The sequence below is a fragment of the Limibacter armeniacum genome (assembly GCF_036880985.1).
Lineage (GTDB): Bacteria > Bacteroidota > Bacteroidia > Cytophagales > Flammeovirgaceae > Limibacter > Limibacter armeniacum.
In genome coordinates this window covers 1960829-2076171 of record NZ_JBAJNO010000009.1, presented here as the reverse complement: position 1 = coordinate 2076171, position 115343 = coordinate 1960829, and the positions used below count along the sequence as shown (strand labels likewise).

Below are 115343 nucleotides of genomic sequence, written 5' to 3'. Positions count from 1 at the left end.
TTGCGACTACCTATCATTGAGTAAGGGGATATGATCTATAAGCCTTATGTTGCTTATTGAGTTTCCATTACTGTATTTTGATTAATAGTGAACCAATACGTTATTATAAATGATTGACTCTGATTGAAATTTAAGGTGCTAATAGTTTGCGCTTCAATTTAGCCTAGAAGATATAAAGAGTTAGTTGCTAATTTGATAACTCTTAATAGAGTTTAATGTTACGCTAACTTTTTGTTATTGATCATAATTATTAAAGCTCCCATATAAAAAGGGAGTATAGGAGTTTTAAATCTGGTTAATACTCCAAAGTTATAGGCTGTATATCCAACAATAAACCCAAACATAATAGTGAATATTAGAGATAGTGTAATCTCTGGGTATTTTATCATATATAATAACAGCTTTCCTCGTATTTTATATAAAGCGAAAATTGTTAGTAGTAAAAATAGACTACTTTCCAAAGCACTAAATAAAAGTGTTATTTTACTGCTTTCCCACAAATAAGGTCTAAATAAGGTTACATTGATAGATTCAGGTAAACACATAATCATACCTTTTAATGTGTAATCTCCAGCACACTCTAAGTGGTAAGTTGAAGCCTCATCTCCAGTATGACCTTTGACTCTAGTTCCATGATCAGAGTGGAAGCCTTTTACGGTTTCTTGTATTTTCTCAAATGCAATATCATTTTGGATTTCATTGATAATACTATTCTGAACCAATAATATTCCTCCAGATATGAGTACAATTAATATTGAAGCTAGAGTGACCTTAAGGATACTGTTTTTAATAAATTGTCCTTGTATATATAAATACCACCATGCTATTAAGCCTATAAGATAAGTATAGATAGTAACACTTTTTATATCCTTTATAAGCCAAAAACTTATAAAACAGATGACAATACTTTTAGTGATATTTTTTTTATGATATAGTAATCTGAAGCTATAATAAGTGAAAAAACCTATAGAGGCACAGGTAATGGACTCTTTTAGAATACCTGAACTCCAAAATATACAGGAGGGTATAAATAGCATCCCCCATGCAAGTTGATTAATTAGTTTTGGGTGTATATCTATAAAAGCTTGATATAATTTCCATGAACCTAGAAAAGAGATAAAGCCGAATAATAGATTTGTTGGAAGGTAATATTGAAATGTGAAGACTTCAACCAATCCGACTATCTGTGTAAGTGTCCAAGTAGATTGAGCTCTAAAGTATAAGATATTTCCTGTGTAATGAAATGTATTGTTAGTGTAATCTTCAGCCCGTAATGTAAGCATTTCAAAAAATGCTTTAGGGTTTTCCCAAATTGCAGAAGCTATTACTTGCCCACCTCTCCAATATGTAAAGGTATCGCCAAACCCATAATAAAACATATAGATCATCACGAAGAAAAAGGCACCAAATAGCTTGGCGCTTAGTCCCCAGTAATAAAACTTTTTGTTTTGAGGGGTGGTGAGCCTTTTTTCCAATGCTTTTGCAAGCAGAAAAATCAGCCCTATATATAAAGGTGTCAGCAGCAGTTCCCAGATGTCCATTGAATACAGTCAGTAATTATTCCTAAATCTTAACGGTAAATATAGATTTTATTAAGTAACCAATGGTAGTATTCCTGCCAAACGGGAAAATGCTTTCTGATAAAGTGTGGTATAGTTGGGGAAGTGAACGTCAAGAATACCCCATTTTTTCTGGTTGAAAAAGGTGTTGTACAGACGGAATCACACTAGGAAAATAGGGTTTTATGACAGGCAGATTTTTGTAAGTGAAATAAATGGTAACAATACTGATCCTAAATCAGGATTTTTAAACTCATTTTCAGGATATAAACAAGGTGCATTGGTAGTCTGAAGGGAGGAGTGAAAAAAGCATCACTTACATAGTGATAAAATTTCTGCAATATATTTGAACTTTTTAAAAATCAGTATAGATTTGCACTCCGAATAAAGAAGGCATAATTCTGTGCCCTTATTTGTTGGCCATTTGGCGGTGATGCCGTAACTTGCGTCAATTATTTTCAGGGGAGATTCCAGAGCGGTCAAATGGGACGGACTGTAAATCCGTTGCTTCGGCTTCGCAGGTTCGAATCCTGCTCTCCCCACCATTAAAAATGGGCAGCGTTGCTTGCCAAAAGCCGACGTAGCTCAGGGGTAGAGCACTTCCTTGGTAAGGAAGAGGTCGTGAGTTCAAATCTCATCGTTGGCTCTACATTTATAAAGGCATAAGGCTTTTATAAAATGGAATAGAAGTAGGATAAATTCTGCTTCTGATAATGAAACAAAAATAAGCGGGCGTAGCTCAGTTGGTAGAGCGGCAGCCTTCCAAGCTGCAGGTCGCGGGTTCGAGCCTCGTCGCCCGCTCAATTTGAATACCGGTCAGCCTTTTTGAGGCAGACTATAAAGCAGTGTTACTGTTGAGAGCAGTAAAATTGCTTGCATAAGCCGACGTAGCTCAGGGGTAGAGCACTTCCTTGGTAAGGAAGAGGTCGTGAGTTCAAATCTCATCGTTGGCTCGATAAAAAGAGTAGACAGGTAGATCGTAGCTCATAGGTCGTAGATATCTAAGAACTGCGAACTACGTGCTACGGTCTTTTTGTTTTTAACTTGAGTTCGAAATAATTTAAATTTAAATCTTAATCTTACAAAGATGGCTAAAGAAACCTTTGACCGTTCGAAACCGCACTTGAACATCGGTACTATCGGTCACGTTGACCACGGTAAGACAACTCTGACTGCAGCAATCTCATCAGTTCTTGCTAGCAAAGGTCTGGCTGAAACAAGAGATTTCTCTTCAATTGACAACGCTCCTGAAGAGAAAGAAAGAGGTATTACAATCAACACTTCACACGTTGAGTACCAAACTGAGAACAGACACTACGCTCACGTAGACTGTCCAGGTCACGCTGACTACGTTAAGAACATGGTAACTGGTGCTGCTCAGATGGACGGCGCTATCCTAGTAGTAGCAGCAACTGACGGTGCTATGCCTCAAACTAAAGAGCACATCCTGTTGGCTCGTCAGGTAGGTGTACCTAAAATGGTAGTATTCCTGAACAAGTGTGACATGGTGGACGACGAGGAGATGCTAGAGCTTGTTGAGATGGAAGTTGCTGAAGAACTGGAAAGCAAAGGTTACGGTGACTCTCCAATCATCAGAGGTTCTGCACTGGGTGCCCTGAACGGCGAAGCTGAGTGGGTAGCTACAGTTGAAGAGCTGATGAACAACGTTGATGAGCACATTCCACTTCCAGAGCGTGACGTTGACAAGGACTTCCTGATGCCAGTTGAAGACGTATTCTCAATCACAGGTCGTGGTACTGTAGCGACTGGTCGTATCGAGAAAGGTGTTATCAACTCAGGTGATCCAGTTGAGATCTTGGGTCTTGGTGACAAACTGACTTCTACTGTAACAGGTGTTGAGATGTTCCGTAAGATCTTGGACAGAGGTGAAGCAGGTGACAACGTAGGTCTGTTGTTGAGAGGTATCAACAAAGAAGACATCAAGCGTGGTATGGTAATCTGTAAGCCAGGTTCAGTTAAGCCTCACTCTAAATTCAAAGCTGAGGTTTACGTACTGTCTAAAGAAGAAGGTGGTCGTCACACTCCATTCTTTGCTGGTTACAACCCTCAGTTCTACTTCCGTACAACTGACGTAACTGGTACTATCTCTCTTCCTGACGGTGTTGAGATGGTAATGCCAGGTGACAACATCACTATCACTGTAGAATTGCTGAAAGAAATCGCAATGGAAGAAACTTTGCGTTTCGCAATCCGTGAAGGTGGTAGAACAGTTGGTGCAGGTCAGGTAACTGAAATCCTGGACTAATTAGTCTCCTGATATAGCAACGATATAACTCGTTATATATACAAAAACCCGCAGCTTCGGTTGCGGGTTTTTTGTTTTTATAGACTAGAGATCGGAGATAAAAAAAGTCCATTGGATTACTCCAACGGACTTCTTATAAAACCTTAAGTTTATATGCTCAAGTCTATTTTGCAAAATGCTTGAAGAACAATGGAATGGTTTCAATCCCTTTCATATAGTTGAATACCCCAAAGTGCTCGTTTGGTGAATGGATCGCATCAGAATCCAAACCGAATCCCATCATAATAGAATCCAATCCAAGTTCTTCCTTGAACATGGCAACAATTGGAATACTTCCTCCACTACGCATAGGGATTGGTGTTTTGCCAAATGTCTCTTCATATGCCTTGCTTGCTGCTTGGTAAGCATGAGAGTCAGTAGGGATCACTACTGGTTCGCCACCGTGATGTGCTGTTACTTTTACTGTAGTACCAGCTGGTGCCAAAGCTTCAAAGTGCTTTTGGAAAAGCTCAGAGATTTCGTCAGAAGATTGGTGAGGCACAAGCCTCATTGAGATCTTGGCATAGGCTTTTGAAGGAATTACGGTTTTAGCACCTTCACCAATATAGCCACCCCAGATGCCGTTTACATCCAATGTAGGACGGATAGAAGCTCTTTCTAGGGATGTGTATCCTTTCTCACCTGCTACATCAGGAATGCCAATTGACTTTTTGTATGCTTCCAGATCAAAAGGTGCCAGTCCCATAGCCTTACGGTCTTCTGCTGATACTTCCTCCACTTTGTCATAGAAACCTTTTACTGTGATATGGCCATTCTCGTCTGTAAGAGAGGCGATCATTTCAGTCAGGGCATTGATAGGGTTTCTCACTGCGCCACCGTACAAGCCAGAGTGCAAGTCACGGTTAGGACCAGTTACTTCTACTTCCATATAGGCAAGACCTCTCAGACCAACTGTGATGGAAGGAGTGTCATTTGCAATCATGCCCGTATCTGAAATCAGGATAACATCAGCAGTCAGTTTCTCTCTGTTGTTTCTTACAAAGTCTGTCAGGTTTACTGAGCCAATCTCCTCTTCACCTTCCAGCATGAATTTCACGTTACAAGCCATGTTGCCTGTTTCCATCATGGTCTCGAAGGCTTTAACATGCATGTACATTTGTCCTTTGTCGTCACAAGCACCACGGGCATAGATATTACCATCGCGGATTTCAGGCTCAAAAGGAGGTGTGTGCCACAGTTCCAATGGGTCAGCAGGCTGAACATCATAATGACCATAAACAAGTACTGTAGGCAGTGCCGGATCAATAATTTTCTCTCCGAAAACCACAGGGTTTCCAGGTGTTTCGCAAAGTTCTACTTTGTCAGCACCAGCGGCAGTCAGCTTGTCAGCCAAATACTGAGCAGCATTGCGCAGGTCGTCTTTGTATTTCTTGTCTGTGCTTACAGATGGTATTCTGAGAAGTTCAAATAGTTCTTTCAGGAATCGTTCCTGATTAGCCTCAATGTATGCTTTCATGATTTGTAAGTCTTGATGTTTCTCAGTGCAGTGGTAAAGAAGCTTTTCTTATGTACTGCACCTTGATTTATCTATGGTAGTTTTGATACTAAAATGTGGTTTACTAACACTTTTTCATTTAGCATATGAAGAAATGCTTAATTGAACATTTTATAGAAAAATGCAGAACAAATGTAAAGAAAAGTTTACGAAAAAAAAGCCTGAATCATCCGAAGATAAACAGGCTTAAACGAAAGTCTTGAAAATAATTATGGCATGGATCTAAAAATATAATCCCAGAGTGGAGACGATACACCAAAGGCCTTGTCATTACGCTTGTAGTGGTGAATACCGTGATGTACCCAAAGGATACGGAAGAAGTTTTTGGGTGGACGGTAAGCATGTACAATGTAGTGTACAATCAGGTATGCTGCATATCCGACAATAAAACCGGGGAAGAATCCGTATGCTATGTTGCCCATTATATACAGGAATGCCAAAAATAGGATAGAGGAAAGTAATATGCTGAGTACAGGTGGCATGGCAAGCCTTGATTTGTCTTTTGGATATTCGTGATGGACGCCATGAAACTTATAGGCAATATCTTTTTTGAGTGATGTGTCAGGCTCCATATGAAATACAAAGCGATGCACCAGATACTCAATAAGCGTGAAAGATAGTAACCCTGCCAAAAATAGCATTAAGGCAGGAACGACAGTGATCAACTGTTGGTAAATGCCATAGCTTAGTAATCCGATACCAATAATGATAAATAGGGTAATGGGGACAGCCGCATGTGTACGGGTCAGCTTCTCCAACAATCCATTCTGAAATAGCTGTTTGGTTCCTTTGTTTTTAGGAGTTATTCGCGTATTCATCTGTGTCATACTTAGGCTGTTTTTGTCAGACAATAAAAGTAAGTAAGAAAGGGTCAGAAAAATCAGGAGGTATTTAGGTGAGTTGAAGACCAGTTTTAAAGCGTCTGGTGCTAGTTTCTATGGTAAAACACATTTCTGTTTTAAATGTTCTTAGGAACTATTTGATTAACTTTCATTAAGTTGATAACAAAGTGCTATGTATTTAAACCCTTCAGAAAGAGATCAAACAGCATTTATTTCTACTATGCTATAACAGAAAATACATATTAAAAGCGACAAAGTGGGTGATTATATTTTAGAATTCCTTAGAGAGTCTTAACCTGTAAGACAATAATCCAATTTTGAATTATGGACTTTAGAAATATTAAGGGGTAGAGGGAATTAAAAAAAGCAGGAATCACAAGTTTCGATGTCTGAACACTCTTGCGTTTCCTGCTTTCAAATTTTAATCTATCAAGATATTGAAACTGTAATCCAATGGGTCAAAACTGTCAAGCAGCTTTTGGATCAGCTCTTTATCCTTTATATAGAAGTTGAGCATATTGTCTTTTCGTTCCTGAGGGGCACCAGCAGGAAATGCTGCTTGCTTCACTTTTAGGATTTGCTCAATTCCTTCCAAAAGGTTACGCTGTTCACTTTTTCTAAGCTTATTGATCGTGTGTTCAAAGCGTTTGGAAACCCGATGTTGTTCAGCTTTGACATGTGTTTCAAGTGCCGGATCCACAGCCTTGGCTTTTTCCATGATTTGGGCATAGAGTGTATCGAGTAAGGCAGCTTCTTCTTTTAGCTCATAATCCTTTTCAGAATGCTTTTGTATGAACTCATTTTTGAGGTCATGCTCACTTTTGAAAATATCTTCTACGTCAAAGCCAAAGCGGTTGAGTTTGCTCTCTTCCTTTTCTGATAACAGTAGTGCGAAACTACGTGGCATAAGAATGGGGAAAGGTACGCCCATCTCATCAAACTCGGACTTCAGCTGTAACCAATAGATAACCTCAGCAGGTCCTCCCAAGTAAGCGAGGTTGGGTAGTATTACTTCCTGATAGAATGGACGCAGCACCACATTAGGGCTGAACCGTTCGGGATGCTCTTCTATTAACTGGTCCATTTCACGCTCAGAGAAGCGTAGGTCTGTGTCAACGATGACATATTCGTTGCCTATTTTTTCGATCCGTTCACGGATATTTCCCTCCATATAGAAGAAGTTGATAGGGCGTACAAATATTTGAGACTTGTAGCCGGCAACTTCCAGTGTCTCATCTGTTTGAGTTACCAACTGATAAGGCAGGTTATCTTTAATGTCTTTCTTGATAGCAGGCTTGAGAGACTGTTTGAGTTGAGCGTGGTCAGCATCCACACATATAAGCCCTTCTTCTCCAAAAAGGTGATGCACAAAATAACGGGTGGCATCTGTCAGGTTTTCATGTTGGGTGTAAGCTTCCTTGAAGAAGGCGGGCATATCTTGGATTCTATTCAGAATTTGCTCAATTCCATCAAGGTTCAATCTTCCAACTGCGCCTGAAGGACTTGGGTGCTCCCATTGGTACTTATTGCCAAAAGCATTAAAGAAGCTGATTTCTTCAAAATCATGGTCTTCAGTGGCCATCCAGTAAACCGGAACAAAGTTGTAGTCAGGATAAGTGGCTTTCAGCTTTTTGGTCAGGTTGATGACTGCTACAATCTTATATAAGAAATACAGTGGACCTGTGAAGATATTGAGTTGGTGTCCTGTCGTGACAGTGAATGTATTGCCTTCTCTAAGAAGTTCTATTTGGGAAGTGGGGGGAGTTGAAATATGGTGGTATTGTTGGGTAAGGGTATCAGCGAGAATTTGACGCTGTTCTGATGTAAATTGCTTCTCCTTACATCGTATCTGTTGCTCAAAGTTTTCTAGCTGAGGACTACAGGCATAGAAGGGCTTTAACGCTTCCTCGCCACTGATGTAATCTAAAAACATCTTTGAGAATGAGCCTGTTTGTTCAAATGGTATTTTAATATGCTTCATGTTCAGTTGCTGCCTGTTGGTTTATCCTTCTGTGAAGAAAACCTCATCGGATATATTTTCCCGTTAGTAAGATATTCGTGTATTCCAAACTTCAAACAAAGGTACAACTTTGGGAAAGAAGATTTGTTTACATTTCTATCAGAAAGAAATCTTTATTGGCTTCAATACGAATAGTACCATTCACTGAAGCTTCCCATACTTGGTTACCTAAATGGTTTAGGTTATAGTACTCTGCTATCAGGTCTGCAGGGATTTTGAACTGTGTACCTTTGGCTACCCACTTTTCAAATTTACCATTTCGGCTGAATACACCTTTTTCCTGTGAATTATATAAGACAAGGTCAATGTCGTTAGCAAAGCAGGCGACTTGGTCAGCTATTTCAGGTAGTTTGTCTGTATAGATATTGATAGCCTTGTGTTTGTTGCTGGAGAGATAATGTAAAGCCTCTGTCCACTGATTATTTTCAGTTGCAAATATCTTGATAGGACGTTGGAAAATGGTCAACTCATGAACCAGTTCCTGTTTTTCAGGAGATGTGAAAACAATATCTATTTTGATTCCCCATGCAAGTAGCTGTGACAATGTATGCTCAGTAGCAACCACAACAGGACTCCACTCCAACAGTTGGGAAAGATGGTCGTACTCGCAATTCTCAGTATTCAGCATCAGCAGGGCCGGTTCCTGTTCGTCTCTTACAATATGGTGTGAAGACATAGTATTTGTTCCTGTAAAGTTTATATGTTTTGTTCGCTTCACTATTGGTAGTGATGTCGCAATATTAAATAATTACCCCAAAGAATTCAGCAAAGCATATAAATGAAAAACCACCGACATTGAGTGTTGTCGGTGGTTGTATTGATTTCTATTGATACTTAAGGTTAGGCAGCGTCTATTTCTTTGAGTAATGCAGCCAATTCCTTCATAATTGTTTTACTCTTGTCTTTGTTGTACCACTTCTGTACAGCTGTCATCAGGGTGTCTTTGTCACCGTCAGCGTCCACTTGCATTTGAGGAAGTGAGTCCTGCAAAGGAGTAGGACGTGGTCCCCACATGCCGATAACATCTTTGGTGTGGGCATCTAATACGACAAGTTTAGGAATAGAGCGTTTGCCGTCAGTCAGGAACATGTCCATCACTTTTGGATTATTGTCCCTCAGGATTACCCTCAGGTCAATATTTTCCGATTCAGAGGCAACCTCTGCAACAATTGGCGTGCTGTGTGCAGCGTCTCCGCACCAACCTTCTGTAATGAGCAGCCAAATTACGCTCCTGTTCAGCTTCCTCGCTGCTTTGATCAGTTCTTCAGAAAGGCGTGTTGTCTTGTCCAGCCTTTGCATTCTGCTTACATTCAGCTTGGTGTACTCTACAAGGTTTTCGTCCTCATAATTGATTAAACCATTGGAACCTGACTCTGTTGACAACATACCATCAAGCGCTTCCCTGTAGTCATCGTAGCTGAAAGCATTTTCCATTGTTTCCTTTGAGATCATTACTTTATCTGCCATAGGCGCATTGAAGCTTTAAGTGAGAGAACAGTTAAACAGTTATACTGTAAGCAGGAATTGCTCTGGTAGGTGAAGAACGCAAGGCTAGTTCTGCCATTACGTCAAAAAGTTGAGATACTTCATGAGCAATTCGCTGTTCATATTAATGTAACAATTTACCAAATTATCTGATGTTTTCCCATAAGAGTTTCAGAACTGCATTGGCTGTTGCGTTAATGTTTAGTAGTCTATCAGAGGAAAGCTGTAACAGTTTTGCTTCTGTCTTGTCCTTGTCTGAATAAGCAATCCAAATTGTGCCAACCGGTTTTTCGGGTGTACCTCCAGTTGGTCCGGCAATACCAGTGGTGGAAATACCAAAGTCAGCGCCATATTTCAACCTTACATTTTCGGCCATTTCTTTAGCGGTTTCTTCGCTTACGGCACCATGTGCCTGAAGGGTTGTGGCATTAACGCCCAATTGACTTTCCTTAACTTCATTGCTATAAGCTACAATGCCTCCTTGAAAGAATGCTGATGCTCCTGCAAGATTAGTGATTCGGTCAGCAACTAGCCCACCGGTACAACTTTCGGCAGTGGCAAGCTTTTGTCCTCTGCTGGTTAGCAGGCCTGCAATCAGTTCCTCAATTTCAAGGTCATCTTCTGAATACATTTTGTCCCCCAACATAGGTCGTATCTGTTCAAGCTGCTTTTCCACTTCATATTTCAGCATGTCCAAATCAGGACCTGTAGCAGTCAAGCGTAGTCGTACTTGTCCAAGTCTAGGAAGGTAAGCCAGTTTGATATGTTCAGGAAGGGCAAGTTCCCAGTCTTCCAACATTTGAGAGAGTGAGGATTCTGGAATGCCAATGGTGCGCACCATTTTATGGTAAATAAATGGTGTGTTGAATGATTCACGAAGAGAGGGGATGATTGAATCTGTCATCATCTTTTTCATTTCGTGGGGAACACCAGGCATGGAGACAAACACTTTCTTTCCTTTTGGGAACCACATACCAGGAGCCGTACCAACTTCATTCATCACAACTTTCCCATTGGAAGGAACATACGCTTGTTGCCTGTTCAGTTCGGTGAGCTGTCGGCCTCTGATCTTGAAAAGCCTGTCAATGTTTTCGAAGACTTCCTCTCTAAAAGTCATTTCAGTACCAAAATACTCAGCAAAGGTATATTTGGTGATGTCATCTTTGGTTGGGCCTAGTCCTCCAGTTGTTAGGATTACATCGGCTCTTTGTTCAGCTTCTTTCAAGGCTGTAAGAATTTCTTCGCGGGTATCTCCAATTGAAGTCTTACGAATTATTCGGAACCCTGCTTTTCCTAGTTCCTGACCAATCCACTGTGAATTGGTATCTGTGATTTGTCCGTAAAGGATCTCATCACCGATGGTTATGATTTCAGCATAAACGTTCATATAAATGTGTGTTAGTCTATAAAAGTTGTGATCATGCCCAAAGGTAACTACCAAATAAGTAATACTGTTATCATTTGTTATAATGCGATCAGATGCTAAGCAATTAAGTAACATAAAGGTTACCCTATCGTAAGGTTTACCCATGAAAACATTTTGATATTTGTACGGGTTATCTATTCCTTGATATTTTTGCGACCTATTTATGTGGGGAGTTTATATCGTGAATATGATAGCTATCTATTAACCTGATCATACAAGGGAGTTTTGTTTACTACCCATCAAAAGGAATTAATTAGAAAGAACAATGAAAGAAAGAATTGTCACCCTTTCGCTGGTGCTTTTTGTGATCCTGCTTCTGTTGGACTTATACACCTTTAAAGGCGTAAGGTTACTAACAGAAGGTGTTGAAAAAGCTTCTGTGCGAACTGTAATATCAACATTGTATTGGCTATTCAGCATCAGTGTTTATGTAGGCTTAGCATGGGCATTGCTGAACTATGACCAATACCGAATTCCGGGACAGTCACATTATTTCTTTACCGTGAATGCCTTAGTGATGATGTCGCTGTTGTCTAAGTTGGTTTTTGTGCTGTTCCACGGCATGGAAGATATAGGCTATTTTGTTACTAATATTATTTCTAAGGCTTTTGCTTCAGGAAAAGTTTCAGAAGGTGGAGATGCGATGAGCCGAGGTAAGTTCCTTACTTATGTAGGGGCAGGACTGGCGGCAGTGCCTTTTGGGGCAATTGCTTATGGTATGGTCAAAGGACGGTACGACTTCAGGGTAGTGAGAAAGAACCTGACTTTTAAAAACCTGCCGAAAGCTTTTGATGGTTTAAAGGTAGTGCAGATCTCTGATATCCATATTGGTAGTTTTCCTCAAGAGCATCCATCAGTACAGAAAGCAGTAGAGATGGTCAATCAACTCGATGCGGATGTATTGTTGTTTACTGGCGACTTGGTAAACAATCTGGCAGATGAGACAACTGGTTGGGTTGAGGTTTTGAAACAAATGAAAGCCAAGCACGGGAAGTATGCCATATTGGGAAATCATGATTATGGTGATTACGTGCCTTGGACGAATACAGAGGATAGACGCAAGAACCTTGATGGGGTAAAGCAAGCAAACCGTGATATGGGTTTTGACTTGTTACTGAATGAAAATAGAATATTGGAAAAGGATGGGGAGCAGATTGCACTAATTGGTGTAGAAAACTGGGGACGTCCGCCGTTCCCTCAATACGGTGATTTGCGAAAGGCATCTGAGGGGACAGAACAGGCACCGTTTAGAATCCTGATGTCGCATGACCCGTCTCACTGGGATGGAGAAGTGTTGGATACCAATATTGACTTGACCCTTTCAGGTCACACCCACGGGATGCAGTTTGGTATTGAGATTCCGGGTGTGAAGTGGAGTCCGGTAAAATATAAATACCCTCGTTGGGGTGGCTTGTATCAGGAAGGTAAGCAGTTCTTGTATGTAAATAGGGGATTTGGTTACCATGCTATAGCAGGGCGTATTGGTATGCCTCCTGAGATTACGGAAATCACACTGAAATCTGAAGCAGAAGAAAAGCTGTTGGCTGATCAACTGAGTTAAGCTTAGCTAAGAAAATATAGAGTGCTATTGACAGAAAGTCAGTAGCACTTTTTTATGGGTGACAGAAAGCCTTTACTTCAACTTTTAAGCATTAACTTGCCTTTCAATGACAGAAAATAAAAATCAGAGACTATGACAATCAAGGAAGCACAGGAAGTAATTGATAAATGGATTAACACCACTGGAGTTCGCTATTTCAATGAATTGACCAATACAGCGATCTTGATGGAAGAGGTAGGAGAGGTTGCCCGTATTATGGCAAGAAAATATGGAGAGCAGTCTTTTAAAAAATCAGATGAGGAAGTAAACCTGGCGGATGAAATGGCGGATGTGATGTTTGTGTTGATCTGTTTGGCTAACCAGACAGGTATTGACTTGACTGAAGCTTTAGAGAAAAACCTCGAAAAAAAATCTATCCGAGATGCAGATAGGCATAAGCAAAATGAAAAATTGAAATAATTTGATAAAAATAGAGACAGGGTATATCCTGTCTCTATTTTAATTTAACGTGAGTTATGGATTGAAATATCGCTATTTTGCCCTTTTAGGGCTGATTTACATGTCTTTCTTTACGATGGGTCATGCCCCCATCGCTATTGTATAAGGCCCTTTCAGGGCATAAGTCCCGAAGGGACAAAATATATCAGCGATGGACTTTAGTCCATTGTCATGTAAACGATATTTTCAGCTATGAAAGAGCGGTATAATCCATAATTTACATTAATTCATACCGTCTGTGAAAACAGTCTTGAAGTAGGCTTATCCCGCAATAGTCGGGCATCAAATGCCATGCAGATATTTCTGACAAACGGGTAGCCTTTTGGTGTAACTTTTAGTGTTTTTCCTGCTACCTGTACCAATCCATCACTAATCATTTCTTCGAGTCGCTCAACAGCTTCTTCCATGATAGGGGTTTGGAGTGAAGCATCTTCCCAAGATGTTTCAAAGTGACACATTACATTCAGTATATGCTTACGGATGATCAGGTCTTCTTCTGTTAATTGATGTCCCTTGAAAATGGGGAATTGACCAGCTTCCACCGCTTCACGGTATTCTTCTACTTTCTTCAGGTTTTGAGCAAATGCAGTCCATGAGTCTGAAATGGATGAACAGCCTAGCCCAACCATCAACTTGGTGTAATTCGGTGTATACCCCATAAAGTTACGGTGAAGGGATTTGGCTTCTGCCGCTACTGCCAATGCTTCTGACTTCAAAGCAAAGTGATCCATCCCGATTTCTATATACCCTGCATCCAATAGCATTTCTTTACCTACTTCATACAGTTCCCTTTTTTCTTCATCGGCAGGGAGATCCGCTTCTGTAAAGCGTCTTTGACCTGTAGAACCAACCCATGGTACATGGGCGTAGCTGTAATAGGCAATTCGGTCAGGTCTTAGTGTATTGACCTTTTCAATGGTATCAACGATGCTGCTTTTATGTTGGAATGGTAATCCATAAATCAAGTCAAAATTGACAGAGGTATAACCAACTTCTCTAGCATTGTCCGTGGCCTCTTTTACCATGTCAAAAGGCTGAACACGGTTGATGATATCCTGTACTTTAGGGTCAAAGTCCTGAATGCCATAGCTGACTCTTCTGAAGCCAACATCATACAAGGCTTGCAGGTGAGCTTTGGAAGTATTTTTTGGATGTCCCTCAAAACCAAATTCAGCATCGGCAGGGATTTCACAGGTATCCAAAATGCCTTTAAGTAAGCGAGTCAGGCTTTCAGGGCTAAAGAAAGTTGGTGTGCCGCCACCCAAATGTATTTCCCTTATACGGGGCTTCTCATCACCAAAGAGGTTTAGATACAGTTGCCACTCTTTAAGCAAGGTGTCAATATAGGGTGTTTCCACCTCATGGTTCTTTGTGATTCGTTTGTTGCAAGCACAGAAAGTGCACAGGCTTTCGCAATAGGGCAAGTGAATGTATAAGCTGATACCATCTGAATGGTTACTGGTTTGGAAAGTTTGCTTTACATGTTGTTGCCAATCCTGCTCAGTTAATGGGGCTTTATCCCAATAAGGCACAGTGGGATAACTCGTATATCTAGGGCCTGGAACATTATATTTCCTGATCAGTTCTTTCTGTAACATATTCTTGGTAATATTAATAGCGAGTCATAGCGGCTCTGAAATGAGACTTTTTATATTATCTAACAAAATTAGTATGCACCTCTCCTGTTTCTGATGACGATGGTCAACACTTTTGAATCATCAAAATTGGAAGAGGTGTCAAAGTGTCAAATAATTGTTACTAACACCACAAACTATGAAGAGATCAACCATCGCCTTACTGTTTTGCTGTTTGCTGTCATTTGGTCTCCAAGCCCAAAAAGTTGTAAGAGGAATCGTGCAGGACAAGGAAAAGGAGCCAATTCCCTTTGCTCACATCATTTTGGGGAATACGACTGACGGGACTTTTGCCAATGAGGAAGGGTATTTTTCTTTGACTATTCCCGAATCTTTTCAGGGAGAGTTGAGGTTTACTGCTGCCGGATACAACAATTACTTGGTCCCTGTAGACAAGTTAAAGGATGGAGAAATGCTAAAAATCCGAATGGAGATGTCAGTTATCGAACTCACGGAGGTTGTGGTAACACCTGATGACATGCGTCATGTAATTCGGGAGGCAATAAGGAAAATTCCAGAAAACTATCATGACTTTCCACTTAAGCTAAATGGGTTCTTTAGAGGTATTACCACAATCAATGAGCAATATGCTGAGTATACAGAAGCAATATTGGATATATACGAACAGCCTATTCAGGTAGGAAACGACAAGAATCAGTATAAGGTAATCAAGGCAAGAAGCTTTGCAGACAGTTTAAGACTGGAGGGTTTTGGTGAAGATCCAGACTCTTTGGACTTTGATGCAGCTTCCCCTCACGAAATGTTGGATACCGATTTGGTAAGAAATAGGGGTAAAGTACTGGATGAGGAGGTGCAAAACCGTTTTATAATGTTTTTGGACTCGTCATTTCTGGATTATTATCATTTTGAGTTTGAGAGGATGACTACTTACCAAGGAAGGAGTGCCATGCTGATCAACTTTTCTCCAAGGTGGAAAGTAGATAGAGGAATGTTTACAGGACAAATTCTTTTGGATGAGGAAACCAAAGCATTTGCCATGTTGGACTTTGAAGTTCCGAAACGTTATCTCAAAAAAGTGATTCCTATTCGTGGATTAGGTAAATTGGCGATGGGCGCTGCCATGAGGCTCTTTTTTAGTGTTGGACTGGATTTTAAGCTAAAAAAGATTGAAGGACGTACGGAGTATCAAATGGTCAATGGAAAATGGTATCCTAAATATATCAAGCATGATTTCCTGATGTATTTGAAAGTGAAATATGCAAAAGAGGATATCAATATTGATTCTAATTTTGGCGTTCGGAATGAGCTTTTTGTCTTAAGTGCACAGGCAGATGGAGTGGAAGAGATTCCAGAAGAAGAGAGACTGAAAAAGAATGAGTCCATTAAGAAGTATATGGACAATGAGGATACGGAGTTTTGGAAGCGATATAACGTCGTGAGCCCAACAAAGGATATCACAGAAATGACTGGAGAGTTTTAACTTTATATACCTGAAAACAAACAAATATCTATTTAAATGAAAGCACTTGTAATTGTTGATATTCAAAATGACTTTGTAACAGGTGGTGCTTTGGAAGTGCCCGGAGGTGAAAGCATCGTACCAACAGTGAACAACCTACAAAAGCAGTTTGATCTGGTAGTTGCTACACAGGATTGGCATCCTGAAGACCATGGGAGCTTCGCTGAAAATCATGAAGGGAAAGAAATTGGCGAAGTGACAGAACTGAATGGATTGCAGCAGATTTTATGGCCGGTTCACTGTGTACAAGGTTCAGAAGGTGCTGCATTGTTTTCAGGGCTTGCTACAGAAAAGATCAAGGAGATTTTTGTAAAAGGAACAGATGTAGGCATTGACAGTTACAGTGGCTTTTTTGATAACGGGCATAAGAAAGCAACAGGTCTTGGTGAGTACCTAAAAGGGCAGGGTGTTACTGAAGTTTATGTAGTCGGATTGGCTGCCGACTATTGTGTAAAGTTTACTGCATTGGATGCCAAGAAATTGGGCTTTGATACTTACTTGGTGGAAGATGCTACCAAGGGTGTTAACCTTCAACCTGGAGACGTGGAAAGAGCCATTGAAGAAATGCGTTCAAGCGGTATCAAAATTGTTACAAGTGAAGAGTTGGCTTAAAGCACAAAATGCTTAGTCATTTTACAACTAAATATATTGTATGACCAAAATAATGTTGTATTTGAGTTGTCTGTTAATGCTATTTGGCTGCAAAGGCAGGCAAGCAGCAGCGCAACAGCCAGATTCGCAGGGTATCAGTGGTAAAGTACTGTGGGTGGAAGGCAATCAGATGCCAGGGCAAGGAGTAGAGTTACCTAAGGCACAGCCTGTCAAGCGAGATGTTTACATCTACCCTTTGACTAATATTAAGGATGTAAGCACTGTGGAAGGAATGTTTTATGGTGATTTTGAAGGAAAACCTGTAGCAGTGGTACAGTCTGATGAAGAAGGTCAGTTTGAAGTGAAACTTCCTGTCGGGCAGTATTCTGTATTGGTCAAGGAAGAAAAAGGACTGTTTGCGAATAGTACAGATGGTTATGGCAATATTCAGCCTATAGAAGTCAAAGAAGGAGAGGTGACCGACCTAACAATAAGTATTAATTATATGGCTACTTATTAGAATAGTCTGTGGTCGTACAGAAAAAATCCCCTTGTATGTTTTAATCAGTACAAGGGGATTTTTGTATTAATGAACTTCTTGATTAAGCAAAGAAATGTTTCAGGTCAAAATAAACCAATACATAAGTGTTGTTATCATCATCCATTACCCTAAGCAAACCTTTATTACCCATCGGGAATGAGAAGTGCATTTTATAGCTAGCTTCCTTGGTCATACGCTGGATATTCACAAAACGGTGGTTTTGGGTTGTGATGTTTTGCTTGTCGTCAAATTGCTTGTTGATCTCCATCAGAATATTTTGATTCAAGGTTTTTTCCTTGATATCATCTACACTGAAATGAACAGACTCTGTGAAAGGTTCAAATACCGACTTGGTCAACATAGCGTTGATATGAATCGTGTTCTCTGTATGATGCAGCTCAAATCCTTGGTGAGTCAGTATGCGCTGTACAGCTATGTTTTCAATTTGGCAAATAGCCCTCATATACGTTTTGCCTTGTTCCTTTGCAAAGTTTCGGGCAACAGTCAGCATATCATGGAAAATACCTCGCTCACGGTGAGTCGTCTTCACGCCACAAAGAATGGCTTTGATTTTCTCACCTGTTTCAAGGTTAAAGGTCGCAAATGCCACTGCCATGCCATCTTCACGAGCAATCCAACATTTTCTCTCAGGGTGTCCCGAAGCATAGCTGGTTACCCAATCCTGATAACCTTGTGTCACTAACTCATTATCCATAAAAGGATTCATGCGGTAGTGGTTCACGTAGTTGCCAAATGTTTCTCTAACCAATAGGTTGAGGTCTTCAAAATCCTTGGTAGTCGCTTCCTCAAATGTGAGGTTACGGTTGATCAGTGCCTGTTTTTTGTAGGTGGATAAATCCTGATGATAGTATGCCAACGTATCTGTGATTCGAATTGGCATGGCAGTTTTTTCCAGCTTGTGGATCTGAGAAAGTAGCTCTGTTTTAATCCTTATAATGGCTGTATCGACATTGTGATCCAAGATTTGCTTCATCAGTTCACTGCTGTCAATACCTTCTTCCCTAGCCCTGAAAATGACCAGTCCGAAGCGTTCGCTGTCCCTGCGGGAGTAACTAAGGTCTTGCATGATTTCTTTATGGTTATATTATATGTATTGCCAATTGGTCTTAATCGTTTCTCATTCAATATCTTGATTTCGGCATATCTCAAATTTATTAATGAAAATGTTTTTCAAATAATTATTTTACCCTTAAATTTGCACGCTCATATTAAAAGATATCAACTTTAAAAAAATATAGAAATGGCTTCTACAAAACTTATCAGAAAAGGACTGAGAAACAGAATGAGAGCGATTGCTAGAAAGAAGACAATGAAAAGACTTAGCGCTAAGCCTGTTATCAAAAAGGTTGACGTTGAGGAACTGAAAGCTTCTTTCGGTAAGTAATTTAGCGATTTCAGCGATATCAAAAGTAGCCAATAAGCAAAACTGCAAACCAGTTTGTTTATTGGCTACTTTTTGTTTTATCCAATTTGTCCCCTCTTTCCCAGTTCAACCACTTTGAGGTCACTCATTTTCCCTTCTGTTATATCTAAAGTCACAATTGTTCTCATCTTGTGAAACCCTTTGTGGCCAGCGGCACCCGGATTGATATGCAACAATTGCCTGTCCTTATCAGGAATTACTTTCAGTATATGAGAATGTCCACAAATAAATAAGTTTGGTTTTATTTCATCCAACCTTTTCTTGAGTTTAACTGTGTACTTAGGTGGATACCCTCCTATATGTGTTATCCATACCTTAATCCCTTCCACTTCAAAAATAGCATCTTCAGGTAAGTTCCACTTGACAGGACCCCCATCAATATTCCCAAAAACAGCACGGACAGGAGCCACCTTTTCTAAAGTATCCAATATATGCTGTTCACCTACATCGCCCGCATGCCATATTTCATCACATCCTTCGAAATGTCGCAAGATAGCTTCGTCTATATGGTCATGCGTATCCGAAATTATTCCAATCTTCATTGTCTCAATTACCTGTTGATCTCTATGATTTTTCTAAGATAAATTATGAACAGATAAGAAAAAAATAGGAATTGATCTAGGAGTAAAACAATGTGTAGCGCCTTGAAATAAGGAGAAGTATTTGTCAATGATTTATCATATAAAAAAAATGAAAAAAAATCCCTGTTAAATGTAAAGGGTACGCTAAAAAAGTATAGATTTGCACCGTTATTCGTAACACATGCGAGCTAAACAACGACTTTGGTCAAGGAAAATAAATAATTGAATACCATTAAACCTTATACCACAATGGCAGGTAAAAGAACTTTCACTATGATTAAGCCTGATGCATTCGGCGCAGGCAATACAGGGGCAATCATCAAAATGATTGAGGAAGCTGGTTTTAAACTTGTAGCAGGTAAGATCACTCACCTGACAAAAGAACTGGCAGGTAAGTTCTATGAAGTTCACAAGGAGAGACCTTTCTACGGAGAACTGTGTGACTTTATGAGCTCAGGTCCTATCATGGCAATCGTTCTTGAGAAAGATAATGCGGTTGAAGATTTCAGAAAACTGATTGGTGCTACTAACCCTGCAGAAGCTGCAGAAGGTACTATCAGAAAGGCATATGCAAAATCAGTAGGAGAGAATGCAGTACACGGTTCTGATTCAGATGAGAATGCTGCAATCGAGTCTTCTTTCTTCTTCAGCAAATTCGAAGAGATCGCTTAAGTCAGTTGAAGGGATTATCGTTGGGTAGTTTTTTTATCCGACATATTGAGCCTTTAACCTTGATTCAATAAACATCGCATAATAAAAGCCACGTTGTGTTCACAACGTGGCTTTTATTTTTTCTGTCAACCCTTCCCTTCTGTAAAGAATAAAGGTTCTAAACATACTACCTGTCTTTTATCTCCTACAGTATTGTAATAAACCTTGTATTTGTAGTAAACCATACAGATATATCAACTAAAAAAATATATGATTTAGTAATAATTATTGCCGTTAGTTGGTATAAAAAAAATTGATGTACCCACTTATTTGTTGTCAGATTTCTCGTTTTCTCAAAATTAATTGGGTGCAAATGGCAATAGAGGATTATTCATTTTTTAGTGTTGGGTGTAGTGTTAAATATAATGATTCATTATAAACAGCCTAAGATTTGCAATGTGCTATCCTAAATGTTGTGAATTTCGAAAGTGAATATATTAAGTGTTAGTTGGCTATTTATCAATCTGTTAATGGTTGTTTTTATTGTTAATTTGTTGTTAATGACAGAGTTATATGTGTATCTTTTTGTTATGTGTAAAATTATATATCAATATTATTACATTTTTTAACATAAAAATTGTTTTATAGGTATATTGTGTTGTAATTTGCCAACAAAGGTTAACACTTTTTATAGTATTCAAACTACCAATTCAATTCAATTATTTAAACTATGAGAAAAACGTTATTACTGTTGACGTTTGTGCTCGGCCTGTTCTCTATGGCCTTAGCGCAAGAGCGAACAGTGTCCGGCGTGGTTAAAGATGCTTCAGGCGAACCACTTCCAGGTGCAACTGTTCATGTAAAAGGATCAACAATAGGATCCGTTACCAATCTTGATGGAGAATTCAAACTCAATGTTCCAAATGATGCTTCTACATTGGTTTTTAGCTTAGTAGGTTTTTTATCGATTGAGCAGGAACTTGGAACGCAGTCACTTTTTGAATTAGTGATGGAGGAAGATGTTAAGCAACTTAATGAAGTTGTTGTAACAGGATATGGAGAGTTAGATAAGAAGAAGATTACAGGTTCAATTGCTACAGTAGACGCTAAGTTGATTGAGCAAGTACCAGTAGCGACATTTGATCAAATGATTCAAGGTCAAAGCCCTGGCCTGTATGTAAATGCTGGCTCAGGACAGCCGGGTGCCGCTGCTACTGTACGTATTCGTGGTAACGGGTCAATCAACGGTGGTAATGACCCACTTTACATTGTAGATGGTGTGCCGATCGAATCGGATGCCTTCACTACTTTGAATGCGAATGACTTTGCCTCTATTTCGGTATTGAAAGATGCTTCAGCAACTGCGCAGTATGGTTCACGTGGTGGTAACGGTGTAATCGTAATTACAACGAAAAAAGGAGCTATTGGTAAAACAAGAGTAAACTACAGATACCAGACAGGTTGGTCAAAAATCGGTGATATGGGTGTGGAAATGATGAACACTCAGGAGCGTTTGGCTTACGAAGAGATCATAAAGAGAGGTCCTGGATGGACATATTCATCTAACAATCCTGATGCACCAGATGATGCAGCTGAGAAATTGGCAGCTCTTAGAAATACGAATACTGACTGGGTGGATGCAGTAACTAGAATCGGTAGAACAGAAACTCATGAAGTTAATATTTCAGGAGGGGCTAAAGGTACTAGATTCTATGTGTCGGGTAACTATTTTGCGCAAGAAGGTGTAGCAGAAGGTTCTGATCTGGAAAGAATTACTGGTCGTTTCAATATTGACCACGAGTACAGTGATAAACTAAGATTCGGATTGTCTGCCAATGTGGGTAGATCAACTTCACAATATATCCCAAGTGAAGGGCTAAGTACAGCAAACCCATTTGTATTGGCTACAATTGATTATATGCCATACGACTCCATTCAAGTAACCAATCCTACTACAGGTGAGAAAGAGTATAAGCTGAGAGGCTTTGGTAGAAACCCTGTAGAAATGGTGGATACTTATATTGAGAAAATGAATGAGTTAAAGGCAATTGTCTCGACATACGTAGAGGCTGAGCTTTTCCCTAATGTGACAGCAAAATCAAAAATTGGTTTTGACTTCAGAAACAGAGAATACGAAGAGTGGGCAGATCCGGAAGGAACACTGAGTGCTTGGGGTAAAGAAGGTCAGGGTTTCTACAGTGCGACAAGTGCATCGAAGTTCCAGTACAACTGGGTGAACTCTGTACAGTGGGCAAAAACTATTGGCGACCACGACTTTGATGTAATGGCAGGTACTGAGATCTTAGAGAAGTCTTACAATAACTTTGACTACACTGGTTATGGTATCAATCCTAAACTGCCTCAAACACCAGCAGGTATAACACCAGGTACACCAGACAACAACCTGATCCCTGATGTGGGCGGTGAGAAGTGGAGAACAGCACTGATGTCTTACTTCGTGTTTGCTAACTATACATTTGACAAACGTTTCTCATTTCAGGGAACCGTAAGACGAGATGGATCTTCGAAGTTTGGTGATAATAACCAGTGGGCGATCTTCTGGTCAACAGGACTTTCTTACAACCTGACAGAAGAAGCATTCCTTCAAAGTGCTGAAAATATCAACCTGCTGAAAGTAAGAGCTTCTTACGGTACGGTGGGTAACCAAGATGATACTGACTTGTCTATTGAGCCTTTCCAAAAGAAAAGTGCATTTGGGTCTACTGTGTATGGCTCAGGGCAGGGTCTTGTACCTACAGTAATTGAATATCCGGATTTGAGTTGGGAGCAGTCAAGTAAGTTTAATGCTGGTATTGACTTCGGCTTCTTCCAAAATAAAGTAAGAGGTAGCTTAGATGTCTATAATGATATCACTTCAGCCCTATTTGTGGAACAGCAGCTATCTAGAACTTCAGGTTTTGATGATCTGGATATCAACGCTGGTAAGATGAGAAACAGAGGTATTGAGTTACAGTTAACGACAACAAATATTAGTTCAGCTACTGGTTTTAAGTGGGAAACAACGTTGAACTTTGGACACAACGATAACGAAATCTTAGACCTGGGACAGGTAGATGAATTCCTATTGGGGACTGGTATTGTTAGGGAAGGACTTCCATTGGGATCACACTATACTGTAGGTTGGGCTGGTGTTAACCCAGCTAACGGTCAGCCGCTTTATTATGACAAAGATGGTAACGTAACAACTGTTTATAGTAGTGCAAATGAGGTTGCTGATTGGGGTACATCTAATCCACCAAATGTTGGTGGTATCACTAACACTTTTTCTTACAAAGGACTGAGTCTTTCAGTGTTCTTTAACTTCCAGCAAGGTCACAGACTGTTCAATAACCAGTCGTACTTTATTGAAAACCACAATGTAGGCTACAACCAGTCAGCAGAGATGTTAGACCTGTGGCAAAAAGAAGGAGATATCACGAGTGTTCAAGGATTGGGTTATGCTAGAGAATTTACATCCAGAGATATCGAGGATGCTTCATTCCTGAGACTGAGAAATGTGAACCTGTCTTACACACTGCCATCTACAGCAATGAGTAAGCTGAAGTATTTCAGCTCAATCAGAGTGTATGCACAAGCGCAAAACCTGTACACTTGGACGAAGTTTACTGGATTTGACCCTGAGATTGGTAATAATATCGCTCAGTTCCAGTACCCTACGCCAAGAACTGCGACAGTGGGTGTAGACATTAGCTTCTAATATTTTCATCAGCTTGAATTAAAAAATATCGAAAATGAAGGGAATATCTAAATATATCTTGATCGCGGCATTGGGGCTATCAGCAGCTTCATGCGAAAGCGTAATTGATTTTGAACCTACAGATCAAATTGACAAGACAAAAGCTTTTACATCTGTAGATGATCTCGATGCAGCCATTGTAGGTGCTTATGCTATTATGCCTAAGACAACGCCTATAACGGTAAACGCCTATACAACTGACAATGCTAAGATGGCTGTTGGTGGTAGAAATATCGGTGTAACGAGTTATAACTGGAACTACACGCCGTCTGGTTCGACTGAACCAGCAGGTTGGGCAGGGTATTATCGTAGTGTCAATGCTGTAAACGTAGCATTGGATGCGATGCAACAGCTGACAATTCCTGTCTCTGACTCTGAGCGTTACGACTACTTGAAAGGAGAAGCAATGGCAGTAAGAGCACTGGCGCACTTTAACTTGTTTCAGGCTTACGCAGCAAGCTACACAGATGATAGTAAACTGGCAGTGCCCTATATGTTGGTGTCTGAAATTGCGCAACCTGCTCGTTTGACGGTTGGTGAGTTTATGACAAAGCTTGATCAAGACCTAGAGCAGGCTTACCAGTTGATGAATGGTAATGAGTCAGTTGAGTCAATTAACACTAGAATGTCAGCATTGGCAGTAAAAGCGCTTGAGGCAAGAGTAGCACTTTATAGAGAGGACTATGACAGAGCTGTTGCAGCGGCAACTGCGGTCTTATCAGTAGTAACAGTTACAGATGCAGCAGGGTTTACCGCTATGTTTGAGCAAGGAGCAGATGATGAGATTATCTTTAAGTTTAGAATGTCAGATCCGCTGAGCAAGGTGGGTAATGTATTCCAAGATAATGGTGGAACCCTTAACTTTGTCGCTTCTAACGACTTAGACTTGGCATTCGCTCAAAACTACGCAGACGATGCTTCACTAGACGTTCGTTATGGTGTAACGCTTAAAATGAATCCAGCAGATGCATCACAACAGCTGATTGGTAAGTACATGTCAGCTGATGCAACGGAAATTCTTTTGACGGATGTAAACGTATTCAGAGCATCAGATATCCTGCTGATTAGAGCAGAGGCTAACGCACAACTGGGAAGTGCTGCAGCAGCTCAAGCTGACTTGAACGAGTTGAGAGCAAAGCGTATTGAAGGCTTTACAGACCAAGCTGAAACAGGTAACATCCTGTTGGATGCAATTGCTCAGCAGAGAAGATTAGAGCTGGCTTACGAAGGCCACCGCTTCTACGACCTGAGAAGAACAGGGAAGTCGATCGTAAGAGGAGATGTGACGTTTGAAACGACACCAACTACTTTGGTGGCTGGTGATCATCGATTTGTATTTCCGATTCCAGAATCGGAAATAAATGCAAACGAGAATATGACGCAGAACGACAAATACGACGGTAACTAGAAAATGAAACGACAGCTGTGGCGGCAACAACTTGTTACAGCTGTCTATTGATGGTAATTTCAAACAGATTTCAATGATGAACAAGAATATATTAAAGTACTTGCTCTATGTGCTTTCGCTGGCTTTCGTGCTGACTTCTTGTGGAGAAGACGAAGACCTGATATTGTCTGAAAGCGAAAATTTTGTCTCTTTTGACCTGCAAAAAGGAGCACTGGCTGAAATGGCTGAAGATGGCTCTGCTATTGAGGTGAAAGTAATCATGGCTTATGCAAGAGCTACTGATACAAAAGTAATACTAGAAGTAACTCCTGCTGACGGAACCGTAGAAGGTGTGGACTTTAATGTGCCAGTAAAAGAGGTGATTATCCCTGCGGGAGCTTTCAGCACAATGGTTACAGTAGAGCCTGTTGACAATGATATCTACAACAAAGGAAGCAGGTCTTTCACTGTGTCTATTGTTTCAGTTGAAGGAGAGGGTGTGTCTCTGTTAGCCAACAATGTGGATGCTGCTTGGACAGTGAACATCAAGGACAATGAGCACCCACTGGCGGTAGTTCTAGGTGACTACGAAGTAACTGCTGTTTCAGCGTATGCAGAAGATCCATTTACTTACAATGCTTCTATTTCTCCTGATACACAAGATGAATCAAAAGTTTGGTTGTCAAACTTCTTTGACTTTGGCTTTGCTGCTGTTGAAGGCACCGTTGATATAGCTAATGGTACAATCACCATTAAGATGGGGCAAAAACTAGGAGATCATCCAGACTATGGTGAAATTAAAATACTAGGTGAAGGTGATGTATTAGTAGGGACATTTGATGAAAATGGAACTATTACTTTTGATACTCCGACATCAGCAACGGTTGCTGCTGGTAATTTTGAGAAGCTTAACAGTTCAGTTTGGACGAAGCAATAGTACATAGCAATCGTTATAATAAGGCTACCTATATGGGTAGCCTTTTTTTGATATAAGCAAAATCTAAAACATTATAATATTATCATTTAACCCCATAAGTCATGAAAAAACATCTAATCTTTTTATTCCTGTCTTTTGTTGTATCTCCTGTTACTTTTGCCCAAAATCTTGTAGTGGATATGATAGATCCGTACGCTCAGAATGTATCTCTGATATATGGTAACAAAGAGCTCTCAAAAATTGAAGGAACGCCTTTTTTTTCGGAGATATGGCTACTAGGTACTATGAAACTCAAGTCAGGTGAAGTGTTTACGGAGGTATCTATGAATTATAATGTATACAATGATGAGCTTCATATCATGAGAAAGGACAAAGAAATTGTGGTGCCTAAAAAGCAGCTGCAGGCCTTCGCTTTCGAACTTCCTTCCCTTTGTGAATTTGAAAAGGTAACTGTTGGAGGAACCCAAAAATGGATGCAAAAAATTTACATGGGAGAAGTACAGGTATACAGACAGTATACTAGAAGACTGAACTTGTATGATGAGGTGCAAAATGGTGGATATGGGGCACAAAAGAAGGATGCTTTTGGTGAACTGGAGGATACTTTTTGGGTCAGAACCCAAGAAGGGGCAGAACTGAAAGAAGTAAGAATGAATAAAAGCACTATCTATAGCCTTTACCCAAATCAGAAGAATGAAATTAAGTCCTATATGTCAAAGCATAAAAAATGCTTGAAAGATATGGGGCAAATGGCAGAACTATTTGCCTACTGTGAAGGACTGCAATAGTTGTGGTGTATTTTACTATTCGTTAGCTGAAATAAGTAATAGGTTGTTAGGTCATTATATTTAATTTTCTCACACATTAGTACTTTACATGAATCATGGTTGATTATGTCGAGTAAACGCACAGCTAAACTAACCTGGTATGAACAAATTTACTTTACTAACAATGCTTTCACTGTGCATATTCAATTTTAAAGGGTATGCACAAAACAAGCCTATAGAAAGAATTTCGTCAGAGTATGCATCCACATATAGTGAAGAGCAGAAAAAGATCTCAGCGTATTTGAGCCGTACAGGCAAAAAAGATTATATAGAACTACAAGGAGGGGAGAGGGCCTACATAAGAAGGATTGATGAGAATGGAAAACCTACTTATATCAAAAGTTATAATGCAGAGGCTGCTATTACTACAGGAGCGGCTTTTATTATAAAAGGAGGAACTTTTGATATGGGTGTTGATGGTAGTGGGATGAGTGCAGGCGTATGGGAAATTGGAGATCCTAACTTTTCTCATCAAGAGTTAATAGGGCATATAAAGAATGTTGATGGTCAAAGTTCTAGAAAATCGCCTTCGGAACAAAATCATGCCACTCATGTGATGGGTACAATTGCAGCTTCTGGAGTATATGCTCAAGCCAAAGGAATGGCTCCAAAAGCACAAATATTGGCATATAACTCATCTAGTGATCATGCTGAAATGGCAAAAGCAGCTTCTGAGGGATTACTGATTTCTAATCATTCATATGGAGCAGTTACAGGTTGGGAAGGAGATACTTGGTATGGAGATAAAGGTATTAGTGTAGAAGAAGATTACAGGTTTGGGTTTTATAGTCAGGATGCCAAAAACTTGGATAAGATTGCATACAATGCCCCGAACTATCTAATTGTTTGGGCTGCAGGCAATGACCGAGGTAACAAACCTTCATCAACGATAATTGAGCCTGATGTCTTGACAAGGTCAGATGGACCGTATGACTGTATTGGTCCTGAGGCCGTCGCCAAAAATATTCTTACGGTAGGTGCTGTTAGCCATGTTTTGAATTATAATGGCCCCACTAGTGTAAAGATGAGTTCATTTAGTAGTTGGGGACCAACTGACGATGGGCGAATTAAACCAGATATTGTTGCCAATGGGATAGCTGTATTGTCTAGTGGGGCTGGTCCTACGAATGGAAGTGGTGAACTTGAATTACAAAATGATTATTACTATACTTCTCAAGGTACATCAATGGCAGCTCCTAATGCTGCAGGGTCTTTACTATTACTACAAGAGCTTTACCAACGGTTCTATAAAAAGCCAATGACAGCAGCTAGTTTAAAGGCTTTGGCTATTCATACAGCAAAAGAAGCTGGAGACTACCCTGGGCCGGATTATAGCTTTGGATGGGGGTTGTTAGATGTTGAAAATGCAGCAAAAGTTATTAGTAACTTAAATGGAAATGAATATCAACTGGAAGAAAAAGTTCTAAAAAACGAAGAAACCTTTGAAACGACTGTGACATCCGATGGAATGACCCCTTTAACAGTAACGTTGAGTTGGACTGATGTTCCAGGTACTCCAACATCGAATCAATTGGACCCAGAAACACCTATGTTGGTGAATGATTTAGATGTCAGGGTTTACGATGAAAGTGATAATGAGTATTTCCCGTGGATTAGACAAGGAATTCCGTTTTATAATGCAGCTCAAAAAGGGGATAATACAGTTGATAATGTAGAGAAAATTGAAATAGGAGTTCCACAAGCAGGAACATATCGGATAGTAGTATCTCATAAAAATACACTTACTGATAATCAGCAAGCATTTTCACTGATTATAACATCATCAACTCCTGAAAGTACCGCTAATACATATTATTGGTTGGGGGGAGATAATAATTGGGAAGATCCAGAAAATTGGTCTCTTGAAAGTCATGGAGAAAGTGTTGGTAGTATTCCTAGTGCTGGTAGCAATGTGGTATTTGATCAAGGGGTGGGAGCAATTACTTTACCTGAAAGTATAGAGTTAGGTAATGTATATATATATGATAGTGCTTCAATTGACTTTCAAGTAAATAAAACAGTAGTTATTAAAGGTAGTATTTTTAACTACACATCAACATCAACTTTCAAAGGAGATGGCAAAGTAATATTGGTTGCTAATCAAGCTAATAGCCAAATGCTTTCAGAAAATGCACATATTTTTTCATCTGGAGGAGTGGAGTTTACATCTGACATCCCAAATGCTCAATGGGTTTTGTCAGATAGTCTAATAGCACAGAGAGTTTTGATTAGTGGAGTGTCTATAGAATTAGGAGGAAAAGTAATTGTAGTTGACTCTTTAGAGATAGACGTAAAGGACACAGATCTTGTAAAGACAAATCAGAGTACGAGGCTTCATGTGAAAAAAGACCTCTCTGTGACGAACGGAAAAATAAATATTCAAGGTAGACTTTATGCTGAAGGCGAGTTTACAATATCAGCACCAGCTTCAACATTTGGAGACTTTTATGTGAATACAAATACGTCAGTAATGACAGGATTGTCTTTTGATAAACTTTTAATAGAAGCTGGAGTGTCACTCAATTTTCCTGAAGGAGACACTATAAAAGTGAACTCTTTGATTTCAAAAGGGACTGACACAAGTCCTGTATCATTGACAGCAGCCTCTGAGTCTATATTGTATAGTGATAAGGAAAGAAGGCTTTGTAATGACTTTTTAGAAATAAGTAACGTCAAAGCAGTTGGTTCAACACAGTTTGTTAGTGGTAATAATAGTAGTTTGACAAATGCTGATGGTTGGGTAAATAAGGATTGTTCAGATCTATTATTTGCTGACTTTGAGTTGAGTTACACTTGTACTGAAGGACTTGTTAAGGTTACAGATTTAAGTACAGGAAACCCAGAAAAATGGAACTGGGAGTTGCTTCAGGAAGGTGTTGTTGTAGCAACTTATAAAGGTAGTATACCTGATATTATTGTAAATGATATAGGTACCTATACACTCAAATCAATACTTGAGAAAGGGAGTGAAATGGTATCAATGGAAAAGAGCTTTGATGTTATAGCTAATACACTGACAGTTCCAGTTCTTACATACGATGGGACAGTATTGAGATTTACTGCTCAATCAGGTGCTAAGATAAAGTGGTATTTAGATGGAGAAGAAATAGAAGGTGCTACATTAAATTTTTACATAAACGACACTGCCTTATCAGGAGATTTTTATGTAGTGTTAAGTGATGATAAGTGTCAAGTTGTATCAGATACTTATACTGTTGAAGAGGTATTGGCTATTGATAATGATTTTCAAGAGATGAGTGTGTCATTAATACCCAATCCAGCTGTAAATACGGTGAGCATAAAAGCAGTATCAGAATATCAAGGGATAGTAAAAATAAAAATGTTTGATATAACTGGAACCCCAATCTGGGATACAAGAGTAGATAAAAGTACAACAGTACTTAATGAAGTGTGGAATTGTTCAGAGCTTTCATCTGGTATTTATTTGGTTAAAATAGCTATGGGAGAGAGGGTTATGACATATAGGTTTGTGAAATTGTAGTTATTATAAATTAGTTCTTTTTGAAGAAAAGGTGAGTCACTCCATTTTTATATGGAGTGACTTTTTTATTTCACTTACTTGGATACTGTTTAGTTTAGTGTGTTCTAAAAACAGCGCCTATTGATGATGAACTGGATAAAAAATGGAACATTAGAAGTTTAAATTCTTATTAGAGCAGTGTTATCTCTAAAGTAAAGTTATATAATGATCTAATTTCACCTCACCCTTATATGTTTGTGCTTTTGTTTGTGTGATGAGTGTTATTATTGTAATAAAAGTTAAAATAATTGAATTTATTTTTTGAAAAATCAAAGATACTATTGTATTATTGGATGTATTAACAATTGTTAATATCAATTATCTATCTATCTACTATTTCAATTCAATTATTTAACAATGAGAAAAACGTTATTACTGTTGACGTTTGTGCTCGGGCTGCTTTCTATTGCCTTTGCACAAGAGCGTACAGTATCTGGTGTGGTGAGGACTGCATCAGGGGAGACCCTTCCCGGTACTACTGTACAAGTAAAAGGTGCTACAATTGGCGCCGTGACAAATCTTGATGGTGCATTTAAATTGACAATCCCTCCAAATGCTACAGTACTTTTGTTTCGGTTAGTTGGGTACGCAACTGTCGAACAAGAAATAGGTTCTAAAACTACTTTTGAGATAACCTTGAAAGAAGATATTCAGCAGCTAAATGAAGTTGTTGTAACTGCATTTGGTGTGTCTAGAGACAAAAGAGCACTTTCTTACGCTGTTCAAACTGTAGACTCTAATGAAATTTTAGCGGCTAAGGAAACGAACGTCGTAAGTGCTTTATCAGGTAAAGTAGCAGGTGTGCAGATTACACAATCGTCTGGAGCTGCAGGTGGAGGTTCTTATATCAAGATTCGTGGTAACTCTTCTCTGACAGGTAATAACCAGCCACTTTTTGTTGTTGATGGAGTACCTGTTAACAACTCTATGAACTTTACGGAAGACCCAAGAAGTGGAGCCGCAGAGTCCAACCGTTTGATTGACCTTAACCCTGATGATATCGCAGAAGTTACTGTACTTAAAGGTGGTTCTGCTGCTGCACTCTATGGTTCAAGAGCTGCCAACGGTGTAGTAATGATTACAACAAAGAAAGGAAGCAGGGGACAAAAGTTAACAGCAAATTATGCTTATACTGTTGAGGCTTCAAAAGTAAACAAACTGCCAGAATTACAGACAGAATATTCTCAAGGTTGGGGTGGGGTATATGCTGCTCCAGAAACAGGAGATCCATTTTCATGGGGTGCAAAGATTTCTAGTGATGCTTCTTTAAACTCATATAATAATGCTGAGAACTTTTTCCAGACAGGTTTGAAACAAGAGCACTCATTCAATGTAGCAGGTGGAAATGAAGTAGCTAGTATTTTTGCTTCCGTATCGAGATTGGATCAAGAAGGTATTGTGCCAACAAATACATTTGAAAGAACTTCAGCAAGAGTAACAACTCAAGCTAGACTATCTGAAATGTTTGAGTTGACAGCCTCTGCAAATTATACTAATTCATCTGGTAGAAGAATCCAGCAGGGCTCTAATACTTCAGGTTTGATGCTAGGCCTCCTAAGAACAGCTCCTTCATTTGACAACTCTAATGGAGCTTCTGATCCAACAGATCCTTCTGCTTATCTAAACCCAGATGGTACACAACGTAATTACCGTGGTGGTGGTGGTTATGACAACCCTTACTGGACTATTAACCAGACTCCATTGTTGGATAATGTAAACCGTATCATGGGATATACAAAACTGGATTTTAAGCCAATTGAAAAAGTGACAGTTACTTACAGAATTGGTGTAGATACATATTCAGATAAAAGAAAGCAGGTATTCCCAATCAATTCTAGAACTGTTCCAGCAGGTAGGTTAATCAATTATGATATCTTCAACACAGAAATTACTTCAGACTTGTTCGTTAATTACTCTGACAGGTTTATGGATGATTTCGGTGTAAATGTAATGGTTGGTCATAGTTTGAACCACAGACAGAATGCATCCAACAGAGTACAAGGTGAAGGGTTGGTAATCGGTGAGTTTTACAATATGTCCAATGCTGCTACAATAAGTACTACTGAAGATGAATATACAATCAGAACTGTAGGTAGTTTTATTGATGCCAATTTTGATTATAAAAACACCTTTTTCTTTGGAGCTTCATTGAGAAGAGATGTTGCTTCAACTTTTGGCGCAGCTACTGATAACTCCTTCATTTACCCAGCACTTTCTGCAGGTATTGTGTTCTCAGAATTATTGCCTGAAAATGGCATTATTTCTTACGGTAAAGTAAGAGCAAACATGGCTGAGGTGGGTAACCAGCCACCTGCATATGTAACTAAAACTTACTTCAATTCTGCATCTCCTTATAGTGGTTGGATTGATGGTTTTGAGTTTCCATTTGGTGATGCAATTGGTTATACACAATCAAATGTATTGGGTAATGCCTACCTGAAGCCTGAAAAAGTAACAGTTAAAGAGGTTGGTTTAGAAATGAACTTCTTAGAAAATAGAATTGGCTTTGACGTGACAGGGTATGTGAAGAAGTCTGAAGACCTAATCATTGCAGTTCCTGTAGCTGGTACATCAGGTTTTGAAAATACGTACATGAATGCAGGTGTTATGGAGAATAAAGGTATTGAAGTAGCATTCCATGCCACTCCACTTCAAACTGCAACTGGTTTCACATGGGATATGAATGTGAACTTTACTAAGAATAAAAATGAGGTAATTGAACTAGCTGATGGAGTGGATGTTGTCAGCCTTCCTTATGGTTTCTCTGGTGCAAACCAAAGATTGGTAAAAGGTGAAGCATATGGTACTTTATATGGCTCTGTATGGGAAAGAGATGAAAATGGAAATGTACTGGTAGATCTAAATGGAGTCCCAAAAGTAGCTGCAGGTGAAGAAATCATTGGTGATCCGAACCCAGATTGGTTGATGGGTATCAGAAATACGCTTTCTTATAAGGGTTTCTCTATTTCTGCTTTAATTGATATTAGACAAGGAGGAGATATATGGAATGGTACAAGGGGTGCATTGAATTACTTTGGTACATCTGCAGAAACTGCTGAAGGTAGAGGTTCTCAATTTGTATTCGAAGGTGTGTATGCAGAGTCAGGTGCTACTGCTGATGATAAAGAAGTTGTAGCAGGAGATGTGAATGCCACCCCTATCACTAAAGATGAGACATGGTATGCTACTGGCCCTGGTTCAGGCTTTACAGGTCCTTCAGAGCAGTTTATCGAAGATGGTAGCTGGGTAAGGTTGAGAGAACTGAGCTTGAACTATAAGGTTCCGACTTCTTTGGTTTCAAATATCCCTGGAGTATCAGGTGCGAACATTACAATCACTGGTCGTAACCTGTGGCTGCACACGGATTACCAAGGTGTAGACCCTGAAACTAACTTGGGTGGTGCTATCAATGCTCAAGGTGCAGATTACTTCAATATGCCATCAACTAAAGGTGTATCAGCAACAGTAAGGTTGACATTTTAAGTGTAAAAGGTGATTGAGTAAATGAGAGGCAAAGAAGCTTTCTTATTTAAGAAGAGATGGATTTATGCACTAATTGACAAAGTGAAACAAAATGAAAAAGATCAATAAATTATTATTTGTGTTTGCGCTAGCAACCTCTACAATGTTTGGAGGATGTGACAGCTTCGTAGAAGGGTATGAAGATGACCCTACGCGTCCACTTTCAGTTGGTATGGATGTGACACTGAGTAGTGCTCAATCCTATACAATATATGTTCAGTCTGATGATATAGCTAGGTTCACAGCAATTGTGATGCAGCAAGTAACAGGAGCTGACCGTCAATTCTTGGCAGCACAACGTTACAATATTCAAAGAGGGGACTTCGATACACCTTGGTCATTTAATGGGTATTCAGGTGCTATGCAAGACTTGAAAAACCTAATGATACAGGCAGAAGGACAGAGCTCACCTCATTACTCAGGTGTTGCTAAGGTATTAATGGCTGTAAACTTAGGGGTATTAACAGATGCTTTTGGTGATATTCCTTATTCTGAGGCTTTTCAAGGAGTTGAAAACTTAAAGCCAAAGTTTGATTCTCAGGAGAGTATTTATACAGAAATCCAATCTTTGCTTGATGGAGCCATCGCTGACTTAAAGAAAGAAAGTGTATTGTCTCCAGCCGCAGATGACCTGATATATGGTGGAGACCTTGCAAAGTGGGAAATGTTTGCTTATGGTTTGAAAGCAAGGTATTTGAATCATCTTTCAAAACTATCTCAGTACGATGCTAATGCAGTATTATCTGCTCTATCAAAATCGTTTGCGACAAATGAGGATGATGCACAGTTTGTCTTTATGTCTTCAACGCTTCAGTCAAACCCATGGAATCAATTCTTGGTGCAAAGAGAGGGTTATATAGCCTTAGAAGGTTATATGTATGATATGATGGCCGAAAAGGCAGATCCGAGAGCTCCATTATATGGTGAAGGTGGTTTCTATTTTCAGGCAACCTCACCAATCCCAATGATGACATATGTTGAAGCTAAATTTATTGAGGCAGAAGCACTACTTTCACAAGGTAAAACAGTCGAGGCAGAAACTGCTTTTCAAGCAGCTGTAAGAGCTAATATGGAGAAAGTAGGAGTAGATACTGCTGATATTGAGACTTATATGACTGCTCATGGTTCATTTACTGCAGGTACTGAACTAGAGCAATTAATGGAAGAGAAATACGTGGCAATGTTCACACACCCTGAGTCTTGGGTTGACTGGAGAAGGTCTGGAGTTCCATCAATTGTAGCTCCAGCAAACTCAGAGCTGTCAGGAGGTCAGATCCCTAGAAGGTTTCCTTACGCTGAATCAGAGTACTTATATAATTCTCAAAATGTACCTGAATTAGATAAAGAAGCTGGCCTTACCCAAAGAATGTGGTGGGATAAATAAGCGATATAAGTGTCAATTAATTTCATAGTTTGAATAAAAGAGGCTATTCCATTTTGGAATAGCCTCTTATTTTTTGAAAACCAGTGGTTATAACATCTAGCTTTAGTGGTTAAGTGTCATAAGGTGACTTTTGTAAAAGACTCCTATAGTGCCATTTTTAATAGTTAAAATTAAATAAATGTAAATATTCCGCTTATAGGTGATTATACATGTATATGTACTTATTGTATTGTGAATAATGAAATAAAATATATTTATAATGACATTTTTTGATATAAAATATTGACAATAATGTATTGTAATTGTATTATTGTTGCAACTAGTTAACAATTATTTAATTTCTATCTATTCCAAACTCAATTTTCTAACTATGAGAAAATCTCTATTACTGTTGACACTTGTGCTTGGGCTGTTTTCAATGGCTTTAGCTCAAGAACGAACAGTTTCCGGTGTGGTGAAAGATGATTTAGGAGAGCCACTTCCAGGAACTACTGTACAAATCAAAGGTTCATCTTTAGGTGCAGTTACAGACCTAGATGGTGCTTTTAAACTGACTATCCCTAAAGAAGCTGAGACATTAATTTTTCGCTTAGTAGGCTTCGAAACAATCGAACAAACAATCGGAACACAAACGACTTTTAGTGTTACTTTGAAAGAAGATGTACAACAACTTGGTGAAGTTGTGGTAACAGCTTTAGGTATATCAAGAGACGAGCGTTCTTTAGGATACGCTGTTCAGAAAGTTGGGGGAGAAGGACTCCAGCAGGTGAAAGACCAGAACGTTATTAACTCACTAAATGGTAAAGTTGCTGGTGTACAAATTAAAGGAGCTTCTGGTAACATTGGTGGTTCTGCAAATATCAATATCCGTGGTATTTCATCTATCATGGGTAATAACCAACCTTTATTTGTAATTGATGGAACCCCTATCTCTAACAGATCATTTTCTGATGGTGATCAGGCTGTAGGTTCAGGTGGTTTTGACTATGGTAATGCTGCAGCTGACTTGAATGCTGATGATATAGAATCAGTAACAGTACTGAAAGGTGCTTCGGCTTCAGCACTTTATGGTTCTAGAGCTGCCAATGGTGTAATTATGATTACAACTAAAAAGGGCAGTGGTAAGAAAGGTATCGGTGTTGAGGTAAACTCTAACGTGACTTTCGACAAGGTATATATTATGCCAAGCTACCAAAACGTATATGGTGGTGGTTACTCTCAAGAGTTCTCTACATTTAAATTTGACCCAGAACAACACCCTGCTGAATGGTCAGCCTTTGATGGTCAAAAGTTAGTAGACTATGGTGCGGATGAAAGCTGGGGTCCTAAGATGGACGGTACTTTGGTAAGACACTGGGATAGCTGGTTTGAAGGTGAAAACTTTGGGGAACTAAGACCATTTGAGGCTAACCCTGACAATGTAAGAAGCTTCTTTGAGACTGGTGTAACAGCTACAAACAACGTAGCGCTAACAGGTAGTTCAGATAAAGGGTCATTCAGACTTTCACTGACGAATATGAATGTACAAGGTACATTCCCAGGTTCAACGCTAAATAAGAACACGATTAGCTTCAATGGTAACCAGAAGTTGAGTGATAAGCTGACTGCCAATGTAAGTATGAACTATTTGGCTCAGCATGCATATGGAAGACCAAGAAATGGTTATGACTTCTACCAAGGACGTAATGTGGTAACTAACTTTAACCAGTGGTTCCAACGTCAATTGGATTTTGATCGCCTGAAAAATAACTATGAAGGACCGACAGGTGATGCAAGATCTTGGAATATTCAAGGTCCAACAAACTCACAGCCTGCTTATTGGGATAACCCTTATTGGGTGATCAATAAGAACTATACAGAGGACTGGAGAGATCGTGTATACGGTAATGTAGGTTTGACATATGAGATCAATGACTACTTGAAACTTTCGGCAATTGGTAGAACTGACTTCTACACTATGAGAATTGAAGATAGAATTGCTACAGGTTCACTAGTACTTGATCGTTACAGTGAGGATGTAATCACAGAGATGGAAAACAACTATGAGGCATTACTGCAGTTTAACAAAGATCTGACAAATGACCTTTCTCTTTCAGCGAACTTGGGTGCAAACATTCGTACCAACCAATACCACAAGAACGCAATGGCAACAGAAGGTGGTCTGACAGTACCGAACTATTTCAATATGGATGGCTCTAAAGACCGTCCTACATTGACGGACTCATTCAAAGAAAAGCAAGTAAACTCGCTGTATGCAACTGCATCATTTGGTTATAAGCATATGCTATATGTGGATGCATCGTTCAGACAGGACTGGTTCTCTACACTTCCAGTAGACAACAATACAGTATCTTATCCGGCAGTTTCCACTTCATTTGTGTTCTCTGAATTACTTGACACTGATATCATTTCATTCGGTAAGGTAAGAGCAAACTGGGGTATGACAGGTAACGATACAGATGCATACAGACTGTATAAAGTGTTTGGTGCTAATAACCCATTCGGTAATAACCCTATGGTATACACACCAAATGAAATCCTGAATCCTTTCTTGAAACCAGAAATTACAGAAGAAATAGAGTTTGGTTTGGATATGCGTTTCTTAAGTGGTAGAGCTGGTTTTGATATTGCTTACTATGACCGTGCTTCTCGTGACCAAATTATTCCTCTTTCAGTATCAGGTGCAACAGGGTATTCTGATGCATGGGTAAATGCTGGTTTGGTAACGAACAAAGGTATTGAGGCATCAATCAGTGCTACACCGATTGAAACTCCTGACTTTAAGTGGGGAGTGACAATTAACTATGCTAAGAACAAAAACGAAGTAGTTGAACTGTATCAAGACCTAGATAACATCGTGCTTGGTAGCTGGGGGCCTTCAATTAATGCGAAAGTAGGTTCTCCTTATGGTACTTTTGTGACAGATGGATTTGATTACTTCCAGGCAACTGATGCTGATGGCAACCCAGTTGATCACCCATCAAATGGTAAGAGAATCATTGATTTGAGTGTAGATGAAGATGGGGTTGAAGATGAGAGTAAAGCTTTATATGCTAGAACTACTAATAACACATATGGTACATACTTGCCAGACTTCACAGGTGGTATCTCTAACTCATTCTCATACAAAGGTATTCAATTGAATGCATTGATTGACTTTCAAAAAGGAGGCTTAGTGTATTCAGTTACTAACCGTTACGGTGAGTACTCGGGCCTTCTAGAAAGCACAGCAGTTATTAATGATAAAGGTCAGAATGTGAGAGATGCTATTGCAGACGGTGGTGGTGTGAAGATAGAAGGAGTTGATGAAGATGGTAATGATGTAGTTAGATATGTTGATGCAAAAGCGTACTTCAAATCTTTAGCTACTAGAAGAGAAAACTACCTGTATGATGCTTCTTATGTGAAACTGAGAGAGGTATCTCTTTCATATGCATTGCCTAAGCAACTGATTTCAAATACGCCATTCCAAGCAGTATCTGTTGCAGTAGTAGGTAGAAACCTGTGGTTGATCCATAGTAATGCACCAAACATTGATCCTGAAGCAACTCTTGGAGCCTCTAATATTCAAGGTTTTGAGAATGGTCAGATTCCTTCAACAAGATCTATTGGTTTCAATGTAAACCTGAAATTCTAATTGTTTGAATTAATTGAATTGGAGGGAGGGCTAGTTTTAGTCCTCCAACCACTAGAATTTCTAACTTATTTAGATAACGAAATACATGATGACTATAAATAATATCAAAAAGGTATTGGTAGCAGGGTCACTCCTGTTGTCAGTATCAGCTTGCGATCATTTCGAAGAGATGAACGTGGACCCTACGAAGCCTGCAAAAACACCAACATCTTACTTGTTGACTCAGTCGCAAAAAAGTTTGGTGGACTTACTGTTTGATATGTCTATTGCTTCTTTCAGTGATTTCGGTAACCACTATGCTCAGTTACTGTCAGCAGGTTCTTATACAGATGTGTCAAACTATCAGACAGTTGAATCAAGTTTTTATTCTTTCTATACTGGAGGCTTGAATGATCTTGAGCAAATTATCCAGCTGAATACCGATGAGACGACACTTGTTGATGCACAAGCATCTGGTAGTAATGAGAACCAGATCGCAGTAGCCAAGATTTTGCAATCATGGGCATTCCACAATGTAACGGATATTTGGGGCGCAGTTCCTTACTCTGAAGCACTGAAAGGTAATGAGGTATTTAAGCCTAAATATGATAGCCAAAAAGAGATCTATAAAGGTATTTTGGAGACTTTGTCTGCATCTGTTGATATGATTGATACAGGTACTGCTATTGAGGGGGATATCATCTTTGGTGGTGATATGACAAAATGGAAAAAGTTTGCCAACTCACTCATTATGAGAATAGCAATGAGAGCTGCTGAAGCATCAGGTGCTGATTTTGATGCCAAAGCTTACTTTGCTGCTGCTGCTGCAGATGCTATTGCATCAAATGCGGACAATGCACAACTGGTTTATGATGCAGCTGCTGCTAACTCAAACCCATACTATCAGTGGATTACACTACAAGGACGTCGTGATTATTATGTGTCAGATCGTTTGATGAGTAAACTGAAGGATGTAGTTAATCCAAGTGATGCTACTATGATGATGGATGACCCAAGGTTAACTTACTACGCACAACCATCTGCTTCAGGTAGTATTTATGCTGGTATGCCGTATGGTAATGCGCAAGGTGAAGTAACTGGTGATGCATTGGACCAATATTCTTTCCCAGGTAAGGATTTTGTAAGTGCTACATCTCCATTTGTACTGATGGATTATGCTGAGGTAGAATTCCTGATGGCTGAAGCTGTAAAACGTGGATGGGTTTCTGGTAATGCAGAAGATCACTATAACACAGCGGTGAAAGCAGCAATTACTCAGTATAATACAGGGATAACAGAGGCTGAATTAGATGACTACTTAACGTATATCCCTTATGATGATGCGAATTGGGAGGAATCAATCCATGAGCAGAAGTGGGTAGCATTCTATATGCAAGGTCTTCAGGCATGGGCTGAGCAAAGAAGAACTAACTTCCCTGCTCTCGCACCATCACCAAATGCATCTGAAGGTAGAACAATTCCGGCAAGAAGGGTTTATGCTCAGAACGAGTTTGACTTGAACGGAGAAAACCTTGCAACAGGTATTGAAATGAATGGCGGTAACGATTATAACACTAAATTGTGGTGGGATATTGACTAAGCGTTAGCTTTTATATATAGAACCGGATCTCTTTTAGAGGTCCGGTTTTTTTACTTTAACCCAAAATATCAAATGAAGAACTTAACAAGATACTTACTTACGCTAATGACTGTTGTTTTTTGTACTTATTCATATGGACAGATTAATACACCAATTATTAGAGGAAGCCTTACAAACCCTGCCTTAATGAAAATCAGGTCTAAAAAAGCAGATGTCAAAACAGAAGGACATTACTTTATTGAGCCTGAATGGTATGTAGGAACTGTCAATTTTTCAAAAGGAGAACAGGTAGTAGGTTATCCTTTACGTTATCACTTGGAAGATGATGAGTTGGAAATTAAAGTGGAAGATGAAGTCAAAGTAGCATCTCCAAAGCAGATTGAGTCATTTGAGTGGACATTGAAAGATGGAACGAAACAGTATTTTAGGGTACTGGATGGATATAGTCTAGAAGGTGTTCCATTGGTCAATAAGTTGGCGCAGGTATTAACTGAAGGAGAAATGTCAGCTTATAAGCTTTATAAACTTAAAAAGGTGACTCGTGACAATATGCTGACTCAACAACATCCTGATGCAGTCAAATCTGAGATTGTTACTTATAAGACCAATTACCTAGCAGTAGGGGAAGAACTGCTTGAAGTAAAAAAGAGTAAAAAGAAGATGTTAGCGTTTTTTGGCTCTTTAGAGAAAGAGATGGAAAGTTATATTAAAAAGAAAAAGTTGAGTTTTGGTAATGACCATGAGTTGGTCGCAATCATTAGTCACTATAATCAGTTGAAAGGAAGTACGAAAAACCAATAATTAAAAAGCCATCAGGAAAGTCGCTCCTGATGGCTTTTTAGTAGTAGAAATTAACCCACCACCATAGTTTTTATATTCACAAACTCCTTAATTCCATAAGCTGAAAGCTCCCTTCCGTAGCCAGACTTTTTAGTTCCTCCAAAAGGTAGTCTTGGATCTGACTTTACAATATGGTTAACGCTGATCGTACCGGCTTCTACCATACTGGCAAGTTGAAATCCTTTCGTCTCATCCTTGGTCCAGATAGAAGCTCCGAGTCCGTAGCGTGAGCTGTTGGCAAGCCTTACAGCATCCTGTTCGTCTTCAGCTTCAATGATGCACAGCAATGGACCGAATGTTTCTTCTTCAAATACAGGCATGCCGGGTGATACATTGGTCAGTACGGTTGGAGGGAAATAGTTGCCGCTTCGTTCTCCTCCGTGTAACAATTGGGCACCCATTTCAATGGAGGAAAGCATTTGGCGTTGTAGGTTGTCAGCCAAATCAGGTCTTGCCATATAGGCAACCTGCTTACCATTGGCCTGAGTTGCCATATTGGAGATTTTGTCCATGATGGCATCAGTAAAGGGTTCTAGGATTTCTTTGGCGACTATAAATCTCTTGGCTGAAGTACATGCCTGTCCTGCGTTACCCATTCTGGATTGGACAGCAGCAGTTGCGGCAATATCAATATCAGCATCTTGGAGTACAATAAAAGGATCACTTCCGCCTAACTCTAGAATTGATTTCTTGATATGCTTCCCTGCGAGTGACGCTACAGCGGCACCTGCACGCTCACTACCGGTCAAGGCTATACCTTGTACAATCGGAGCTGCCAATACCTCTTCTACCTGATCAGTATCAATAATCAGGTTTTGAAAGACATGTTCAGGAAGTCCCGCTTCTATTAGTAATTCTTCAATTGCAACAGCAGCACCAAAAACATTGGGCGCATGCTTTAGGAGTAAGACATTACCCGCCATCAATGCGGGGGCTGAAAAACGGAATACTTGCCAAAAGGGAAAGTTCCAAGGCATGATTTCCAGAATGGCACCAAGAGGTGAATAGTTGACAATGCTTCTGGAAAATCGTGAAGCGATGACTTCATCCTGAAGGATTTCTTCAGCATGGTCGGCGTAGTAGTTACAGACCAAAGCACTTTTTTCTATTTCAGCAACTGCTTCATAAGGTAGCTTACCCATCTCATCCGTAATGAGTGCAGCATATTGCTCTTTACGTTCAAGGAGTAGTTGAGCAGCCTTTTTTAGTACAGTAGCCCTACTGGTGAAAGAGGTCCATTTCCATTGCTGAAATGCTTTTTCACTCAAGCTGATTTTTTCTTTCACTTCAGCAGGATTTAGGCCTTTGTACTGGGCGATTACCTTTCCATTGGCCGGATTAATGCTTTGGAATTCCATTTGTATGTTCAGATAGTTTGTCTGTCGTGTGTTCGTGCCAGATGAGACAAAGTCTCCCTCAAATAGCAAATATACGATATATGCCTGAGAGGTGAGTGTATTTATTTTTGTCTTTAACTGTCGGAAATGTATAATGTTCCTTAAATTTTGGGCGATACCTAAAAATTAGGGGCTATGAAAAATGTAATTACTTCTTTTTACAAAAAAAGCGTGATTATTACCATTTAGGTTTAATTTTGCGCTCGAAATACCTAACCATTATTTTTGAAGGTAGTTGTTATGGTAAGATAGTATTGGAAGAGTCTTTGGATGTGACGAAATAGTATTAAGTTGGGAGTGAGTGAATTAATTGATTCTTTTGCCCTAAATACTAAAATAGTCATCGAGGCTGTTCTGATACCAGAGTAGAGAGATTCAAATCAAAAACATTATAGGTGCAGGCATGTATATCAGTATGAAAAATAATGACAATAGTGCAGGCATCAGACATAAACTAAATAATTTCGTCCTTCTTTATCATGGAATTCACAAGACTAGCGACCAGAGACAAGGCGCTTAAAATTAATCTTGATAATGGTATTTACGGTTCGTTGGCAGAAATTGGTGCGGGGCAGGAAGTAGCTGCGCACTTCTTTAAAGCTGGCGGGGCATCGGGAACAATTGCCAAGACTATGTCGGCTTATGACATGTCTTTCAGTGACGCAATCTACGGCCCGGAAAAGAGCAAACGGTACGTATGCCAAAGCCGGGTAGAGAAGATGCTCAATAAGGAATACCGTCTGTTAGGTGCAAGGTTACCTGAAAGAGCAAAGACAACACGCTTTTTTGCGTTTGCTAACACAATCGAGCAAATCAACTTCAACCGTACCAATGACGGTCATGGATGGATGGGAGTTCGTTTCCAGCTGACACCGGAGAGCCTTCCGAATGAATGTGTGATCCACGTCAAGATGAAAGATCCGAACCCGAGGGTACAGCAAATGGTAATCGGTACGATAGGAGTAAACCTTATTTATTCTTGTTTCTATTACCATGATGATATGGATACATTTATCCATTCACTGCTGGATGGCTTGACAGTGCACGATGTAACGGTGGACTTCTTCATGATCTCCGGACCGGACTTTGAAGATGTGGATAACCGCCTGATGAGTTTGAAACTCGTAAGAATGGGCTTGTCAAAAGCCACGATGTTTGGACCGGATGGTAAGGTGTTACTTCCTGCGGATGTACTTTATAAAAAGAATATTCTGGTACTTAGAGGACGCTTCAGACCAATCACCCACGTAAATGTGGATATGCTTGAACGAAGTTATGAACAGTTCAAAAGTGAACCGGATGTTGAAGAAGACAACATTGTGACTATCGCAGAGCTGACACTATCCAACCTTCGTGTGTCAGAAAATAACCAGAAAAACGAAAAAGACTTCCTCGACCGTGTAGACCTCCTCTGCTCCCTTGGTCATACAGTACTCATCTCCAACTACTCAGAATATTACCGCCTAACTAATTTCCTTTCAAGATATACCCGTGGTCGCAAGATTGGTGTGGCTCTAGGTGTGTACAATTTGGAATACATCTTCAATGAGGAATATTACAGTCACTTGAAAGGTGGCATTATGGAGGCATTTGGTTTCCTGTTTGGCCGTAACATAAAGTTGTATGTATATCCATCTTTGCACCGTGAACACTTGGAAAACCATGAGCTGATTACAGGTAAAGATATCGATATGGATACCAAGCTGCGTAAGTTATATGAGTTCTTGGAAGAGAGTGGTAAGATCGAAAACTTAGAAGGTTGCAAGACTGAGCATCTGCATATCATCTCAGATCATGTATTGGAAATGATCAAGAGTGGTGATGAAAGGTGGGAGGAAATGGTACCTGGTTTGGTAGTGGAAGCCATCAAGCGTAACTGCCTGTTTGATTACCCTTGCTCTTTAGAAGAGAAATACTTGATTGAGCAGCGTAAGCGTGAAGACAACCGTGCTAGACAGCGTGCAATGATGAAGGTAAAGTAAGCCTTTAGACATAAGATATACGAAAGCACTTTAGGGGAAACCTTAAAGTGCTTTTTTTGTAGTTAATCTACTACCTGCTTGCCTAGTTGTATATTCCATTCTTTGATCAAAGCAAGACCTTCTTCTGCTGATATTTCCTTTTCTATACCATTGCTAATTAAAAAATAAGTAGTGAAGTGAGAAGTAAAGATATTTTCATACCCATTCCGAATTTTAAAAGAGGCTTTGGTGTCGGTGTTTATATAAGTATCGGTTTCCTCTAAAGGGCTTCCAAAGAATAAATAGGAAACATGTTTTGAAGTATGGAATACACCTTTCCGTTCAGTGTTGTATCTCCAATAGTGATTTTCACTCCAGTAAGCACTCGAAGTGTTTTTTCTTTCCAAAATTAAAGTAGGGGATAAAGGTGGAATCCCTTTTTCCATTCTCTTTTGATTGAAGGAATTTCTATCAAAATGTACCCATTCACTATTTGAGATAAGCCGATTAGTAACGGAGAATAGCAAATTCAGAAGTGATGCAGTTATAAAAAAACGTTTAAAAGTGAGGTTAAACCATCTGAAAGTCCTGAATTGGTTGAAGGCATGATACGTCCAGTTAGAATAAGCAATTATTAAGAAAATAATAGTATGGATAATGAGGTATAAAGCACAAAAAATGAATGTTGATATGAGAAAAATATTATTGAAAAAAAGGCTATAGTAATTCATGTAAAAAAATAGATATGGGTTTTAGTAATAGCGTTCGAATATAGCATCATCCTATTAAATAAAAAGCCCATTGAATAAGATATAGTTTCTTATTCAATGGGCTTAATACAAACCTTATTTGCTTGCCTTACACAAGGTCAAAAAGGTCATTGACAATGATAGGGCTTGCCTTTGTGAAACCTTCCGCATATTTGGCTCCTACATGTTGACCATACTCTCGGGCTCTCGACTTAATGAATTCCATAAATTCAGGAGAGGAAATAAAGGTTTGGTCGCCTTTGTCGCTTTCCGAAGAGCCTGTATGGAACTGAGATTTAAAAGCCCTAATGGAAGCCTCTTTTCCTTCCCAGAAGTCTGTTACATCAATGACAAAGTCTGGGGCGAGATAAGTGCTTTGGATGATATGGAATATGTTTTTTGGTCTCCAAGCTTCTTGCGCTTTACCGTCAAGTTCTGTTTTGACCATTTTCAAGCCACTAATAAAGCAGGCATCCACTGTCAGTTGGGATGCTTTGCCATGATCAGGGTGGCGGTCTTCTATCGCATTGGTAATGACAATATCAGGACGGTATTTACGGATAATCTTGGCAACCTCAAGCTGGTGCGCTTTGTCGTTGGTAAAGAATACATCCGAAAAACCAAGATTTTCTCTTGCATGCAGCCCCAAGATCTTCGCAGAGTCAGCGGCTTCCTGCATCCTGATTTCAGGAGTGCCACGCGTGCCCATTTCACCTTTTGTATAGTCCACAATACCCACTTTGTGACCTTGTGAAATGGCTTTCAGAATAGTACCTGAGCATGCGAGTTCTGCATCATCAGGGTGTGCAACAAGTACAAGTATATCTAGTTTCATTATAATAACTTTCGGATTAATGACCTATGGTGATTACTTAACCTACTTCTTTTAGCAAGTGTTTAAACATTAAGTACCAAAGGTAAGGAATTTAGAGGCAAAGCAGGGAGATGGCTATTGTACTCCTAGACCAGCTGCCCACTTTAACTCTGCAATTGATTTGGCAAACTCAGACCATATCTTGAAAAGTTTGGTTTCGGCTTCTAGAAGTTTCCCTTCCCTTACGGTCACATAAAAGACAGAGCTTTCTCCAGCCTGAAATTTCTGCTCTTCTCCAGACAAAAGCTTACGGTAGTTCTGTGCCATTTCTGCTTGCATAGAAACCAAGTTATTCAGGTTGTTAGCCTTGTTGTATTGTGCTCTCAGGTTATTTTGAATGGTACGGGAAGCCTCTACACGTTTAAGTCCTGTTTGCTCCAGTTTAACCTTTGTGAGTTTCAACTTGCCCCTCTCTTTTCTTAGAAAAAGTGGAAATGAAAAATCAACCCCAAGCTTATAATTTTCCTCAAAGAAGTCCATGTTATACTCATTGGAAGAGATAGGGGTCTTTGACAGGAAATTGTATTTCAGGTTCAGTGTAGGCTTCAACATCTCGGCGGCCAGCTTACGCTGAACTTCAAGTTGTGAAAGTTTTGAATCAATCAGTCTGAGTTCGGGATGTTGTTGTGCCGCCATTTGTTCCAGTTGTGCCATATCAATATCTGTAAGAGACACACTAGGTCTTTCGACAGGGCGCAGTTCTGAATCCATTTCTAGTGGAGAGCCGTTTTCATCCCAAAGGTGGTTTGATAGCACTAGCCTGCTGTTATTGAGTTCCAACAGTGCCATCTTCAGATCGATTTCACGTTGTTGGATTGTGATTTTAGCCTCTGTGCTATCTATGGCAGCCAAAGTACCTTGTACTACTTCTTGCTTGACCGCATTGTATCGGAACTTGGCTAGGTTAAACCCTTTTTCAGCCAATTGGTATTGGTGGTAAGCGAAATACCAAGTCCAGTAATCCTTGGCAATCTGAAGCATTAGCTTGTTGATTTTGTTCACACGCTCTGCTTCTGCTTCCTGTTGCATGGCTTGGGCTTCACGTAGGGCAGCCCGACGTTCATCAATTAGCATTCCCTGTAAGATAGGCAGTTCAATGCCTGCATAGGCAAGCCCTTTTCCCGAATTAGTATCTGATTGTGGATTAAGGTTTATTCCTGTATTCTTCTCGTACCCTACTTTCAGGTCGCCAACCCACATTGGGATTTTGAGGTGAGAATCCCAAAGGCGGTAATAGTTACTGCCTTTGAATTCTTTTCCACTGTATTGGGAATACACCTTTGGGTCAAAATAACCTCTTGATATTCTGATGTTCATTTGGGCACTTTCAGACAGCAGGTTTGCTTGTCTAGCCACAGGGTGATTATTCAGTACCTGTGAGTAGATGCCATCAAGAGTCAGTACCAGTGTACTGTCTTGAGCAACTGCCTTTTGAAAATAACCCAGATGTAATAAACACACAGCCAATAGTATTCTCATATTTCCGCTCTATATAAGGCATCGTAATGCCTATTTGCCTCCTTTTTACTTTTTCTTGTCTCCTCCTTTTTTGCCTTCCTTGATCTTGTTGCCAAAGTTGTTCAAGCTAGGTGGGAAACCATTGATTTGTCGCCAGAATTCATACCATACAGGCACGTCGTCCAAAAGAACCCAGCCGTATACGCCAGACCCCATTCTGAGTTGTTCTGGCCATGATTCATCATCACTTTTTCGTTTGTCAGGAGTTACCAGAATACGGTAGGTACCGTCATCACTGCTGACATAGTCAATGACTTCCACTTTACCGCCAAATGTTCCGACTGATACGCTTGGCCACCCAGAGAACTGAATTGCAGGCCATCCGTCAAACTGTAGTCGTACATGTCTTCCTTTTGACAGTAGCGGAACGTCCATTGCCTTTACATAAAGGGCAACTGCCATATCTGGGTCTTTAGGCATCAGGCTAAGTAGCGCTTGGCTAACCTTCACGTTGTCACCAATACCACTTGATAATGCTTTGACCACATAACCGTCTTGAGGTGCTCGGATAGTACGCATGCCGCTACGGATTTCCATATTGCTGTACTTGTTACGGTACTCTGCCAGCATGCCTTTTGTATCGGCTATTTCTCCTAGTGTAGCACTTTTATCAGACTCAGCCTTGGCAATCTTGTTCATGGCTTCAGCTTGTACAGTACTTCTACTGATCAGTGTATTTTGAAGCTCTGCCTGTGCCGTTCTGTATTTATTTTCAGCTGACAACTCCTTAGCCTTACTCTGTTGGTATTTACTGCGGGCAGCTTCCAGTTTTGTCAGTGGAATCAAGCCACTGTCAAGAAGCACTTGATTGGCATTGTACTGACGCTCGTAGTTTTTTAGGTCTACTTGGGCTGCACGCCAATCAATACTGTCGCTACTCACTTTCAGCTTGTATTGTGCTATTTTATTTTCTGTTTGCTCCAGTTTGAGTCTTAACCCTTCACGGAGTGCTCTCAGTTGCATTTCATAGGCTTTTACCTTGTCTTGTTTAGCTTTAAGGGTAGCTTCTTTGGCTTCTACCTGTTCTCTTAACCTTGTCAGTAGTTCAGGGTCAATGAATTTCTCCTTAATCTCGGATACAGTAACAAGTACTTGTCCTGAATCTACAAACTGACCTTCCTGTACATGCCACTTGTCAATTCTGCCATCAATCGGGCTAGGAATCGTTTGTGGTCGTTCGGAAGGGGATAAGGCAGTCAGTTCACCTGTAGCCCTGATATTCTGTTGCCATGGCAGCAGCAGGATGATGAAAAACAACAGAAAGATACCCAGCAGCCATTTGGCAAGAATTCGTGCGCTGTCTGGTGTATGCAACGTATTAAGTGAATTAAGCCTTTCTTGATATATACTCCTGTCAGCAGGTTCGTTTGATGAAATCCCAAGCATATTTTTATACAGTTATTGCTAACGGTTAAAATGTCAATCTTAATCAGTAAAACTTATTTGTCATCAGGTCGGATCATACAGTCAGTGAACTTTGGCTCATGAAGCAAATCCTGATAGTGTCCCTGACAAACGATATTTCCATTTTCCATTACGATAACCTTGTCACTGACTGTCATTAGCAGTGGGTCTCCAGAGATACATATAAGTGTCCAAGGGTTTTCTTTGGCCATCAGGAAGCTGATAATGCGCAATCTTTCACGCTTTTCTATTTCCTGTAATGCTTTATTGAGAATCAGAAGTTTGGGTTTGTCTGCTATACACCTAGCCAAGATAAACCTACTGGCAATACTGCTTGAGTAAACTTTACCTCCAGCAGATATTTCAGTTTGCAGTCCGTTTGGTTGTGCATTCACAAAGTCCCAAAGCCCAACGCTTTCAAGTGCCCATACGACATCCTTGTGAGTCACACGAGCCCTTCCCATCGTAATGTTTTCGAGGATGGTACCATCAAACAGTTCTTCTTCAGATACATTCTTTGAAATGTTATCACGTAAACTACTGAGGTTAACATCCCTGATAGAGACATTGTTCATGGTAATGACACCTTCAAAACTTTCGAAGAAGCCAGACAGTAACTTGACGAGTGTATCTTTTCCTGAATTGTTATAACCAGTGATGCAGACACGCTCACCTGCGGCGATTTCAAGGTTCAGGTTGTTGATCACCTTTGATTTTGGATTTGTCGGATAGGTATAGGACAGGTCCTTGATACGAATATCCATTCCTTTTCCACTGCTAGGCATATAAATACCACCTTTACGCTCCAATGGAATATCAGTCACATTACCAATCTTCTCTACAGCAGTCAGTGAATGGTAAATGGTGTCTATATTTAGAATCAGTTTTTCTACTGCACCTAATACGAGTACAATGACGATTTCGGAAGCTACAAACTGTCCCAAGCTGATCTCTCTGTTGATGACAAGGAAGGTACCAATGGTTAGCAATCCACCTGTTACGAGCGTCTTGAAAATGACGATATAGGTATATTGACTAATCATTACCTGAAAAAGCTTTTTACGGTAGTGCAGGTAGTTATTGGTATAATGGTCAGCCTTGTTGATAGGTAGACTTGTATGTCCAGCAAGCTTGAAAGAGAAAAGCGTACGGGCAATCTCTTCCAGCCAGTGAGCTACCTTGTATTTGTATTTTGATTCTGTAAGGCTGGCTTCCAAAGCCTTTGGACCTGTCATATAGAATAGCACAGCCAAGATCATGATCAGTACCAGTCCGAATACAATAAAGAATGGGTGGTAGAAAGATAGCAGGATCATGCCGAACAGAATTTGCAGTACTGCGGCTGAAAAGTCAATCAGCAGTTTAGGTAAGCTCTTCTGAATCGTCAGTACATCAAAAAACCTGTTCATCAGTTCAGGAGCATAGTGTCCCATAATCGCCTCAACCTTCATGCGTGGCAACCTGTAGGTGATTTCTAAGGAGGCTTTTACAAAAATCCGCCGTTGAATAATCTCCACCAAGGTAACTTGCATAATCTGTAACCCCCCTGCTACCATGGTTGCAATGACAACAATGGCAATCAGTAGGGCAATGGAATCGAAAACAACCCCTCCAGCAATAGTTTCTATAACAGCCTGTACACCAACAGGCAATACCAAGCTGATTACAGAGATAATAAGTGCATAGAAATAGATGTAGAAGATATCGCGTTTTTCGGCATTCAGAAGTGCAAAAAGTCGAGAAACTGGGCTACTTACTTTTCCTAACCTGCTTTCACTGTCACTAACAATAGGATTCAATCCAACAGGCGCTGTGTATTCAACTGTATCATCCAAATCTGTAACCAAGTCCCTGATGATACTGTCAACATGATTGGTTGTATACTCCTGTGTGCCTTCATAATAATAGGCTGTATAAGTAGCATCCTTATGGTCGTAGTGAAGAATTACAGGTGTTAGGTGGTCTTCTGACCTAAAAAAAGCAAGGATTGGGAAGTGGGAGTGACGGAGCAGTTCCATCAATTCGCTTTTAGGAACTCTGTTATGCAGAGTAGCCATGTTTATCTTCTGTGCCTTATTCGACAACCCTTCTAAAAATGCATCAAAGTTTCCCTGATAGTCATAGCTATTGTGAAACTGGTCTTCCAGTTTGAATCCCTGATAATCATGTTTAATAAGTGCGGCTAGTCTTTCACAAATTGGAATAAATTGAGTCGCGTTCATCCTTGATCAAGTATACGTTCAAATAATAGGTGTGTCACTTTTATTTAGAGTATCAATAAAAATAACACACCTATAGTTGATTCAGTTACAATTCAGATTGATTTGAAAAATTATCCACTAGTATACTACCTTAAATGCGACACAGTTACATTTACGTTGTGAAAAAATGTGAATTTATGTAAATTATTCTTGTTTGACCTCTGAAGCCCTGAATAACATATCAGCTGCCTGCAAGATTTTTTGTCGGAGACTCTGAGGATAATCAGGGTGTTTTTCTAGAAAATTACGCACTTCATCAGCAGCTTGTTTAGAGGAGTGACCACTTAAAGTTGCTTGAATCCAACCTTTTGGGAAGAAGATGTCTCCTGTCTGCTGAATTTCTTCCATCATTTCCAAACTTGGTGTAATGTACTTTCTAGATTCATTGGCTCTGAGTGGGTGGTGTAAGTAGTAAAGAGCTTCTTCTACCCAAGGCTCATGCTCCCTGTTAGCCTTGTCTTTTAGTTGTTCAAAGAAGTTGTCTCTTGTCAGTTGACTTTTGGCTAACGCAGGAATCATAAACCTGAAGCGTTTTCGGTAATCAGGGTTTGACAAATCTTCCAACTGTTTGTAAAGAATATTGTCCGCATATTTGAGATTTCTGACAGCAAGCTCCAAGGCTAACTCTGCATGGTCCCTTTCAGATAAAGGAAGGTCATTGATGACCAACTCATTTTGCCAAATCTTTTGAAGTTTTTCAATGGCTTTGTCAGAGTAGGCAATCTCACTGTATGACTTAAAGAAAGTGGATTTTTCCCCTGCATTACTTGCTTTCTGAATGCTTATCCATAATTGCGTTTCCAGTGGAATAGCAAAGTAACTACGCTGCCTTGGATTGAAAAACTTCCAGAAAATGGTGTGTATGTAGCTGAGCATTCTTTCTTTGTTCAGTATATTACTTTCTTTTTGTAAGAATAGCATCAGCGAATCCATTAATTGCTGTGGAGTAATGTTGTTGTTCAGCATTTCTTCCCAAAGGATAAGCAAGGCAGTCCCCCTGTAAGTAGATACAGGAATCAGGTGCAGCTTTTCGAGCAGGTAATTACGGCTTTTGGCATCAAGCTCAAAATAGCCGTAGCCCACTCCAGACCCATCAGGCAATAAACAGTCGTAATGTTGTATACTCTTAGGGAGGTTTAGCTTTTGGATACTGTCATTGATAACCATATTGACAGCTTTAATCTGATCATCCACAAATACGACAGCTTTGACAGTTTGCTGCCAATAATGGTGTTCAGGAGTTGTTCTTAACTGTACTAGCTGTATGGAGTCCAATGTTCCATCTTCTCCCATGGTTGCTTCTGTTCGGATATGAGGCATGCCAGCAGCTTTAACCCAGGCAGCACTCCACTCATAGAGGTTGACATTGGTTTGTTTATCCATAATGTCAATCAGGTCATCCCAGGTGGCATTGCCATACGCATAAAGCCTGAGGTACTCGATCATTCCTTTTCTGAACTTACTCTCGCCCAAGATCATTTCCAGTTGCCTCATCACGACTGGTGCTTTTTTGTAAATGATCTGTCCATAAAGGGAACCTGCATCTTTCAGGTTATCCAAATGTTGTTGTATAGGGTGGGAGCCTGCTGTTCTGTCTTCTGAATAGGCAGAGGGCTGATGGTACATCAGAAAGCGCAGATCGTGGTTAAGGTTAGGGAAGCTAGGGTTTACAATCTTAGCGGCAAAGAAGTTGGCAAAGACCTCCTTTAGCCAGACATCATCAAACCATTTCATGGTCACTAGGTTTCCAAACCACATGTGAGTGACTTCGTGGGCAATCAGGCTTGCGCGTCTCAATAGTTTTTGTTGTGGAGGAGCCTCGTCAAGAAAGATTTGGTCCGCACGATACTGGATAGCGCCTATGTGTTCCATCCCTCCATATTGGAACGAAGGAATAATGGCACAATCCAGTTTTTGAAAAGGCATGGCAATTCCTGTATAGTCTTCCATCCATTCAATGCTTTTGAAATGGAGGTTAAAGATCTCAGAAAGGTTTCTGCGTACTTTCTCTTTATCAGTCTCACGGTGTATCAACTGAATAGTCCTTCCTCGACGAGTCATTGATACACGTTGAAATTTACCTGCTACAAAGGAGAATAGGTAAGTACTTACCGGGCTTGTAGGAGCAAAGCCATATACTACACGGTTAGTAACGTCTTTTGAAGATTGGGTTTCTATGTTTCCTCCGGAAAGAACTTCCCAGTTTTGAGGGACTTCTAAAGAGAGTTTGAACACTGCCTTTAAGTCAGGTTGGTCAAAGCAAGGGAAAACGGTGGAAGCTCTGTCAGGAACTAGCAAGGTATATAGGAAATCCTCATTACGGTTTAGTGAAGAGGTGCCCGCTTCAAACTTAATGGTGAGGTTAATCTCTTTAGAGGATTGTTTCAGAATAATGTGCCCTTTTTCAAACCGGTACTTTACTGGTTTTCCATTGTTGAGTACTTCTTTGATTTTAGAAGGGTCTTCCCTAAAATCCAATATCAATGGGAAGTTAGTGTCTGTCTTTCCCTTGATGGTAACAGAAGCATCAATAGGTTCATCAGGTGAAGCTGGGATGTTGAAAAACAGGTTGTACTGAAGGTCATGAATGGCTGCTGCCCTTTTTTCAGCGAGCGATTTTGATACTCCTGAAACCAGTTTTTCATTGTTCTGAAGTGTATTGTTAGCGGAGTCACAACTTGTGAAAAACATCACAGACAGAAATAATATGCTTAATATATGGTGTTTCATCTTTGATAGTTCAGTACTCTATAAGACCTATTACTATTAATCAAAGATAGGGATTGACGGCAAGACTGAAAAGGAAGCTATGCTGAAGCTACAAATACCATGATAATGGGAAAAAATAAGGGTAGAACGGAATAACCGTTCTACCCTTTATATGCTTTGCCTAATTGTGATTTACATAATCAGGTTCTTGTCCATTGCTTCAGCTGACAGCTCTTCATCAGCATGGTCAGGTTGTGCATATTCAAATGGTTGACATTTCACACCGACAACCAGAATATCATCGACCTGTTTGAAGTGCCCATCTGCAGTCCATTGTTTCAGGAACTCATCCAGACCCGTTCTCTGCTCTTCGCAGGCCTTGGTGTGCATATCGAACAACATGCGGCGGAAGTTTCTACTCATTAGTTTTCGACCTTCTCTACCACCGAACTGGTCAATGTATCCATCAGAGAAGATATAGAATGTATCTACATCCTCAATTCTCAGTACGTGAGTTTTAAACTCTCTACGTCTTCCTTTATAATCCTTACCACCTACACCATGGTGTTGTCCTTTTACCACCATCATTTCCGTAGGATTATTTCTTGGTACATAATAAAGTGGGTTACCCGCACCTGCAAATGCCAAGGTATTTAGCCTAGGGTTGATGATACAGATTGAGATATCCATACCATCACGGCTCTCGTAATCTTTTTGGTGCAGTGCTTTCTGAATCATGATGTGCATTGACTTCAGAATACGGCTTGGTTCAAGGATACCACGTTCGTGTACAATCTGGTGTAACAAGTCATTACCGATCAGGGACATGAAGGCTCCTGGGATACCATGACCAGTACAGTCACCCGCTGCGATAATATAACGACCACCTTTTTCAGTAAACCAGTAGAAGTCACCACTTACGATATCCCTTGGCTTAAACAGGATAAATGAGTCCCATTCTTCTCCAAGGTTTCGGACTTTGGTTTCAACATCTTCAGGCTCACCTAGTAAGGCTCTCTGTATTCTTCTGGCGTAGTTGACACTACTCATCATGTTTTCGTGCTGCTTGGCGAGTAGTTCCTGCTGATCTTTCAACTTGTTACTCTGCTTGATAATCTGGTCACGGTGATCGGTCAGCTCCATGTTCTGTTCTCTTACCGTTCTTGCAGATTCTTCAAGCTTCAAGTTTTGCTCCATCAGTTTCGAAGCACCCTTTTCAGCATCTTTCTTTGCAGATTCCAGTTCCTGTGCGTTATGGTTCAGGATGGCCTCTGAGCGTTTAAGCCTGTTCAGGGCAGAGTTCAGTTCTTTGTTCTTAGAAGTCAACTCTTGTGCTTGCAGCTCTACCTCATGAGTACGGTTATTTACCATTTCCTCCAGCTTTCTTTTCTCTCGGTTGATTCTGTAAAGGTTCAATTTTACAATCAACACGATAAGCAGCGCGAAACCGACACAGTAGATGGATATCGCCCACCAAGTAAGGTACCATTGCTTATATACACTGAAATGGTAAACAGCTGGCGTACTCCAGAAGTTGTTACCAGCCGCTCTGGCTCTCAGTTGAAGTGTATAAGAGCGAGGCGAAAGGTTGTCAATCTGAACATACTCGTCTGTACTGTTAACAGGGATCCATTTGTTGTCCTTGCCGAGTATCCTCATTTCTAAGGAAACATTCTGTCTTGGGAATGCTGGGATATCAAAAAATACCCTTAAGTAGTTGCTTTCGGCAACCTCATTGCCTTCTTGAAGTTTATATTTTTTACCGTTGCTTTCACCGTATTGTAGAATTGGTGTTTGCGTAGGTAACATTCGATCAAAGTTGGAACCAATGATGATACCAGCAGTTGTACCTCCATAGATATTACCTTGAAGGTCTGTCATCAGTGTTCTATTGTTGAATGTGTAGGCACTCATACCATCCTTTTCTGAGAAGAGGATGACTTCCTGTGTTTGTAGGTCCACACAAATCAACCCAGTACTACCCGCAATCCAAAGGTCACCTGAAACAGGGTCAACTGCCAATCCTTTTACAGAGCGGCGAGTGTCTTGTCCTAGATCAATCAGCGTAACCTTGTCATCTTTGTAGTGAAGGACACCTTGGGAAGTACCTAAAACCAAAGACTTGTCAGACAGTTCAGCGATATCAGTAATTTCAAAAGTGGTGTTATTCAGAAAATCAAGTGGCTGACTGAGGTTCTCGAATTCACCTTTCTTAGCGTTGTAACGGAATAGGTAACCATCAACTGAGCTACCACCTGCATAAAGAACTCCTGAAGGAGTTTGTTTCATTACAATGATATTACCGAAGATACCGTCTTCACTACCAAATACTTTTGGGCGTCCATTACCATCAACTCGTATAGGGCCGTAAACATCATCCTGACAGATCCATAAGTTACCTTGGCTGTCTTTCTCAATGATATAAATGGCTTTACCCAAGTCTGTAAGGTCAATAGTTCTTATTTTTTGTCCGTCTTCCCAATAGGTAAGCGTTCCTTGTGTATCTGAAGCCCAAATGCCTTTTCCTGAAGGTAGGAGACGAATGAAGGTATTACCTTTTGTATCCGCTTTACGTGCCAAATGAAAATCGCCATTGACTGTGATGTTACCTTCATAGACACTCAAACCATCAGTGAAGTAAACCTGACCGTTGCTGCTTTGAACAATGTGTTGAATGTATCCGTCTGTGTGTTCACCTGCGAGTGATTTGAATGGCAGTTGCTGGTACTGACGCAAACCTTGGTTGGTAGCTGTCCAGATATTATGACCATCAACCAGCATGAAGTAGGCATTGTATATACCAATTTGCGCATGTCTTGACAGTGTGTATTTATTTCCTACTGTATTCAGTACGTGCATACCGGTAGTAGCAGTACTGATCCAGATCGAACCATCAGCCATTTTTACCGCATGAGTAGGGTCGATGTTTTTATCAATTGTCGTGTATTTGGTCTTTCCTTTATCACTTACTTCCCAAACACCTAGACCTTTATCAAAGCTGCAAACAATAAACTTATTACCATCCTCATGCAAAACGAATTGAATTTGTTTAGGCAGGGAAGTATTCTCGATTTCCTTAAAAGTTGAGCCATCAAAACGGTAAGCAAAACCATTGTAGTTGATTGCATATAAGTTACCGTTTTTGTCCTCTGTAAATGTGTAGGACTTCAGAACATCATCAGCAGCGTTGCGCTCATCCATACTGAAAAAGTCAAATGAGCCATCTCCGTTTAGACGGAAGATACGATAGGCATCCGCTACCCAAAGCTGACGTTGGCTATCTTCATAAAGACTTTTTCCATAATAAAGGGCACTGTCTGAAGGTACATTCTGACCTTTTAGAAGTGTTTCGAAACTAAGGTCAGTAGGACTGACATTCACCTTAATCAGGTTGTTGTCTGATAAAGCGATAAGTGAACCATCTTTACGACGAAGTAATGACTTAAAGTAGTCCAACGCCAAGGGTTGCCCCTCAAAGGATTCCAGTTCCTGTCCACCATATTTGACTAAGCCAGCATCTGTGGCAAGCCAAAGGTAACCAAGAGAGTCCTTTGCGATGTCCCTTACTTGTTCACTATTGAGTCCATTGTCCTTGTTGTAAAGGTATGTCTTAAAGTTCTGAGCCTGCACTTGTGTGAAAAAACCTGTAAGGCATCCAAAAAGTAGCAGGCATGCGATGCATCTGAGCCTGTCAAGCACTGTCATTCTCATGTTTTATTTATATTCCGTGTCCTCACAGTCTGCTACTTACCCGCAGGTAGGAGGTCTTAGTTTGTTGTTTTAGCCTTGATTTATAAAAGTCTCTGTAGGAGGAAGGCATTGTTTGCTCATTTCCACATTAACTCTTATAGCAGCAACGAACAGGATGCGAGATCTGTATAAAAAATTGCTGTTTTATGGTAATTTTGAGTGAAAAAATAAGACAAAAATATTATTACCCCAAAACATATTGCGGAATATACTAGAATTACTGAGGTAAAAATCTATAAAAAATGGAATCCTCCTATCGGATATCATCAGGGATATAGTGCTTGCGGACGATCTCATCAGCGGTAGCCTTCCTGATTTTCAGAACCTGTCCAAAAAAGTGTAGCCTTTTCCCTGCCATGGCATGGTTGAAATCCACCTTGACTGTACTGTTGCTATGCGAAACAACTTTTCCATGATGGAGCTGTCCCGAATCATCATTGATAGAAACGGGTGTACCAGTCTGGAGTAAGTCATTGGCAAGCTTACCGTCAATGTAAAAAGCCGAAATAGGAACATCCACAATATTCAACTCATTTGGGTGACCGTATGCTTCCTCCACTTCCAGTGTAAACTCAAATTGTTCACCTTCTTCAAGTCCTTCCAGGTTAGCTTCAAAAGCAGGCAGTAATGAGCCAGTTCCAAAGAGAAAAATAAAAGGATACTTGACATTCATCACTTCAAGTAATGGTCCTTGAGCTGTATCTTCACGGAGTTCATAACAGATTGTAAGTACATGGTTTTCTTTTGCTTTCATAATAGAGTAGCAGTTTATTTGAAATATGTGTCGCAGTGAGGGAAAAGGATATGTTGGCAGCTATGTATACACCACATATTGAGGGATATATATTTGAAACGTCTTGTGCTTTTAAAAAGTTAAAGAAGAAAGTCACCTCTTAATACCAACCCAAAATGCAAATCATAGAACAGGAAAAACTGGATCTGATCGTAAAGCGTATTGATGATATTTATAAGCAGTTACTCAAAGTAGAAAAGTCCTTTTCACAAGAGCTGAAGCAGGTTCATTCAGTTCATGTTGCAAGTGCCTACAACCTGATGCACTATGTGGCCATGAGAAGTTTTGATGTCAGGGCACTTCAAAAATTACTTTCTATGCTTGGTTTGTCCTCTTTAGGGCGATCGGAAAGCCACGTGTTGGCAAGTATTAAAGCACTTTCTGAGAGTGTGAATTTATTGTGCGCAGAAGAGCGACTTAAAATCAGAAAACCCAGAGTCAGTTTTCAGGATGGTGAAAATTTGCTTAATGAGCATGCACAGCAGCTTTTGGGGGTAGCTCCTGAAGAACGGTCAGTCAGAATTATGGTAACAATGCCTAGTAGTATTGCAGAGGATTATGGTGAAGTGGAGGCGATGTTAAGACAAGGGATGAATATCGCGCGTGTCAATTGTGCCCATGATGATGTCCATGTTTGGAAAAAAATGGTTGGCAATATACGGAAGGCAAGTCGGGAAGTTGGGAAAGATTGCCATATCCTGATGGACTTGGCAGGCCCTAAACTGAGAACAAGCCCTTTGGAGCCTGGACCTAGCATTTTGAGTTGGAGACCTGACCGTGATGAAACAGGTGAAATAGTAGCACCTGCCTTGATATGGTTGGCTCCTCCCAGTATTTTGCCGGATGCCGAAGCGGACGAAGATGGAATATTACCTGTTCCTGAAAAGTGGGTAAAGCTGTTGCAAGAGGGAGATATAATCCACTTTCATGATCGAAGAGGTAAAAAGCGCCAACTCGTTGTTCGAAAAATAGAAGAAAATGGTGTGTGGGCAACAGCTAAAGAGACTGCTTACATAGAGCCAGGCATAAAATTGAGGGTAGTAAGGGAAGGGAAAAAAATCAAATCATGTAAAGTGGGGGCAATTCCTCCTATTGAGCGTCCGATTGTTTTGTATGTGGGTGATACGTTGTTGATCACCAAAGATGCCCTCGAAGGTAGGCCTGCCATTGAAGGGAAAAAAGGTAAGGTAACCTCTCCGGCCATGGTTGGATGTCCGTTGCCGGAAATATACCAAGCAGTGAAAAAGGGAGAGATTGTCAGGTTGGATGATGGGAAGATAGAAGGAGTAGTTCGTAAGGTGTCCAAGGACTTGATTGAGTTGGAAATCACACAGGCAAAAGAGAAAGGGTCCAAACTGAAAGCAGAAAAGGGGATTAATTTTCCCCAAACTCAGATTCAGCTGAGTGGGTTAACTCCTAAAGATATAGAGGACTTGGACTTTGTAGCAAAACATGCAGATATCGTCAGCCTGTCATTTGTTCAGGAGCCTTCAGATGTTGAAAAGTTGTATGAGGAACTTAGGAAAAGAGATGCGACAGACCTTGGGATTGTCTTAAAAATAGAGACACAAAAAGGGTTTCAACAGTTGACAAGATTGCTTTTGGCTGCCATGAAAAACAAAAAGGTAGGGGTGATGATTGCTAGAGGGGATTTGGCTGTGGAGCATGGTTGGGTGAGGATGGCAGAAATTCAGGAAGAAATACTATGGCTTTGTGAAGCCGCCCACATACCTGTAATATGGGCAACGCAAGTGTTAGAAGGATTGGCCAAGAAGGGATTACCTTCCCGAGCAGAAATTACGGATGCTGCCATGGCCCAGAGAGCAGAATGTGTTATGCTTAATAAGGGGCCTTATATACAAAGTGCAATTGCGATGTTGGAGGAAATATTGGTGGCAATGGAGCGAAACCAGAATAAAAAAACAGCTTTGCTTCGAAAGCTTTCTGTGGCCAAAAACCTTTTGACAGATAGTAGGTAGTGGAAAGCGAAAGGGTATAAAGACTGAAGGTCAGATTGATATTTTTATCTGCGAATGGTTGTTCATCCATACATTTTATCACTAATTGTAATGGATAAATGGGAAGGTTCCCTCATTGCTAACTGACTGAAAAACCCGTGGAAAAAAAAGTAGCCCAACACATTTTGAATGGCTTTGACGAGTACTTTGCCACTTTCCTCGAAATGACCCGTAAAGCAAAAGGCAGGTTTGAGGCTGCTGACTGGCAAGGAGCTCAACGTGCTTTAGAAAAACGCTTGCTAATGCGTAAAAAGATAGTCAAACGTGTGAAGCGGGAGATTGTAGAGCAAGTAGGAGAGCAAGTCAGGCAAGTAAGTTTCTGGCAGCAGGTCAAGGTGTTTTACACAATCATGATTAGTGATTATTGTAATAATGATATTGCGGAGACATTTTTTAACTCTGTTTTCTGCAAGATTTTTCATCATACTCAGATCAACAATGACTTAATATTTGTCTCGCCTGCCCAACAGTATAATTATGTACAGATCCACGAACCTATACATAACACATTTTACCTGAGTGAGTCGCCTGAAAAACTGGCTAAAGAGATACTCCTGAGTTATGATTTCAGTATTCCATATGAAAATCTGGATTTAGATGTTCATCTGATAGGAAATGCCATGAGGCGTCATTTGCTTCCTAGAATGGAAGGTGGGCAGCTGAGTATAGAAATGCTGAAGTCTGTTTTTTACCGAAACAAAGGGGCTTATTTGGTAGGTAGGGCTGTTTGTGGAAATAAAACATTACCATTCTTATTGCCTGTTTTAAATAACGAGCACCATGCTCTTTATGTAGATACACTGATTATTGAACCCAATGAGGTCAGTGTGATATTCAGTTTTACCCGTTCTTACTTTATGGTAGATACACCTGTACCTTCATTGGTTGTACAGTTTCTCAAAACCATTATCAAGGAGAAGAGCATTTCAGAGATTTACAACTCGATTGGGTTTAATAAGCATGGAAAAACAGAGTTTTATAGAGATTTTTTAGCGCATCTTGATAACTCTGTTGATAAGTTTGTGATTGCCCTGGTATCAAGGGAATGGTGATGAGTGTATTCACATTACCATCCTACAATATTGTATTCAAGATTATCAAGGACCATTTTGATCCTCCAAAGGAAATGACCAAAGAGAGGGTAAAAGAGCAGTATAAGCTGGTTTCGAGACATGACAGGGTAGGACGAATGGCAGATACGCATGAGTTTGAACATTTTGTGTTCAGCAAAGACAGGTTCTCTGAAGAGTTATTGACAGAGTTGTTACATGTGGCTCCCTCAATTGTAGATATTGAAGGGGATAAGGTAATCATCAGGCATTTGTATACAGAAAGGAGAATGATTCCTCTCAACTTGTATCTTGAGACTGCTTCTCCAGAAAATGCAAGAGAAGCGATAGGGGAGTATGGGAATGCAATCAAGCAACTAGCTGCTGCGAATATCTTTCCTGGAGATATGTTGCTGAAAAACTTTGGTGTTACACGTCACAGGAGGGTAGTGTTCTATGACTATGATGAAATATGCTTTCTGACAGACTGCAATTTCCGTCACCTGCCGATTGCTAGAAATGATGAAGATGAATATGCCGCAGAGTTTTCAGTAGGTCCGAATGATATATTTCCTGAAGAGTTTAAACGGTTCCTGATCGGAAAGCCAGAAGTAAGGAATATTTTCTTTGAGTTGCATAGTGACTTGTTTACGGTCAAGTTTTGGGTGGGTTTGCAGAAACAACTTCGGAAAGGGAAGGTAGTGGATGTATTTCCTTACAGAAGGAAAAAGCGTTTTAGAAGAAAGACAGGAATTGCGAAAGACTTATAAAGTAAAAAACCGGAAACAGTCCCTTGCTTCCGGTTTTTTTATATCAGTTAATCTCAATAGGAATCATGATTGAAGTCCTATCCCAGATGATTACCATATTGCATCCAAACTCAGCTTCTTGCAAGAAAATACTAAATTCTTGAAAGACGTAAGGTGACTTTAGCACAGGGCGCTCAACTCTAAAAAGATCCTGTTCCTTGTCATACTTATAACTGCCCCACATACCAACATCCTTGTTGACAATTACGGTCCACTTTTCTTCCTCCGGAATGGCGAAGATTGAATAAATGCCAGGCTCAAGTTTTTCACCGCCAAAAGTAATAGGTTGTGTAACTGTCATTTCGGTAGCATCATCATCGCCCATTCTCCAAAGTTTACCGTATGGTACACTCACACCAAATTTGTGATCATAATCAGTGCGCATCTTAGGACGACCGTAAGTCACTTTGATATAAGTACTGTCTTCTTTGAAGGTAGTGAGTCCAGTAGGACTTTTTCTTGGCTTATGCTTTAACTCCTGTGCATACCCACTTATGCAGATACCCAACAGCAGCGTTATCAACAGTGAAAACTTATTCATTATCTATTAAATAATTATGCAAAACAAGTTGCAAGTATAAGGCTCTTTCTTGCAGGAGTCAACGCTATGCTCTTTACAGTACTCCTTTTGTGCTTGGAATTTCATCATTATCAGGATCTTTATGAATTGCCATACGAATTGCTTTGGCAAATGACTTGAATATAGCTTCAATCATATGGTGTTCATTGTCTCCCTGAACTTGTATGTTAAGGTTACATTTGGCCGTATCGGAAAACGACTTGAAGAAGTGCATAAACATTTCGGTTGGCATACCACCTACTTTTTCCCTTTTGAAGTCAGCATTCCACATAAGCCAAGGTCTTCCCGAAAAGTCTAATGCTACTTGTGCCAATGTCTCATCCATTGGTAAGATGGAAAACCCATACCTTTCAATGCCTCTCTTGTCTCCTAGGGCTTGCTGGAAAGCATCTCCCAAAGTCAGCGCCAAGTCTTCAATGGTATGGTGCTCGTCAATGTGTAAATCTCCGTTAACCGCGATAGTGAGGTCGATTTTTGCATGACGTGCAATCTGATGCAACATATGGTCAAAGAATCCAATACCTGTATTCAGTTCAGATTTTCCACTACCATCCAGATCAATTGAAACGTCAATATCTGTTTCATGTGTTTTTCTGTGAATATGTGCTGCACGACCTTGAGTCTGTTGCTTCTTGCCTTTAAGGAAGGTATAAATCTCATGCCAATCCGTTGTGGTAAGCTCAGCACGCTTATCTGTATCATCACTGATGAAAACAGCTCTAGCTCCAAGGTTTATGGCAAGCTCAATGTCTGTTTTTCGATCACCTATTACATATGATTGGGAAAGATCATACTCGTTACTTTCCATGTAATGTGTCAGCATCCCCGTACGAGGTTTTCTGGTAGGAGCGTTATCTTGCTCAAAGCTACGGTCAATCAGAATTTCGTGAAAAGAGATTCCTTCATTTTTCAGAACATCTAACATCAGGTTATGTACAGGCCAAAAAGTGTCTTCAGGAAATGAGTCTGTACCTAGGCCATCCTGATTGGTTACCATTACAAGTTCGTAGTCTAGTTCTTGTACAATCTTTTTCAGCTGGGAGATTGCATGAGGAAGAAACGATAGCTTTTCAAACGAGTCGATTTGAAAGTCTTCCGGTTCACGGATAATAGTACCGTCCCGGTCAATAAAAAGCACTTTTTTCATCAGTTGCATCAAAAATAAATCATCAATTACGCACAGGCAGCAACAGAACAAAAGCTGTTCCTGCGTATTACCTTAACAGTAGGGTTTTAAGAATGTTCGGTTAAGGATATTGGAAAATTACAGAAATTTATGGCAATATTTTATTTGTAAAGTATTTCATTGCGACAACTTTAGGAATATGTCCTTCCGTGAACTTGTTGCAGGTATTTAAAGGCGTAACTTTCATAGTTAGCTATTATAAAAATCAAGTGAAATATTAGCAGGTTTTGGGAAAAGAGTTTTCTTTTGTGAATTTGTTCACAATCACAGATTTATATGAATTTGGGAATAGGAGAGGTCTATAAATGGAAATGGAAGGGAATACTTGTGGATAAGGAGATTGTGCGTCTTTTTGGGAATTAATATGAAAAGAATTTTACTACTGATATTGGGAGGGCTATTATGTCTTTGTACTTATGGGCAAGAGCGTGATCAGCTTGAAAAGCAGCGTAGCCGTACGTTACAGCGTATTGAGGCAGCAGGTGTTGCTTTACAGGAAGCTCAGACAGAGACCTTGACAGGAATGGCAAAACTGAAGGATATAGAAGGGCATATCAGGGAGCGTGAAAAGTTAATCGGGCAACTGAAAGAAGAGCAACGATATCTGGAGGTAGATATTCACCAAGCTGAAACACAGATCAATGAAATGGAGCTGGAACTTCATAAGTTGAAAGAAGAGTACGGCGAGATGATCTACATTGCTTATAAAACCAGTAGCAGCTATCAGAAGTTAGGATACCTTTTTGCCAGTGGAACATTGGAGCAGTTAGTTTCTAGAATCAACTATTTGGAGCATTACAAGCAAGCACGTAAGGAGCAGATCGAGGAAATAAAGCTGAAGATGGATGACCTGTTGGCGAAGAAGGAAGAATTGGCTCAAAAAGAAAAAGCCAAGGAAGCTGTTTTAGCTGAACAGGAAAATCAATTAGGTGAGTTGGAAGACCTGAGAACCTCGGAAAGCAAACTGTTGGCAGAGCTGCGTCAGAAAGTGGTTCAGGTAAAAGCAGATTTGGAAGACAATAACAAAGCTTTGAGAAGGTTGGATGGAGCCATTACTCGTGCTATACAACGTCAGGAAGCCGAGGTGGCAGCAGAAAAAGAGGCATTAGCCAATATGGACTTCTCTGCATTTAAAGGTAAACTGGAATGGCCTACAAAGGGGTTTGTGTCAGGAAAGTTCGGTAGGCACCCACATCCGGTTATTGAAGGTGAGAGCGTAGAAAATCACGGAGTCGTTATTCGTACCACTAAAGGAGCTACTGTACAAGCGGTACAGGCAGGTGAAGTATTTGCAGTGACCCGTGTGCCTGACTTGAATTATGTTGTGATGATCCTGCATGGAGATTACCTAACTGTATATGCCAATTTGGAAGAGGTAAGTGTGAAGGTTTGGCAAGTGGTGAAACCAGGAGAGCACTTGGGGGAAGTAGCAAAAAGTTTAGAAGGAAGTCATGAACTTCAGTTCCAGATTTGGCGAGGTGATGAAAAGCTAAATCCAGAAAGTTGGTTAAAACAATAAGTACAAAAAAAACAGCCTGCCAGAATAAACCGGTAGGCTGTTTTTTTTCTCAAGTAAACCCTATATAAAGTATGTCATCGAACATTACTAACGGCCTTGCTTAGTAAAAGGTTTCTTAGTTAATGTTAATTTCTACTTTCTTTTTCTCTTCTTTCATTTTAGGAATATGGATGCTCAATATGCCATTTTCATAAGTGGCAGCAATCTGCTCTCCATCTGCGTTTTTAGGTAGTTTGAAGGCTCTTTCAAATGAACGAAGTACAAATTCATTGCGTAGCACTTTTTCATTTTCAGAACGCTCAGTTTCTTCTACTGTAGAGGATACTGTCAGAACATTCTCATCAAGTTCCAGTTTGAATTGCTCTTTAGTTTGTCCTGGAGCAACCACCTCAATTTTGAAGCTGTCTTCAGCCTCTATTACATTGACAGGAATAGTTTGATTTTGAGTTGCTTTAGATGCAGCTTGTGAAGCTGTACTTAAAACATCGTTTACTAGATTGAACATTGGGGAAAATCCGTTGCTATACGATTTAGTTCTCATGTCTTTATATTATTTAGATTTTGTAATCAGTTCATTAACCTACGTTCTCCCCATAGTCAAGTGTTATGCCAAGCGATTTTCAATGAATTTAGGTGACAAAATGTCTTAATTCGTCTTTTTTTATTTATGATTAAGTGACAAAGTGACAAAGTGACATGTTTTTCTTGTCTGGTAATTATCCATAATGACAGCATATAGTTAAGGATATGACTTCTATGAAGTTTTCTTGAAAAATCTACTAAGGAACTGTTCTTTTTATTAACTTCTGAGTAATCAGTATCTAATGCTGTTTTTTGAGAAGAATAGTTAACCCAACTGATGAATTAAATATAACTTGATGAAGAAGTCTGTACTTGTAGTCATACTTCTGTCTTGCTGGCTCATTGCTGTACATGCTCAAGACAGAAGGATTACGGGAACTGTAACTGACATTAATGGTCCACTTCCTGGTGTAACCGTTCTGATGAAAGGTACACAAGAAGGTGTTGTTACAGGTATTGATGGAAAATACACTATTCCCGTTTCCCCCACTATTACTCACCTTGTCTATAGTTTCATCGGCTATGAAACCATCGAAAGAGAAATCGGTAACCAAACGGTTATTGATGTGCAAATGGCTGAAGACACACAGGAGCTGGATGAAGTCATTGTAACAGCCAATGCTATTGAGCGTGAAAAACGTACTTTAGGATATGCTGTGACCTCTGTAAAGGGTGAGGAATTTGTAAAGGCCCGTTCCACCAACTTTGTAAACTCACTTTCTGGTAAGGTGCCAGGTGTACAGGTTTCACAAGCCAGTGGTAATCTTGGTGGTTCAAGTCGTATCGTTATCCGTGGTACAAGTTCCTTGAGTGGTAATAACCAACCATTGTTTGTAGTGGATGGGGTGCCAATTGGTAACTCTACCCTTACAACAGGTAGTAATATTCAAGGAGCCTTTGATGCTGGTAATGGAGCAGGAGAAGTCAACCCTGCCGACATCGAATCAGTGACAATCCTGAAAGGAGCTTCGGCAGCGGCACTTTATGGTTCCCGTGCAGCTAACGGTGCAGTAATTATTACCACCAAAAGAGGCTCTAAGAAGGCTGGTCCTGTCGTATCATTTAATTCCAGTTCCCGTTTTGAACAGCCCTTACGTCTTCCTGACTTCCAGAATGAATATGCACAAGGTTCAGAAGGAAAGTATGATGTTAATGCTTTGAATGGATGGGGTCCTAAGATAGAAGGACAAATTAGACCTTATTACAATTATGATTTGGATATCAATAATGTGCCTACCTCTGATTGGCCTACTGAAGCACTTACAGCCTATCCTGATAATGTAAAAGACTTTTATGAAACAGGGACGCTATTTATTAATACAGTAGATGTTTCCAATGCTTCAGAAAAAGGGGATTTCCGAATAGGGTTTACTTCTATGAATCAGACTGGTATAGTACCTGGGGCTGACCTTAACCGGTATACACTCTCTGTAAATGTAGGGCAGAAGGTTTCCAAGGTGTTGACTACCCGTGTTGGACTCAACTATGTCAAGTCAGATACAAGAGGCTCGGTAGCACAGGGTGGTAATAGCCCGAATGTCTTGACTTCTATTATGAATGGAATACCAAGAACTGTTCCCTTGGAAAGACTTAGGTTAAATGCTGATGGTACACAAAACCCAATAAGTCAATTCCAAAATAGCCCATATTGGGTCGCAGAGAAGAATGGTAATGATGTTTCAGTGGATAGGATATTTGGTTTCCTTATGGCGGACATTCAGGCTACAGACTGGTTAAGCTTTACAGCTAGAGGAGGTTTGGATTATCGTGATGATGAGCGGTTCCGTAAAACAGCAACCGGAACCTTAGGTGCTAGAGATGGTAGCTTTATGACTGATATTTCCAACAGGCAGGAAGTTAACTTCTCTCTGATGGCAAAGGTTAATAAGGATGTAGGTACAGACTTTAAGGTTTCAGCTGTGTTGGGACAGGATTTCAACATTCGAAAATTTACCCGAGACTTGAATGAGGCACAAGGGCTATTGATTCCAGATGTTTACACTCCGGGAAATGCTGCCAGCAATACACCCAATCGGGATATATCAGAAAAGCGATTGGCTGGTGTATATGGAGACCTTTCAGTGACCTATAAGAAGTTTTTAACCCTTAACCTGACAGGCAGGAATGACTGGTCTTCTACTTTGCCAAAAGAGAACAGGTCATATTTCTACCCATCTGCTAACTTATCACTCATTTTTACAGAGGCACTGCAAATCGGTAATGACATTCTTTCATACGGTAAGTTCAGGGCAGGTGCTGCACAGGTAGGTAGTGATACGTCTCCTTACCAGTTGCAGTATTATTACAGACCTAGAACATCGTACTTTGGACAGTACGGACAGAGTAATAATTATCCTTTCTTAGGTCAAAGCACCTTTGCAGGGTCCAGTGTGGCTCCTGCACAAGACTTGAAGCCTGAGCGTCAAACCTCATGGGAGGTGGGAACAGAACTACAATTTTTTGATGGTCGTCTCGGGTTAGATTTGACTTACTATGATATCCGTACCAGTGATCAAATTATAGCTGTTCCAATCCCAGAGTCGACTGGGTTGGTAGCAGAACTGATGAATGCCGGTGAGGTTCGTAATAATGGCTTTGAAATCCTGTTGTCGGCTAAGCCTCTTCAAGTAGGTGAGTTTTCTTGGGATACACAGGTAAACTTCTCCAATAACCAGTTTCAGGTAGTGTCTTTGGAAGCAGGGTTGGAGAGGTTACAGATAGCTTCAGCATTTAACGGGGTTTCTGTACAGGCAGAGGTCGGGCAGCCATTGCAGTTATATGGTGTAGGTTTTAAGAAAGACCCTGAGACAGGTGCAATTTTGGTTGATCCTGAAACAGGAAGACGACTGATTGGTGAAAACCAATCCTTCGGGTCTACGTCACCGGATTTTCTGTTAGGATGGCAAAACTCGTTTCAGTGGAAAGGTATCTCTGCCAGTTTCCTGATTGATTGGAGTCAGGGTGGCGTAATGTATTCAAGTACTGTAGCTTCCTTAAGAAGTAGTGGTGTGGTGGAAGAAACGATCGTGAATCGGGGAGGGTTGTTTGTTGATCAAGATGCAATGATTGAACGTGAAGGGACTTTATACCCTAACGATATAGCGATTACACCACAACAATTCTGGTCTACCTATTCGTCTAGTGATATTGCTGAAGGCAGTGTGTTTGACAAGACTTATATTAAATTCAGGGAAGTGAGAGTCAGTTACTCTTTGCCTCAAACACTGTTGGTTAAAACATTTATCAAAAAAGCCTCAATCGGTATAGAAGGACGTAACCTAGCCATTCTTTACAGTACCATACCACATATAGATCCGGAAACGAGCCTTTTCCAAGCCTCAAGTGACGCTTCTGGAGCAGTGGAGATGGGAAGCTTGCCATCAACACGCAGTATAGGGTTTAACCTTCAAGTGACTTTCTAGCCTATGCAGGTTACTGAATCAATCTAAAAACTGAGAGACCATGGAGTACAACACTTTAATAAAACGATATATCGGGATACTGTTAAGCTTGTTGCTAAGCATGACTGCTTGTGACAGTATCTTGGGTGATAATGAAGATCCCCTGGCTACAACAGACGACCAGATCAAGGAACGACCTGAAGCACTGTTTGTAGGTGTATTGACATCCCTAAGTTCTGATAGGGTATTAGGTACCAATGTATTCAACCGTTGGTCACAGCATTATGTGGGGGCATCTTTTTCCGATGAGGATAATTTCAATGTTCCGGACTTTCCACAGTCTGTGACTTGGCCTGTTTATTATGCTTCCGTTATTAAGAATACAATTCTTGGGGAGCGGGCAGCAGCCAGTGTAAATAGAAGGAATGTACAGGCGCAGTATGAGATAATGAGGGCATATGCATTCTACCATTTGACATTGATGTTTGAGCAAGTGCCATTTTCAGAAGTAATGGATTTCGATGGAGAGGACTTGAACACCCGTTACCCACATTATGAAAATCAGCAGGAAATATTTGAAGGAGTTATAGAGACGTTGGATGCGGCAATGTCAAGAATTAATACCAATGATACTGATGCAATCAAGGAAGAAGACTTACTGTATAATGGTAATATGGTAAGGTGGATGCAGTTTGCAAACTCCTTGAAAATTAAAACACTGATGCTGCTTTCTGGAAAAGATGATTCATACCATGCGGCATTGGAGGCAGCTTTTGGTCAGTCTTATATCGATGCCATTGAGGAAGAAGCGATCTTTCATTATGGAAGCACCTTGGCAAATGCTAATCAGTTTTATAAGCTGCACAAGCAATTTGCAGATGGTCAAAGTCAATTCTTTTTTGCTTCAGAGCCTTTTGTAGACATGTTGCTTAGTCAGGTAGATCCTAGGCTATGGGTATTTTATGACTATGGTACAGATGCAACCTCTGTAATCCATACAGGGATGGAACCTGGCAGTACAGCAGCCTTTACAATTACCTCAGTTTTGAGCTTGAATTATATATCAGCAACCTCACCGGACCTTTGGTTGACAGCTTCTGAAATGTATTTGCTCCATGCGGAGGCAATGTTAAAAGGTTGGATAAATGGAGATGCAACTCAAGCACATGAATTGTATTTGGAAGGTATCAGGATGAATTTCAATAGGATTAATAGTCTTGAGGCTGTGATCAATAATGGGGAGACTGTTGGTGAATCCCGTATTAACTCATACTTGGAGGATGTGCCTGTGTTGAATTTCCTAAGTAATGATAGAGCGATCAATGCAGTTTACTATCAGGCATATGTAGAAAGGTTTAACAGAGGGCTGGATGCATGGACTTTTGTAAGGCGTACAGGTTTTCCTGATAGACCTTTACCCGTGAATTCAGCATTGAGTGACCACATTACAAGGTTACCATACCCAGCAGATGAACGAAGTTCTAACGAGAACATACCGGAGCAACCGTTATTGGACGACCTGATGTGGTTTATGCCAATAGAATAAGACGAAAAGGCTTGAACATAAATCTGATAAATGATGAACAGAAAAATATATAGCTTATTGAGTTGTGCATTCCTGCTTTTCATAGGGTGTAACGACTATGATAGCTTTGAAGATGAGCTAAACCTCTCATTTGAGTCTCCGTCTATTGCCTTTAGTGATGCGACATTGGAGGCTGTCCATATGCGGGAGGGAGAAATTTTGGAAGTTGATATTTTGATGCCTACAGCCATTCCGGGTGATTTTGGGGTAGAAGTAAGTTATAGCTTTGATGGGGAGTCGGTATATGGAAATGAAAATGATTTTATCGTGCAGGTGGTGGAGAGTAATGATGAATCTGGCAGGGAAATAATCAAGGAAGCTACAGCAACAGGAGGAAGTTTTATCATTAAAAATAAAATCAGGGTGGACGATCGAGGAAACTTGGTATATACCAACGTTCGTAATCGTGCTACCATGAAAGTAATCACTTACCCAAAGATGGGAATTGACAAGCCTGAAGGAAGGAGTCTGAAGATTGTTCTGAACGAAGCTCAAAACTTGGATGACCCGAATATGACAGTCAATGTTGGACAAGGTGGTGTAAAGACAGAATACCAGATCATGGTGGATGATGCGCACTGTCCAACGGCTCTTCAGGGAGAATATGTCGCTGAATTGGTTTATGAAGGACAAAGTAGTTTTGTAGGTGATGTGACGCTGACAGCAGTTGATGATGGGGAGTCTTGGGGGAAATATGAGGTTTCCAATATCGCAGGAGACCTTTTTGGTGGTGATATTCCATTTTATGTCTTTGATCAGTGTGGTGATTTCATTAGCCCTAAAGATGATAATATCAGTTTGGAGGGAGCAATGGAAGAAGGGGGTAAGATCTCCTTATTCGTGACTTATCAGTCAGACCTGTTGATTGGGAATGAAGAGCAGCAGTGGATACTGACACTTGTAAAAAAAAATGAGTAACGGTATTGGCGACCCGAGCTCGGATACCTGAAATGTTTGAGTACAGATATCAGACACAGATATGTCTTGATTCAAAATACTTTCTATTATGAAAAAATACTTCCTGTTACTATTAATAATCCCCGTTTTGGTTGGTACAGGGTATGGACAGTTACAACAAACCCCGCAGGGACCGGTAGCGTTGCTGAAAGGTGTTCCTGCTCCAACCTTCCGGACCGATAAATTTTTTGTCAGGCTCAAAAGCCCTGACGATGTCGTATATGCTTACCCGTCAAATGGTAGGGTGGCTGCTCCAGCTGATAAGCAACGTTTGGTTGACTTACTTGCTTCACCACTTATCAGAAATGTACATGAACCATTTGCTGTATTTAAGGAAATAACCTCAGATGTGTTAGAGATTACCTTGCAACAAACTGCTGATATAGAACATTTCATAGAACGCTTTACTTTGGATCCAAATGTGGCAGAGATCGAGCGCATCCCAATGGATTACTTGTTTCAGTCAACAAATGACCCAAGAGTAGGTGAGCAGTATTTCCTGACTTTGACAAAGGCGACGAGTGCTTGGGAGAAGTTTACACCTTCTACAGAGCAGGAGATTGTAGTAGCTATCATTGATGATGCTGTATTGGTAGACCATGAGGATTTGAAGGATAATATATTTATCAATGAAATAGAGTTGAATGGTGAAGAAGGGGTAGATGATGACGGTAATGGTTATATAGATGATGTGAATGGTTGGGACCCAACAGGATTACTATATTTTAATGGAGACCCGAACCCTTCGCCTCCTGCCGAAAGAGCTACAAGTGAATCCTTTACACACGGTACGCACACGGCAGGTCTAGCAGGAGCGGTTACAGGAAATGGGAAAGGGATTGCCTCTATTTCAAGAGGAGGTGTGAAAATATTGCCTATCAAAGCAACTTCGGATGACACTTCTGATACCCGAAGTATGAGCCATACATTGGAAGGGATTGAGTATGCTATAGCCATGAATGCTGATGTGGTTAGTATGTCTTTTGGTAGTTACTCGGGAAGTACAATTGTCCAGCAACTGATTACACAGGCAACAAAGGAAAAGGGAATGATCTTTATTGCAGCAGCAGGAAATGATAACGTTCCAGTGAATCCATATCCAGCAGGGTACGATAACGTGATTGCTGTTGCCAATACCACGCAGAACGATACAAAAGCTTCTTCATCTAATTTTGGACCTTGGATTGATATTGCAGCGCCAGGAACTGATATCTTGAGTACAACAGCAGGGAGTACAAGTGATTATGGTTTTCTGACAGGTACTTCCATGTCTTGTCCGATTGTGGCAGGTATGGCTGCTATGTTAAAAGCACAAAATCCCTCTTTGACGCCGCTTGAAGTAGAGCGTATTATGAAGGCAACAGCCAAAGACTTGAACGAGACAAACCCTGAGTACCAGAATCAGTTGGGGGCAGGGCGTATCGATGTTCTAAATGCTTTGGAGGCCGTGATTGAAAACAGGCCTTGGGCAGATTTTGTGATCGGTGCAGATGCCATCGTATTGAATAAGCAAGTGACTTTTATTAATCAGTCTGTTGGTACAGACTTGTCTTATACTTGGAATTTTGGAGATGGAGAGACTTCTACAGAAGAAAGTCCTTCCCATATTTATACAGTAGATCCGCCAATTGGTAGCTATGCTGTATCACTCACAGTTTCTGATGGGGCACATTCACATACCAAACGCTCTTTTGTGAAAGTAGTGGAAGGTGCTCCTGAAGTAGTAACCAGACAAGTGCCTTATACTTTGGCTGATGGAGGGAATTTTGAATCTAATCCAACTGACTTTGTTCCGGATATTTTACAAGGACGAGAAAATATTGTGGTTTGGGAGTTGGGAGTGGCTGAAGGACCTATTTTGAGAAGTGATACGCTTTCGACAGGAAAGACAGTTTGGAAAACTACGCTTAATGGGAGTATTCCGAATGAGACATTTGTTGCAGCTTTATATTCACCAGCTTTTGACCTGAGTAATCAGCAGAAGGAATATAAGGTGCAGTTTAAGAAAAGTATGGACATCACATATTGTAATGCTCCGGCAGCAGTTCAGATGCAGTACAGTATTGATGGTGGTATTTCTTGGGCGAGACTTGGGGAGCAAGGAGATGGTATGGGAGAAAACTGGTATGATAAGGCTCCGGGTGGAAGCTGTGATATAGACCCTAGTATTGTAAGGGATCAACATGGTTGGATCGGAATTTATAACTATCAAGATACAGAGTATAATATCTCATTTTTAGGAGGAAATAGTAGTGTTCGTTTCCGTTGGGTATATTATATGAATGGAAACTTCTTTATTGAGGAGACGGATGATGGCTTTATGATTGATGATTTCCAATTGACAGCAGAAGACCCCAAAGCAGAATTTACGCTTAGTTCAGGTGTTGCGTATCAAGGACAGGAAGTGGAATTTCGTTATGCGTCTGGTGGCGCAACAGAGTTTTTGTGGAATTTTGGAGATGGAGGAACTTCCTCAACATACAACCCAATACATACCTATGCTACAGGTGGTGTTTATGATGTGGAGTTGACTGTAAATGGAAACGTGACCCAAACGAAGAAGATCAGTGTACTTGGCGCTATTGACCCACCATTCGAATTGGTAGACGGTGGAGACTTAGAAAATTTTGACAATAACAAGCCTTTGTTTTATGTAGACAATCAGGAAGGGTCGACTCTTGAGTTAGGTAATTCTACTGTAACAGGCAAAAGTGGAACAGCAAGTGGTTCGGTAGCTTATGTGCTAGCTCCTGATGAGCAGAGTTATCAAGTGCCAACAAGTGTCGTACTTTATTCTTCTCTATATGACTTGACAGGAAAGCAAGGTAACTATTTCCTTGAGTTCAAGACGAAGTATAATATGGCTTCTGGAATAGACGGTTTGATTGGTGAGTATACAGAAGATGCAGGCAAGACATGGAGTGTTTTGAAGCCGGAGTTTGCAACACATTGGTATGACAATGTGGCTAGTAGTAGCTCTGGATTTGTTCAGGGGTTGACTTTTATGTCCGGTGAAACAGGAGATGAGTTTGTTAAGAAGTATATAAATATATCAGACCTTGTTGGTAAGAAGGTTGCATTCAGGTTCACATTCTTGGCTGTCAATTCTCAGGAGAGTGGAGGAGTAGGGTTTGCAATTGATGACTTCCGGGTGATTACAGCTTTTGCACAACCTGAGAATATCAGTTTTGTAGCAGCAAGGCTAGGAGGTACTGGTAACCTGAATTTTAGTGCTACATCTGTATCAGCAAGTATTAATGAGCAGGTGCTCTATTTGGCAGATGCAACAGGGGACTATTTAAATTATGAATGGGATTTTGGTGAAGGTGCGGTGCCAAGAAAGGCAAAAGGAGCAGGTCCTCACTTTATTGTGTATACAACACCAGGTGCGAAAGATGTGAAGTTTACAATCTTGGGAACAGAGTCAGGCTCAGAATCAATAACTAAACAAGGCTTTGCTAAGATTGGTGGCGTGACATCTATTGCTGATAACACTATGCTTAAACAAATAAAGGTGTATCCTAATCCAATGGATTTTGGTAACAAATTGACCTTAGATCTCGAAGGTGCCTATACAGGAGAGGTACAAGTACTACTTTATAGTGTTTCAGGAAAGTTAGAGGCGACTTACTTGTTTAATAAACGGCAGTCTCTAATGCATGAGTCATTAATTGTGAGTGATTTGCCAGTAGGGATATATTTGTTAAGAGTCGTGACAGATCAAGGAAGTATGACACAAAAGCTGATTAGGAAATGATGAGATTAGTAGATGAGCTGCATATCGAAATATTTTGGTATTGTGTCAGTCGCTGAAATAATCTACTGACACGGTAATCTTATTACTGTATTAAAGTAAAAGGCCTTGAAGGAATGTACTTCAAGGCCTTTTGCTTTGCTGTAAGTGATGTGCTGAGGTTAATTATCTGATATTCAGTTTAAAAGGTTTTTAGGGGTATGTTAATGACAATTAATCCTTGATAAAGGGCTCTGAAGCACTTTTTAAGCATAATTAACATGACGGAGGTCACTATTTGTTAAGAAAATTAGGGTGGTGTTAATAAGGATGTAAAACGAGTGACTTTCCTATTATTTTTAATATTCTACTCTATTGTGGTATTTTATTCTGAATGAGAATATTATTTGTTAATTAAGATATCATCAAAATGATATTTTATGTGTATATATTGATATTGTTAAAAAAGGTTAAAATTAAGAAATTAATAATGTTACATGTCGCCATTTTTAAATGATATTCATACATTCGTATCGTTGAGGGGTTTAAAGAATATTAACAATGGCCTTAGATGGCCGCTTTCTACTATATAAACTACTAACATTTTACTCCCATCTTACTCATATTTCTCATTGTTACTTTCTACTATTTAAAAACATCAGACTAGACCTTGACGAGGGTCGAGTCTGTTTTAGAACGCTGTAATCTTTTATGGTTGGTTTGCCTTGCAAAAGTTATAACAGTTGTTCTGAAACCTGCACAGGGAAAACGATTCCTGTAATGAAAAATTCGCTGAGGAAGCGGGTTGCATTAAAACTTACTGTTTGGTAAGTCTTTGCTACTTTCTGCTTTCATGCAGCTAACACGTTGTTTAAACTATTCAAAAACAAACAGACTTATGACAAAAAGACTGCTACTCACACTGGCACTCTTGCCTATGCTGTTTATGACGGCTTTTGCGCAAGAGCGTACTGTATCAGGTGTGGTGACGGATAATGGAGAACCGTTGCCAGGCGTAACAGTAATTCTAAAGGGTACTTCAAAAGGTACAATTACAGGACTTGACGGTGATTTTAAATTGGCTGTGCCAGGCCCAGAATCAATCTTGGAATTCCGTTTTGTAGGTTATAAAACAAAAGAAGTTGCTGTAGGCAACCAATCAGCTTTGCAAGTTCCTCTTGAAGTGGATGCAGAAGAGCTGGAAGAGGTTGTAGTAACAGCCTTGGGTGTATCAAGAGATGAGCGCTCACTAGGTTATGCAATGCAAGCTGTAGGTGGTGATGAACTTTCAGAAGTGAAATCAACAAACGTAGTAAGCGGCCTTGCAGGTAAAGTATCAGGTGTTCAGATCAACTCATCTTCTACAATGGGTGGTTCATCAAGAATCCTGATCCGTGGTGCTAACTCGATCAACGGTAACAACCAGCCACTTTTCGTAGTGGACGGTGTGCCATTAGATAACTCAAACTTTACTTCATCAAACCAAGAAAGAGGTGCGGGTGGTTATGACTACGGTAACGCAGCTCAGGATATCAACCCAGATGATATTGCTTCAATGTCAGTACTGAAAGGTGCAGCAGCAGCAGCCCTTTACGGTTCTAGAGCAGCGAACGGTGTAATTATCATCACAACAAAATCAGGTAAAGGTAGAAAAGGTATCGGCGTAAGTATCAATGCGGGCGTTACTTTTGACAACATCCTTCGCCTTCCAGACTACCAGAACTCATATGGTGGTGGTGGAGCAGGTGCTTTTGGCTCAGCTACAGATGCTAATGGCAACCCTTACGCTTCATATGCAGTGGATGAGAGCTGGGGTCCTAAACTGGACGGTACACCAGCAAGACAGTGGTACAGCTTTGACGAGTGGCACCCTGACTACGGTCAAGCAACTGCTTGGGAAGCACACCCTAATAACGTAAAAGACTTCTTTGAGACTGGTGTTACTACAAACACTAACGTGGCATTGAGCGGTGGAAACGATGTTTCTAACTTCCGTTTGTCATACACAAATATGGACATCAACGGTGTGATGCCTAACAGTGAAATGACAAGACACACAGTAAGTTTCAATGGTAGCACTAAACTGACAGATAAATTCACAGTTTCAACTGTAGCTAACTACGTTTCATCTAAAGCACTAGGCCGTCCAGGTACTGGTTATGATGGTGGTAACGTAATGCAACAGTTCAACCAGTGGGGTCAGAGACAGTGGGACAACGAGCAAATGAAGCAGTATAAGAACCCTGACGGTTCTCAACGTACTTGGAACAGAAGAGGATATGACGATGGAAGACCTAAATACGCTGATAACCCGTACTGGACAAGATATGAGAACTATCAGGATGATGATAGAGAGCGTTTCTTCGGTAACTTCGCATTGAACTACAAAATCAATGAGAACTTCTCAGTTTCAGGTAAGGTAATGACTGACTTCTACACAGACTCACGTAGAGAGAGAATCGCTGTAGGTTCAGTGGATATCTCAAAATACTCTGAGGATGTAAGATTCGTGAAGGAGAACAACTATGAGGCAATGTTGAGATACGACAAGACTTTCGATAGTGAGTTCTCAGTAAACGCATTTGTAGGTGGTAACATCAGAAAGCAATCATACAAAAGAAACTACGGTACTACTGTAAACGGTTTGAGCGTTGCAGGTCTTTATACACTGTCAAACTCAAACTCTCCAGCTCAGTTGCTTGATGATGGCTATACTAAGCAAGTAAACTCTGCATTCGCTTCAACTTCATTCGGGTACAGAAACACTTACTTCCTGGACGCAACAATGCGTGTTGACCAATCATCTACATTGCCAACAGACAACAATACTTACTTCTACCCTTCAGTGACAGGTTCATTCGTATTCTCTGAACTGGAAGGTCTTAACAACTCTAGCATCCTTTCATTCGGTAAACTGAGAGCAGGTTTTGCAGAGGTAGGTAACGATACTGACCCTTACAATATCCTGACTACTTATTCAGCTGATACAAGAGGTTCATTTGGTAACTTCCCACTTTACACAGTGCCAAATACACTGAACAATGTTGATCTGAAGCCAGAAACTACCCGTTCATTTGAGGTGGGTGTAGACTCAAGATTCCTGAATGACCGTATAGGGTTGGATGTTACTTACTACCGCAACACGACATTTGACCAGATTCTGGATATCGCAACTTCAGCAGCTTCAGGTTACTCAAGACAATACATCAACGCAGGTGAAATGTTGAACCACGGTCTTGAACTGATGTTGTACGGTACTCCAGTACAGACTGCATCAGGCTTCAAGTGGGATGTGACAGTGAACTGGGCGAAAAACATGAACGAAGTTGTTGAACTGTACACAGACCCTGAGACTGGTAAGGAAATCACTAACCTGAGATTGGCTAACGCTCCATTCGCAGTGTCAGTGAACGCTTTCAAAGGTGAGTCATACGGACAGATCGTAGGTACAGGATATGTATATGACGACAACGGCAACAAGGTTGTAAACGAGGATGGAACTTACAAAGTGACTGACGGAGTAGTAAACCTTGGTTCATCACTGGCTAAATGGACTGGTGGTATCAACAACACATTCTCATACAAAGGTATCTCACTAAGAACACTACTTGATGTTCGTTACGGTGGTAAAGTATTCTCAACAACAAACATGTGGGGTAAATACTCAGGTATCATGGAGGAGACTGCAGCTAACGGTGTTAGAGAGAACGGTCTGATTGTAGAAGGTGTAAACGAGGATGGTACGCCAAACACAACTGTAATCGATGCCAACACACACTTCTTTGCAAACGGTGGTTACACAATTGCAGAGGCAGACGTATACGATGCGTCTTACGTGAAGCTGAAAGAATTGGCATTGAGCTACAAATTGCCTAACAAACTGGTAAGCAACTACGGTATCAACAACGTAACTTTCTCAGTTGTGGGTAGAAACCTGGCGATCCTTTATAGCGAGCTGCCTCACCTTGACCCAGAAGTAACAGCTTCAGCGGGTAACATTCAAGGTATTGAAGGTGCTCAAGTACCTAGTACAAGATCTATCGGTTTCAACGTGAAATTTGATTTCTAGTAGGAGATCTTTCTAAAGGTATGGTAGAAGGTAACTTTTACCATACCTCGAAACCTAAAGAATTGATCAATTTATCTTAAAGAGAATTATCATGGCAAATACAGTATATAACAAATTCAAAGTGGCTGCAATGGCAGGTATGTTGCTTTTCGGTGCAACAGGCTGTAACCAAGACTTTGAAGAAATGAATATTGATCCGGATCAGCCTTCAGTGGTAGAGCCAGGTTTCCTATTGGCTTCAGCTCAAAAAGGTTTGATGGATGATATGTGGGATGAGTGGGCAAACGGACGTTTCGGTCTAATGTACTCTCAGTTCTGGGCACAAAATAGTTATACATCAGAAAGCCAGTACAAGGCAAGACCTTCTGAGGATAACAACAACTGGACTGCTTGGTATGCAGGTGGTCTGAAAGACCTTCAGGCTGCGATTGACCTGAACAATGAAAAAATTGCAGCAAATTCTTTCGCTTCAGAGGCAGAGAAAGCAGCAGCAGTTAACCAGAATGCAGCAGCAGAGATTATGAAGGCATGTATGTTCCAACTGATGACAGACATCTGGGGACCAATTCCTTACTCTGAAGCACTTACAGGAAACAAGACACCTAAGTATGATTCACAGGAGTCTATTTATATGGACCTGTTGGTAAAACTGGAAGAAGCATACAATAGCATTGATGCAGATGCTCCAGCTTTTAGTGGTGATGCACTGTACAATGGTAATGCTGTAGCTTGGCAGAAATTCGCAAACTCATTGAGAATGAGAGTGGCGATGAGAATTGCAGATGTGAAGGAAGATGTGGCTAAAGAAAACTTTGCTGCAGCCTACAATACAGGTCTTTACTTTACTAGTAATACAGACAACGCTCTTATTGCTTACACAGATGCTCCTCACAACAACCCATTGAATGAGGACCGTAAGACAAGAGAGGACTTTGCAGTAAGTAACACGATTGTTGATCAGATGCTTGCTGATAATGATCCAAGATTGTCTGTTTATGCAGAGCCAGCGGCTAGTACTGGTACATTTATCGGTATGATCTATGGTGAGAATGAAAACATTGCCAACAACCTTCCTGTAGGTGCAGTGTCTCAGCCAGGTACAGCGGTTCTTCAATCTTCATCTCCAGGTATGTATATGGTTGCAGCTGAGGTAGACTTCCTGTTGGCAGAAGCTGTACAGAGAGGCTTCATCGGCGGTAGTGCAGCAGCTCACTTCAAGCAAGGTATCCTGACGTCAATGGACCAGTGGGGTGTTGACAAAGCGTCAGCAACAGCTTATGCAGATGCTCAAGTTTATGATGCAGCTAACTGGAAAGTATCACTTGGTGAGCAGAAATGGTTAGCCTTGTACATGCAGGGACACCAAGGCTGGATCGAGTGGAGAAGACTGGATTTCGGTATCTTGAGACTTCCTAAGGATGGAATCCTGATTGCAGGTCTGAACACAATTCCTACAAGAAGACAGTACCCTATCGACGAGCAAACATTGAACGGTAACAATTATCAGAGTGCCCTGACTGAAATCGGAGGTGCTGATAAAATGGATGCACGTGTTTGGTGGGACGTTGCTGAAGGAACAGTTGTGGACTACAACTATTAATATAGGCTTTCAGGAGAAGCTGTAAAGCTTCTCCTACAAAGAGCTTTTTATATTTTGGTTAACAGACAAATAACAGAAAAATGAAATTCAATAAATATATAGCAACAGCTTCTGTATTGGCAGCAATGAGCCTAGGATCATGTGCAGGTGAAGCAGAACAAGATTTTGTGATTCCAGGCAATAGCTTTGGCTACAGTACAAAATACAGTTTCACAGACCTTGACAAAATTATGATCAGCATTGATGCAGAAGGTGTTGATGCGGCTGTTTTGGAGCAGGTTGTAAGAGATGAGGATGGCAATATCCTTCAGATCAAGAAGCTGGGTGATATGACGATTTCAGGAGGCAAGGCTTCAATCGAGCTGAACCTGTCTGATGCAGAGCTGTCAAGCGTAGGGGATGAAGTAGAAACTCAGTACACTGTGACTAGAGGTGGTAGCACTGAAACTTACAAGTACAGCACGATTGCAGTAACTTCACCAATCAGCTTTGAAGCAGATGAGGTGATCCAGAACGGCAAAGATGCTTTTGTAAGGTTTGAAGTAGGTACAGCCAATGCAACAGTTTCAAATGTAGTAGTTGAGAGCGCAGTACTGAAGTATGATGAGGACAACGCTGGTGTAGCATTTTCAACAGTGGCAGGTGATTTTGACCTTGCAAATGACAGTGTTAGCCTGAATGGTGTGGACTACTCACTGTATGATACACTTGCATACAAGGTAATAGTGAATGGAACGTCTACAAAAACAGTATTGGTTCCAGTGAACAAATACACTTTTGATAGCAAAGGAGAGGATATGAAATATGCAGGTCAGACATTCACTTTCATGGAGGATGTTGAGACTGTAGGTTTCGATATCGTTTCAGGAACAGGTAATGACTTGGGTATTACAGGTCTTGGTACAACTATGTTTGTGAAAGCAGCAGATTTGGATGTATCAGATAAGTTCCAAGCACAAAACGCATACGATGCAGGGACACCGGCAGCTTCTTTGGCAGGTCTAGTAGATGGTGACATTGTTGTTTATAAGTCAACATACACAGACGAGGACAACAAAGAGCATACAGTGTTCGGAACATTGACAGTTGATGATGTTACTATCACACTGGATGCAGATGGAGCAATTGAGGACAAGTCAATCTCTTTCTCTTTCCAGAACTAAGAGATAGCTCATGTGAATAATAAGAAGGCTACCATGTAAAGTGGTAGCCTTTTTTATTTTATAAAATCAGAGCATTATCTTTTCTGCATTTTCAAGATTCTAGCAAAGGAAGATACCAGTACAATGCCGATGGCAATAGCACCAGCTTCGAAAAGTGTAATGGTTAGCTTTTTGAGAAATCCAACCTCATTCCCATTGACAGACTCCAGCATTGTATAATACATTCCTCCACCAGGAACAAGTGGAATAACGGAACTGATGATGACAATAGTGGCAGGAATTTTCATTCTCCTAGCTAAAATCTCTGAATAGACCGTTACCATGCAGGTAGCCATAAACATGGAAACAACGGAACTTTGTTCGAGAGCTAGACCGATTTCATAACAGAACCAGCTAATACCCCCTCCTAATGAAGCAAATATTAAGTGTTTACCTCTGATGTTGAAAATAATACTGAAGCCGAGACTCCCAATCAGTGCATAAAATGTGTTGAAAAAAATCTGTTGTGTTAACATCTCATTCAATTTAGTTCTGTACCGTACCAATGATTACATACCAGAATTCATAGGCGAATCCAGCTCCGACAGAGATAGCAACTGCTACAAAAAAAGCTTCTAGTCCCCTAGATAAGCCACTTACCAGATCACCGGCAATGGTATCTCTGATAGCGTTGGTAATAGCTAGACCCGGTACCAATAGCATGATCGCTCCAATTGTAATTTTGTCTTCATTGACTCCTATACCCATATGCGTCATGAATAACGCAGTAAAAGTTGCTACTGCTCCGCCTGTAAGGTTGGTCAGAAACCCGATAAGCTGAAGTTTATCACTTATCCAAGTAAGCAAGTTAAGGAGGCATCCGATAAAGAATGCTACACAAAAATCACGGAATGAACCTCCATACAAAAGACAAAAGAATCCCGCTGCTGTAGAAGAAATAGCTACAGTAGTCAGATGCGAGTAAGAACCTATTGTTTTGATATGTTTGAGTTCCTCACGTACGCTACGTACTGGTGGTTTCTCATGTTGTACACGTCTCGATATGTCATTGACAAGTCTAACCTTTTCAAGGTTGACAACTCTTTTTGTGACCCTTTTTACCAATGAAAAAGAGTTTCCCTCAGTGTCAGTGACCGACATCATAATACCTGTTGGCGTAACAAAACTATCCACTTCTTCTATACCATAACACTGGCAGATGTGGGTGATAGTCTCTTCAACACGGTAAGTTTCACCACCGTTTTCAAGGATGATTTTTCCTGCTTCAGCAGCCAGATGCATGGTTTCATGAGTATCCATCATGAAAAAATTTTTGGGTAAAAAAAATACAAATGCACAGTACCTATATGTACAGGTGCTAATTATCCGACAAATAAAACAAGAAAATCGAGAAATAATGAATAGCTGTGTGGATAAAACAGAGGGGTAGGAGGTGCTTTTGAAAAAAGCAGATAAAAGTTTGCCTACTGTTGATTTGAACAATCACAGTAAGTAGTAGTAAGTAAGAAATTTAACTGAAGTATGGTTTGCTAGTTGTGAACAGTAGATCGCCCTAAGCAAACCATACTGTCATTTTTGAAGGTTAATACCAGTCATTTTGCATGCCATCATAAAGGTAATTTACTCTTTCTGTGGCTTCTTCCACGAACCTTTCAATCTCGGGAACGAGCTCTTCTTGAATTTCTTCAGGTTCTTTGGTGAGCTTTTTCATGACCTTATGAAGATAACTTTCTCGTTTTTCAAAAGGAAGACTTTCATAAGTCATCATGATCTCGTTTAGATCAAATCGTCTAACCATGGCTGGGTGGTTTTTTAGTAATGGACTAAAGTAGTTAAGGTCTTTTGAGCCTGCTGCTGTTCTGACCAGATATCAATGCATTAGTATTACTGAAGTAGCAGAAACAATTTTCTGTACTTCCACCTTAACCTGCAAGCAGGTTGACCGTACAGTTGATAAATGTTCTATTATTTATCAGATAGTGAAAACTGCACACACAATATTATAACGAAATATATAATATTTTGGTTTATTATAAGGTGTATCTTAGGTGTTATTTTTATTTCATTGCAAAGATGTTCTATTTGATTGATATATTCTTTGCTTGTAGTTCAAGTGTGTGTTAACTTCTTGAAACCTCAAAATGGCAATGAGAATAGAAGGTTAAGAGCATAGAAAAGCCTTCCTACAATAGCTGTAAGAAGGCTTTTATTATGAGAAAGGCTTTTCTACTTTAGGCCAAGTCAAACCCAGAAATATAAGTTGGTCTACTTTCTATATCACGGGCTGTTTCTTCTGAGATTTCGGAATATTTGACAATTACATCTGCTGTGTTTTTATCATTGAACCTTTCCAATACCCCTTTACTCTTGATTCCTTGGAGTAGTTGATAAAGTGAAGACTCTATATCCGACCAGATATTAATACTGTAATAACCAGTTTCAGCACAAACAGCTTCAAACAATACAGGAATCAGGTGCTCATACCCTTTTTTGCAGTATACACCTTCTCCAGCCAAGAAGTTGTAAGCGTTAGGGTTGAATACTCTGGAAAGGATTGGAAGCTTAGGAAGTAGGTTCATGGCAAGGGCGCCAACAGGGCCAGACATCTCTTCCATTTTCCAATGAGTAGGCAGAGCCTGAATACCCGCAACTATTTCATTACCTTCTTTCAGGACAAAATAATTGTCGTCTTTAAATAGGTTTTCAGTGGTAAAGAAAGAATACCCTTTGTAATAATCATGAAGGAGCTGCTTCATTTGTCCCTTGTCGTCAGCATTTAGCCTGCTGACACGGTTATCTTTTTTCGGGAACATACGGCTGAAGATGGAGGTGGTCATCTTACGGATAGGGTTAAAGCCAAACCTTTCACAAAGTTCTGCGGACCTTACATTTTCCCTTTCTACATAAGCATAAAACACTCCACCACCTGTTTCAGGAAAGTGTTCAGCTTCCAGTTGATTAAAGATCAGGTCAAGAAGAAAGTTGGACTTTTGTCTCTTTTGCGTTTCTCTTGACGTACTTCTGAACTTTTCATTGAAAGCGAAATAGCGAACATGGTAAGCCGTAGTTGGGGCTACTGTATGTAATATCGGACGGGTACATATCGTAACCGTACCTAGTAGCACATCATTCCGTCTTAGTGCAAGAAAGTAAGGATTGTCGATCTGATGTATATACTCTCGTGTATCCTTGTGTCGGTAACGCATTGATCCTGGAGTTCCAAACAAAGTTTCTGAAACAATATCTACAATATCGTTTGCTGGAGATTTTGTTCGATCAAGGGTGATACTACCTCTTTCAAAGAGTAACTCTTTCTCAGATTGTTTGTAAGTCATGGTTTGTTGAAGTTATAGTACTTAAGGGGAACAATGACCCTAAAATACAAGTTTACCCGAATGCTGTATTTAGCAAGTTAGTCCGTTTGTTACTGCTGGAACCTGATGGCTCCACACTTTCCGAGATCAGATCGGACTCTGATTGTACGCTTCAAGCTACCTGCTTTGATTTCTATCGCAGCAGTGGTAGGTGGTTCGGTACCGAGGTCATGCGCAATCAGGATCAACCGGTTGTCTTTGCTGTTATCTATATTTAAAGTAAGTTTCCTTTTCTTCTTTCTCAGTGAGTAGCTTTTTACGAGCCAATGTTTGTTGAATAATACGGAAAGAACATCTCCATCTTCTGTCTTGTCGTCCCATATCTTTATTTTCACTTTGCTAACGCCGGCAGGAAGATTCAATACATATTGATCTTCTACTTCTCGGTTTTCAACAAGCTCCTCTGTTGTTGGTTCAGGTATGGGAGTCTCACTGACGGTTGCGACTACAGGTTCTTCCTTTTTCTGAACAATGACTGCTTCCACTTTTTCAGGCTCTATGGTTTCTTCCCCATCAATCGCTACAACTGAAATGTCATCAAGATAAACATAAGTTTGTGGATCTGTATCATAATTCATATGACGTAGACTTATTTGATCGTCAGTAAAGAAGTTACCAATCGTCATGTAGAGATAAGGCTCTTGCGCAGTAAATTCAAAACTGTACTGTTTCCACTCTTTCGTGTATAAGATGTCCTCAATGGTGAACTGAGGTTTGACAGCAATTGGTTCATAAAGGTATTGCTCCAAAGCACTGCTGGTAAAGGCAACACCAAGCCCATTTGATGCAACACTGCCATAGGCTACCTGATTTCCATTGGTAATATAAAAAGAGCAACGGTATTTTTTGCCTTTAGTCAAGTGTGTATCAAGTTTGACAGATGCAAATTCCCTATAATTGGGTACCCGTTGCATGTAGGTAATCAATCCTAGTACAGAGTTTCCAGAATGAGGAGAAAAAGAAGCCTTGATTCCCTCTAGGGATTGCTCCTTATTGATATACATATGGTCAGGAGTTCCATATAAGGTTTTTGGCTTACGCTGATTGGTGTTGAACCATTCGGATACATTATCAAGGTAAGCATGTCCACGAGTTTCTGTCTTGATCTGTTCAAAGCTTGCATTAGGTACCATGTTTTGGGCTGAAGCTTGAAGGCTTCCAAGTCCAAAAAGCAGGCACAAAGTATATTGTAGTTTGTTCATTATCTCAATTGTTTTTCGGGTTTTATATGTACTTAAAGTAAAGAGATAAAACCCGATATTCAGCCTTACAGCTGCGTTTAATGGGAAAAAATCAAGGTAATAAAATAAATTACCAGTTTATATTGTAAATAAGGCTTTTAGGGTAGAATACCATCTGTGCAAAGGCAAAGGAATTCTGACTTTTGAGCGGCTTCAGCTTTTCTCCTTTTAACGCTCCATCAATACATGTGCCGTCAAAACGCCAAAGAGAGCCTGTTTCCTCATCTTTGAATAGTTTTCCTTCTTTCTTGAACGTGAGTAACTGTCCGCTTTGGAATGCGGAATAAGCTGCTATAGCACCAATTGACTTACTTTTGCTGATATCCTTTTCATCTAGAGCGGATTTTACACCTTCCTGATAGAAGATCGTTACAAACATGTCCATTGGTTTGTCATTCAAGGCTCCCATTTTTTCAATTTCTGAAAATGGGTAAACGATATGCTTCCCGATAATTTCGATTCCTACCACTCGTTCCATTGCCATTAAAGGGCTGTCCGGCATATGACGCAGAAAAAGCGGCTTTTCTCTAAAGGCTTGGTCATACTTGTAGTATGGTGTAGTGCCATATGGAATGACTGGGTCTTTCGCTTTTGGTGAAACAGCTAATCCATAAGGGTAAGCATTCCAAAAGTCTCCCATTGTCATCCGAATACTTGAAATAGGTTCAAGGGAAATGCCTGCAAACTCACCTACCATTGCCTTACCCGTGAACTGTTGCCACCAGCTTTCTGAAACCCTGTCATATAACACAGTGTTGCTGTTTCTTAGTAAACCACTAACACTGAAGTCAATTTCACGAGGCATTCCTTTGTGTACAAAATCCCTGCGCCATACATTGACAGCATCTGTTAGTGGACAGTACGTAACGGCAATTGCCTTTCCTCCTATACGATCATTGATCACAGGGTGATAAAGCAGCATGCTTAGTGGATAGGCCTTGTGTTCACGACCTACAGATACAATAACAGCTACCTCATTGAAGTCATAGCTTTTTTTCGCCTGTTCATTGTTGATGAAAGTGGGGTAATCAATGCTTTTAAAAGCATTTTTAGGAGTGTAAGCTTCAAATTCATATTCGTTGGCTAATGAGAGGTGTTTATTGGTTTCCCAATCAGGATAGACGCCTACCCTGCTTCTCTGGGCATCTGCAGTGCCTCCCAGCAGTAAGAATGATGCCAATGCTAGTCCTGTAATTCTGAGCATGAAAAAGGTTTTAAAACGTTTAATTGTATGTCAGTGGAATACTGACCTTATAGTTGGCTACTCTTAACACATTCTTTAAGAGTGTTTTTACAAAAGTATGAAAATGCAGGGGGGGCTTCAAGAGAAAAAACTTTAACAGATACTAAAATCTATTATTATATAAAAAAATGAGGAATAAGTATCAGCTTATTCCTCATCCTGTTGGTTTACTTACGTGACTCGTAGTCAATTCTGCTTGGGGTAGCCTCCCCATTGATGATCGGGGTAACGCCTATTGAGATAGCTCTGATTACATCCGTCATATTTTTGAAGTTAAGTGTTTCTATTTCGTCATTGACAGTATGATAGTAGCTGTCAAAATCAATTGGGTCAGAGGATACTGTATGAGCAGGAACGCCCAGTTTGGCCATTGAAGCATTGTCAGACCTCATAAACAGGTTGTAGCTCGTATAAGGATCCTTAAAGAACGTATAACCGTGCAGTCCTGCTTCTTTTTTCAGAATGGCACCCAAGTTTGACTTTTCAAAACCTGTAACATATGCTTTGCGGACACCTCTGTCAGAAGGTTTTCCGATCATTTCAATATTTACATGTGCTACGAATGTTTCAGGTGTAACTTGCTGTGCAAAATACTCAGAGCCTTTCAAACCTTGTTCTTCAGCATCAAAGGCAACGAAAACCAAAGTGCGCTCATTTTTTTGCTTTTTGAAATGGTTAGCCAGCTGAATCACCGCAGCAACCCCTGTAGCATCATCATCAGCACCATTGGCAATAGAATCTCCTTGAATAGGCTCCTGAATACCAATATGGTCATAGTGTGCAGAGAACAATACTTTCTCATCACTTTTCTTGCCTGGCAATACTCCTACAATGTTGGTTACTTTAACTTCTTTGACACTTTTTTCGATCTCGATCTTGGCTTTTTTGACCTTCTTGTCGGCTGTCAAAACCCAAAGAGAGAAGTGCTTGTCATCCAATTGGTTTTTTGGAGGTGTATTGCGGAAGTAATAGCTGAATTGCTGAAAAGTCTCACTATGTGCCGTATCAACCAGTACCAAAGTAGGTTTTTCGGCAGCTCTATATTCGCTGAATTTCTGCCTGAAGTCATCACCACTGTTTATTTCAACAACATTAAGTTCTGAAACTTTTTTTGTCTTGAAATAAGTACGGTCAGTCAGCGCAAAACTATTGTTTGAAGAGAACTTCTGCTTATTCAGCTTTATCGATTGTGATTGAGTTGTAGTGGTGTAAAGTGTGAATGACTGTTGGTAACTGTTCATTCCTTCCATGTAAGAAAGACCCGCTTTCTTGAATTCTTCTTCGATAAAACGGGCTGCTTTTTCATTTCCTTTCGTGCCTGTTTCCCTGCCTTCCATGTCATCATTGGCCAGAATACTTACAATACGTTCTGATTCAGCATCACTGATGGCATCTTGAGCAAAAACTGGATTAAGGGCGCATAAAAAAGTTGTTGTCAGGCTGTTTAATAGAAAAATTGAAATCTTTTTATAACTCATTTTTAATTGATTTATCGGATAATACGTTTACAAAACTTTAAATACTTACATAAACAAATAAGGATTTTAGCAAGCAAATATCACCAAAAGTTAGCATAATATTGTTTATATTTAAGATAACATTCGAATGTAGTTTTTTCTTCGAAAACGATTTTATATTCAGCCCTGCATAATTACCTCTCTCTGGAAGCACCGCCAGTACCGCAGGCAATTTCGTCAAACCAGCACCAAAAAACCTTCAGCTCATTCAACCAGCACTATTATTATCAGAATGTAAGTCAACTGCTTCGACTTACTGGAGGTTTTACCAAAATTCTGATTCATCATGAGTAACAATAAGAACATTGAGATCGAAAAATTATTCGACCAGTTACAATCTACCACAGATCAGGAGCAGATTAAAGACATAGAATCAAGTATCCTGTCTTTGTGGCTTAAAACAGACAACAGGCTTGTCGATGATTTGATGGAGGATGGAATGCAGCTGATGGGTAATTACCAGTATGAAGATGCTTTGGAAGCATTTTCAAAAGTCACACATATTGATCCTGACTACGCGGAAGGGTGGAATAAGCGGGCAATCGTTTATTATCTGAGAGGAGAGTTCAAGTTAGCGATCAGGGATATTCAAAGGACGCTCCAGTTAGAGCCAAGACACTTTGCAGCAATGTCTGGACTTGCTAACATCTTTCGGGAAATGCTGGCTTATAGAAAAGCCCTGAAAGTACTGAAGTATATGACCCGAATCTCTCCAAACAGGGAGACCCTTGAAGAACAGATCAAGGCACTTGAAGAAAAGCTTTAGTCAACTTAAACCTGATAATACCTTGGAGTGAATGTTTACAGATACTTAAAATAAAAAGACACTTGTGTATCAAGTGTCTTTTTATTGTGGATAAAAAAAGACCGAGCCTGCTTTTAGATAACAGGTTCGGTCTTTTTTCTTTTTCTTGAGGGGTCTGGTTTGTCTGGCGGAAGTATAAAAACACCGGGAGGTAAGTCTATCTTAGGTTCATCGCTTGGGTTGTCCCAACCACCTCCATTGTTGTCGTCATCTTCATCTCGCCTGGCGTCGTTGTTCAGGTTTCTTTTAAAATATGTGAGCATTAAGATAATCAACACTGCATATATTATTACCAGACATATAATGTTAAGCGTAGATACCATGATTGGTTAAGCGATTTTTGTAGTGTTTGGCAATGATTATCAGTAATTAAATTAATTAATTCTTTTGAAAAAATTAAACGACTTTACTTTTTAAAATGTTGAGACCTCTGAAAACATTGACAAACTGTTACCATCTAGGTTTTTCTTGTAATATAAGGGAAGCGATTCCCTTTCTACTGTCCTCATTCAGGCGATTTTGTGCACTTGATTCAGCTGCATAGGTGAGTGCATCTTCCAGTGGCATGCCTTGTAGCTGGGCAATGAGCTTCTTGGTAACAGCCATAGACTGTGTTGAATTGTCGAGACAAAGAGCAGAGGCAAATTGTTCAACTTTGATATCCAACTGTTCAGCCGTACAGGTATGGGAAATAAGACCATAATCTAAGGCTTCGGTCGCCGAAATCAGTTTTCCAGATAAGAGTAGCATTCGTGCTGTTGCTTCATTGGTCTTTCGGAGGAGGATAGGTAATGCTATGGCGGGTATCAGTCCGAGGCTGACTTCAGGGTGTCCCATTCTGACATTAGTTGAGGCAAAGACAAAATCACAAGAATAAGCCAGTGCAAAGCCTAAGGCAACAGCATCACCCTGTACTTGGGCAATAACCACTTTTGGGTGATGATAAATACTCTTAAGCAATTCTTTGATCTGATTGGATGCATGCAGGTTTTCAGTATAGGGTTGCTCCTGCATCTTTTTGTGATAGGCGGTATCGATTCCTGTACAGAATGTTGGGCCATTGGCTTTGATTACAATGACTTTGGTAGAGTAGTCTTTGAGGGCTGTATCCATCGCATCAGCCAATTCCTGAATCAAAAGCTTATCGAGTGCATTTCCCGTATTGACCTTGTTGAGTGTAATGTATGCAACCCTATTTCTTACGCTATATTCAATGAACTTATACATATAACTGACCGTATGCGATTGTTATTCCAGTCAATCGGAGTGGAATATAGTTTTGACAGATTCTTGAAAATTGCCTTGTGCAATAAGTGGTGCAAGATACACAAACCTACGTGATATTATGTTGATAACTCTGTGGAAGAAAGGTCGGGGATACTAACATAAAAGCACCCAAGATAATGATTGCTCAATATCTAAAGGTGCTAAATGTGGGTTGTCTCAGGCGAAGAAATATTTTGAAATCAGCTTTTGTCTAAAGCTTTGATAGGGCATAAGCATAGGCCCCTATACTGATGGCTTTACTGGTGCCGATAGTTGATACTCCAACTCCAACTTTTGCATCAGGATTGTAGATGATTTCCTCATCTGTAAAAGGAATCTTGATGGCTTTCTCATTGGTAGTGTAAAAACCATTTAAATCGTCTTTATTAGTCAAGTCATAAATGTTAGCCTGCAAGCGTGGAAACGCTTCTCCTTTGGCAGTCTGGTAATGACTTTGCATTTCTTTGATAGCAGCAGGCATAAACAGTTTGTAAGCACCGGATAGTCCGCCACCAATAACAATCAGGCCATCTACAAGAGTGGTCAAGTGAGACAAGACTTCTCCCAATACAGTACCTAGCTTTTCAAAAGCCAAAATTGCGGCCTGCTGATTCCCTTCCTGTTCACCAATACCAATTTCGTAGATATCTTTAGGTGATAGCGATTGAGGATTTTCGATGCCGGTTTCCTGTGCATAATAACGTTGTACGGCACGAATACAAGCACCTTCCTCTGCATTCATTTCTTGTTCGAGCCTATTACGGAAAATCCAGATTTCACCACCCAATGAGTTATCACCAATCAGGAGCCTTCCATCCGTAACAATTCCTCCTCCGAGTCCTGTACCTAGTGTGATTCCCACAAGGTTTTTGTACCTATGTTGGATCCCTTTCTGTGCAAGTTGACTGTTTACTTGAGGAAGTAGCCCAGCAATTGCTTCACCGTATGCATATAGGTCTCCATCATTGTTGATAAATACAGGCAGCTTGAATTTTCGTTCAAGCATGGGTCCCAATGCAACACCTCCTTTGAAACCGCTCAGGTTTTGTAAATCCTTGATAATTCCCTTAGGGTAGTCCGCTGGGCCAGGAAATGCAAAGCTGATGGCAACAGGCTCAGCATCTAGTTTACTTCTGACTAACTCAAAGCCTTCAATGATAGTGGTAAGGCTTTTTTCCAGATTGTGTCCGTTGGATGGATATTGAATAGGTTCTACTATTTGCTCACCACCCTGAATCGCAGAAAAAACAAAGTTTGTTCCTCCTGCATCGAGTGTCATCACTACTCTTTGGTCGTTGAAAATGCTCATGACAGTTAATAGTTTCTTGTTGTCTATCCGAAATTACTTGGCTGATGACTTCATGTCAAAATGTAAATTGGCACCATTGACTAATTCCTGATGTGAAATAAAATAGTTGCGATATGGTTTTCCATTCAGCAATATAGTTTGAATGACGCCATTTTCTCCTGATTTGTCTGCTGTAATTTCAATGACTTTTCCTCCATAATGCGCTTCACTCAACTGGATAGTGACCTTATCAAAGAAAGGAGCTGACAAGGTATAATGAGGTACTCCTGGGGCATCGGGGTAAAGCCCCATCATAGAGAATACCAGCCATGCTGACATGGTACCTGTATCATCATTGCCAGGTAATCCGGCAGGTTGATTAGTGAAGTGCTTTCTGATTAGGTTGCGAACGGTTGTTTGTGTTCTGTGTTCTTCTCCTTTTACATAGTTAAAACAGAACGGGTAGTTAATGTCCGGTTCATTAGCCATATCAAATTCTTCAGTGTCAAATAGCGACTGGAGGTGGTTTATAAACTTCTTTTTGCCCCCCATCAGCTTTACAACATTAGGCATGTCATGAGGTGCCATCATGGAGTATTGCCACGCATTGCCTTCAATATAGCCAACATTGGCTTGGAAGTTTGCTCCTGCTTTTGGGTCAAATGGAGTATGCCATTCTCCATTCGCCATCTTAGGTCTGAAGAGTCCTGTTTGCTTGTCGTATAGGTTTTGATAGTTTCTGGAGCGCTTGATAAACTCCTTGTAAATATTTTCCTTTCCCATTGCTTTTGCCATTTGGGCAATACCAAAATCAGCAATGCAATATTCCAATGTGGTGGATACCGTTCCATGGAGGTGTGCATCTTTACCAATTTCAAGATCAGCAGGAAGATAACCATGCTTTTCATAGTCAGCAATTCCCGGACGTAAAGGGTTGGTTTCGGTTTCTCCTTTATAAGCACTTTTCAGCATTGCTTCCATTGCTTTTTCAGCATTGAAGTCATGTAGTCCTTTGGTGTAAGTGTCTGCAATTACAGCTGCAGCAGGGTCTCCTACCATTGTAAAGGTTTCAGTCGAATTCAGTTCCCATTTTGGAAGCCATCCGTTTTCATCGTACATCTCAAGCATTGACCTGACCATGTCCAATTGCTGTTCAGGATAAAGCAAGGTCATCAACTGATTCATGCAGCGGTAAGTATCCCATAAGGAAAAGACAGTGTAACGGTCATGTTTGCTATTGCCTGTCTGGTGGGAGCCTACTTTCAGGTACTCACCATTGACGTCATTGAATACATTGGGGTGAATCAGAGTGTGGTAAAGAGCCGTGTAAAAAATGGTCTTGTCATCTTTTGTCCCACCTTCAACCTTGATACTTGAAAGTGCCTTTTCCCAAGCCTTTTGGCCTTGCTGATGTATTAGGTCAAATGTCTGCTCACCAACTTCTTTTTGAAGATTCTCACGGGCATTTTCTATAGAAACATAAGAAACACCCACTTTTACTTCAACCTGTGTCTGCTCCTCAAAGTCATAAGAAAAATAAACCCCGATACTATCTCCTAATACAGTACTGTAGTCTTCATTTTTCCAACGGACTTTGCCATTGTAACTACCTGCCCAGTTTGCTTCAATACCTTCAATTTTTTTGTGCTGTGTCCATCCCCCAAACCTGTCGGCAGGCTTTGACACTTTCATGACAAAGTACACTGGGTATGCGGCTTCTGAATTGTTGTAGCAGAAACCACCTACCATTCGCATGCCTTCCACTTCGGAATCAGAAACGACCTTGTACATGGCTCCACTTTCATTGGTCAGCCCTTGTCCCAAATTCAGTAACACATTGCTTTTTCCAGCAGGGAAGGTGAATCGGGAAATACCTGTACGTTGGGTTGCGGTTACTTCTGTCTTGATGTTGTATTTGGAAAGAATATTGGAATAGTAGGCAGGATGAGCTTGTTCATGGGTGTAAGTACTTCCATATACCTCAGGAGATGCAGAAAGCTCTCCGGTTGTAGGCATTAGGAGAAGAACGCCAAGGTCAGGGCATCCTACACCGCTTAAGTTTACATGACTGAAACCTGTGAAGAATGTATTTTCATGTAGATATGGGAAGGATACCCAATCACTATCTTTGTCCAGCTTGTTTTGCTTGCCAGCTGTATTGAATGGGACAACCGAAACCATTCCTCTTGGGACAATGGCTCCAGGGTTGGTAGCTCCGTAGTTAGAAGAGCCGATAAAAGGGTTGACGTAGTCTGTCAGTTGTTGCCCCATCAGGGTATAGCTCAAAAGCAATAACCATCCGGTAAGTATATGTCTTTTCATTTCCGAAATCTACTAAGAGTATGGAGTAGTAGTTACTTTCAATAGAGGAGGAGGGAAGCCACAACCTAAGTTGTAAGACTTCCCTGAAACCCCTATTACTCGATCACAAGTTCATCAGCAAATATCCATGGGTTGTTACCTGCTCCCATATGCCATGCAGGTATAGCATCAAATGGTTTTGCTATCACTTTAATATATCTTGTAGTGGTTGCTTGTTGTAATTTCTTTGTATATCGTTCAATATGAATCTTAGGATGAGTTTCAGGCATATTGTTTACAACACTACCAACTTCAATAAAGTCTTTACCATTCTCTGAAGTGTAATAGGTGACTTTTTGAGGAGGAAAAAGCCATGAGCTTGTATTGATTAGGAAACCTAGTTCAAGGCTTTCAATAGTTGTTGCTTTGCCCAAGTCAACTACAGCTTCAAGGTTTTCACGTACAACCCCTGCCCATCTGCCGTCATGCAGGTTTTCACTGCCATACTGACCGTCCAGTAGTCCATTTTCGCCATTATCATATTTTGAGCGTACCGTATAGTTTCTTTGGATACTAGGGAGCTCACCACCACTATTGAAAATGGCTTTAGTGAATTTTGTTTCAAGTAACCTGCTTGGCTCGTAACCATTTTTAATGGCTATTGCCTTTAATACAGCTGTTTCCTTAATAGTGAATCCTCCTGTGTAAAGTGGAGATTTTTCTGTTGGAATGGAGCCATCCAATGTATAATGAATCGCTACATTATCATTCATGTTTTTCAGCTCAATGGTACGACTGTCAAGAAAGAGCCTGCCGTTGGATGCTGTATAAGGCATGAAGAGCTGTGAAGGTTCAGTAGTGATAGACATATCTTCAGGAATCGCCTTTGAAACAGGAGCTCCTGATACAGCCCATTGTTTGTTAGGTTGATTGCCCATTTCAAATTCCAATGTGCCTCCATTTACAATATCTTCGTGTGTGATAAAGCTCTTGTTATATGCTTTTCCATTCAGTTTAGCTGATTGGATATAAATGTTTTCTTCCGAGTTGTTGTGTGCAATTACTTTAAACTGATTGCCATTAGGCAGGGTGATGTTAACCTTGTTGAATAATGGGCTGCCAATAATATATTCGCCGCTTACAGGATTAACGGGGTAGAAGCCCATAGAAGAGAAAACATCCAGGCTGACATTTGTCCACAGTCTTCATTACCACTGAGACCATCACGGTCTGCATGGTATTGGGTTTTGAGTACTTCTCGAACTCTAGCTTGTGCTTTCCACGGTTGGTCAGCAAAGTTGTATAAATAAATGACATGATGGCTTGGCTCATTGCCTTGTGCGTACTGACCGATTAGACCAGTTACGTCATGCGCATGCTCATTATCGTTAACCGATTCTTGGTTAAACATTTCATCGAGTTTGCCTGCAAAGTCAGCTTTACCTCCGTATAGCTCCATAAGCCCATCTACGTCTTGAGGAGCATAGAATGTATAATGCCATGCATTGCCTTCAGTATAGGAACCTGAACCTAAGATTGAGATTTTCATCGGGTCAAAATTCTCTTCCCAAACACCAGTGATATACCTGCCTCTCATAAAGCCAGATTCTTTGTCGAATACGTTTTTATAATAACCTGCACGTCTGCTGTAATCAACGTATTCATCCGTTTTACCCAATACTTTGGCAACTTGTGCAATACACCACATGTCGTAAGCGTATTCTACCTGTTTCGAAACAGCATTGGCTTCCTTATCCAAAGGAATAAAGCCCATTTCATTAAAGTACTCCAACCCTCTGTTTGGATCATTGGCAGCTACTTTCATGGCTTCAAATGCCAGTTCCTTATCAAAGTCAGCAGTACCTTTTATAATGGCTTCAGCGATAATCGACACCGAGTGGAAGCCAATCATGGTTCCAGTTTCGTTGGCAGCTAGTTCCCAAATAGGTAACTGTCCTGATTGCTCATATTTTTTGAGCATCGAGATAATGAAATCATTGTTTTCTTCTGGTTTCAGGATATTGAACAGTGGGTGAGTAGCACGGTAGGTGTCCCAGATAGAAAACAGCGTGTAGTTAGTGAAATCATCAGCTTTATGGACCTTCTGGTCCATACCTCTATACCTGCCATCAGTGTCCATGAATAGGTTTGGAGCCACCAAGGCATGATAAAGTGCTGTATAGAAGATTTCTCTATCTTCTTCATTGCCTCCTTCTATTTCGACTTTAGCCACTTCCTTACTCCATGCTTTCTTAGCCTCTAGGCGAACAGCGTCAAAATCCCAATCCTGAATGTCGTGTTTCAGGTTTTGTTCAGCCCCTTGAATATCAACAGCTGAAATACCCACCTTTACAAGTATTGCTTCTCCTTCTTTTGTGTCAAAATCCAGCAATGCTTTCAGGTTGTCACCATCAGCCTTACGAATGCCAGTTTCTACTTTTTCACCAGCAACAGCGGCAAATTGCTTGAACGGTTTTGAGAATTTGGCAACGAAGTAAACATATTGGTCTGCTGCCCATCCTCTAGAACGACGCATCCCTCTGATTTCATCATTTCCAATAAATTCCAACCATGTTTCTCTAGTCTGATCACCAATACCGTGTGTCAGGTCAATCAGGATATGGCTATTACTAGAAGCAGGAAATGTATAACGGTGAAAACCTGCACGCTGCGTTGCAGTCAGTTCAGCCTTTACGCCGCTATCATCCAGCATAACTGAGTAGTATCCTGCCTCGGCAATTTCTTTATCTTTCTTGAATCTAGAGCGATATCCTTCATCGGGATTATCTTTTGACCCAGGAGTGAAAAGTGGTTTTCCTACTTGTGGCATTACTAGTATATCTCCATAATCAGGGCCTCCTGTTCCACTTAAGTGTGTGTGTGAAAAACCCATAATAGAGCTGTCAGACACGTGATAACCAGAACACCAATCCCAGCCTTCAGTACCTGTGTCAGGTGAGAGTTGAACCATTCCGAAAGGCATAGTAGCACCTGGAAAGGTATGCCCATGTCCTCCTGTACCGATAAGAGGGTTTATATAATCAACAGCATTGATGCTTACCTCACTATTTGTTAGTTGTTGGTTTGTATGCTTTGCTGAAGGTACACATGAAGTTGCGATCAGTATAGCCGCCAAGTAGGTAGAAATCCTTTTCACTAGCGTAAAGTTTATTGTTCTGATTAAATCCCTATAGAAATACGCAGTTTAAAAAATGAATCTTAAAAAATACTAGCCTTGTTCCATATAAAATTAAAATGCCTGTTTATGCGTATTTTGTTTGCTTTGTATTTAACAAACCTACATAAACGTGTATAAAAGTGCAATAATAAGTGTATGAATGGTGGTTAATAATTTCAAATCGTGCAAATATCTACCTTAAACAAGAAGAAATTAGTAAATAAAAAAACCGCTATGAAGTGAAATGAATCACTCCATAGCGGTTAGGGGAATGGAAATTTAAAACTTCTTACTTATGGCTGAACCACTGTGGGATTGAGATAAAGCTATCATCTCCACCTGTAGATCCTTGACGTTGCATAGCTTCGTTAGCATTTGCTGCGTTTACTGTTAACTCCCTGTTTGGATAAGGGAAGCGTGTAGGACGAACACCTGCAGTGTTTCCTCCAGTGTGCAGCTCCACTTTTTCAAAGTTGCTTGTAGTAAATATTGAAGCATCACCTGTTGAAGCATACTCTGTTAGTGGATCAAATGCTTTTTGCTCCTCTTCGCTCAAACCTGCTGGAATTTCATAAACAGGAAGCTGAACAGACATGTCTTCTTCTGTAAGTTTTGCTTTTACAAATGATGGAAGGTGCGTTCTGTTCCATAGTGCAAATGCACGCTGACCATTTCCGATTTGTGACATCCAGTGTTGGTAAACAATCATCTCCAATTGAGCATCTTGACTTGCCGTACCGAATTCAGCAACCTGATCTTGAATATAGTTTTCAACAGAGGCACTCCAGTTATAAACAGGTTCTCCTTCATCAGTCAAATGTGTATTGTAAGCAGCGATAAGCTTATCAACTGTAGTTTGACCTGGGTAGAGTGAAGGGTACTTCATGATTGCCTTTCTCACACCGTCTTCAAAGGCAGCTGATGCATCGCCACCAATCCAACCTCTGTTAATTGCTTCTGCGATCATAAATTGTACTTCGTCAGCACCCATTACAGTAGAAGGTGAAGTAGCATTTAGGATAGTTTCAGGGTTCAATCCTGTAAGTAGTGCAAACTGACCGTCTTTTTTATACTCACGTCCATTAGTGGTTGTTAAGACACCTTCATTGGTTGTAGTATGGAATCCTAGCTGTTTTATTCCATCTCCCACTTTGAATAGACCTCGGCTAGCATCTCCTCTGTTTCCGTATTTCATCCCTCGATAGTGAACAGGCTTGAATGGTTCTGAAGCAGAGCTTTCAGCCATAGCAAAAGGATCAAAGTTTGGAATATCTGTAATTACAGTAGCTGTACCAGAAGAGTAATCCAGTTGACCACATACCCAGAAAATTCTTGGGTCTTGTTTCTCTTGCATAAGTCTAAGTGTAGTGTCACTCATAAATGTGTACGAGAAACCACCAACTCTACCTTGCATAGCAACACCAGCACCATTGATATGCTGTCCCCATGCTCCACCATTCTCTGTATGTTCTACCATACATGATTCATTTAGAGACTGAATATATCCGTTGCTGTCGTTATATGCTTCAGCAAAAACCTCTTGCCCTTTTCCTGGGTCGGCTGCTGACATCATCAAGCCAATACGCATTAGCAAGCTGTTAGTTAACTTAGCCCAATTGCTAGCATTGCCTTCATAGTACAAGTCGTAGTTGAACAGCTCCAGATTTGCATCAGCAAATTTTGATCTTGCCTCTTTTAGTTCATCGACCATCGCATAAAGGACGTCCTTTTGGGCATCATATTTAGGGTAGAATACTTTCTCTGAGTAACCTTTGCCTGCTTCAGAGTAAGGGATGTCTCCATAAAGAGATGTTAGGCGAAGGAAATTAACTACTTTTACCACTGTCGATTGTGCCAATTTGGCGTCGTTATGGTTGTCTGTATTTTCTTCCTCCAACTTGGTATTAACGTCAGTGATGTTTTTTGCTACATCACCCATGATTAAGCTCCATGTAGCTTCCGTATAACTATCACTTGTGCCAAAACCTACACCAGTTGTGTAAGCATTAGTGGATGTCATCGCATAACTACTAGACATGATTAAGTTTCCTCTCCAGCCTTCATGGCCACTGGCAAACATTTTCAGTTGTGAATAAGTAAACTGATGTTTTTCATCCAGTGAGTTGGACGTATATGGGTTCTCATTGATCTCGTCAAAATCATTTGTACAAGAAGAGAGAACGGATGCAGCGATGGCTGCTGAAAGTATAAATTTATTGAACTTGAATTTCATGATTGGTTATCGATTACAGGTTCGCATTAAGCTTAAATCCGAATGTTCTTGGAAGTGCAAGGTTTGAAACCTCGATACCTTGACCGTTACCATTGGTGAAAGTTGCCTCAGGGTCAATGTTCTCAGTGTTTTTCCACAGGTATGTCAAGTTGTTTGCAACCGCTGACAATGAAACATTACGGAATGGTGTTTTATCAATCAGTTTGTTTGGTAAACGATATGTTAGTATCACTTCACGAAGCTTGATGAATGAAGCATCGTAAATAAACTGCTCACTGATGCCTGATATTCTGCCATAGTATAACTCAGGGTCGATGCTTCCAGTGAATGCCTCGCCGTCAGATGTAACCAAGCCTCCTGGGTTCCAGTATCCTTCGTTGTAGTATTCATCTCGACCAACCAATGTTGCTTCGTGCTTTCCAGATGCATAGAGACTTGCGTTAGTGTTTGAATAAAGATCACCACCAAACTTGCCGTCAATTAGGAATCCGAATGAAACATTTTTGTATGTAAATGTATTTCTCAAACCAGCCATCCAAGGTTGGACACCATTACCAATGATATCAAGTCCATCTTCTTTCATTGGTAAACCGTTTTCATCTACTACAATGTTGCCTGCATCATCTCTTCTGTATTTTGAGCCAATAATTTGGCCGTAGGCTGAATTTGGACGAGCTTGCACCGAAACATCACCAGTTGTAGGAAGCAACATGTATTGCTCTACACCTTCTGAAAGTGAGATTACTTCGTTGTTGTTGTATGCAGCGTTTACAGTAGCTTCCCAAGTAAAGTCTTGAGATTGTACAGGGATAAGGTTTAACATCATCTCTACACCACTGTTTTTGATTTCACCTGCATTGATCAATGCTGAGTTGAATCCTGACCCATTAGAAATATCCACCGCAAGGATCTGGTCAACAGAAGAAGAGTTGTAATATGACAGGTCAAGGTTTACACGGCTGTTAAACATACGTACATCAAAACCGACTTCATAAGAAGTTTGCATGGCAGGCTTAAGTTCAAAGTTAGGGATTTGGTTACCTTGAATACCACCTACATTTATACCCTTATGATCCTGTCCATCAAGTTCATATTGAACAAATAAGCTATAAGGGTCTGTGTCAGATCCTACTTGTGCCCATGAAGCTCTCAGTTTACCGAATGATAACCAGTCAGGTGTGTCCCAATCCATATCTGAGAATACCCAGCTAGTACTTACTGAAGGGTAGAAGTAAGAGTTATTATTTGCAGGCAGCGTAGAAGACCAGTCATTTCTTCCTGTTACATCTAGGAATAAGTAGCCTTTGTAACCAATTGAAGCCATTGCATATACTGAGCTGATTACGCGCTCAAATTTGTTAAACTCGATATATCGCTCACTACCTGCACCAGGGTTTTGGAATGTTGGAGAAGAGAACCCTGATGAACCTGCATCATTGTATTCTCTAGTTTGGTGCATATAGCTACCACCTGCGTTGGCAGAGATATCAAAGTCGCCAAGCTCTTTGTGGTAACTGATTAGGAAGTCATAGTTGTCTTCACGATCAAGGTTTGTTCTTTGGTATGCTCTGCCTTGGTCATAGTAAGGAGTGTAAAGAGGTTGTAGTACATCTTGTCTCCATGAAGTGAAGTCAGTACCACCTCTAGCCATGATTGATAGTTCGTTAGTCAATTGGTAGTTAAGGGATAACATACCAAGAACACGGTTTTGAGTATCTTCATTTCTCACCTTATTGATCGTCCAGTAAGGGTTCATTTCCTTATTGTTATATCCAATAGGTCTGCCATCTGCACTTTCATAATTCTTTAACCAAGTTACATCATATGTAGTCGGAATTGAGAGCATTTGTCCCATGTAGTTGTTTACTGAGTTACCCAATTCCATACGGTTAAGCGCGTACTGATTCGTATAAGTGATACGAGAATCTAGAGTTAGTTTCTCATTGATTAACTTAGTAGTACCACGTAGGTTGAATGTGTGACGGTTGTAGTCAGAGTTCTCAACCATACCTGAGTTGTTCAGGTTAGAGTAGGAAAAGCGAACTTGTGAAGACTCGTTACCTCCAGTTAAGGAAATGCTGTTGTTGAATGTTACACCATTTCTAAAGAAGTTTTTGTAGTTGTCATAAGTTTGTAGGTTGCGCTCCTGTCCATCGTAATAATTACTGTTGCTTTGACCAGTGATTTTTGGTCCCCACATACTGTAATCTTGCTTAGGGTCATTAGGAAGGTTTCCTTGAGTACCATGTGCATATTGAGTTTGTTCATTTGGAGTAATACCTAACATATCTATTGTAACCCCACCAGAATAGTCAATACCCAATCCTTTTCTGTCCTTACCAGACTTAGTTGTAATTAAGACAACACCGTTAATTGCTCTTGAGCCGTAAAGTGCTGTAGCAGCAGGGCCTTTCAGTACTGATACTGAGGCAACATCATCAGGGTTGATAGAAGAGAGACCATCACCAGAGTCAACGTCGCCATTATCTTTGTCTTCAGCATTCTTGTAGTTACTGTTGGACATTGGTACACCGTCTACCACATAAAGCGGTTGGTTGCTGCCTCCTAAGACTGCATTACCACGAATAACAACTCTTGAAGAAGCGCCAGCGCCACCACCTACTGGAGAGATCTGTACACCGGCAACTTTACCATTCAGTGAGTTCATTACGTTGGCATTGGTACCTGTAACCCCCAAATCTTCAGAGCTTACTTCTGATACTGCATAACCAAGTGATCTTTCCTCTCTTTTGATGCCTAGTGCTGTAACTACTACTTCATCTAGCTGTTCAGCGTCAGCTTCTAGTTGGATTGTAAGATTACTTTGGTTCTCTCCCAATACTATTTCTTTTGGTTGGTAGCCAACATAGCTGATAGTAATGGTTGGTTGTGACTGGTCGATTTTTAATTGAAACCTACCGTCAAAGTCTGAGATAGTACCTGTAGTAGTTCCTTTAATCTGTACACTAGCGCCAGGTAAAGGTGAGTTGTCATTTGCGTCGGTGATGACGCCACTGATGACACGCTCTTGTGCGAATGCCGAACTAGCTATAGCAAAGATTGTAGCCAGTAACAGCAGCAGTTTTCTGCTTCTGTCCATTAGATTTACCATTTAGAGTAAAAATTTCACCAAATAAAAAACTATTGATTTTGCATGTGTAATCGCATGAATTAATGCTGTTGTCACTTTTCGTAAATGTGCGCTTAATTGAGTTTTTTGGTTAACATGAAAGCGTCTTTTCGATAAGCGATGCGTAAACGTACGTATATGATTATAAAACGTCAAGAATACGCATGAAATATTCGTTAATAAATGTCATTTATTTGATTATTTATACGTTTTAATGCGTGTTTGTGCGTGTATAGGATTACTTCGTTATGAGTGTTAATGTTAGGTATTTAGAAGTTTTTTTATTTAAAAGTTTGCTATTAAGTGTGTTTGGGCATTTTTATTACTCACTTTTTTGGTCAGTGTTTGGAGTTTGTTTGTGTCTGTTGTGTTGTGTTTGGTTTGTGAATGAGGGTAAATGTGCACTTAATGGCGCTTGAGTGTCTGTGTTATGAAACAAAAAAGCGATTGCGAGTTCATTGTTTGAACTGCAATCGCCTTTAGTGAATGTAGTGTGTTGGAATTACACTTAGTGGATACTGTTTGTTAATTCAAATTCGAGTGTGCCGCCTTCTGCAAGTTCTTTGTGGCTAACCTGCAAATGCTGAATTGGCTTTCCATTTAGCCTTACAGATTTAATATAAGGGTAATCTTGTGGTGGTTTAGAGGTTTTGATGGTTAGCTTATGTCCATTGCCTAATGAAATTTCTGAGTTGCTGAAGAGTGGAGTTGTAAGATCGTATACTCCAGATGCTGGGTTGACTGGGTAGATGCCCAGTGAACTCATGATAAACCATGCTGACATTTGTCCACAATCCTCATTGCCACAGACCCCATCAGGTGTTGGCTTATATTGTGACTTGAGAATCCTGTGTACCATTTCCTGAGTTTTGTGAGGCTTTCCAATGTAATTGTACAGGTAAGCTACGTGGTGACTTGGCTCGTTGCCATGTGCATATTGTCCAATCATGCCCGTTGAGAAGATAGGTAATTTGTCTTCTGGAAGCGGGTCAAATGTGAACATGGAATCTAATTTTGCAGTAAACTTATCTTTACCTCCAACTGTCTCTACTAGTCCTTGTACATTTTGTGGAACAAACCAGAAATATTGCCATGCATTGCTTTCACAGAAAGGGTCTGTGTACTCTTTAGGAATAAATGGCTGCTGAAATTCTCCATCAGCTAATTTTGGTCGCATAAATGTAGATGTACTGTCATATACATTTTGCCAGTTTTCAGCGCGCTTTGAGAAGTACTTATAATCTTCCTGCTTGTTTAGTGCTTTTGCCAGTTGGGCCACACACCAGTCATCATAGGCATATTCAAGTGTTTTGGAAACTGACCAATGTTCGTGCTTTTCCACGACAGGTACATAGCCATGGTTGATGTAGGCAGCGATATCCTCGTTTTTCGTATTCATTGCACTGGCTTTACATGCTTGAAAAAGCTCTTCAGCGTCAAAGTCATTGAGTATTCCTTTTGTGTAGGCATCAACAATGACAGGGACAGCATGATAACCAATCATCATATTGGTCTCGTTGCCTTGAAATGACCAAACAGGGAGTAAGCCCGTCTCACGGTAATGAGCCATCAAAGAAGCAACCATGTCTCTAGCCCTGTCTGTGTGGATTAAAGTATATAAAGGGTGAGCGGCACGGAAAGTATCCCAAAGAGAAAAGGTATCGTAACGTTCAAAACCTTTTGCTGTTTGTATCTTGCCATCAGCTCCTTTGTATTTACCATCAATGTCAGAGAAAAGCGTAGGTGCTAACATACTTTGGTACATAGCTGTATAGAATACCTGCTTTTCTGTATGGTTGTCAGACTTGATAATGATTTTTTCCAGTTGATCTTCCCATGCCTTGGATGCATTCGTTTTGACTTTGTCGAAATCAAAGTCAGTAATCTCTGTGTTGAGGTTTTGCTTTGCTCCTTCAATGCTACTCGAGGAGATACCTACCTTGACTTGTACGGTGGTCTGCTCAGGTGTGGCAAAAGTAAGGTATGCTTTCGTGCGCAATCCTTTAACTTCAGCACTTTTAATCAATCGCTCTTTAAAAGGCTTTCTGTATTTCTTCTTTTCTTTAGGCTCTTCAATTTCCTTAAGTTCATAGGTAAATGGCTTGTCGAACTGTGCAACAAAATATACATGTTGGTTGGCTGCCCACCCAGCTGATTTCCTGTAACCAACTAGCGTATGGTCATCTTCTATTTTTATGAAGGTTTCTGTAGGCCAATCCCAGTTGAGTGCATAGCCAAGGTTAAGGACAATCTGAGATTTATTATCAGCAGGAAATGTGTACCGTTGCATGCCGGCTCTTCTGCTGGTTGTCATTTCAGCATTGATGTCAAAGTCTTGTAACTTCACTTGATAGTAACCCGGTTCAGCATGTTCTTCCTCATGAGAAAAAAGAGAGGCAGGTCTTCGGTCACCATTCTCCACCAATGCCCTGTCTGAACGACTGTTGAAAGGCATGAAAAGTAAGTCGTAAAGGTCTCCGGCACCAGTCCCCGAAAGGTGTAAATGACTGAATCCGGCAATAGTAGTGTCTGGCCAGAAATATCCAGCAATTCTGTCCCACCCTGAATATCCGTTGTCAGGGCTTAGTTGTACCATCCCGTAAGGAACTGTAGCACCTGGGTAAGTATTGCCAGGGCCGTCGGTCCCGACAAAAGGATTTACATATGAGGTGAGTTGTACGTTGTTTGTTTGTTCTTCTGTTGGTTGATTGTTGGTACATCCCGAAAGGATTCCTATAAGTAGAAGTGAAACCCAATAGCTGAAACGTTTCATGTATGTCTGTGTGAAGTTTAGTTGTAATAGAGAGACTCCCTACCAAGAAGTAGGGAGTGAAGGGGTATTACCATTCCTTTTTGTATTCGGCATCTTCCATTCTGTTGCCGCCTTTATTGTCAACAACTGCCCAGTTGAAACCTGCATAGACGCTATAGCCACCATAAACGCCATCCTTATTGAGCGCAAGGAAGCCAACCTGTAGGTTAGTGAGGTCTTTGTGTTTATGAATGATTCTCTTTACAGCTTCCTCACAAGCGTCTTTAGGTGATAGGCCTTGTCTCATCAACTCTACGACAATGGCACTGCCAGCAGTTCTGATTACGGCTTCACCCAAACCTGTAGCACAGGCAGCTCCCACTTCACCATCAACAAACAATCCGGCGCCAATAATAGGAGAATCGCCTACTCTACCATGAAGCTTGTAGGCTGCACCAGAAGTGGTACATGCGCCTGCCAGATTGCCCTTTGAGTCAATTGCTAGAGAGCCAATAGTATCGTGGTTTTCGATATTGATAACAGGTTGGTATTTTGATTTTTTCTTCCATTCTTCCCAGTCTTTTCTTGACTGCTCAGTTAAGAGGTTTTCTTCTTTGAATCCTTGAGAAAGGGCAAACTGCTTGGCTCCTTTTCCAACAAGCATGACGTGAGGCGTTTTCTCCATAACAAGTCTTGCAACCGATATAGGGTGCTTGATGTCTTGTAGAAAGGCTACGGCACCACATTGGCTCTCGTGGTCCATGATACAAGCATCCAAAGTTACACGACCTTCACGGTCAGGTAATCCACCAAATCCTACACTTCTTTCCATTGGGTCGCCTTCTGGTACTCTTACGCCTGCCTCAACAGCATCTAAGGCAGATCCACCATTTTTCAGGATTTCCCATCCTGCTTCGTTGGCTCCCATTCCGTGATTCCAAGTAGAGACCATAAGTGGTTTGTTGCCTTTTGCTTTTCCTTCCATTGCAAATGAAAGTGCTGGAATTGATGCTCCAGCTAGTGATGCAACTGATAATTTTTTTATGAAGTTTCTTCTGCTGTTGTTTTCCATATTTATCTGTGATGTGAAGTTTTATAAAGTAACAAATTGAATGTAGTGACTATAGGTTGTGAGCAAAGTCCCAAATGTTTAAGTAGCTCAGTTTAATGATTCGTAGCATTTTGTCCCACATGATTTCATTGGAGTGGTCACCTGCCTGATGGTAGTGTTGATGCCCTCCTGTATGGTACCAAAAATAAGGAACCCCAAAAGCGTCGAAATTTACTTGATCACTGTTGGCTGCTTTACCTTTTTCTGTAGCACCATCAATGATGCCCAAATCCAGTTGGTACTTATCCAAGTTTTGCTGATTGGTGCTTGTAATATGGGTGTTGCCTTTTGTATAAATCATACTGACTTCATTCTCTTTGCTATGCCAATCTGCTTTTCTTCCAATCATATCGAAGTTAAGGTACATTTTTACTTTTTCCATTTTAGGGAAATGGTGTGTGAAATACCGAGAGCCGTGTAGCCCTTTTTCTTCTGCTGTCCACAGGGCAAATATCACACTGCGTTCAGGTTGTACTCCTGATGCAATGAATGCTTTCGCAATAGACGTGACCGCTACTGACCCCGAAGCATTGTCATCAGCTCCATTGAAAATATATCCACCATGTTTTCCCAAATGGTCATAATGCGCACCAACAACCACAATTTCATCTGTTTTGCCAGGAATCATCGCCAATACATTTTTCACTTCCATTAGGCGAGAATCAACAGAGGTAGAAAGGTGTACCTTTTTTCCATTCAGATTTTGAGAGAATGGAACAAGTGTTTTAGCTGCTTGTTTTTCGCCTTTTTTAAGGTCAATGCTTTCATCTTTAAAAAGGTTATGGACAGCTCTAGGGCCAATATGGGCAACTGTAATATTCACGGGCTGATCTACTGAAGATAGCTTGGTTTCATAGAAAGAAGGTAATTGGGAATCTCCTTCATAATAGGATCGGTTATAACGAAAAGGTGCATTTGCAGTCCATTTGCTGGACATGACATCTTGCTCAGGCGTAAATTCAATTACGGCTAAAGCACCATTGTTAATAGCTGCCTCATCCTTTGCTTTGCGAAGCTGTTTTGGTGTATAAGAAGCGAACAATTTGAAACCAGTTGAGAGAGAGTCTGAATGTCCAGGAAAACCAGTAAGCCTAATGACAATTTTGTCTTTCACTTGGATTTTTTGGTAATCGCTGTATTCCTCCGTGTCCAGCCCATATCCGACAAAAACCAGGGTGCTTCTACATCAATACCAATACTTGATACATCTATAATGAAGTCAGTATGGTAGGTGAGTTTTTGAGTGCTTTTGCCTGTTTTTGTCGCATGTATTACTTCAAAGGCTTGCTCCTTAGCGGCTTTGTATTCGATTACATTGAATGTCTGAAAATAGGTAGGAGTGCCATTGATAGAATCACCAGCTGGAGATAATCCAAATACTTTGAACATGCTGGCGAGATAATCAGCAGCCATATATCCCCCTTTCTGACCAGCCTCCCTGCCTTCCATCCAGTCGGATGCTAAGAATTCGAGCTGTCCTTGACAAGTATTGATGTCAATGGCTTGTAGCCCTTTTTCTTTGGGAACTTGTGCCATCAATGAAAAAGTAAAATAGCACCACAATAGGTTAAGAATAAAAAACCTCTTCATGTTAATAGTAAGTCTGCCTGTTTGTATGGTTTTTCCTAAATTTGATTCAAATTTAATTAGCTTAACAACACCAAACTGCATTGGTGTTGTTATCAAATACTAATAACGTGCAAAAACGCGGACTAAAACAAGTAGATTCGTGCGTTTTTAAAGGAAATTTTAACCGTTATGATGCTGAAAGAAGAGCGCCAGAACTATATTCTGGATATTGTGCGCAAAAACAATAAAGTATTGTCATCAGAATTAAGCACCGAACTGAATGTGTCGGAAGATACCATCAGGAGAGATTTGAGAGAACTTTCGGATGCAGGCAAGATCAGACGAGTACATGGTGGAGCGATCTCAAGTGAATCAAATAATAAGACAGCTTCTTCGTCATATATTCCTTTTAGTTATGAGGATAGGGAAATATATGCCCGTGATGAGAAAACAGTTATAGCCAAAAAAGCAGTAGAACTGATTCATGATGATTCAGTAGTCTTAATTGATGGCGGAACAACTAACCTTGAAATTGTAAAGAATCTTCCAGCGGACTTGAAAGCTACCTTTTTTACAAACTGCTTGTTAGTAGCTTCAAAATTAGTGGAGTACAGGTTTGTAGATGTTTACTTTTTAGGAGGAAAGATCTTGCCAAATGCTCAGGTTACTATTGGACACGAAGTGACAGAAGCGTTGAAAGATATGCATGCTGATATCTTTTTCTTGGGTGTCAGAAGTATTGATGCCGTCAGAGGAGTGACGGATATTGACAGAGAAGAAGTTAGAGTGAAGCGTGCTATGGCAATGGCATCCAAAAGAGTTGTGGCAGTGGCACTTCAGGAAAAATTAGGCTCTGCACAGCCATTTTTAGCTGTTCCTGTCGATAAAATCCATACTATTATCACAGAGGCAGGGCAGGAACCTGCTGCATTTTCACCGTTTCGTCATTTAGGAATTGAGCATATATAAAAGCAAAAGATTGTAAACGCTTTGCGTGTTTATGCATGTTTTAGTAGGTTTGTGCGTAAGTGAATGATTCTGAGTTAGACCATACACACTGGCGAATAATAGGCATCGCTTTTTCCTGATGACAACAAAAGGAAAAGCATAAACCACTAACCAGCAAATGAAAGCATCAAAGAAGAGATTTTTTGAAAACCACAAATGGCATATATGGGGAACCGCATTGTTGGCGGTGTGCTTAGGAAGTTGTACCACCCCGAAAAATACAACACAGGAAATAGCAAAGACTCCTGCCGAGGAAGTGGATGTGTTTATAGGTACTGGTGAACACGGACATACTTACCCTGGAGCAACAGTGCCTTTTGGGATGGTACAGCTTAGTCCTAACAATGGTAAGAGTGGCTGGGACTGGGTGTCAGGCTATCATTATTCGGATAGTATCATTGTGGGTTTCACGCATACCGCACTTTCAGGTACAGGAATTGGAGATTTGTCTGATATCCTGATTATGCCAACCACAGCATCTGTAGATTTGACTAAGAAGATCAAGTCTAGAGATGACTATGATTATAAAGCGAAGTATAGCCATCAGCAGGAAGTAGCCCGACCAGGCTTTTACCAGGTGACCTTACAGCCTTCTCAGATTAAGGCAGAACTCACAACGACAGAACGTAGCGGTATGCACCGTTATACGTTTCCTGAAATAGGGGAAGCCTCTGTTGTTATGGATCTTGGTTTTGCAATCAACTGGGATGGACCTTATGATACGGAAATCAGGGTTGAAGCCCCAACCATTGTTTCAGGATACAGGTTCAGTAAAGGTTGGGCAGCCAATCAGCAAGTGTATTTTGTGATGGAGTTTTCCAAGCCAATTAAATCCTATAAGCTTGTAGAGGGAACTTCATTGGCAAACGAGAATGCACAATCAGTGATGGCGGCCAAGACCAAAGGACAATTTTTCTTTGATGTGGAAGCTGATGAGGAAGTGTTAGTAAAGGTCGGATTATCAACAGTAAGTGTTGAAGGAGCAAAAAACAATTTAGCTAAAGAGAATCCGGATTGGGATTTTGAAACAATCAAAAACAAAGCATTCAAGCTTTGGGACAAAGAGCTGAATCAAATTCAGGTAAGTGCTGATACTGATTCGCTGAAGTCTATTTTTTACACTGCATTATATCATACCAAACTAGCACCAACAATTCTTTCCGATGTGGATGGCCAGTATAGAGGTGCAGATCAACAGGTACATAAGACGGCTGGAACTTATTACTCAACCTTTTCACTTTGGGATACTTTCCGTGCCAACAATCCACTTTTCACCATTCTTGATGCAGATAGAGTGTCTGATATGGTCAATACCATGTTGAGGCATTATGATGAAAATGGACGTTTGCCTGTTTGGGCACTGGCAGCCAATGAGACAGACTGTATGACTGGTAATCATTCAATTCCTGTTATTACAGATGCGATTCTGAAAGGAGTTAAAGGTTTTGATTATGACAAAGCTTTTGAGGCCATGAAGGAAACGCAGATGAAAGATATCAGAGGATTGAATCATTATAAGAAGTATGGTTATATCCCTTTGGATAAGCAGGACGAGTCAGTGACCATTACTTTGGAATATGCTTTTGATGACTGGTGTGTTGCACAAGTGGCCCAAAAACTGGGAAAACAGTCAGACTATAAGGCGTTTCTGAAACGCTCTGAAGCTTGGCAATACCTTTTTGATAAGGAGACAGGTTTTATGAGGGGTAAGGATTCAAAAGAAAACTGGAGAACACCATTTGATCCTAAACGGTCTGAGCACAGAAAGGATACTGATTATACAGAGGGGAATGCTTGGCAACATAGCTGGTTTGTGTTGCAGGATGTAGAAGGGTTGATCAAGGCTCACGGTGGCAATAAGGCATTTGTTAATAAGTTGGATCTACTGTTTTCTGAAAGTTCTGAGATTACAGGAGATCATGCATCACCGGATATTTCGGGACTGATAGGCCAATATGCACATGGCAATGAACCAAGTCATCATATTACTTACTTGTATGCATTGGCTGGGGCGCCAGAGAAGACAGCAGAAAAAGTGCATGAAATTATGACCACCCAATACTCAGCACAACCAGAAGGGATTAGTGGAAATGAGGATTGTGGACAGATGTCAGCTTGGTATGTAATGAGTGCAATGGGAATATACCCTGTAAACCCTGCCTCGGGACAGTATGTAATCGGGACACCACTTTTTGATCGTGTACAGATTCAGCTGAAAAATGGCAAAACATTGGAAATTACGACAAATAACAAATCTGATCAGAATATCTATGTCAAATCGGTCAAACTGAACGGAAAGGTTCTGAAAGGCCACTTGATCACCCATCAGGAAATTTTGAATGGCGGAAAACTGGAATTTGAGATGAGCGCAAAACCATCGATTTAGTCAGTAAAGAAAGGGTGAAGTCCTTATCTATTAAGGGCTAATCGTTAATTTGATCAGAGGTCACAGATATTTAACCTAAGATGGAAAAGAAATTATTGGAAATATGCGCTTACTCAGTTGAGTCAGCTATTGCAGCCCAAAGTGGTGGAGCTGATAGGGTAGAACTATGTAGTGGCTTTTTGGAAGGTGGAACAACTCCAAGTATGGGAGCAATTGCATTGGCGCGAAAGTATCTGAAAATTCAACTGTTCCCTATTATAAGGCCTAGAGGAGGTGATTTTTGCTACTCAGACCTAGAGGTGGAGCAAATGAAAGCGGATATTCAGAATGCCAAGGAATTGGGTGTTGATGGGGTAGTGATTGGTTTACTGAATGATAATGGAAGGGTTGACAAAGCTAGAATCAAGGAACTAATTGATCTTGCCAGGCCAATGAAGGTGACTTTCCATAGGGCTTTTGATATGTGTTGTAACCCAGAAGAGGCACTGGAAGACTTAATTGAGTTAGGGGTTGATCGAGTGCTGACATCAGGGCAGGCGAATACTGTAATAGAAGGAGTTGAAAATATTCGGAAGCTGGTAACCCAAGCCAATGGTCGGATTACCATTATGTTGGGTAGTGGCGTAACAGAACAGAATATTGCACAACTGATGATGGATACAGACGCTGTAGAATTTCACTCTTCGGCAAGTATTACAGTACCGAGCCGTGTCAAGTTCCGTAACACACGTATCAATATGAACAAGAATTATACGGGGTCAGAGTATGAATTGCATATGGTGGGAGAAGATAAGGTACGAGCCATGCGTAGTACTCTGGACAAGCATCATACACTTTTTTAAACCAAATTTTTACTGTTATGAACTTACCGTTGGGCTACAGGAAAGTAGGGCAATTATTGGTTATGGTGGCATTCGTACTATCATCCTGTTCAAAATACAAGGAGCTAGATGCAGTAGGAGATAAACGTATTACCGTCTTTGAGGAAGAATCAATCAGGTTTGAGCCTGATATGATGGAGGGCAAGCCACTGTTGGAAGCAGAAAATGGAGTCGTAAGGTTGGAATCAGGACGGATGCTGCTGAAGAAGGTAACACTACCACATTATTTGAGGGAAACAAAAGCGAGTATCAAGATCATACTTACTTCAGCGGGAGACCCTTGGGATAAGTCAGGTTCAGCATTTGTATTGCCGAAGGCAGCTCCTGAAACCCTGATGCAGTTGGCAAAGAAAGAGCTGAAACTAAAAGGTGCAGAGACAGAAGGAGAGATATTTCCAGGTATTGTAAAGGAAGAAGGTTACATCCCGTCATTAGAATTAATGCGCTTTATGACTCCTTTTGGCGTAGGTCACTACAGTGAATCAGGAGGTGAGATGGATTTCCGAAAACCCGTGTATATTCCTCATTGGGAACATGAGGTTGTTTGGGAGGAAGATATCACTAAGCTTTTGCCTGAACTGGAAGATGAGGTTTGGGTCGGTGTCTGGATTGATACTTGGACCAAAGAGGGCTATAAGCTGTCTATGGAACTGGACTTTGATGAGAGTGAGTTGGCCGTAGAGCAAAAGAAGAGACGTTTTGTTACCCCAGTTTTAAATACAGTTCCTTATATGGGACCTATCAAACATTATGACGGTTTCTCTAAAAATGACCTGACACTATCCTTTGAAGTACCAGAAGGTGCAAAGCATGTGCAATTGGCTTATATCACAACAGGTCATGGTGGA

General features: G+C 40.5%; 74 protein-coding genes, 4 tRNA genes and 2 pseudogenes (1 of these 80 cut by a window edge). 39 read left to right on the top strand and 41 right to left on the bottom strand.

All coding sequences use genetic code 11. The annotated features are described in order from the left end of the window. Positions 1–218: 218 nt before the first annotated feature. Complete coding sequence (locus V6R21_RS26485; protein WP_334246526.1) at positions 219–1541, bottom strand: hypothetical protein; 1323 nt, start codon at positions 1539–1541, stop codon at positions 219–221. Positions 1542–2020: 479 nt separating this feature from the next. On the opposite strand from V6R21_RS26485, the gene V6R21_RS26480 reads away from it, so the two are divergent. The 5 genes from V6R21_RS26480 to tuf all read left to right on the top strand — a co-directional run bounded on the left by V6R21_RS26480 (position 2021) and on the right by tuf (position 3825). Beyond that, positions 2021–2104, top strand: a tRNA-Tyr gene (locus V6R21_RS26480). 29 nt (positions 2105–2133) lie between these two features. After that, a tRNA-Thr gene (locus V6R21_RS26475) sits at positions 2134–2205 on the top strand. 82 nt (positions 2206–2287) lie between these two features. After that, positions 2288–2360, top strand: a tRNA-Gly gene (locus V6R21_RS26470). 80 nt (positions 2361–2440) lie between these two features. After that, positions 2441–2512, top strand: a tRNA-Thr gene (locus V6R21_RS26465). Between the two features lie 134 nt (positions 2513–2646). Continuing rightward, on the top strand, positions 2647–3825 hold the full coding sequence (gene tuf, locus V6R21_RS26460) for an elongation factor Tu (protein ID WP_334246525.1): 1179 nt from the start codon (positions 2647–2649) through the stop codon (positions 3823–3825). A 163-nt stretch (positions 3826–3988) separates the two neighbouring features. On the opposite strand, the pseudogene V6R21_RS26455 reads toward tuf, so the two are convergent. From V6R21_RS26455 to V6R21_RS26430, 6 genes and pseudogenes are all read right to left on the bottom strand, one after another. After that, positions 3989–5347, bottom strand: a pseudogene (locus V6R21_RS26455) (dipeptidase); the annotation flags it as partial. 242 nt (positions 5348–5589) lie between these two features. After that, on the bottom strand, positions 5590–6207 hold the full coding sequence (locus V6R21_RS26450) for a sterol desaturase family protein (RefSeq protein WP_408613076.1): 618 nt from the start codon (positions 6205–6207) through the stop codon (positions 5590–5592). Between the two features lie 436 nt (positions 6208–6643). Beyond that, the gene (bshC, locus tag V6R21_RS26445; protein WP_334246523.1) at positions 6644–8203 is read right to left on the bottom strand and encodes a bacillithiol biosynthesis cysteine-adding enzyme BshC; all 1560 of its coding nucleotides are present in this window, start codon (positions 8201–8203) and stop codon (positions 6644–6646) included. Positions 8204–8330: 127 nt separating this feature from the next. Beyond that, entirely contained in the window at positions 8331–8918 is a 588-nt protein-coding gene (locus V6R21_RS26440) for a hypothetical protein (RefSeq protein ID WP_334246522.1), read from the bottom strand. Between the two features lie 164 nt (positions 8919–9082). After that, a complete protein-coding gene (locus V6R21_RS26435; RefSeq protein ID WP_334246521.1) occupies positions 9083–9709 on the bottom strand; it encodes a thioredoxin family protein in 627 nt (208 codons plus the stop codon). Positions 9710–9872: 163 nt separating this feature from the next. Further along, positions 9873–11114: a competence/damage-inducible protein A gene (locus tag V6R21_RS26430; protein WP_334246520.1), complete on the bottom strand. Its 1242-nt coding sequence runs from the start codon at positions 11112–11114 to the stop codon at positions 9873–9875. Positions 11115–11418: 304 nt separating this feature from the next. Between V6R21_RS26430 and V6R21_RS26425 the strand changes: the two genes are divergently transcribed. Both V6R21_RS26425 and V6R21_RS26420 read left to right on the top strand, forming a co-directional pair. Further along, on the top strand, positions 11419–12714 hold the full coding sequence (locus V6R21_RS26425; protein WP_334246519.1) for a metallophosphoesterase: 1296 nt from the start codon (positions 11419–11421) through the stop codon (positions 12712–12714). A 132-nt stretch (positions 12715–12846) separates the two neighbouring features. Continuing rightward, a complete protein-coding gene (locus V6R21_RS26420; RefSeq protein ID WP_334246518.1) occupies positions 12847–13173 on the top strand; it encodes a nucleotide pyrophosphohydrolase in 327 nt (108 codons plus the stop codon). 266 nt (positions 13174–13439) lie between these two features. On the opposite strand, the gene hemN is transcribed toward V6R21_RS26420, so the two are convergent. Beyond that, complete coding sequence (gene hemN / locus V6R21_RS26415; protein WP_334246517.1) at positions 13440–14810, bottom strand: oxygen-independent coproporphyrinogen III oxidase; 1371 nt, start codon at positions 14808–14810, stop codon at positions 13440–13442. Positions 14811–14985: 175 nt separating this feature from the next. On the opposite strand from hemN, the gene V6R21_RS26410 reads away from it, so the two are divergent. From V6R21_RS26410 to V6R21_RS26400, 3 genes are read left to right on the top strand one after another with little or no spacing between them, the layout of a single operon-like run. Next, positions 14986–16287, top strand: a complete 1302-nt coding sequence (locus V6R21_RS26410; RefSeq protein WP_334246516.1) for a carboxypeptidase-like regulatory domain-containing protein — start codon at positions 14986–14988, stop codon at positions 16285–16287. Between the two features lie 36 nt (positions 16288–16323). Further along, entirely contained in the window at positions 16324–16938 is a 615-nt protein-coding gene (gene pncA / locus V6R21_RS26405) for a bifunctional nicotinamidase/pyrazinamidase (protein ID WP_334246515.1), read from the top strand. Positions 16939–16978: 40 nt separating this feature from the next. Continuing rightward, positions 16979–17437, top strand: coding sequence for a carboxypeptidase regulatory-like domain-containing protein (locus V6R21_RS26400; protein WP_334246514.1), 459 nt, complete (start codon positions 16979–16981; stop codon positions 17435–17437). 82 nt (positions 17438–17519) lie between these two features. On the opposite strand, the gene V6R21_RS26395 is transcribed toward V6R21_RS26400, so the two are convergent. Then, on the bottom strand, positions 17520–18545 hold the full coding sequence (locus tag V6R21_RS26395) for a GNAT family N-acetyltransferase (protein WP_334246513.1): 1026 nt from the start codon (positions 18543–18545) through the stop codon (positions 17520–17522). Positions 18546–18719: 174 nt separating this feature from the next. On the opposite strand from V6R21_RS26395, the gene V6R21_RS26390 reads away from it, so the two are divergent. Continuing rightward, the gene (locus V6R21_RS26390; protein WP_334246512.1) at positions 18720–18863 is read left to right on the top strand and encodes a hypothetical protein; all 144 of its coding nucleotides are present in this window, start codon (positions 18720–18722) and stop codon (positions 18861–18863) included. 77 nt (positions 18864–18940) lie between these two features. Here V6R21_RS26390 and V6R21_RS26385 read toward each other — a convergent pair whose 3' ends face one another. Then, entirely contained in the window at positions 18941–19444 is a 504-nt protein-coding gene (locus V6R21_RS26385; RefSeq protein ID WP_334246511.1) for a metallophosphoesterase family protein, read from the bottom strand. 288 nt (positions 19445–19732) lie between these two features. Here V6R21_RS26385 and V6R21_RS26380 point away from each other — a divergent pair, with 288 nt between their 5' ends. The 11 genes from V6R21_RS26380 (at position 19733) to V6R21_RS26330 (ending at position 41506) form a co-directional block, all read left to right on the top strand. Then, positions 19733–20155, top strand: a complete 423-nt coding sequence (locus V6R21_RS26380) for a nucleoside-diphosphate kinase (protein WP_334246510.1) — start codon at positions 19733–19735, stop codon at positions 20153–20155. A gap of 709 nt (positions 20156–20864) precedes the next feature. Then, positions 20865–23852, top strand: coding sequence for a SusC/RagA family TonB-linked outer membrane protein (locus V6R21_RS26375; RefSeq protein ID WP_334246509.1), 2988 nt, complete (start codon positions 20865–20867; stop codon positions 23850–23852). 34 nt (positions 23853–23886) lie between these two features. Further along, complete coding sequence (locus V6R21_RS26370) at positions 23887–25299, top strand: RagB/SusD family nutrient uptake outer membrane protein (RefSeq protein WP_334246508.1); 1413 nt, start codon at positions 23887–23889, stop codon at positions 25297–25299. Between the two features lie 76 nt (positions 25300–25375). Continuing rightward, entirely contained in the window at positions 25376–26215 is an 840-nt protein-coding gene (locus V6R21_RS26365) for a hypothetical protein (protein ID WP_334246507.1), read from the top strand. Positions 26216–26316: 101 nt separating this feature from the next. Next, a complete protein-coding gene (locus V6R21_RS26360; protein ID WP_334246506.1) occupies positions 26317–27003 on the top strand; it encodes a hypothetical protein in 687 nt (228 codons plus the stop codon). Positions 27004–27142: 139 nt separating this feature from the next. Beyond that, positions 27143–30544: a S8 family serine peptidase gene (locus V6R21_RS26355; protein WP_334246505.1), complete on the top strand. Its 3402-nt coding sequence runs from the start codon at positions 27143–27145 to the stop codon at positions 30542–30544. 396 nt (positions 30545–30940) lie between these two features. After that, entirely contained in the window at positions 30941–34066 is a 3126-nt protein-coding gene (locus V6R21_RS26350) for a SusC/RagA family TonB-linked outer membrane protein (RefSeq protein WP_334246504.1), read from the top strand. A gap of 91 nt (positions 34067–34157) precedes the next feature. Further along, entirely contained in the window at positions 34158–35489 is a 1332-nt protein-coding gene (locus V6R21_RS26345; protein ID WP_334246503.1) for a SusD/RagB family nutrient-binding outer membrane lipoprotein, read from the top strand. 370 nt (positions 35490–35859) lie between these two features. Further along, positions 35860–39126, top strand: coding sequence for a SusC/RagA family TonB-linked outer membrane protein (locus V6R21_RS26340; RefSeq protein WP_334246502.1), 3267 nt, complete (start codon positions 35860–35862; stop codon positions 39124–39126). An 85-nt stretch (positions 39127–39211) separates the two neighbouring features. Further along, positions 39212–40705, top strand: a complete 1494-nt coding sequence (locus V6R21_RS26335; RefSeq protein WP_334246501.1) for a SusD/RagB family nutrient-binding outer membrane lipoprotein — start codon at positions 39212–39214, stop codon at positions 40703–40705. A gap of 72 nt (positions 40706–40777) precedes the next feature. Further along, positions 40778–41506 carry a hypothetical protein gene (locus V6R21_RS26330; protein ID WP_334246500.1) on the top strand — a complete coding sequence of 243 codons (729 nt, stop codon included), beginning with the start codon at positions 40778–40780 and terminating at the stop codon, positions 41504–41506. 50 nt (positions 41507–41556) lie between these two features. Here the strand turns inward: V6R21_RS26330 and V6R21_RS26325 are convergent, their stop codons facing one another. Next, positions 41557–42903 carry an NAD-dependent succinate-semialdehyde dehydrogenase gene (locus V6R21_RS26325; protein WP_334246499.1) on the bottom strand — a complete coding sequence of 449 codons (1347 nt, stop codon included), beginning with the start codon at positions 42901–42903 and terminating at the stop codon, positions 41557–41559. 518 nt (positions 42904–43421) lie between these two features. Between V6R21_RS26325 and V6R21_RS26320 the strand changes: the two genes are divergently transcribed. After that, positions 43422–44924 carry a TonB-dependent receptor gene (locus V6R21_RS26320; RefSeq protein ID WP_334246498.1) on the top strand — a complete coding sequence of 501 codons (1503 nt, stop codon included), beginning with the start codon at positions 43422–43424 and terminating at the stop codon, positions 44922–44924. 62 nt (positions 44925–44986) lie between these two features. Here V6R21_RS26320 and V6R21_RS26315 read toward each other — a convergent pair whose 3' ends face one another. The 8 genes from V6R21_RS26315 to V6R21_RS26280 form a co-directional block, all read right to left on the bottom strand. Next, complete coding sequence (locus V6R21_RS26315) at positions 44987–45349, bottom strand: hypothetical protein (RefSeq protein ID WP_334246497.1); 363 nt, start codon at positions 45347–45349, stop codon at positions 44987–44989. 412 nt (positions 45350–45761) lie between these two features. Next, positions 45762–46487, bottom strand: coding sequence for a bacillithiol biosynthesis deacetylase BshB1 (bshB1, locus tag V6R21_RS26310; RefSeq protein ID WP_334246496.1), 726 nt, complete (start codon positions 46485–46487; stop codon positions 45762–45764). Positions 46488–46601: 114 nt separating this feature from the next. After that, positions 46602–48005 (bottom strand): TolC family protein, encoded by a 1404-nt coding sequence (locus tag V6R21_RS26305; protein ID WP_334246495.1) that lies wholly within the window; start codon positions 48003–48005, stop codon positions 46602–46604. A gap of 45 nt (positions 48006–48050) precedes the next feature. Further along, a complete protein-coding gene (locus tag V6R21_RS26300) occupies positions 48051–49430 on the bottom strand; it encodes an HlyD family secretion protein (protein ID WP_334246494.1) in 1380 nt (459 codons plus the stop codon). A gap of 53 nt (positions 49431–49483) precedes the next feature. Further along, on the bottom strand, positions 49484–51670 hold the full coding sequence (locus V6R21_RS26295; RefSeq protein WP_334246493.1) for a peptidase domain-containing ABC transporter: 2187 nt from the start codon (positions 51668–51670) through the stop codon (positions 49484–49486). A 183-nt stretch (positions 51671–51853) separates the two neighbouring features. Beyond that, the gene (locus V6R21_RS26290) at positions 51854–54439 is read right to left on the bottom strand and encodes a M1 family metallopeptidase (RefSeq protein ID WP_334246492.1); all 2586 of its coding nucleotides are present in this window, start codon (positions 54437–54439) and stop codon (positions 51854–51856) included. Between the two features lie 171 nt (positions 54440–54610). Beyond that, complete coding sequence (locus V6R21_RS26285; RefSeq protein ID WP_334246491.1) at positions 54611–58129, bottom strand: SpoIIE family protein phosphatase; 3519 nt, start codon at positions 58127–58129, stop codon at positions 54611–54613. 292 nt (positions 58130–58421) lie between these two features. Continuing rightward, positions 58422–58922 (bottom strand): FKBP-type peptidyl-prolyl cis-trans isomerase, encoded by a 501-nt coding sequence (locus tag V6R21_RS26280; protein ID WP_334246490.1) that lies wholly within the window; start codon positions 58920–58922, stop codon positions 58422–58424. Between the two features lie 155 nt (positions 58923–59077). Here V6R21_RS26280 and V6R21_RS26275 point away from each other — a divergent pair, with 155 nt between their 5' ends. From V6R21_RS26275 to V6R21_RS26265, 3 genes are all read left to right on the top strand, one after another. Further along, a complete protein-coding gene (locus tag V6R21_RS26275) occupies positions 59078–60940 on the top strand; it encodes a pyruvate kinase (RefSeq protein WP_334246489.1) in 1863 nt (620 codons plus the stop codon). 137 nt (positions 60941–61077) lie between these two features. Next, the gene (locus V6R21_RS26270; RefSeq protein ID WP_334246488.1) at positions 61078–62031 is read left to right on the top strand and encodes an isocitrate dehydrogenase kinase/phosphatase AceK regulatory subunit; all 954 of its coding nucleotides are present in this window, start codon (positions 61078–61080) and stop codon (positions 62029–62031) included. Beyond that, the gene (locus V6R21_RS26265; protein WP_334246487.1) at positions 62031–62798 is read left to right on the top strand and encodes an isocitrate dehydrogenase kinase/phosphatase-domain containing protein; all 768 of its coding nucleotides are present in this window, start codon (positions 62031–62033) and stop codon (positions 62796–62798) included. The genes V6R21_RS26270 and V6R21_RS26265 overlap by 1 nt, the downstream gene beginning before the upstream one ends. Before the next feature lie 43 nt (positions 62799–62841). Here the strand turns inward: V6R21_RS26265 and V6R21_RS26260 are convergent, their stop codons facing one another. Both V6R21_RS26260 and hisB read right to left on the bottom strand, forming a co-directional pair. Further along, the gene (locus V6R21_RS26260) at positions 62842–63378 is read right to left on the bottom strand and encodes a DUF2911 domain-containing protein (RefSeq protein ID WP_334246486.1); all 537 of its coding nucleotides are present in this window, start codon (positions 63376–63378) and stop codon (positions 62842–62844) included. Between the two features lie 73 nt (positions 63379–63451). Further along, on the bottom strand, positions 63452–64564 hold the full coding sequence (gene hisB, locus V6R21_RS26255) for a bifunctional histidinol-phosphatase/imidazoleglycerol-phosphate dehydratase HisB (protein ID WP_334246485.1): 1113 nt from the start codon (positions 64562–64564) through the stop codon (positions 63452–63454). Positions 64565–64967: 403 nt separating this feature from the next. On the opposite strand from hisB, the gene V6R21_RS26250 reads away from it, so the two are divergent. Next, positions 64968–66122 (top strand): murein hydrolase activator EnvC family protein, encoded by a 1155-nt coding sequence (locus V6R21_RS26250; RefSeq protein ID WP_334246484.1) that lies wholly within the window; start codon positions 64968–64970, stop codon positions 66120–66122. 115 nt (positions 66123–66237) lie between these two features. Here V6R21_RS26250 and V6R21_RS26245 read toward each other — a convergent pair whose 3' ends face one another. Further along, positions 66238–66663: an Hsp20/alpha crystallin family protein gene (locus V6R21_RS26245; RefSeq protein ID WP_334246483.1), complete on the bottom strand. Its 426-nt coding sequence runs from the start codon at positions 66661–66663 to the stop codon at positions 66238–66240. A 337-nt stretch (positions 66664–67000) separates the two neighbouring features. On the opposite strand from V6R21_RS26245, the gene V6R21_RS26240 reads away from it, so the two are divergent. From V6R21_RS26240 to V6R21_RS26210, 7 genes are all read left to right on the top strand, one after another. Beyond that, positions 67001–70126 (top strand): SusC/RagA family TonB-linked outer membrane protein, encoded by a 3126-nt coding sequence (locus tag V6R21_RS26240; protein ID WP_334246482.1) that lies wholly within the window; start codon positions 67001–67003, stop codon positions 70124–70126. Positions 70127–70166: 40 nt separating this feature from the next. After that, positions 70167–71651, top strand: a complete 1485-nt coding sequence (locus V6R21_RS26235; RefSeq protein WP_334246481.1) for a SusD/RagB family nutrient-binding outer membrane lipoprotein — start codon at positions 70167–70169, stop codon at positions 71649–71651. Between the two features lie 33 nt (positions 71652–71684). Then, positions 71685–72608, top strand: coding sequence for a hypothetical protein (locus tag V6R21_RS26230; RefSeq protein WP_334246480.1), 924 nt, complete (start codon positions 71685–71687; stop codon positions 72606–72608). 88 nt (positions 72609–72696) lie between these two features. Further along, positions 72697–76404, top strand: coding sequence for a S8 family serine peptidase (locus V6R21_RS26225; RefSeq protein ID WP_334246479.1), 3708 nt, complete (start codon positions 72697–72699; stop codon positions 76402–76404). Between the two features lie 874 nt (positions 76405–77278). Continuing rightward, the gene (locus V6R21_RS26220) at positions 77279–80449 is read left to right on the top strand and encodes a SusC/RagA family TonB-linked outer membrane protein (RefSeq protein WP_334246478.1); all 3171 of its coding nucleotides are present in this window, start codon (positions 77279–77281) and stop codon (positions 80447–80449) included. A gap of 91 nt (positions 80450–80540) precedes the next feature. Next, a complete protein-coding gene (locus tag V6R21_RS26215; protein WP_334246477.1) occupies positions 80541–82049 on the top strand; it encodes a SusD/RagB family nutrient-binding outer membrane lipoprotein in 1509 nt (502 codons plus the stop codon). Positions 82050–82129: 80 nt separating this feature from the next. Continuing rightward, the gene (locus tag V6R21_RS26210) at positions 82130–83212 is read left to right on the top strand and encodes a hypothetical protein (protein WP_334246476.1); all 1083 of its coding nucleotides are present in this window, start codon (positions 82130–82132) and stop codon (positions 83210–83212) included. A gap of 74 nt (positions 83213–83286) precedes the next feature. Here V6R21_RS26210 and V6R21_RS26205 read toward each other — a convergent pair whose 3' ends face one another. The 7 genes from V6R21_RS26205 to V6R21_RS26175 all read right to left on the bottom strand — a co-directional run bounded on the left by V6R21_RS26205 (position 83287) and on the right by V6R21_RS26175 (position 90548). Further along, on the bottom strand, positions 83287–83727 hold the full coding sequence (locus V6R21_RS26205) for a threonine/serine exporter family protein (protein WP_334246475.1): 441 nt from the start codon (positions 83725–83727) through the stop codon (positions 83287–83289). A gap of 10 nt (positions 83728–83737) precedes the next feature. Beyond that, positions 83738–84514, bottom strand: coding sequence for a threonine/serine exporter family protein (locus tag V6R21_RS26200; protein WP_334246474.1), 777 nt, complete (start codon positions 84512–84514; stop codon positions 83738–83740). Positions 84515–84794: 280 nt separating this feature from the next. Continuing rightward, positions 84795–85010 (bottom strand): hypothetical protein, encoded by a 216-nt coding sequence (locus V6R21_RS26195; RefSeq protein WP_334246473.1) that lies wholly within the window; start codon positions 85008–85010, stop codon positions 84795–84797. Positions 85011–85443: 433 nt separating this feature from the next. Next, the gene (locus V6R21_RS26190; RefSeq protein ID WP_334246472.1) at positions 85444–86547 is read right to left on the bottom strand and encodes a hypothetical protein; all 1104 of its coding nucleotides are present in this window, start codon (positions 86545–86547) and stop codon (positions 85444–85446) included. 89 nt (positions 86548–86636) lie between these two features. Further along, positions 86637–87788 carry a hypothetical protein gene (locus tag V6R21_RS26185; protein ID WP_334246471.1) on the bottom strand — a complete coding sequence of 384 codons (1152 nt, stop codon included), beginning with the start codon at positions 87786–87788 and terminating at the stop codon, positions 86637–86639. Between the two features lie 109 nt (positions 87789–87897). Continuing rightward, positions 87898–89031: a DUF3179 domain-containing protein gene (locus V6R21_RS26180; protein ID WP_334246470.1), complete on the bottom strand. Its 1134-nt coding sequence runs from the start codon at positions 89029–89031 to the stop codon at positions 87898–87900. 206 nt (positions 89032–89237) lie between these two features. After that, a complete protein-coding gene (locus tag V6R21_RS26175; RefSeq protein WP_334246469.1) occupies positions 89238–90548 on the bottom strand; it encodes a M28 family metallopeptidase in 1311 nt (436 codons plus the stop codon). A gap of 325 nt (positions 90549–90873) precedes the next feature. Here V6R21_RS26175 and V6R21_RS26170 point away from each other — a divergent pair, with 325 nt between their 5' ends. Beyond that, positions 90874–91353 (top strand): tetratricopeptide repeat protein, encoded by a 480-nt coding sequence (locus V6R21_RS26170; RefSeq protein WP_334246468.1) that lies wholly within the window; start codon positions 90874–90876, stop codon positions 91351–91353. 113 nt (positions 91354–91466) lie between these two features. Here V6R21_RS26170 and V6R21_RS26165 read toward each other — a convergent pair whose 3' ends face one another. The 12 genes and pseudogenes from V6R21_RS26165 to V6R21_RS26110 all read right to left on the bottom strand — a co-directional run bounded on the left by V6R21_RS26165 (position 91467) and on the right by V6R21_RS26110 (position 110241). After that, entirely contained in the window at positions 91467–91655 is a 189-nt protein-coding gene (locus V6R21_RS26165) for a hypothetical protein (protein WP_334246467.1), read from the bottom strand. 187 nt (positions 91656–91842) lie between these two features. Beyond that, positions 91843–92619, bottom strand: a complete 777-nt coding sequence (locus V6R21_RS26160) for an enoyl-CoA hydratase/isomerase family protein (protein WP_334246466.1) — start codon at positions 92617–92619, stop codon at positions 91843–91845. A 250-nt stretch (positions 92620–92869) separates the two neighbouring features. Beyond that, positions 92870–93967: an ROK family protein gene (locus V6R21_RS26155; RefSeq protein WP_334246465.1), complete on the bottom strand. Its 1098-nt coding sequence runs from the start codon at positions 93965–93967 to the stop codon at positions 92870–92872. Between the two features lie 33 nt (positions 93968–94000). Then, positions 94001–96268 carry a GH92 family glycosyl hydrolase gene (locus tag V6R21_RS26150; protein ID WP_334246464.1) on the bottom strand — a complete coding sequence of 756 codons (2268 nt, stop codon included), beginning with the start codon at positions 96266–96268 and terminating at the stop codon, positions 94001–94003. Between the two features lie 95 nt (positions 96269–96363). After that, positions 96364–97083 carry a chitobiase/beta-hexosaminidase C-terminal domain-containing protein gene (locus V6R21_RS26145; RefSeq protein ID WP_334247606.1) on the bottom strand — a complete coding sequence of 240 codons (720 nt, stop codon included), beginning with the start codon at positions 97081–97083 and terminating at the stop codon, positions 96364–96366. Between the two features lie 153 nt (positions 97084–97236). After that, positions 97237–99404: pseudogene (locus tag V6R21_RS26140) on the bottom strand (GH92 family glycosyl hydrolase); the annotation flags it as partial. A 310-nt stretch (positions 99405–99714) separates the two neighbouring features. Next, on the bottom strand, positions 99715–101658 hold the full coding sequence (locus V6R21_RS26135) for a SusD/RagB family nutrient-binding outer membrane lipoprotein (protein ID WP_334246463.1): 1944 nt from the start codon (positions 101656–101658) through the stop codon (positions 99715–99717). 13 nt (positions 101659–101671) lie between these two features. Continuing rightward, positions 101672–104758: a SusC/RagA family TonB-linked outer membrane protein gene (locus V6R21_RS26130; protein WP_334246462.1), complete on the bottom strand. Its 3087-nt coding sequence runs from the start codon at positions 104756–104758 to the stop codon at positions 101672–101674. Between the two features lie 538 nt (positions 104759–105296). Then, a complete protein-coding gene (locus V6R21_RS26125; protein WP_334246461.1) occupies positions 105297–107561 on the bottom strand; it encodes a GH92 family glycosyl hydrolase in 2265 nt (754 codons plus the stop codon). 67 nt (positions 107562–107628) lie between these two features. After that, positions 107629–108612 carry an isoaspartyl peptidase/L-asparaginase family protein gene (locus tag V6R21_RS26120; RefSeq protein ID WP_334246460.1) on the bottom strand — a complete coding sequence of 328 codons (984 nt, stop codon included), beginning with the start codon at positions 108610–108612 and terminating at the stop codon, positions 107629–107631. A 49-nt stretch (positions 108613–108661) separates the two neighbouring features. Continuing rightward, positions 108662–109765, bottom strand: coding sequence for a M28 family metallopeptidase (locus V6R21_RS26115; protein WP_334246459.1), 1104 nt, complete (start codon positions 109763–109765; stop codon positions 108662–108664). After that, complete coding sequence (locus tag V6R21_RS26110; RefSeq protein ID WP_334246458.1) at positions 109762–110241, bottom strand: zinc-binding metallopeptidase family protein; 480 nt, start codon at positions 110239–110241, stop codon at positions 109762–109764. The genes V6R21_RS26115 and V6R21_RS26110 overlap by 4 nt, the downstream gene beginning before the upstream one ends. 168 nt (positions 110242–110409) lie before the next feature. On the opposite strand from V6R21_RS26110, the gene V6R21_RS26105 reads away from it, so the two are divergent. From V6R21_RS26105 to V6R21_RS26090, 4 genes are all read left to right on the top strand, one after another. Then, a complete protein-coding gene (locus V6R21_RS26105) occupies positions 110410–111189 on the top strand; it encodes a DeoR/GlpR family DNA-binding transcription regulator (RefSeq protein ID WP_334246457.1) in 780 nt (259 codons plus the stop codon). Between the two features lie 157 nt (positions 111190–111346). Next, positions 111347–113614: a GH92 family glycosyl hydrolase gene (locus V6R21_RS26100; RefSeq protein ID WP_334246456.1), complete on the top strand. Its 2268-nt coding sequence runs from the start codon at positions 111347–111349 to the stop codon at positions 113612–113614. Between the two features lie 80 nt (positions 113615–113694). Further along, the gene (locus tag V6R21_RS26095) at positions 113695–114456 is read left to right on the top strand and encodes a copper homeostasis protein CutC (RefSeq protein ID WP_334246455.1); all 762 of its coding nucleotides are present in this window, start codon (positions 113695–113697) and stop codon (positions 114454–114456) included. Positions 114457–114473: 17 nt separating this feature from the next. Then, on the top strand, positions 114474–115343 hold the 5' portion of the coding sequence (locus V6R21_RS26090; RefSeq protein ID WP_334246454.1) for a PNGase F N-terminal domain-containing protein. 405 nt of this gene lie beyond the right edge of the window; only the first 870 of its 1275 coding nucleotides appear in the window; its start codon is at positions 114474–114476; its stop codon lies beyond the right edge, outside the window.

Coding starts and splice junctions, on each gene's coding strand:
- V6R21_RS26485 (WP_334246526.1), bottom strand. CDS start 1,541: ATGGACATCTGGGAACTGCTGCTGACACCTTTATATATAGGGCTGATT.
- tuf (WP_334246525.1), top strand. CDS start 2,647: ATGGCTAAAGAAACCTTTGACCGTTCGAAACCGCACTTGAACATCGGT.
- V6R21_RS26450 (WP_408613076.1), bottom strand. CDS start 6,207: ATGACACAGATGAATACGCGAATAACTCCTAAAAACAAAGGAACCAAA.
- bshC (WP_334246523.1), bottom strand. CDS start 8,203: ATGAAGCATATTAAAATACCATTTGAACAAACAGGCTCATTCTCAAAG.
- V6R21_RS26440 (WP_334246522.1), bottom strand. CDS start 8,918: ATGTCTTCACACCATATTGTAAGAGACGAACAGGAACCGGCCCTGCTG.
- V6R21_RS26435 (WP_334246521.1), bottom strand. CDS start 9,709: ATGGCAGATAAAGTAATGATCTCAAAGGAAACAATGGAAAATGCTTTC.
- V6R21_RS26430 (WP_334246520.1), bottom strand. CDS start 11,114: ATGAACGTTTATGCTGAAATCATAACCATCGGTGATGAGATCCTTTAC.
- V6R21_RS26425 (WP_334246519.1), top strand. CDS start 11,419: ATGAAAGAAAGAATTGTCACCCTTTCGCTGGTGCTTTTTGTGATCCTG.
- V6R21_RS26420 (WP_334246518.1), top strand. CDS start 12,847: ATGACAATCAAGGAAGCACAGGAAGTAATTGATAAATGGATTAACACC.
- hemN (WP_334246517.1), bottom strand. CDS start 14,810: ATGTTACAGAAAGAACTGATCAGGAAATATAATGTTCCAGGCCCTAGA.
- V6R21_RS26410 (WP_334246516.1), top strand. CDS start 14,986: ATGAAGAGATCAACCATCGCCTTACTGTTTTGCTGTTTGCTGTCATTT.
- pncA (WP_334246515.1), top strand. CDS start 16,324: ATGAAAGCACTTGTAATTGTTGATATTCAAAATGACTTTGTAACAGGT.
- V6R21_RS26400 (WP_334246514.1), top strand. CDS start 16,979: ATGACCAAAATAATGTTGTATTTGAGTTGTCTGTTAATGCTATTTGGC.
- V6R21_RS26395 (WP_334246513.1), bottom strand. CDS start 18,545: ATGCAAGACCTTAGTTACTCCCGCAGGGACAGCGAACGCTTCGGACTG.
- V6R21_RS26390 (WP_334246512.1), top strand. CDS start 18,720: ATGGCTTCTACAAAACTTATCAGAAAAGGACTGAGAAACAGAATGAGA.
- V6R21_RS26385 (WP_334246511.1), bottom strand. CDS start 19,444: ATGAAGATTGGAATAATTTCGGATACGCATGACCATATAGACGAAGCT.
- V6R21_RS26380 (WP_334246510.1), top strand. CDS start 19,733: ATGGCAGGTAAAAGAACTTTCACTATGATTAAGCCTGATGCATTCGGC.
- V6R21_RS26375 (WP_334246509.1), top strand. CDS start 20,865: ATGAGAAAAACGTTATTACTGTTGACGTTTGTGCTCGGCCTGTTCTCT.
- V6R21_RS26370 (WP_334246508.1), top strand. CDS start 23,887: ATGAAGGGAATATCTAAATATATCTTGATCGCGGCATTGGGGCTATCA.
- V6R21_RS26365 (WP_334246507.1), top strand. CDS start 25,376: ATGAACAAGAATATATTAAAGTACTTGCTCTATGTGCTTTCGCTGGCT.
- V6R21_RS26360 (WP_334246506.1), top strand. CDS start 26,317: ATGAAAAAACATCTAATCTTTTTATTCCTGTCTTTTGTTGTATCTCCT.
- V6R21_RS26355 (WP_334246505.1), top strand. CDS start 27,143: ATGAACAAATTTACTTTACTAACAATGCTTTCACTGTGCATATTCAAT.
- V6R21_RS26350 (WP_334246504.1), top strand. CDS start 30,941: ATGAGAAAAACGTTATTACTGTTGACGTTTGTGCTCGGGCTGCTTTCT.
- V6R21_RS26345 (WP_334246503.1), top strand. CDS start 34,158: ATGAAAAAGATCAATAAATTATTATTTGTGTTTGCGCTAGCAACCTCT.
- V6R21_RS26340 (WP_334246502.1), top strand. CDS start 35,860: ATGAGAAAATCTCTATTACTGTTGACACTTGTGCTTGGGCTGTTTTCA.
- V6R21_RS26335 (WP_334246501.1), top strand. CDS start 39,212: ATGATGACTATAAATAATATCAAAAAGGTATTGGTAGCAGGGTCACTC.
- V6R21_RS26330 (WP_334246500.1), top strand. CDS start 40,778: ATGAAGAACTTAACAAGATACTTACTTACGCTAATGACTGTTGTTTTT.
- V6R21_RS26325 (WP_334246499.1), bottom strand. CDS start 42,903: ATGGAATTCCAAAGCATTAATCCGGCCAATGGAAAGGTAATCGCCCAG.
- V6R21_RS26320 (WP_334246498.1), top strand. CDS start 43,422: ATGGAATTCACAAGACTAGCGACCAGAGACAAGGCGCTTAAAATTAAT.
- V6R21_RS26315 (WP_334246497.1), bottom strand. CDS start 45,349: ATGGAAAAAGGGATTCCACCTTTATCCCCTACTTTAATTTTGGAAAGA.
- bshB1 (WP_334246496.1), bottom strand. CDS start 46,487: ATGAAACTAGATATACTTGTACTTGTTGCACACCCTGATGATGCAGAA.
- V6R21_RS26305 (WP_334246495.1), bottom strand. CDS start 48,005: ATGAGAATACTATTGGCTGTGTGTTTATTACATCTGGGTTATTTTCAA.
- V6R21_RS26300 (WP_334246494.1), bottom strand. CDS start 49,430: ATGCTTGGGATTTCATCAAACGAACCTGCTGACAGGAGTATATATCAA.
- V6R21_RS26295 (WP_334246493.1), bottom strand. CDS start 51,670: ATGAACGCGACTCAATTTATTCCAATTTGTGAAAGACTAGCCGCACTT.
- V6R21_RS26290 (WP_334246492.1), bottom strand. CDS start 54,439: ATGAAACACCATATATTAAGCATATTATTTCTGTCTGTGATGTTTTTC.
- V6R21_RS26285 (WP_334246491.1), bottom strand. CDS start 58,129: ATGAGAATGACAGTGCTTGACAGGCTCAGATGCATCGCATGCCTGCTA.
- V6R21_RS26280 (WP_334246490.1), bottom strand. CDS start 58,922: ATGAAAGCAAAAGAAAACCATGTACTTACAATCTGTTATGAACTCCGT.
- V6R21_RS26275 (WP_334246489.1), top strand. CDS start 59,078: ATGCAAATCATAGAACAGGAAAAACTGGATCTGATCGTAAAGCGTATT.
- V6R21_RS26265 (WP_334246487.1), top strand. CDS start 62,031: ATGAGTGTATTCACATTACCATCCTACAATATTGTATTCAAGATTATC.
- V6R21_RS26260 (WP_334246486.1), bottom strand. CDS start 63,378: ATGAATAAGTTTTCACTGTTGATAACGCTGCTGTTGGGTATCTGCATA.
- hisB (WP_334246485.1), bottom strand. CDS start 64,564: ATGAAAAAAGTGCTTTTTATTGACCGGGACGGTACTATTATCCGTGAA.
- V6R21_RS26250 (WP_334246484.1), top strand. CDS start 64,968: ATGAAAAGAATTTTACTACTGATATTGGGAGGGCTATTATGTCTTTGT.
- V6R21_RS26245 (WP_334246483.1), bottom strand. CDS start 66,663: ATGAGAACTAAATCGTATAGCAACGGATTTTCCCCAATGTTCAATCTA.
- V6R21_RS26240 (WP_334246482.1), top strand. CDS start 67,001: ATGAAGAAGTCTGTACTTGTAGTCATACTTCTGTCTTGCTGGCTCATT.
- V6R21_RS26235 (WP_334246481.1), top strand. CDS start 70,167: ATGGAGTACAACACTTTAATAAAACGATATATCGGGATACTGTTAAGC.
- V6R21_RS26230 (WP_334246480.1), top strand. CDS start 71,685: ATGAACAGAAAAATATATAGCTTATTGAGTTGTGCATTCCTGCTTTTC.
- V6R21_RS26225 (WP_334246479.1), top strand. CDS start 72,697: ATGAAAAAATACTTCCTGTTACTATTAATAATCCCCGTTTTGGTTGGT.
- V6R21_RS26220 (WP_334246478.1), top strand. CDS start 77,279: ATGACAAAAAGACTGCTACTCACACTGGCACTCTTGCCTATGCTGTTT.
- V6R21_RS26215 (WP_334246477.1), top strand. CDS start 80,541: ATGGCAAATACAGTATATAACAAATTCAAAGTGGCTGCAATGGCAGGT.
- V6R21_RS26210 (WP_334246476.1), top strand. CDS start 82,130: ATGAAATTCAATAAATATATAGCAACAGCTTCTGTATTGGCAGCAATG.
- V6R21_RS26205 (WP_334246475.1), bottom strand. CDS start 83,727: ATGTTAACACAACAGATTTTTTTCAACACATTTTATGCACTGATTGGG.
- V6R21_RS26200 (WP_334246474.1), bottom strand. CDS start 84,514: ATGATGGATACTCATGAAACCATGCATCTGGCTGCTGAAGCAGGAAAA.
- V6R21_RS26195 (WP_334246473.1), bottom strand. CDS start 85,010: ATGGTTAGACGATTTGATCTAAACGAGATCATGATGACTTATGAAAGT.
- V6R21_RS26190 (WP_334246472.1), bottom strand. CDS start 86,547: ATGACTTACAAACAATCTGAGAAAGAGTTACTCTTTGAAAGAGGTAGT.
- V6R21_RS26185 (WP_334246471.1), bottom strand. CDS start 87,788: ATGAACAAACTACAATATACTTTGTGCCTGCTTTTTGGACTTGGAAGC.
- V6R21_RS26180 (WP_334246470.1), bottom strand. CDS start 89,031: ATGCTCAGAATTACAGGACTAGCATTGGCATCATTCTTACTGCTGGGA.
- V6R21_RS26175 (WP_334246469.1), bottom strand. CDS start 90,548: ATGAGTTATAAAAAGATTTCAATTTTTCTATTAAACAGCCTGACAACA.
- V6R21_RS26170 (WP_334246468.1), top strand. CDS start 90,874: ATGAGTAACAATAAGAACATTGAGATCGAAAAATTATTCGACCAGTTA.
- V6R21_RS26165 (WP_334246467.1), bottom strand. CDS start 91,655: ATGCTCACATATTTTAAAAGAAACCTGAACAACGACGCCAGGCGAGAT.
- V6R21_RS26160 (WP_334246466.1), bottom strand. CDS start 92,619: ATGTATAAGTTCATTGAATATAGCGTAAGAAATAGGGTTGCATACATT.
- V6R21_RS26155 (WP_334246465.1), bottom strand. CDS start 93,967: ATGAGCATTTTCAACGACCAAAGAGTAGTGATGACACTCGATGCAGGA.
- V6R21_RS26150 (WP_334246464.1), bottom strand. CDS start 96,268: ATGAAAAGACATATACTTACCGGATGGTTATTGCTTTTGAGCTATACC.
- V6R21_RS26145 (WP_334247606.1), bottom strand. CDS start 97,083: ATGCCTTATACAGCATCCAACGGCAGGCTCTTTCTTGACAGTCGTACC.
- V6R21_RS26135 (WP_334246463.1), bottom strand. CDS start 101,658: ATGAAATTCAAGTTCAATAAATTTATACTTTCAGCAGCCATCGCTGCA.
- V6R21_RS26130 (WP_334246462.1), bottom strand. CDS start 104,758: ATGGACAGAAGCAGAAAACTGCTGCTGTTACTGGCTACAATCTTTGCT.
- V6R21_RS26125 (WP_334246461.1), bottom strand. CDS start 107,561: ATGAAACGTTTCAGCTATTGGGTTTCACTTCTACTTATAGGAATCCTT.
- V6R21_RS26120 (WP_334246460.1), bottom strand. CDS start 108,612: ATGGAAAACAACAGCAGAAGAAACTTCATAAAAAAATTATCAGTTGCA.
- V6R21_RS26110 (WP_334246458.1), bottom strand. CDS start 110,241: ATGAAGAGGTTTTTTATTCTTAACCTATTGTGGTGCTATTTTACTTTT.
- V6R21_RS26105 (WP_334246457.1), top strand. CDS start 110,410: ATGATGCTGAAAGAAGAGCGCCAGAACTATATTCTGGATATTGTGCGC.
- V6R21_RS26100 (WP_334246456.1), top strand. CDS start 111,347: ATGAAAGCATCAAAGAAGAGATTTTTTGAAAACCACAAATGGCATATA.
- V6R21_RS26095 (WP_334246455.1), top strand. CDS start 113,695: ATGGAAAAGAAATTATTGGAAATATGCGCTTACTCAGTTGAGTCAGCT.